Origin of the sequence: Halomonas sp. AOP25-F1-15, assembly GCF_052378675.1 — a bacterium.
GTDB classification, from domain to species: domain Bacteria; phylum Pseudomonadota; class Gammaproteobacteria; order Pseudomonadales; family Halomonadaceae; genus Vreelandella; species Vreelandella casei.
Window position 1 is genome coordinate 571,592 of record NZ_JBQSXV010000001.1, and the last position, 113,223, is coordinate 684,814.

The following is a 113,223-nucleotide window of genomic DNA, read 5'->3' on the forward strand; positions in this document are numbered from 1 at the left end:
TCACTTTTTGCTAATACTGACTACGCTAAAAAAGCGACACCTCGTTTGGCACGCCGTTGCGAAACACATGGCTTGGCGGTGACTGTCCGGGGATGGGCCACAGGAGAGTGCCATGAGCATCTTTGACCACGTTCAAGACCGTTTTTCCCGCGTCCAGCAAGAAGACATGAGCCTGGAAGAGTATTTGGCGCTGTGTCGCCGTGAGCCAGCGGTGTATGCCAGTGCTGCCGAGCGCATGCTGGAAGCGATTGGCGAGCCTGGCGTAGTGGATACTGCTAAGGACGCGCGGCTATCGCGTATTTTTTCCAATAAAGTTATCCGCCGTTATCCTGCCTTTGCCGAGTTTCACGGTATGGAAGACGCCATCGAGCAAATTGTGGCGTACTTTAGGCATGCGGCTCAGGGGCTTGAAGAGCGTAAACAGATTCTCTATTTACTCGGCCCGGTGGGCGGTGGTAAGTCCTCGCTAGCGGAGCGCCTTAAGCTGCTCATGGAGCGCATTCCGTTTTATGCCATTAAAGGCTCACCGGTTTACGAGTCGCCGCTGGGGCTGTTTTCCCCGGAAGAAGATGGCGAGCTATTAGAGAAAGAGTATGGGATTCCACAGCGTTATTTACGCAGCGTTATGTCACCTTGGGCTGCAAAGCGCCTAAAAGAATATGGCGGCGATATCTCTCAGTTTAGAGTCGTGCGTTTATATCCTTCGCGTCTTCATCAGATCGCTATTTCTAAAACCGAGCCCGGTGATGAGAACAATCAGGATATCTCGTCACTGGTAGGTAAGGTTGATATTCGTCAGTTAGAGCTTTATTCCCAGGATGACCCTGATGCCTATAGCTTTTCCGGCGGCCTGTGCCGCGCTAATCAGGGACTGATGGAGTTTGTTGAGATGTTTAAAGCGCCTATCAAGGTGCTTCATCCCTTGCTCACCGCAACGCAGGAAGGCAATTACAATCCTACCGAAGGCATGGGGGCGATCCCGTTTGATGGCGTCATCTTAGCCCACTCTAACGAATCTGAGTGGCAGGCTTTTCGTAATAACCGCAACAATGAGGCGTTCCTCGATCGGGTCTATATCGTTAAGGTGCCGTACTGCTTGCGGGTGTCGGAAGAAATCAAAATCTATCAAAAGCTGCTTGAAGATTCTTCGCTTAACGCCGCCCCTTGTGCGCCGGACACGCTTCGCATGCTGGCGCAGTTCTCTGTGCTTTCGCGGCTTAAATCACCGGAAAACTCCAATATTTATTCCAAGATGCGCGTCTATGATGGTGAAAACCTGAAAGACACCGACCCGCGTGCTAAATCGATTCAGGAGTACCGCGACGCGGCCGGTGTGGACGAGGGCATGCAGGGGCTTTCTACCCGCTTTGCGTTCAAAATTCTGTCTAAAGTGTTCAACTTTGACAGTGTCGAAGTGGCAGCTAACCCGGTGCACCTACTCTACGTACTGGAACAGGCGCTAGAGCGCGAACAGCTGCCGTCGGAGGCATTTGAGCGCTATTTAGGCTTTATCAAAGAATTTATGGCGCCTCGCTATGTGGAGTTCATTGGTAAAGAAATTCAGACTGCCTACCTCGAATCCTATAGTGAATATGGCCAGAACATCTTTGATCGCTATGTCACCTATGCCGATTTCTGGATTCAGGATCAGGAATATCGTGACCATGAAACCGGCGAGCAACTCAATCGCCAATCGTTGAATGAAGAGCTAGAGAAAATTGAGAAACCTGCAGGGATTTCGAACCCGAAGGACTTCCGTCATGAGGTGGTTAACTTTGTGCTGCGGGCACGGGCGCAAAATAACGGCATGAATCCGAGCTGGCAGTCTTACGAAAAATTGAAAGGCGTTATTGAACATAAAATGTTCGCCAATACGGAAGAGCTGCTGCCGGTGATCTCTTTTAATGCCAAGGCTTCCCGGTCAGATCAGAAAAAGCACGAAGATTTTGTGGCACGGATGGTCGAGCGTGGCTACACCGAGAAACAGGTTCGACTGTTGTCCGAGTGGTATTTGCGTGTACGCAAGTCTCAGTAAGGGGCTGCGCTTAAGAGCCGCGCTTACGTTGTACGCTTAAGGAGGTCGCATGACCTACTTTATTGATCGAAGGCCAAACGCTAAACATAAAAGCGCGGTTAACCGGCAGCGTTTTTTAGAGCGCTACCGTAAGCATATCAAGCGATCGGTTGAGGAGGCCGTTAATCGCCGCTCAATTACCGACATGGAGCGCGGTGAGAAAATTTCTATTCCGACGAAGGATATTTCTGAACCGGTCTTCCAGCATGGCCCAGGCGGTGCGCGGCATATCGTTTCGCCGGGTAATAAGGAATATGTCGCCGGCGATAAAATTAGCCGAACAAAGGGTAAGGGGGATGGTAACGGAAATGGTGAAGGGGGGGCGTCGAACCAGGGCGAGGGCGTTGATGAGTTTGCTTTCACCCTTAGCCGTGAGGAGTTTTTAGAGTTTGTTTTCGATGGTCTGGAATTGCCCCACCTGCAGCGCAAGCCGCTTAAGTCATTGGAAGAAGTCAAAATGGTGCGGGCGGGGCTTTCGCGCGATGGGGTTCCTTCACGTATCAGCATTACCCGCTCGATGCGTGAAGCGTATGCCAGGCGTATTGCGATGCGGGCGCCCAATAAACGAGCGCTTAAGGACGCGGTTGAGGCACTGAATGCCGAAGAGCGTAAAGACTCAGTACTGCGCAATCCTGCCCGTATCACTGAGCTAAAAGCCGAGATCGAGCGCTTGGAAAAGCGTATTGCCAGCGTGCCTTTTATTGACACTTATGACCTGCGCTATCACCAGCTCAGCGCACAGCCGCAGCCCTCTAACCAAGCGGTGATGTTTTGCGTCATGGACGTTTCCGGCTCGATGACCCAAAACCACAAGGATATTGCCAAGCGCTTTTTCCTACTGCTCTACCTGTTTTTGGAGAAACACTATGAGAAAGTTGAGCTGGTGTTTGTACGCCATCACACGGCCGCCAGGGAAGTAAGCGAAGAGGAGTTTTTCTACTCACGTGAAACTGGCGGCACGATTGTTTCCAGCGCGCTAAACCTCGTCAATAAAATCATCGAGAAGCGTTATCCCACAAGCCAGTGGAATCTATATGTAGCGCAGGCCTCCGATGGCGATAATTGGGATGATGATTCGAATATTTGTCGCGATTTGCTGATTAAGCAGCTAATGCCTCAGTTGCAATACTATGCCTATGTTGAAATTACCCCCCACGATCATCAATCGCTATGGCATGAGTACGAGAGCGTGGTCAATGAGTTTCCCGATCGGTTTGCGATGCGGCAAATTGTAGAAGCGGGCGATATTTATCCAGTCTTTCGCGAGCTGTTTAAGCGTCGCTTAAGCCAGTCCTAAGACCTTATATCGAGGCTAGGGACCGCGTGTAGAGGAGTGGGCTATGAGTGCGACTCGCAAACGCAGGCCGATTGCCACCGGCTCAGATTGGAACTTCGCTGTGCTGGAGCGCTTCGATGCACAGCTGGCCAGGCTCGCCGACGAGTATCGGCTGGATACTTACCCTAATCAGATAGAAGTGATCACCACTGAACAAATGATGGATGCCTACGCAAGCGTAGGGATGCCGGTTGGCTACCATCACTGGTCGTTTGGTAAGCAGTTTTTAGCGGTTGATCAAGCCTATAAACGCGGCCAAATGGGCTTGGCCTATGAGCTGGTGATCAACTCTGACCCCTGCATTGCCTATTTGATGGAAGAAAATACGCTGATGATGCAGGTGCTGGTGATGGCGCATGCCTGCTACGGGCATAACTCTTTTTTTAAAGGCAATTACCTATTTCGAACCTGGACCGACGCCTCATCGATTGTCGATTACTTGGTGTTTGCTCGACGCTACATCAGTCAGTGTGAAGAGCGTCACGGTGTGCAAGCCGTCGAGCAGTTGCTGGATGCCTGCCATGCGCTCCAAAGCTACGGTGTGGATCGCTACAAGCGGCCTTCGCCTATCTCTGCGCAAGAGGAAGCTAAGCGTCAAGATGAGCGAGAGGCCTACCTACAGACCCAGGTAAACATGCTCTGGCGCACCATTCCGGGATTGCCGGAGGGTGGCTCGCCGCTACTGGCCAGCCTGAATAGCGATGACGATCCTTTAGGCCTACATAGTGGCGGTCATTATCCTTCGGAACCCCAAGAGAACCTGCTCTATTTTATTGAAAAAAACGCGCCGCTGCTTTCGCCATGGCAGCGTGAAATCGTGCGGATTGTACGCAAATTAGCACAGTACTTTTATCCTCAGCGGCAAACGCAGGTGATGAATGAGGGCTGGGCGTGTTTTTGGCACTACACGCTAATGAATCGGCTTTACGACGATGGCGATGTCGATGAAGGGCTGATGTTTGAATTTTTGCAGTCCCACGCGGCCGTTATTTATCAACCGCCCTTTGATAGCCCGCACTACAGCGGCATTAACCCCTACGCGCTAGGCTTTGCGATTTTTATGGATATTAAGCGGATCTGTGAAGCGCCCTGCGAGGAGGATCAAGCGTGGTTTCCAGACATTGCCGGGACACCCTGGCGGGAGACGCTAGAATTTGCGATGCGTAACTTCAAAGACGAATCGTTTATTCAGCAGTTTTTATCACCGAAGGTGATGCGCGATCATAAGCTGTTTCTTGTCGTGGATGATGATCAGGCTGAGACGCTTGAAGTGGCGGCTATTCACAACGAACAGGGCTACCGACGCGTGCGTGACGCGCTGGCTACCCAGTATGCGCTGTCTGTTCGCGAACCTAATATACAAGTCGCCGAAGCGGCGATTCGGGGAGATCGCTCATTGACGCTTCATCATGTGCAGGACAACCGTCGCCCGTTGGGGCGTAGCGTTTACCCCGTCATGCGCCATTTGCAGCAGCTATGGGGGTTTCCCGTTCATCTGGTTTCGCTTGAGGAAGGCCGCGTAACGCGGCGCTATCACTGGCCGATAGAGGATGAAAACAGCACTGCCTAAAGCGAGTTTTTGAAAGGTTTTTTAGCGCTGGCTCTTTAGCAGTCTCTGCCACCATGATGAGCAGGGCAGTGTGTTATAGACGTCTCATCGGGGCCAGGTGCCTAGCCTTGAGCGGTCCAGGACTGGCACCATCCGGCAGGTTCAACGCTATTCTCTGGAAAGAGCTGGCAGCCTTCATTATTAGCGCTATAGAACATGCAGTTGTCGCAGAGTTCACCCTCTTCAAAAGCCGGGTGATCACTCGCATCACTGGCAACTTCTACATAATTAAGTGCCTGCGCGTTAGGCGCTGAAGGATCAAGACGCGGAAGGCCTTGAGCAAAAGCGGTTTTAGACAGAATGCCCACACCTAGTGGAAGGGCGGCAAGCCCCAGCAGACTGTTGCGCATGAAGTCACGACGATTCTGGTTAGCCATGATTTCTCCTTATCGTCACGGTTTGACGTTTGACCACGATTGTCGGGTGGTTATCCACCTCTTGGGTCTTTTCGTTCTGTTAATTTACTTAAAACGCATCATTCAGAGCCTTCAAGTGGCTCTCAGTCAGCTTGCGGGTCATTATCGGCTAGATGCTAGCGGATGACAAAGTCTGTGCTAATAAGTCTGTGCTAATAGGTCTGTGCAAATAAGGCCGTGCGCATAGAGATGAGATGGGCTAGCAATAAGCCACGCCGGCGGCAGGTGCTACGCCAGCCTTCATGTCACTGGTATACTCTGCTCGACGCCGACATTCCATTGTGAGTCGTGATTTTTTCTGTTGAGAGGGCGCACCATGCAAAACGCAGTCATTTTAATCAATACCGATAAAGGGCAAGTTAAAGCTGTCGCTGAGCGGCTGGCCGATGTTGAGGGTATTAGTGAGGTGTATTCTACCTGTGGCCGTTACGACTTGGTAGCGATTGCTCGTACCCGTGATTTTGAAAGTTTAGCCGAGCTTGTTACCGAGCGCTTAAACGCCGTTGAAGGTATCAGTGATACAGAAACACTCAACGCCATGCAGGTGCATTCGCGCCACGATCTAGAAACCATGTTTTCCCTAGGCTGGTAGGTTCTCGAAATTCACCCTTAAAATTTGCATAAAACGATAGGCGCTTTTAGGCGCTGGCTAGGGAGTAAGTCTGTTGGGAAAATCGTTTTCGCGCTGGCGTAGTAACGGTCGACGCCTGGGCATCGTTGTGCTGTTTATTGTTGCGGGTACAGGGCTGTGGGAGTTTCAGGAACGCCAACATAAAGATGCCTATACCTGGATGGGCGTGCCGACATGGGAGGCATTTAGCCCTACAACGATGCATCGAGTGCTGCGTAACGACGGCTATTTAGTGGGCTGGTCTGATGTGCGGGTTAATCCGCTGTGGGTGAGCTATCAGGTTGAAGCGGTTGGCGACGAGACGCGAATCGGTTCGCGACCTAATTTTCAGGCGGATTGGCGCACGCTCTGGCCGATCGGCACAGGCGACTATGCGGGCAGTGGCTATGACCGAGGGCATATGGCGCCTAACTATGCCATTGCTGCTGTGCATGGCCGCAGCGCTCAGGTCGATACCTTCTTAATGAGTAACATGACGCCTCAACGGCCACAGCTTAATCGTCAGCTATGGCAGCGTTTAGAAGAAGCGGTCATGGATCATTTTGCCCCGCGTTTTGATCATTTGCAGGTTATTACGGGGCCTGTTTTTCCCGCAAATTTTATGGATAACGTGTTTAATCGTGTGGGCTTTGTAGAAGTACCAGAGGCGTTCTACAAAATTATCGTCGCGCCGCATAGTGATGCGCCATTAGCGCTGGCATTTATCATGCCGCAAGACGTCCGAGGTAATGAACCGCTCGATGATTACTTAGTGACAATTGATGAAATTGAAGCGCTTACTGGCCTTAACTTCTTTCCAGACTTGAGCGCTGACGTAGAAGCTGTTTTGGAGGGAGAGCTGCGTACGCAAGGGTGGGCGCTTGAAGAAGTATCGCGTCGGCCTGGGCGTTTTCAGTAAGTTTTAAAAAAGGGAATCTATATAGGAGGGGATGATGCGTAGTTAGGGGGGGATGCGTACGAGACCATATTGTCATGGTGCCCAGGAGAGGACTTGAACCTCCACGTCCATACGGACACTAGCACCTGAAGCTAGCGCGTCTACCACTTCCGCCACCTGGGCGCATCATTTACAGCTTAGATTAACGAACTACTGTTTGTGTTCGTATGGTGCCCAGGAGAGGACTTGAACCTCCACGTCCATACAGACACTAGCACCTGAAGCTAGCGCGTCTACCAATTCCGCCACCTGGGCGAACACAAAACATTTACAACAGCAATACTGCCTAGTGACGAGTACCGACTTGCTTAACACCGCACTATTTATACCAATGAGTGGGTATAGAAACAGTATGGTGCCCAGAAGAGGACTTGAACCTCCACGTCCATACGGACACTAGCACCTGAAGCTAGCGCGTCTACCAATTCCGCCATCTGGGCAAGTGGCGCGTATAATACCGGGGTGATGGTTAAATGCAAGGCTTCGCGGGCGCTTTTTATAAAGCAAATTGTATAAACAACGCCTAAGACGGTTGGGTGATTGAACGCGCGGCGCTATACTGCGGCTATGACTAAACAAAACCCTATTCATTTTAGCCTCTCAAGCGCTGAAATAGCCCGCCCGCAACGCATAGCGTCTGCGCTTTTTTTACGCCTCTCGCAAATGACGTCATTAAGGATGTTGATCGCATGAAGTATTGGACGTTAAGTGATGATCCGCACGCCGAGCGCGAGGCGCACAAATACGGCAACCCAGCACCAAGCCGGGAATATCTTCTAGCCGCATTAGAAAGCTACGGCAAGCCGATTAGCCACGAAAATATGAGCCGCATGCTGGGTCTTGAAGACGAAGATCTTATCGAAGCCGTCAGGCGCCGTTTGGCCGCCATGGAGCGCGATGGCCAGGTGCTGCGCGATCGTCGAGGCGCCTACGCGCTGATTGATAAGCTCGACTTAGTTAAAGGCAAAGTGCTGGGCCATCGCGATGGCTTTGGCTTTCTGCTGCGCGATGACGGCAAAAAGCCTGATTTGGTGCTGCCGCCGCGTCAAATGCGGCGTGTTTTTCACGGCGATCACGTGCTGGCTCGCATTAGTGGTCACGACCGTCGTGGTCGCGATGAAGCGACCATCGCCGACGTTATCGCCCGCAACACGCAAACGATTGTAGGCGTTTATCGCAGTAATACGCCTGAATTTGGCATCCTGATTCCGGAAAATCCGCGCATCACGCAGGAAGTAATTATTCCTCATAGCGCCTGCGGTGGGGCACAGGATGGACAGGTGATCTCTGCCAAAATCGTTCAGCAGCCCGCTACCCGCGTACAGCCGGTAGGTGAGGTGGTTGAAGTGCTGGGTGAACGCATGGACCCGGGCATGGAAATTGATATAGCGATTCGCAGCTATGACATTCCTGCTGAGTTTTCCCCTGAGGTCATGGATCAAATTGGCGGCATTTCAGCCGAAGTGCTGGAAGACGATAAGCAGCACCGCGTTGATTTGCGTGATGTGCCGCTGGTCACCATTGATGATGAGTCTGCCAAAGACTTCGATGATGCCGTGTGCGCGTGGAAAACAAAATCGGGTGGCTGGAAACTGTTGGTGGCGATCGCCGATGTTTCCCATTATGTACGTCCTGGTACGGCGCTGGATGATGAAGGCCGCACGCGGGGTACCTCGGTCTACTTCCCTGGTCAAGTCGTTCCTATGCTGCCGGAGTTGCTTTCAAACGGCCTTTGTTCACTGAATCCGAATGTGGATCGTTTAGTGCTGGTCTGTGAGATGAATATCTCTCAGACGGGGGCGATTAGTCGTTATCGCTTTTATGAGGCGGTAATGAACTCTCATGCGCGCCTTACTTATAACAAAGTGGCGGCGATTCTTGATGAGAAAAGCGAAGAGGGCGAAGCGCTTCGCTCAGAGTACAGCGAATTAGTGAAGCCGCTGAAAAGCCTAGAAGAGCTTTACTACTTGCTGCGTGAAGCGCGTGCAGAGCGCGGCGCTATCGACTTTGATACCACCGAAACGGCGATCATTTTTAACGATGAGCGGAAGATCGAAAAAATCGTTCCGCGTAGCCGTAATAATGCCCATAAGCTGATTGAAGAATGCATGTTGGCAGCCAACGTTGCTACCGCGCGCTTCTTAGATAAGCACGATTTGCCCGCGCTTTACCGCATCCACGAGCGCCCTACACCTGAACGCCTTGATAAGCTGCGCCTGTTCCTGAACGAACTTGGCCTGTCTGTTGGCGGTGGTGATATGCCGACGCCACAAGACTATCAGGCGCTGCGTGAAGCTATTGCCGATCGTCCCGATTTCGATATCATCCAGACCGTTATGCTGCGCTCGATGAATCAAGCGGTCTATTCACCGCAAAATGAAGGCCATTTTGGCTTGGCTTATCAAGCCTATGCACACTTCACCTCGCCCATTCGCCGTTATCCTGACCTGTTGGTGCATCGCGCTATACGGTCGGTTATCCGCGGGCCGCGCCAGACCAACACGGTGTTACGCGTTGAGGGTGCACCAGTTGATCCGCCGAGCAAATGGTGCCCGTATACGTTTGAGCAAATGCTTGAGCTGGGCGAGCACTGCTCGATGACTGAGCGGCGCGCCGATGAGGCCACGCGTGATGTTGAGAGCTGGCTGAAGTGTGAGTTTATGTCCGACAAGCTTGGTGAGATGTTTGAGGGCACCATTGCATCGGTTACTCAGTTTGGTCTGTTTGTACGCTTAGATGCCTTTTATGTAGAAGGCTTGGTTCACGTAACCTCGCTGCCTTCCGACTACTATCATTACGAAGCTGAAAAACACCGCCTCAAGGGCGAACGGACGGGCACTACTTACCGGTTAGGCGATGGCCTTACTGTCCAAGTGGCCCGCGTCGATATGGACGACCGTAAAATCGACTTTGGCCTAGGTGATGAGAAGCCTCGCCCGCGCCGTCAGCCCCGCAAAAGTCGCGGCGGAGAAGAGGGCGCTGGCTCTACGGCTGGAGGAGCTAAGGCTGCTGGTGCCAAAGCATCTAACGGCGATCGGCCTGCTGTGCGTCGCGGCCCTCGGCGCACGCGCACTGGCCCGCGCAAGCCATCACCGAATAAGGGTTGAGCATGAAACCGGCATCGTCTCGACGGGGGCCTAAGACTCCCGATGGGTTAGATCAAGTGTATGGCGTGCACGCTCTGCAAAGCCTTCTGGATCGAGGTGAATCACCGCGTGAACTTTGGGTGCAGCAGGGCGCAGGTAGCCGCTTAAAAGAAGTCGTTGCTCAAGCTCAGGCGCGCGGTGCTCGCGTGAAGGAGCAGCCGCGAGATATGCTGGATCAGTTGACTCAAGGCGCGGCTCATCAGGGCGTCGTCGCTTTTTGCCCACCGCTAACGCCTGAGGGCGAAGAGTCGTTATGGTTAAAGCTGCGTGCCTGGCCGTCGTCAACGCCGCCGCTTTTGCTGATTTTAGACGGTGTGACCGACGTGCATAATTTTGGTGCCTGCCTACGCAGTGCCGATGCCGCCGGTGCTCACGGGGTGATTGTCGCGAAAGACAAAGCGGCGCCGCTGAATGCCACCGTGCGTAAAGTGGCCTGCGGCGCCGCCGAAGTTGTTCCGGTTTACCAGGTCACCAATTTGGCGCGTACCCTCGCCAAGCTCAAAGATGCGGGCGTTTGGATAACCGGTACGGCGGGTGAGGCGGAGGCCAGCGTATTTGCAATCGATATGACTGGCCCGACCGCTCTGGTGATGGGCGCTGAAGGCAAGGGCATGCGTCGGTTAACCCGTGAAGCATGTGACAATCTTGCTAAGCTGCCGATGGCGGGTGAGGTGTCTAGCCTGAATGTGTCGGTCGCGGCCGGAATTTGTCTGTTTGAAGCTGTTCGTCAGCGGCAGCTTGCAAGTTAACCCCCGCGCCACTAAGATACACGCGCCCGTTTGTATGCAAGCGGGCGTTAGCTGTGAACAGTAGTAATTGAAATAAACGATCTGTTTGATGCTTCAGTGATTGCTTATGCGGCCACTGGACACTTCAGTTAACTCCTTGCTTCCCAGTCGTCGTTATCTGCTTTAGCAGTGGCACACTAAGGAAGCTGTCAAACCGCAAGGAGATTCCATGCGTCATTACGAAATCGTGTTTATGGTCCACCCGGATCAAAGCGAGCAGGTGCCGGCTATGGTCGAGCGCTACACCAGCATCGTTACTGAAAATAGCGGCACTGTGCACCGTCTAGAAGATTGGGGCCGTCGTCACTTGGCTTACCCGATCAACAAGATCCACAAAGCCCACTACGTGCTGATGAACGTCGAATGTGCTGGCGAGACTCTCGAAGAAATCGAGAATATCTTCCGCTTCAACGACGCCATCATCCGCAGCCTGGTTGTACGCTGCAAGGAAGCTGTTACTGAAGCTTCCCCGATGATGAAACCGGCAGAAGAAAAACGTCCGCGTCGCGAAGAAAAACCGCGCGCTGAAGAAGAAGAAACTGCCTGATTTTTTTCACTGCACGTTTTAAGGAGCTAGTCCATGGCACGTTTTTTCCGTCGCCGTAAGTTTTGCCGTTTTACTGCTGAAGGCATCAAACAGATCGATTATAAAGATCTGGACACGCTGAAGGCTTACGTCACCGAAACCGGCAAGATCGTTCCAAGCCGTATTACCGGTACCAAAGCACGCTATCAGCGTCAGCTGGCGACCGCTATCAAGCGCTCGCGCTATCTGGCACTGCTGCCCTACTCCGATAGCCACCAGTAAGCGTTTAACGTGATGCTGGCACTAGCCCGATGGCTGATGCGGGGCACGCCCTACGCTGCAGGCGTGGCGGCCCTGGCAACGCTAGTGCCTTGGCTGTTCTGGTTAGGAGCAGCCATTGCCGCGCTGATGACCTTACGTAAAGGCTTTGCGCCTGCACTACCGGTGATCATCGCAGCAGCGCTACCGGCTGGCTGGTGGTGGGCCCAGGGAGATGTGATTCCGCTTGCTAGCATATTGTTGGTAACGCTGATGGCCGTCATCCTGCGCGAAAGGATGCGTTGGGGAGAAACATTGATTGTGGGGACATTGGTCGCTGTGGTCATGGTTCAACTTGGCATTTTTTCACCGCCAGGTGGTACAGAGCTAATGCTTGAGCAATTGCGAGAAGGTTCGCAAGAAGTGGATCGCATGCTCACGGAATTTGCCAACCAAGGCTACGATACTCAAACCATTGCCGCGCTGGTAGTGGGGGGAGTTACCGGGCTCGTGGTGCTGTTGGCAGCAATAGTGTGTTTAGCGCTTGCACGAAGCTGGCAAGCTGGGTTGTACAACCCAGGCGGCTTTCGCGAAGAGTTTCACGCACTGCGCTTGAGCCCTAAAGAATTGGCCATTTTGGCCGTGATTGGGGTGGCAGGCTCGCTGTTAGGTGTCCACGCGCTGGCCATGCTTGGCTGGATTCCGCTATTGGTAGCTGGCGTTGCGTTAGTGCACGGGTTTATTGGATTAAAGGGGATGAACGGGCTGTGGCTAGTCGCATTTTATGTGCTGCTAATCACGACCTGGCCCACGATTCTCATTGTGCTGCTGTTGGGGCTGATTGATACATTCGCGAACGTTCGCGCACGCCTTGCCCGCAGCAACTGACAAGAGGTTTACGAGATGGAAGTCATTCTGCTCGACAACATTGGTAAGCTGGGCGGCCTGGGTGACAAGGTCACTGTTAAGCCTGGTTATGGTCGTAACTATTTGGTGCCTTACGGTTTAGCCGTACCGGCCACCAAAGACAATATCGAAGCGTTTGAAGTGCAGCGCGCTGAGCTCGAAGCACAAGCCGCTGAGCGTAAAGCTGAAGCCGAAGCGCGTGCTGAGCAGTTGAACGACATCGAACTGTCTTTGGTTTCCAAAGCAGGCGACGAAGGCAAACTGTTTGGTTCGATTGGTCCACGTGACCTGGCCGACGCGATTTCCTCTGCTGGCATCGATGTTGCCAAGAGCGAAGTACGTATGCCGAATGGCCCGATTCGCCAAACTGGCGAATACGACATCGCGCTACACTTGCACGCTGAAGTGGATGCCGTTGTACGCGTGGTTGTCGTCGCAGAGTAATTCTTTGCGCTGACACGTACGCCTCAAAAGGCGCGGGTTTTCCCGCGCCTTTTGTTATTTCTGGACGTTGCCTAAATTATCCAGTTCATTAGCGCCGGGTACTTTAAGGCAACATCTTGATGATGTGGGTCGTCGCGCGGTATGGGCTCGGCTAAGATAAGCATCTTTACTGGGTACGTTGTCGTATTTAAAGGAGCTTGCCATGCAGGACACGCCTTCTGCTGATAAAGAAACGGCCGCGCTAAAACTGCCGCCGCATTCGCTTGAGGCAGAGCAGTCGGTATTAGGCGGGCTCATGCTGGATAATCAGGCGTGGGATAACGTCTCTGAGCGTCTGGTGGCCGATGATTTTTATCGCTATGAACACCGATTGGTGTTCAATGTGATGATTCATTTAGCCGAATCCGCACAGCCGTTGGACGTGGTGACGATCTCTGAGGCCCTGGAAGCACGCGATCACTTGGATACCGTGGGTGGCCTGGCATTTCTGGCCGAGCTTGCGCGTAACACGCCGTCTGCCAGCAACATTCGTGCCTATGCCGATATTGTGCGTGAACGTGCCACGCTGCGTAAGCTGATCCGCGCGGCTAATCAAATTGCTGACAGCGCCTTTACGCCTCAAGGGCGTCCGGCGGATGAGCTGCTCAATGAAGCTGAGCGGTTAGTGTTCCAGATTGCTGAGGAACGCCCTAAAACGGGCGGCCCTATTGGCATGAGTGAGCTGTTAACCAAAGCCGTCGACCGTATTGATGAGTTGTTTAACCTGAAAGGTGAGATGACCGGTCTTTCGACGGGTTTTCGTGACCTGGATGATATGACCACGGGTCTGCAGCCGTCGGATATGGTGGTTATTGCCGGCCGGCCATCAATGGGTAAAACCACGTTTGCCATGAACCTGGTCGAGCATGCGGTCATCGCCAGCGACAAGCCGGTGATGGTGTTCTCGATGGAGATGCCCGCGGAATCGTTGATGCTGAGGATGCTGTCTTCGCTTGGTCGGATTGACCAAACCCGTGTTCGTACCGGTCAATTAGAAGACGAAGACTGGCCACGCTTAACCTCTGCGGTGAATCTGCTCAAAGATAAGCAGCTGTTTATCGATGATACGGCCGCATTGTCGCCCAATGAAATGCGTTCCAGGATGCGTCGAGTAGTTCGTGAGCATGGCAACATTGCGCTGGTCATGATCGATTATCTTCAGCTCATGCAGATCCCCGGCTTCAGTGAAAACCGCACCGGTGAGATTTCTGAAATTTCGCGCTCTTTGAAAGGCTTAGCGAAAGAATTTAATTGCCCGGTCGTCGCGCTTTCACAGCTGAACCGCTCGTTGGAGCAGCGTCCTAACAAGCGTCCTATTATGTCGGATCTGCGTGAGTCGGGCGCTATCGAGCAGGATGCTGATGTTATCGCTTTTGTTTATCGCGATGAAGTTTATAACCCTGACAATCCCGACAACCAGGGGATTGCCGAGTTAATTATTGGTAAGCAGCGTAACGGACCTATCGGTACGGTACATATGGCGTTTATTGGTAAATATACGCGCTTTGAAGATTTAGCCCCGGATAGCTACGGCGATTCGTTTGGCGATTAACTTGATGTGCAATGCAAAAATGGGAGTAGCAAATGGCAGGTGGATTTCGGCGCGGTAATCGGCAGCGTCTTCCTAAGCTTGAAGGTCGCGGTGAGCTACAGTCACTAGAGCGGGAAGGGCCTTTCAAAGAGTGGCTGGGTATGCCGGACCTTTATCGTTACCACCTGGTAGTGGAGGGCGAGAGATACAGCTATCAAACCGAAGACGGAGAGGTTCCCGTCACCGTGGGAGATAAAGTAGTTTTCCGCTATAAAGAAACGAAAGGCGGCAATTGGATTGATCGCAATTCACTGGGTAAAGCGATCGACCCCTCTGAATATCAGTAATTAATCGCATTTGTTGACGCTTTGGTCTGGAACTCTCTTGCACTAGCGTCGTCTTAGTTGTTGAATGTCATAAAACTGAAAGCTGTCATGAAACTGAAAGCTGTCATGACAATGTAATAATAGGGCAACTGAAATGTCATAGGGCACAGCCATGCTGTGCCCTATTTAGTATGTATCAATAACAGGAGTTAACCATGGAGTTGAAAGATCTTAAACAGTTTGTCGCCAGCCACGACAACTTCGAAATACGCGTGATTATCCATTCGGGTAGTCGTTTTTATCAAATTGAGTTAGAGGATGTTGAAGGCGAGCGCCATATGTTAATGCAGCGCAATAAGCCGATGCTGTTCCGTTCGTTAGATGATGTTTATATGGAGCTTAAGCGTGCCGAGATTCATCGTGCTTATTTAGTCCAGCACGTGCCTCACGATGAAGTCATTGGTCGCGACACGCACTACAGTGAGCCACTTACTTCGCGTATGCCGCTCGTCTTTTAACGCGTTTACGCCACCTTGCTAAGCTTTAGATTGACGTTTTTCCCACCACTGCCCGATTCGTATTCGGCGACGGGCAAAAAACCGGTAACCCGCGTTCATTAGGCCGCGTATCCCCGGCAAGCACGATATCCACACTAGCCGCCGGTAGCCCAATACTGCATACAGGGCACGGCTGGCATCCATTCCGATATACCACTTTCCCTGACTATCTTGTAAATGCAGCTGCCCCATCATGGCGGTGAATTCGCATCCGTGCGTTTGCGCGTTAAAATACTCATCCTGAATATCCACTAATGCGATGTGGTCTATGTGGTGATGTTTGGCTAGCCAGGCAATTTCTTGGCGGCAGAAGGGGCAGTGCCCATCGTGAAATAGAGTGACCGGAGGGCGGGCCTTTAATGGCGTAAAACGGTTCATAATGATTCGCCTATCGGTAGCTATTTTCAAAATAGTTATACAAGCAGTAATTGTAGTATAACTTTATGCCGACAGTATGCCGATAAGTGATAGAATTTGCGTGAGCCGCTTGGCAATTAAGTCGCCATATTTTGTGTCTTTTTATTTTTTTAATGACCTTTTTTCAATTGTTTAGGTATTTTCGGGAGTAAATGTAATGACCGAAAGCGTCGTCAAGGATCAGCCTGGGGCAGGGCGTTTAGCGCACGCGTCCAGTGATCACCCGCCGGTGCCGCGTGCCAAAGTGGGTGTTGTGCTCGCAAATCTAGGTACGCCGGATGCCACTGACTATTGGTCCGTGCGTCGTTACTTAAATGAGTTTCTCTCTGATCAGCGCGTGGTCGACTATGCCCGCTGGAAATGGCAGCCGCTGCTGCAACTGCTTGTGTTGACTAAACGCCCATTCTCGTCGGGTAAAGCGTATCGCAGTATCTGGAATAACGACAAAAATGAAAGTCCGCTACTGACCATAACTCGCGCGCAGACCGAGAAAATGACAGCGCGCTTAAAGGCGCTTTATGGTGATGATGTTGAAGTTGATTTCTGTATGCGTTATGGAAATCCTTCAACCCAAAGTGTGCTGACGCGCTTAAAAGAGAAGGGCTGCGAAAAAATCGTATTTTTCCCGCTTTATCCTCAATACGGCTCACCAACGACAGCATCGGCTAACGACCAAGCGTTTCGTACGCTGATGAAGATGAAGTGGCAGCCTTATATCCGTACGGTGCCCGCGTATTTTGACCATCCTACCTATCTTCGGGCTCTGGCTAACTCTGTGCAAGAGGCGTACGCCGAGTTGCCGACGCGTCCAACCAAGCTGGTGGCTAGCTATCACGGAGTTCCTGAACGCTACCTGAAGCAAGGGGATCCTTATCACTGCCAGTGTCAGAAAACAACGCGGCTGCTGCGCGAAACACTCGGCTTTAGCAAAGAAGAAGTGGATACCGCCTTTCAATCGAAGTTTGGCCCCGAGAAGTGGCTGGGGCCGGCTACCGTTAAGCACGTGGCTGAGTTGGCTCAACAGGGGCACAAGCACATCGCGATTATCTCACCCGCTTTCTCATCAGACTGCATTGAGACCCTTGAAGAGATAGAAGAAGAGATTCGCGATAGCTTTATGAAGGCAGGTGGTGAAACGTTTAGCTACATACCGTGCTTGAATGATCGCGACGATCATATAGAGGGACTGCTTGCCGTGATTAATAACGAATTAGCCGGATGGTTGCCTGCCCACTGATTTTTTCTAAAGCGCAATAATAGCCGTAGCGGGGGTTACTTCGCTGCGGCTATTTGCATTTAAGCGTTTGACTGGTCAGGCAAAACTGTCTGTTATAAGCTGTCTCACTTTGAAATCACTATTATTCAACGCTGGCGTTCCAGTCCAAAGGCATGGTGACCATAGCCCTCGCGCCCGATCTAACGGTGGGGCGTTTCGTTATTTAGGAGATAATGCTAGATGCAACTTGCCATATTAATGGGTTTTTTGCTGGCTGCATCGTCGCCGTTGCTGCATCGATGGTTCGGCCAGCGCGCAAGCCTTGTGCTGGCAGTATTCCCAGCAGGGCTGGCGGCGTGGTTAGCCCTTCAGGCTCCCTATGTGATTGGCAATGGCAGCTTGCTACTCGAGTGGCAGTGGGTGCCGTCATTGGGTATCAGCCTTACGTTTTTGTTAGATGGCCTGTCGCTACTCTTCGGGCTGTTGATTACCGTCATTGGTGCTTTCGTTTTAATTTATGCCGGCGGCTATTTGAAAGATCATCCTGATCTCGCGCGGTTTCATATCGCGTTAATAGCCTTCATGGTTTCCATGCTAGGGCTGGTATTGGCCGACGGCTTATTAACGCTGTTCATCTTTTGGGAGTTAACCAGTATTACCTCGTATTTGCTGATTGGTTTTAATCATGCGGATATTGAGGCACGCAAGTCAGCGCGTCAGGGATTATTTGTGACCGTCGCCGGCGGCTTGGCGTTAATGGCTGGCCTGATACTGCTGGGCATTGCTAGCGACAGCTGGTCGCTGTCAGAGATTCTTGGTAGCGATACAGATTTACGTGAGCATGCGCTTTATACCCCCATGCTGATCTGCTTGCTGCTTGGCGCGTTCACTAAGTCAGCTCAGTTTCCGTTTCATTTTTGGCTGCCTAACGCGATGGCTGCGCCAACGCCGGTTTCGGCTTACTTGCACTCAGCCACCATGGTGAAAGCGGGTATTTATCTGCTCGCGCGGCTATATCCAGAGCTGGGCGGCACGGCGTTGTGGGTAGGGATTCTTTCCGTAGTCGGCGCGACCACGATGTTGACCGGTTCGTTCTTAGCTATTCAGCATACGAATATTAAAAAACTATTAGCCTACTCAACGATTATGGCGCTGGGCACACTGACAATGCTGTTAGGTATTGGCGGTGACTATGCGATGACCGCTTTCGTTACTTTCCTTTTGGCGCACTCTTTGTATAAAGGGGCGCTATTTATGGTCGCCGGTATTTTGGATCACGAAACCGGTACCAAGGATGTGACGCACATGGGGGGGCTACGTTCAGTGATGCCGGTAACGGCAACGATTGCGCTGATTGCTGCGCTCTCGTTAGCTGGGGTACCGCCGTTAATAGGCTTTATCGGCAAGGAGCTGAAGTTTGAGTCGGCACTCGGCGCCGACAGCTTCAACATGCTGCTGGTGATATTTGCCTTTATTGCCGCGATATTAACGATCGCGGTAGCCTTTATTATTGCGTTACGTCCTTTTTACGGCAAACGTCATCAAACACCGCTAGATCCTCATGAGGCGCCGCTCAGCATGCTAGCGGGGCCGGCGCTTTTAGCAACAGGGTCACTTTTGCTTGGTTTATGGCCTGCGACGTTAGGCGCCGATGCACTGCTGAGCGCTGCCGCGAGCTCCATTTCTGGGCAACCGAGCGACGTTTCTTTGTCGCTTTGGTATGGCGTGAACGTGGCATTAATAATGTCGATTGTCAGCCTTGGCTTAGGCTTTTTGCTGTTTAAACGCTGGGACAGCGTACGTGCCAAGTTATCCATACTGGCGCCGGTTATGCGCCATGGCCCTGAGGCCGGCTATGAGAGCGCGATGAATGGCATCGTACATTTCTCCGAGTGGCAAACGCGCATACTGCAAAACGGCTATATGCGTAATTACATTCTTATTATGCTGATTACGCTGATCGTTTTGATTAGTAACTCCATATTGCTGCGCCATTCGCCTGAGCTTGCCTTTGACCTAGACGTGCGCTTTCACGAGGCCGTTGTCGCAGGCTGTATGGTAATGGGAGCGTTGTTCGCGACCATTTCTCGATCCCGGCTTGGGGCGGTGGTGTCGGTAGGCGTGATGGGCTTCTCTATCGCGTTAATCTTTATTCTTTTCAGTGCGCCTGATCTCGCCATTACCCAGCTGCTGGTGGAAACCTTGACGGTGATTTTGCTGGTACTGGTATTGTTCCGGCTGCCGCGCTTTTCGAGTCTTTCTACCAGCCTTGAGCGTATCCGTGATGGCGCTGTCGCCGCCATGATGGGTATTTTGATTTGCCTGCTGATTATGACTTCGTGGAGTATTCAGCAGTTTGAACCTATCTCGACATACATGATTGAGAACAGCGCCCCTTTGGCCTTTGGCCGCAATATCGTCAATGTCATTTTGGTCGATTACCGGGCGCTAGATACGCTAGGTGAGATGTTTGTCTTGGCGCTCGCAGCCGTTGGCGTTATTGCCATGCTGAAGCTGCGTCATAGCGAAGGTAATGAGAATAAACCGAGTGAAAACAGCAAAGTAGCGGCTAAGGAGCCTAACAATGGTTAAGTCAGGCACCATTATCCTCAATACGGCAGCGCGTTTTTTAATGCCGCTGCAGCTGATGTTTTCCGTTTTCTTGTTGCTTAGAGGACACGATGAGCCGGGCGGCGGTTTTATCGCAGGCCTGGTGGCGGCGGGGGCATTTACGCTTTACCTGTTTGCCTTTGGCGTTAGCGCGACCAAGCAAGTGCTGCGTATGGTTGACCCCAAAGACCTTATTGGCATTGGTTTATTGCTGGGAATGGTTTCCGTCGTGCCTGCCTGGTTTATGGGGCAACCGTTTTTAACCGCCCAGTGGTGGACTATTCCAATCATCGACTTTAAAGCCTCCACGCCGCTGATTTTTGATATCGGTGTGTATTTCGCGGTGCTGGGCTCAGTCACCGGTATGGTGATGACGCTGATGGAGGTCGACAAGGATGAACCTTGAGTTAACAGGAGGCTCAGCATGGAACCACTAATGGCGGTAGCCATAGGGCTGCTTTACGCAACGGCTATTTTCATGATGCTGCGTCGCTCTATCGTGAAGCTGGTGATTGGTTTAATGCTGCTTTCAAACGCGGCCAATTTGCTGATCTTTACAACGGCGGGATTGACGCGGGGCGCGCCGCCACTGATTCCTGAAGGCATGATGCAGCCGGTAGGCGCCGTCGCTGATCCCTTACCCCAAGCGGTAGTGCTGACAGCTATCGTAATTGCCTTTGGCGTGCTTGCCTTTGCGGTGGTGTTGATTCGACGTGCCTATGAAGTGGTTAAGGCTGATGATCTCGATAAGATGAAGGATACCGATACGTGAGGCCTGAAGTTGCTCTTCCCGTCCTCTTGCCGCTGCTTTCAGGGGCAATCTCTTTGTTGTTTTGGCGTTCCCGCCCCATGCAGCGCTTTTTGGCAGTGGCCGGTAATGCGGCGCTGCTGATTGTTAGTCTGTGGCTGTTCGTATCAACGCTCTCAGACGGCTACGTCACGATGCAGATGGGCAGCTGGCCCGCGCCGTTTGGCATCACGCTCATCGCCGATATGCTGAGTGCCGTCATGGTGCTGATGACCGCCGTCATTGGTTTGGCAATGGGGATCTATTCGCTGGCCACGACCGGCCGGGGGCATGAAAAATTTGGCTACTACCCTTTAATGCACCTGCTCTTAGCCGGCGTTATGGGGGCATTTTTAACCGGTGATATCTTTAACCTTTATGTGTGGTTTGAGGTAATGCTGGTGGCGTCGTTTGCGCTGCTGATTCTAGGCGGTGAGCGTGCGCAGATGGAGGGGGCGATTAAATATGTCACCTTGAATCTGCTGGCATCGGTCATTTTTTTGACCGCCGTTGGGCTTCTCTACGGGATGGTGGGGACGCTTAATATGGCCGATATTGCGCTGCGTATGGGGGAGGCTGAGCACACGGGCATGGTTGAAGTGTTGGCCGTTATGTTTATGGTGGCCTTCGGCATTAAGGCAGCCGCCTTTCCATTGTTCTTTTGGCTACCTGCTTCTTATCACACGCCGCCTGTCGCCGTTTCAGCTCTGTTTGCCGGGCTGCTCACCAAGGTCGGCGTTTATGCGCTGTTCCGCGTTTTTACGCTGATGTTTGACCAGACCATGGGCTATTTGCAGGACATTATGCTCTGGGGGGCGGTCTTTACGATGGTGACTGGCGTGCTGGGCGCGGCGGCCCAATATGAGTTTAGGCGTATTCTATCGTTTCATATTGTCAGCCAGATTGGCTATATGATCTTAGGGTTAGCGCTTTATACGCCCTTGGCGATAGCCGGTGGCGTGTTTGCCATCGTGCATAATATGGTGGTGAAAACTAACCTCTTCTTGATTAGCGGGATCACCCATCGTCTGCAGGGTACGTATCAACTCAAAAAGATGGGAGGCTTGTATCGGGAGCGCCCCTGGCTAGCCGTTGCCTTCTTTATTTCGGCTTTCTCTCTAGCGGGCATCCCGCCGCTGTCTGGTTTCTTTGCTAAATTTGTCATTGTGCGCGCAGGCCTCGAAGCTGAAGCCTATGTCGTAACTGGGATCGCGCTGGCGGTAGGTTTAATGACGCTCTACTCCATGGTGAAAATTTGGAATGAGGTGTTCTGGAAGTCGCTGCCGGAAGATAATCACGTGCCTGAAACTGTTACTCCGACAGGAGATGATGGTCGATTGTTAAAGCCAAGCCTGTGGATGATGTATTTACCGGTGATGGTGCTGGCGATGTCTTCTCTGTTGATCGGGGTATTTGCTGAGCCGATTATGTGGGTGATGACGGGCATTGGTGATCAGTTGCTTGAACCATCGGGGTATATCGAAGCCGTTCTGGGCGCTTCGGCCAGTGTAGAAGACACGTTGCTGAATTCATCAGCAGCGGACGCTGAAGAAGCGGCAACAGGAGAGGATGCGCCATGACAGGAGCTATTTGGAACTTACTATTAGGTCTGGCATGGGTCTTGTTGAGCGGTGACTTCACCGGTTTGAATCTTCTTATCGGCTTGATATTTGGCTATATCACGCTTGTTTTGATTGAGCCTCAGCTTGACTCATTGAAAGGTTACCCGGCGCGGGTGCCGCGGCTTGTGGGCTTTATCGGTTTTTTCCTGAAAGAACTGATTCAAGCCAACCTGCGCGTGGCTTTTGATATTTTGACGCCGCCTTGGCATATGAAACCTGGCGTTATTGCGCTGCCACTTTCGGCTCGTACGGAAATGGAAATCACCATGGTGGCTAACTTGATTTCGCTGACACCCGGCACACTTAGCTTAGATGTGTCTGATGATCGTAAGGTGCTGTATATCCATGCGATGTTTTTAGACGATGAAGAAGAGCTGCGGCGTAATTTAAAAGAGATGGAGCACCGGGCCCTGGAGCTATTTCGCTGATGGATACCGTTATTTTAATTAGCCAAGTGATTATGAGCATAGCGCTCATACTCACCTTCGTGCGTGTTGTACGCGGCCCCAGTTTGCCCGATCGCGTTGTAGCGTTAGAGCTTTTTTCGACCACCTTGGTAGGGTTGGTGGGGGTTTATGCGATCAAAACAGAGGTTGCTAGTTTCCTCGACGCCGCAATTGTGGTCGCACTTATGGGCTTTTTGGCGGCTATTGGCTTTGCGCGTTTTTTAGAACGAGGAGGCCCGCGCGATGATTGATTTTATAAAAGGCACGCTGATTCTTGGCGGTGCGCTGTTTATGCTGCTTGCCTCTGTAGGTTTGCTGCGTTTACCCGACCTGCTAACACGTATGCATGCGACCACCAAAGCCGCCGCACTAGGCGTGATTTTAATAATGCTGGCGGCGGCAATGCACTTTGCTGAAGTGGGAATCGTCGCGCGCTCTTTTGCCATCATATTATTTATTTTAATGACAGCACCGGTGGCCGCCCATGTGATTGGTCGTGCCGGTTATTTCGTTGGGTCCAAGCTTTGGAGCGGCACAATAAAGGATGAATTACGGCCTAACTATGATCCTTTGACCCACGAATTAAAAAGTGGCTTGGAGACCCAAGAAAATGCCAAACGCCAGCCACGAGATACCGACCCAGACTAGAGCGATCGTTTGCAGTTTTTATCCTGCCGCTAAGTCACCTACGGGTGGCTTTTTTGCGTTTGATGTTCCGCAGTGCTGACGTTTATCATCTCCTATTGATAATAATTAATGTACAACAGTTATACCGTGTAGGATCATGTGTTCATGATTAGTCATGTGCTTATTAAGAAGTGCGCCTGTGAGTATGCAACGCAAACAACACCTGCCCCAGAAAACGTGTGCTTTATGCCAGCGCCCCTTTGTTTGGCGAAAGAAATGGGCACGTTGTTGGGATGAGGTGCGCTATTGCAGCGAGCGGTGTCGACGTACTGCAAAACAGCAATGCGCTGCTGGGAGGCAAGGGCATGAACCCCACCGTTGATATTGTCTGGCTGCAAGACGACCTGCGCGTGGCCGACAACCCTCTGTTGCACTTTAATGCTCCCCCCAGTCATTTACTGTGCCTTTATGTGTTGGACCGGCGGTGGTGTGCTCCTCTCATAAAAGACGATTCTGTGCCGCGGATAGGCCCGGCGCGTTTACGCTTCCTATGGCAATGCTTAATGGCGTTGCGCGGCGAGCTTTTAAAGCGCGGCAGTGATTTGCTTGTCCGCATCGGTAATCCAAGCGATGTGGTGATTGAGCTGGCCTGGTCGCTTAGTGCGCGCCATGTCCGCGTTTCTGACCACCCAGGGGTTGAAGAAATACAGCAGATTAAAGCGGTGGCCAGTGGGCTTTCCGACCGAACAACGCTGAGCTGTATTGAGAGCGGGCAGCTGATTAATCGGCAGGCGCTGCCTTTCGACGCGGATAGGCTACCGCAAAGTTTTTCGGCCTTTAGGCGCTGCGTAGAAAAAAAACTGCTCACTTTCCGCGAGCCGACCTGCACCGGTAACACTGCCGCCTTGGCCTGAGGCGCCGCGTGGCTTTCCGCCGTTAAAGGCTGTCTCTGAGCATAGCGCTGTGTGGCAGCCGGATACACGTCAAGGCTATACCTACGTGGGAGGGGAGTCGGCGGCGCATGCGCGTCTTCATGACTATCTGTGGCATCAAAAGGGCGCAGAAGTCTATAAGCAAACCCGCAACGGTCTTTTAGGCGCGAATTTTTCAACACGCATTTCGCCGTGGCTTGCGCGCGGCTGTGTCACGGCATGCCAAGTTAATGATGCAGTGAAAGCGTGGGAAGCCGAACACGGCAGCAATGAATCGAGCTACTGGATCACGTTTGAACTGCTTTGGCGTGAGTATTTTATACGTGTCGCCCAGGCTGAAGGTGTGCAAATGTTTGGTAAGGTTCTAGCGGCCAAGCCGAGTGCGGCGTTTGATGCTTGGCGTAATGCTGTGACTGGCGTGCCGTTTGTGGATGCGGCCATGCTGGAACTTCATCGCACTGGCTGGATATCCAATCGCGCCAGGCAAAATGTCGCCAGCTTCTTGGTCAACGACCTGCAGGTAGACTGGCGTTTAGGCGCTTTATGGTTCGAGCATTGCTTGATTGATTATGACGTTGCCAGCAATTGGGGAAACTGGCGTTATATCGCCGGCGTGGGAAGAGGCGCGTGTCATCGTCGCTACTTTGATGTGCAGCAGCAGGTCAATCATTATGACCCGCATGGGCGCTATGTCGCCCACTGGATGACATCGCTTGAAAGATAATTGCGCCCTCTAATCAGCCTCAGCGTCTAGTATCTACTACTTTTCTAGGCCATCATTCTAGACATGCCAAGGACTGCCTAAGGATATAAACGATGTCTATTAATTTGCCTGCAGGGCGGCGTTACCGCCCCTTACTGTGTGCCTCGCTGGCGATAGCGTTGAGCACCCCCTTCGTTGGAGGCGCAGCACTCGCAAATCAGCAGCTGATGACTGAAGTCGATGCGCGTGCTGCTACACAGGTTAACTACGCTAATTTTCAGCAATGGTTGGATGAGTTTCGTCGCTATGCCGCCGGCGAAGGCATTAGCGAAGCGACATTGAGCGAAGCATTCGATTGCATACGTCACCTTGATCGCGTCATTGAGCTCGATGGCTACCAACCCGAATTTGTCAGGCCTATTTGGGAATACCTTGATACCGCGGTTTCATCTACGCGTGTTAATACCGGGCGAGAAAAGTTAGCGGCCCACCGCGATACCGCGCTGGAAATGCAGCAGCGCTTTGGCGTACCTGCCGAAATTATTGTCGCTATTTGGGGAATCGAGAGTAACTACGGCAGCAATTTCGGTGATTTCTCAACGTTAGAGTCTCTTGCTACGCTCGCTTTCGATGGCCGCCGCCGTGATTTTGCTAGAGGTGAATTGCTCGCTGCGCTGCGTATCATTGACGAGGGTGATATAGCCGCAGATCAAATGAAGGGATCATGGGCCGGCGCGATGGGCCATACCCAATTTATTCCCAGCAGCTTTGAAGCTTATGCCGTCGATGGCGATGGTGATGGTCGGCGTGATATCTGGGGAAGTATTCCCGATGTAATGGCATCGACGGCAAATTACTTAGCGCGAGCTGGCTGGCAAACGGGTCAGCCTTGGGGCGTGGAGATACGCCTACCCGAAGGATTTGATTATACTCAGACCGACCGACGCAGTAGTGCCGAGTGGCGTGATCAAGGCGTTCGAGCGCAGCAGGGCGAGCTGCCAAATTTCGATAGCGCGTCTGTAGTGGTACCTGCCGGTGCTCAAGGCCCCGCTTTTCTAGTAGGGGCTAATTTTCGCGCCATTTTACGTTATAACAATGCCACCAGTTATGCTCTCGCCGTGGCCACACTGGGTGATGCTATTGCCGGGCGAGAGGGCACCCAGCATGAATGGCCGCGAGGGGAAACGCCGCTGACCCGCGATGATGTGAAGGAACTCCAGCGCGAGTTAAACCGTACCGGCTACTCAGCGGGAGGCGCTGACGGTGTCATGGGTCCCAATACGCGGCAAGGATTACGGAACTTCCAGCGTGATCAAGGGTTAATACCAGACGGCTTTGCAACTCAGACCCTCTTAGAGCAATTGCGAAGCCGTGCTGAGTAGGCAACGTTTTATTGAAGGTTTTAACTTACCAAGGATGATGCTATGCGAGTGCTAGGAAAAACGTTATTAGGCAGTGCTGTTATTGGTGCCTTGCTATCTACTTCCACCGCGATGGCAGACGACGATCAAGTGTTTGGCTGGGTAGAAAATGCGACGCTTCAGCCCTGGGATATTACGGTTAAGGCAAAGCTCGACAGCGGTGCATTAACATCATCGCTTGACGCTCGTGACATTGAGTTGTTCGAGCAAGAGGATGAGGAGTGGGTGCGTTTTCGTCTCAAGCTGGAAGATCAGGACAGTGGTGAAGTATTCAGTGATGAAATTGAGCGCCCGCTGTATCGTGAACAAACCGTGCGCGGCGCGGGTGGCAGCGATGACCGCCCCGTTATTCTGATGGAAGTGTGCATGGGCGATACCATCTACGAAGAGCAGTTCAGTTTACGCGACCGTGAAGAGATGATTTATCCGATGCTGCTTGGCCGCAGCACGATCAGCCACCTTGGGTTGCTTGATGTGCGTAATAGCTTCTTGCAAGAACCTGGGTGCGATGAGAATTCCCAGGTCGTGCCTCACGACCCGGAAGATGATCAGTCTTAACGTATAAACGCTTAGAATAGCCGTGACAGCAGCGCCGTCACGGCTGTTTCTACGCGTAAAATTCGCGGTCCAAGGTGCATTCCCTCACAGCCTGCCGCTAGCAGTTGCTCTACTTCCCAAGCAATAAAACCGCCTTCTGGGCCTACCAGTAAGAGTGTTGGGTATTTAACATCTCTCGGGCAAGCGTGTGGCATACCAGGGTGTGCCAGCAGTCCTCGGTATTGCTTGAGTAGGCTGGGAAGCTGTTCTTCTAAGAAAGGCCTAAACCCCTTGCTAAGCGTAACGTTAGGTAGCTGCGTGTCACGGGCTTGCTCTAAACCTAGTACTAGATGCTGGTGTATTTTTTCCGTGCGTAACTCGGGAGACTGCCAGTAGCTTTTTTCTACCCGCTTGGTATGCAGCAGGGTGATGTCTTTCACACCTAGCGCAGTCACGTGCTCCAGAGTGCGTGCTAGCATACGTGGCCTTGGCAGTGCTAATACCAAATGCACCGGTAGTGGCGCTGGCGGTGGCTCATCCATCGTTTCCAGCGTGAAATAAGCACGTTCAGCGGTGAGTTCAGTGAGCCGCGCTTTACCCATCGCTCCCCCTTGGATTCCGACGGTAAGCAGGTCTCCTGGCGTGGAGCGATGAACGTTATGCAGATGGCCCAGTCTACGCGGGTCGCTGATGCAGGCGCGGTTATCGCCGGTAAGGTCATCGGGGCTGAGTAAAATCAAATTCATAATGAGAGTCTATTGGTCACAGAATAGGCGTGTTGCGTCTACCAAATCGATCAAAGCCGCTTGCATGGGCGCGTGGTGCAGGCACAATACCAGCAACGGGAAAAAGCCCCTATCGCTTTTAAAGTCCCTATCGCTTTTAAGGAGATGCGCCGTGCGCGTGATTCGCAAGTATGCTAACCGCAGGCTGTATGATACACAGCAAAGCCGCTACGTAACGTTAGAAGACCTGCGTCGCTTAATCATCGACGAAGCGCCTTTTCGCGTTGAAGATGCTAAAAGCGGTGAAGACCTGACCCGCACTATTTTGCTATCGATCATCATTGAGCAAGAGCAGGCAGACGGAGAGTCACAAGTGTTCTCCAACGATTTGTTGGCGCAACTGATCCGCGTTTATGACATGACGTCGCCACTGCCACTGTCACGTTATCTTGAGCAGGGTACGCAGTTGATGCTGGAACAGCAAAAGCGTCTGCAAAGCCAATGGAAGCAGGCCATGCGTAACACGCCGCTGGACTTCATGCGCGAGTTAGGCGAAGAGAATATGCGTTTTTGGCAAAAGACCCTGAATCAATCTGCGCAAAGCGATGAAGCTAACGCTGGCGATCACCAAGCGTCAGAGAGCAGCGTTAAGCCTGGTGGCGATGCTGGCGGAAGCAATAAAAAGAAACAGGACAAAACCTCCTGACCCCACTTGGGGCCGCGCTGTGGCATAATGCCGCCAATAACGCTCTCCCGTTTGAGAAGGATGAACATGAAGGTTTTGATGATTGGCGGCGGTGGTCGTGAGCACGCTTTAGCTTGGAAGTTGGCTCAGTCGACCCGCGTTGAACACGTCTTCGTTGCACCGGGCAATGCCGGTACGGCGACGGAAGTGAAGGTTACTAACGTCGCGATTGCCGCAACGGATATCGATAGCCTGGTAGCATTTGCCCGTGATGAGCAGATTGGCTTGACGGTGGTCGGCCCGGAAGCGCCGCTGGTAGAAGGGATCGTTGACCGCTTTCAAACGGCTGGCTTGACGATTTTTGGCCCTAATCAAGCCGCTGCTCAGCTTGAGGGGTCGAAGTCCTTCACCAAAGACTTTTTAGCACGCCATGATATTCCGTCAGCAGACTACCAAACGTTTACTGAAGTCGAGCCTGCACTTGCCTATCTGAACAAAATGGGTGCACCCATCGTCATCAAAGCGGACGGCCTTGCAGCTGGCAAAGGCGTTATTGTCGCGATGAGCGAAGTAGAAGCAGCCGATGCCATTCGTGACATGTTGGAAGCTAATGCGTTTGGTGATGCTGGCGCACGCGTAGTCATTGAAGAGTTTTTAGAAGGTGAAGAAGCCAGCTTTATTGTCATGGTGGACGGTGAGAATGTTGTTACCATGGCGACTAGCCAAGACCATAAGCGCGCTTATGACGGCGACACCGGTCCTAATACCGGCGGCATGGGGGCTTACTCTCCGGCACCCGTGGTTACTGACGAGATTGACGCGCGGATTATGGAGCAGGTTATTTGGCCTACCGTGCGCGGCATGGCCGCAGAGGGAAATGCTTACACCGGGTTCTTGTACGCAGGCCTGATGATTGACGCCGCAGGCAATCCCAAAGTGATTGAATATAACTGTCGTTTTGGTGATCCTGAAACCCAGCCGATTATGATGCGGCTAGTGTCTGATTTCGCTGAGCTCTGCTTAGCCGGCGCACAGGGAGCATTAGCAGGACATCGCTGCGAATGGGATCCGCGTGCGGCGGTCGGTGTGGTGATTGCGGCGGGTGGTTATCCTGGTGACTATCGGAAGGGCGATGTGATTCATGGCTTGGCAGCGGCGGAGCAAAACGGCTGTAAAGTATTTCATGCCGGCACCGCGCAGAACGCTCAAGGCGAAATTACTACTCACGGTGGGCGCGTTCTGTGCGTAACGGCGCTGGGTATGACGGTTTCAAAGGCACAGCAGTTAGCGTATCAAGGCGTTAAAGCGATTCGCTGGGACGGCGCTGAATACCGTCGTGATATTGCCTTTAGAGCAATCTCTCGCGAGGCCTAAAAAAACATTTGCGCCTATACAGCGTCATTCCTATCCAACACCGTCGAGGATGCAGGCATGGAACGTGTCAAGCTGGACTTTCCCGCTGAAGCGGTTATTCACCGCCACCCCTTGACGGTGCGTGTAACTGATATGAATTACGGCCGACACTTAGGGCATGACGCGATAGTGTCGCTGCTTCACGAGGCTCGTGTGCAGGCTTTTGCGGCACTGAATTTGCCCGAATGGGACATGTGTGGGTACCCCAGCCTGGTGGCTGATTTGGCGATACAGTATCTCAGTGAAGCGCGCTGGCCTGATGCGTTGATTATTGAAACCGCCGTGCCGGCGCCTCAAGGCAAAGCGTTGACGATTTATCAGCGCATTCGCCAGAGTGAATCTCAGAAAATCGTAGCAACGGCGCGCGTCAACCAGCTGCTGATTGATCTAAACACAGGAGCCCCTGTGGATGTGCCCGCTGACGTGAAACATGCGCTTTCTCTTGCGAGGAGTGGCTAATGTCACGAGAGTACCCGGTAATTGCCGTGACCGGCTCCTCTGGGGCAGGCACAACGACCGTAAGGCGCAGCTTCGAGCGTATGTTTTTGCGGGAAGATGTGCATGCAGCGATCGTCGATGGCGATGCTTTTCATCGCTATACGCGCGATGACTTGCACCGTATTTTCCGCGAAGAGCCTGAGCGCAAGAACGAACTCTCCCATTTTGCCGTTGAGGCTAACTTGCTGGATAGGCTAGAAGGGCTTTTCGGTGAGTACGGCGAGCATGGCTCCGGTACGTTTCGACACTATATTCACGCCGAAGATAAGCAGAAAATTGAAGCGGGCTGCCGCGTAGGCACTTTCACCGAGTGGCAGTCACTGCCCTGTGGTACTGACCTGCTTTTCTATGAAGGTTTGCACGGCGGGCTGGTAACTGAAGACTTTGATATTGCGCGTCATGTTGATCTTTTAGTCGGCGTTGCGCCGACCATGAACCTTGAATGGATCCAAAAGATTGATCGTGACACAAAGCTGCGCGGTTATTCACAAGAGGCGGTGATCGATACGATTTTAGGCAGAATGGATGACTATGTGCGCTACATTCAGCCGCAATTCTCGCGCACCCACATCAATTTTCAGCGCGTGCCTACGGTTGATACCTCTAACCCCTTTGAGGTCCAGGACATTCCTACTGACGCCGAGTCGTTAGTGGTCATCCGCTTTAGGGACCCTTCCACCGTTGACTTTCCCTGGCTGCTGGCCATGATTAAAGACTCCTTTATGACGCGCCCCCATACGCTGGTAGTACCCGGGGCACTGATGTCATTGGCGATGGAGCTAATCCTCGCTCCTTTGGTTCGCCATTTGCTGGCACAGCGGCGTTTTCGCTAATCCTTGCTGATAAAAGTAATGGAGTAATCTATGGAATGCCTCTTTTGTAAAATCATCAATCGTGAAATTCCGGCCGATATTGTTTACGAAGATGAGCACGTTCTGGCTTTTAACGACATTGGCCCTCAGGCACCCACCCATCAGCTAATTATCCCTAAAAAGCATATCTCGACGCTGAATGATATTGAAGAAGCCGATCTAGCAACCGTTGGCCGCCTTCAGCTCACCGCCGCTAAGCTCGCCCGTGAGCAGGGTTTTGATGAAGATGGGTACCGTGTGGTGATGAACTGCAACGAAATGGGCGGGCAGACGGTCTATCATATTCACATGCATCTAATGGGTGGGCGTATCTTCACTTGGCCCCCCGGCTAGTAATTACGCTTGAGCAAGATAAGTACGATTTGGTAATTAAGTACGCTTTAGTCGGTAAGCTTAGTTAGGCAACGGAGTGTTTCCATGGATCGTCAACAGAGTCGAGCCGATAGACTGATTCACCAGTTTGATACCGTTTTGCGTACTCTTGCCCCTCATGCGGCATCTCCGCAGCGTGTCAGCCCCGCCAAGGATGTCACCGGAGAAAGGCTGGACGATCACGAGCGCCGTCATGCCGCTGGCTTAATGCGTATTCATCACACCGGTGGGGTGTGTTTGCAAGGACTGTATCAAGGGCAGGGCATCACCGCGCAGTTGCCCCATGCACGCAAGCAAATGGAGCAGTCGGCGCTTGAGAAAATCGATCATCTCGCTTGGTGTGACGAGCGCCTTGAGCAGTTACACAGCCGAACCAGCTATTTAAATCCACTTTTTTATATCGCCGGGTTTGGAATAGGTGCAGCGACCGGTGCGGTAAGTGACCGCGTAAGCCTGGGCTTTTTGGCCGCGGCTGAAGAGCAGGCGGGTAAGTCTCTTGACCTGCATCAGCAATCGTTGCCCGCAGGCGATGCCTGTTCGCGCACTATACTGCGTCAAATGGCGATTGATGAAACGCATCATGCGCATATCGCCTTAGAGGCCGGAGGGTTGCGCTTTCCAGCGCCAATTAAGTGGCTAATGCATTTAGGCGCTAAAATGGTGACTAGGGGTGTCTATCACTTTTAATATACGGGATTGATCGGCTGCTGATATCTGCGGTTCACATTCGCTGAAAATAAAAAGGCTCCGCAGAGCGGAGCCTTTTTATAGCCATCATCTTATTTTTCGTCAGGCATCAATGCGCTTATATTTCATGCGTTTAGGTGTGTCATTGCCCACACGCTTTCTATGGTCTGCTTCGTATTCTGCATAGTTGCCTTCGAATAAGACCACCTCAGAATCACCCTCAAATGCCATCACGTGGGTGGCGATACGATCAAGGAACCAACGATCGTGTGAAATCACCATGGCACAGCCTGGGAATGCTAACAGTGCTTCTTCCAATGCCCGCAGCGTTTCGATATCCAGGTCGTTAGAGGGCTCATCAAGCAGCAGAACGTTTGCCCCTTGCTGCAACGTTTGTGCGAGCTGCAGGCGGCCACGCTCACCGCCAGACAGTTCTGCTAAGCGCTTCTGCTGGTCGTTGCCTTTAAAGTTAAAGCGACCAACGTACGCGCGTGATGACACTTCATAGCCGTTGATGTTGAGGATGTCCTGTCCACCAGAAACAGCTTCCCACACGGTCTGTTTGTCATCAAGAGCATCACGTAGCTGCTCAACGTAAGCAATATCGACCGTCTCACCAATGACTACGTCACCGACATCAGGCTGTTCTTTACCCGTTATCAGTTTAAATAAGGTCGATTTACCCGCACCGTTACCACCAACAATACCTACAATCGCACCATGTGGAATGGTGAAGGAGAGGTCTTGATAAAGTAACTTGTCCTCAAAGCGCTTGGCGACATTGCGAAACTCAATAACGTTATCGCCCAGGCGCGGCCCCGGCGGAATATAAATTTCGTTAGTTTCATTACGCTTTTGAAAGTCGCCGGACTGCATTTCTTCGAAGCGGTTAAGGCGTGCTTTGCTTTTAGCTTGTCGGCCTTTGGCGTTGCTGCGCACCCATTCAAGCTCTTGCTTGATGGCTTTCTGGCGCGAAGCCTCTTGTTTAGCTTCTTGGCCCAGGCGCTCATCTTTCTGTTCTAACCACTGCGAGTAGTTACCCTCGAACGGGATACCTTGCCCACGGTCAAGTTCGAGTATCCAGCCTGCAACGTTATCCAGGAAGTAGCGGTCGTGAGTAATCGCGACCACGGTGCCGTTATAGTCATGCAGGAAGCGTTCAAGCCAAGCCACGGATTCAGCGTCAAGGTGGTTGGTGGGCTCGTCGAGCAGCAGCATGTCGGGACTGGAAAGCAGTAGGCGGCATAGCGCTACGCGGCGACGTTCACCGCCTGATAGATTGCCTACCTTGGCATCCCAAGGGGGCAGACGAAGGGCTTCAGCGGCAACTTCAAGCTTACGTTCTAAGTTGTGCGCATCGGCCGCTTCAATAATATTCTCAAGACGTGCCTGTTCGCTAGCGAGCGCATCAAAGTCTGCGTCTGGCTCTGCGTAGGCAGAGTAAACCGCATCGAGCTTTTCCTGCGCTTCTTTGATGGCACCGAGCGCTTCCTCAACGGTGTCACGAACGTTTTTCTCGTCGTCTAACTGTGGCTCCTGAGGGAGGTAGCCAACATTGATACCGGGCATCGGACGAGCTTCACCTTCAAACTCTTTATCGACACCGGCCATGATACGCAGCAGTGTGGATTTACCCGAACCGTTGAGGCCCAGCACACCAATTTTGGCACCTGGGAAAAACGATAACGAAATATTCTTAAGAATTTGCTTTTTGGGCGGCACTACTTTGCCAACCCTATTCATGGTGAAAACGTATTGCGCCATGGAGATCCGTTAGGTTGATGAAAGAAAAAGCAATAGCCGCATGCGGCTAGCTATGCACTGATGATAGAGGTCTGCGCCGGGAAAGGCTAGGCTACGAGAAGTGTTCTGCTAGCTAAGCCTACCCATAGAGCGAGAAGGCTAAGCTGGTTGATGGCAGTGCTGGCAAGCGGGGAGGAACGAATGGCTACTCTTCTTCATCCCAGTCATCTTCAATAACGCGCTGCAATCGGCGCTCTTCTAACCACGCTTCAACTTGGCGCCGAGAGCGCAAACTGTCGGCCTTACTTGGTTTGCTTTTGCTGTAATGGTCATCATTAACAGCATCTAAGCTTTCGAACTCATCTGAGTCGACGCTATCGATAGTAAAGGTTTCACGACTTAAGGGGTCACGGCTCATGATATGCCCTCCAACCCAGCCGGCGTACCGGCATCACAACGGCTTCATTGGTAAACTCGGTTAGTCTACGAAGTGAAGCGCCTAGCGCCGTTTAAGCGCCTTGTCGCTATATAACGCCAGTTGGGCTGAAGTTCAAGCCTTGTTGGTTTTTTTTGCGTTAAAAAGTGAATTTTTAGCAGGTTTCTTACTGTTTTTGTAATTCTGCCAGGGCAAGCTGTGCCTCGGTACGTTCCGTGACATCCTTCTGTACACCAATGTAATACATCAACTTATCCGCTTCGTCGTAGACGGGTGTAATGGAAAGTTCATTCCAAAACATGGTGCCGTCTTTTCGATAGTTGCGTAGCACTTCACGAGACGGCCGGCCTGCTTTTAGCGCTTTTCTAATGGCGACAAGCGCATCTTGGTCGCGGTCTTCGTTTTGTAAAAAACGACAGTCGCGATATAAAATTTCGTCAGCGCTGTAGCCCGTCAAACGCTCAAAGCCCTTATTGACGTAGATGAGGATGTTTTCATCCCCTTCCTGTTCGGCAACCACAATGCCATCTTCAGATGCATCAATAATGCGTTCGAGCAGCTCTGGGCTGATCAAGGGAGATCGTTTCATCAAAGGGTTCCTGTTGCAGCTCCTGTCCTTTCCGGAGAACATGCCGTTCGCTCTATGCGTGGTCCGAGCGGGATTTTTACTCACTTTTAGAGGCTCGATAGCCAAGGTGTCAGTCCGTAACGGCTATCGAGCTCCATCATGGCGAGCGTTGCGATGCATTGCAATCGTCAACGCACTCTTAGGATCGGACGCGAGGTGTTTTTTACGCCGACCTTAGCCGCTGGCCACTAAACGACATGCATCAAACGAAAGGGTAGCGATGTGTAGAAAGTAACGCCATTAAGACGAGCGGGTGGCTGTTTCCTGTTTCAAGCTAACTCGACATGACAGAATGGTGTTTAAAGAGGCCCTATTAACCTGACGGGAAAATTTACAATGTCACGTGTTCAAATTCGCTATTGCACGCAGTGCCAATGGCTGCTGCGCAGTGCTTGGTATGCTCAGGAGCTGCTTTCGACCTTCGGTGAAGGTTTAGATGAAGTGGCACTGATGCCATCTCATGGCGGCACTTTTGAGATTTGGTATGAGGATGTGCTGCTATGGGAGCGCAAACGCGACGGTGGTTTTCCGGATATCAAGCGCCTCAAACAAAGTGTGCGTGACCAGCTAGAGCCTGGGCGTGATTTAGGGCATATCGACCGATGAATCAGGATCGCCAAGCCATCCTGTATGGGCTAGGAGCCGTTGCGCTGTGGTCGACCGTAGCGACGGCCTTTAAAGTGGCGCTTGCTTGGATGAGTCCATTAGAATTGATGTGGCTCGCAGTGCTTGTGTCCTGGGCATTAATGGGGGCGCTCGTTATAAAGCAGGGCAATCTTGCTACGGCGCTGCGCACCGGTTGGAAGACTGCCGCGTGGGCGGGGTTAATGAACCCCGTTGCCTACTATTTGGTGCTCTTTGCTGCGTATGACCGACTTCCAGGGCAGGAGGCGATGGCGCTCAATTACACCTGGGCGTTGGCGATGGCATTCTTAGCCGTGCCCTTGCTGGGACAACGCTTAACGCGCATGGATATCATCGCTGGATTGATTGCGTATGCCGGGGTGTGGGTGATTGCAACGCGTGGCGCGGTGTTCAATGTCTCTTTTGCTGACCCGTTAGGGGTTGTTCTGGCTCTCGCTTCAACATTACTGTGGGCGCTTTATTGGCTGCTTAATGCGCGCGACTCACGCCCGGCATTAGTGGGCCAATGGCAAAATTTTACGGTGGGTTTGCCGGTGCTAACCATCCTGTTATTACTAGGCCCTGGCTTTCAGTGGCATGGCTGGGGGGCGTTAGGGGCAGGCGTTTACGTCGGGCTGTTTGAAATGGGCATAGCATTCATTTTATGGCAGATGGCTGTCCACAAGGTGTCGCGCACTGCAAAGGTTTCTAATCTTATTTTTCTCTCGCCCCCGGTATCACTGATGCTGCTTTTTTTGGTGGTTGGAGAGCCTATTTTGCCATCAACCCTAATGGGACTGGTGTTAATACTTTTAGGGTTAGGGATGCAAACCCAGCAGAAGCAGCCAGAGGGGGGGTAGTCTGGGTAGTAAAATGTTTCTTTTTGTCTTTTTTTATTATTTTAATTCTTGAAGTGAAATGTGAACTAGTATAAAAGTCAAACAAAATACTAGTTCTGAAGTATGAGTACATTTTCTTAAATAATGGAATGTGACCATAACGATACATTAATCTTCAGCTGAGCCGATAGCTACGGCTAGAGAGAGGTTATAACAAAGGCATGGAGAAGAGCATAGACATTGGTGTGTTGAGCGAGCAGTTCGGGGCGGATTTTGAGTATCAGCAATTTAGGTCTGACGAGGCTTATTCACACGATCAGCAGCGTTGGAAATTGCTTGATGGGATTGCCAAGCAAGCGCCGGGCGCCTCGCCAAAAAGCGTTGAGAGGTCTAGGCCTATTGCTGTGCCTCCGGTTTATGCCCAGGAGCGTGAACAGCCGCCGGTGCAGCAGGCGGTGCCGTATCGCCTAGAAAATAAACAACCGACATCAGGTGTTGATGCTTCTCACCAGCACCCGGTTGACAAGCCAGCAACGCAGCGTTCTTTTGGCCATTTATTTCAGTCTTATACAGATAGTAATGATGATGCTCAAAGTAATCACCGTCAGGGAACATCGCTAAAAGCGTTGATAAGGCAAATCAATAAATGACGCTTATTTGTGTTGCCTCTCCTAAAGGGGGAGTTGGTAAAACAACGTTGACTGCTAATCTTGCTTACACTTTGCAACGCCAAGGTTTAAATGTCACTGTCATTGACTTTGATAGCCAAGATGCATTGAAGCTTCACTTCGGTATTGCTTTTAATGATGCTCAAGGCTATGTCGTTGAAGCCGCGTCTACTCCCTATTGGGGTGAAATGGCCCGAACAACGGCAAGCGGCATTGACGTGCTTGCCTATGGCTGTACAACTAGAGAGCAGCGCCATCACTTCGAAACGTTTCTTGCCAATGATCCAAGAGCCCTATATCAAGCGCTTAGCGGCTTTTATAACTCCCCAAACGATGTGCTGTTAGTTGACTTGCCGCCAGGGCACTCCGTAGCACTAGAGGCTGTTTGCCAGTTAAAGCCACTGTGCATCACTATGCTGATGGCCGATAGCGCCTCTTTGGCCGTTCTACCCTCTATTGAAAGTGGTGGCTTTTATCCTGATACCATTGGCAGGCATTTGTACTATGTCGCCAATCAGCTAGACCTTCGTAATGATCTAAGTCGCGACGTATACGCGCTTTTAAAAGAGCGTTTGAAGGCGTCACTGCTAGGGGCGGTTCACCGTGACGCAGCAGTGTCCGAAGCACACGCGCTGCAGGTTTCTGTGCTGCAACATGCGTATACCTCTGCGGTTGTTAATGATATTGAGGCTATCGCCCATAATCTCATTCGTTTAATGCAAGATGCCGAGCTATCTCAAGTACGCAAAGAGGGTGAATAATGAAAACCCTTATGTATAAAGCGTGGATCGCTCTATTACTACTTCTTTGTACCCCTGTCATGTTAATTGTTGTTACAACGCCGATGACGTTGAATAACCAACTGGCCTTTGGGGGCGTTACCGCTGTTTTTTTATTAATCATGGGGCAGGTCGATTCTCCGCGCATACGTTTAGCAATGGCATTAGTAACCGTCATGACGGCAACTCGCTATCTCTATTGGCGGGTAACGGAAACGCTCATTACGGATGGTTTTATAGAGCCGATATTGAGCTTTGGGCTATTGGCGGCAGAAGGTTACTGCTGGGTTGTCTTGGTGCTGAGCTTCTTTCAGTCGGCGTGGTTGCTTGATCGTAAAGTTGTCCCACTGCCTAAAGACATCACTAAGTGGCCAACGGTAGACGTATATATTCCGACGTATAACGAAAGCTTAGACGTAGTTCGTGATACTGTTTTGGCAGCGCAAAATATTGACTATCCAGCTGATAAAGTAAATGTTTATCTTTTAGATGATGGTAAGCGAGCTGAGTTTGGCGCTTTCGCATCTCAGGCGGGCGTTGGATATATTACTCGCACAGATAATAAACACGCGAAAGCGGGTAATTTAAATAATGCGCTCCAGAAAACGTCCGGCGAGCTTATTTGTATTTTTGACTGTGACCATATTGCCACGCGGGCTTTTTTACAGGCGACGGTGGGCTCTTTTCTTGTTGATCAGAAGCAAGCACTTATACAGACGCCCCATCATTTTTATTCGCCTGATCCCTTTGAACGGAATTTAGTCAGTGGCCGGGAAGTGCCACACGAAGGTGAGCTTTTTTATGGTCCTATTCAAAAGGGCAATGATTATTGGAATGCAGCCTTTTTTTGTGGCTCGTGTGCAGTTATTCGGCGCAGTGCACTAGAGGAAATAGGTGGGTTTGCGGTTGAAACAGTCACAGAGGATGCGCATACCGCATTAAAACTACAAAGAAAAGGATGGTCTACCGCTTACTTAGGCATACCCCTTGCCGCTGGGTTAGCGACGGAACGACTAGCGTTGCATATTGTTCAGCGTGCGCGTTGGGCACGGGGTATGACGCAGATATTACGGCGTGATAACCCCCTATTAGGCCGAGGGTTGAGCATTCCCCAGCGGCTCTGCTATTTAAGCGCGATGTTGCACTTTCAGTTTCCGTTAGTGCGCTTTATTTTTTTAACAGCCCCGTTGGCTTACATGCTGTTTGGGCTCAATATTATTCAAGCATCGCCTCAGGCCGTTGCTGTCTATGTACTTCCTCACTTATTTGCAGCCGTTTATACCAATGCGAAGCTGGTAGGGCAGTATCGCTACACGTTCTGGAATGAAATATATGAAACGGTTTTAACCTTTCATTTGCTCAAGCCTTCCCTTGTGACACTGTTTAATCCCAATCGAGGCAAGTTTGATGTCACGGAAAAAGGAGGGCGACTCGAGCAAAGCTTTTTTGATTTTAATGTGACGCGACCTCATCTGTTTTTACTGGCATTACTGGCTGCGGGCCTAGTATGGGGTGTCGTACGCTTAGTTTGGTGGAATCCTGAAGGTGAGCAAGCAAGCGTATTGCTGTTTAACGTAGCATGGGCCTCATTTAGCGCAATTTTCCTGATGGCGGCTATCGCTGTTGGCAGCGAACAAAAGCAGGTGCGTGAATACGTACGAATCAAGCTAAGTCGGCCTGTGGTCTTACATCTCTCTGGCGGCTATACGTTGTCGTCTACGACGCAAAATTTGTCTATGGGTGGCATGCAGCTAGCTGCAGTAGCTGGCTTTTCAAAAGATGCGCGCATTGATTTTATCGAAATGGAATTCGATGGCAATCCGATCCTATTTCCTGTGCACATAGTAAGCCGTGATGCACAGCATATACGCCTGCGGTTTGGCACGTTGAATGTGGTTCAGCGCCGCCAGTTAGTGAAGCTTGTCATGGGTCGTGCTGATGCCTGGCTACAGAAACGCAAGCTCCCACACGATCAGCCGCTGCGTTCTATGTGGACTGTTATTCGTGCCGTCACAGGTCTGTTTTTCCGAAACTGGAAGGAGCGGCGTTTATTTGCCGGTGGGGGCGACAGTGCTGGCAAAGCACGCCAGGCAGACGCGCGTTCTGGTAGCTCAGCTATGGCAACAGCTGCTACAGCGGTATCCACTCCTGTATCCACCTGGGTATGGCGAATGGTTCTCGTCGCGTTGATTATGGTAGGCATCATGTCTACCCAGCGAGCATGGAGCCAGTCATTAGATGTTCAGGCTTTGCCAAGCAACGCTAGGCCGTTAATGCTAGAGGCATTGCCTAAAGGGGCCGCGACGTTGCCTGATGTTGAAGTGAATGCACGGGGCGGTTTAGCTTTCAATATGCCCTTGGAGACTCGGGAACGAATTTATCCACTTTTGCAGCGTATAGACGAGGTCGAGCCTGAGCCTCTTCGTATTCAGGGCAACGGAGCTCAGGCGGGTATCGAGTTTTCTTTGCGTAGTGATGAAGTGTCTACCGGTGCTGTGCTGCACTTAGATATACGCTATTCAGATGCTCTTCTTGAGGGGCTTAGTCGGCTGGACGTTACTCTCAATGGCATTGTTATTGAGACGCTAGAGCTTGACCGATTTACCGCAGAGCATCTTGTTGCAGAGGTGGCTATTCCGCCAGAGCTAATCATTACCTATAACACACTACTGCTAAGTGTGGCCGGACAAACGCTAGAGCAGTGTAATAACTTGCTCAGCGAAGATATTTGGGTCGAGGTTTTACCAAGCTCGACGCTCAATGTGAATGTTCAGTCGTTGCCGCCGCTTAATGGGCTCGCTAATTTACCTGCCCCCTTCGCTGATGCGGCCGACATGGAAAGGCTAGTATTGCCTTTCATTATGCCCTCTATGCCTTCAGAAACGCTGCTGAGTGCAAGCGCAATATTAGCCTCGTATTTTGCGATTAAAGCGGATTTTAGAGGCGCTGACTTCCCCGTTCATCATACTCAAATACCTGATCAGCATGCGGTCGTCGTAGGGACTCCCGAGCAGATGCCTTTAGGAGTAGAGCTGCCGAGAATTGATGGCCCCACCTTACTGCAACTGGCCAATCCTAATAATGCTATGTATCGCTTATTGATTGTCACGGGAGCAACAGAGCAAGACGTAAAAAGCGCCGCTGCATATCTAGCCCATTATCAAGAGCGTTTAAGCGGCGATAGTGAAACGGTAAGTGCGCCCCAGCTAGCCCTTAGAGAGGCCTATGATGCACCTAACTGGCAGGCGCTTAATAAGCCGATCTATCTTGACAAAATGGCTGGTGAGAATGAAATGGTCGGTGAGGGTATTCGCCCATCGCCGCAAAATTATAGTTTTCGCCTGCCCCCAAACATGCATTTATGGCCGGGTGATCATGTAACCTTAGAAGTGGGCTATGAGTTCCCTCGTGGCGAGTGGCTAAACGAAGATGAGTCACGACTGGAGATTGCTCTTAACGGCACTTATCTAGCCTCTTTACCCGTTGAGAAGCGTTCTTTAGCCTGGGAAGCTTGGCGCTTTCTGGGAAATGATATTCGTAAAGAGCGCGCTACGTTACGCATTCCCCAGGAAAAGTTATACGGTAATAACCAGCTCAGCTTTTATTTTAATATGGCAGTGAATATGCCGGAAAATGGATGTGAGCTGGGCCTTCCTGATCGCATTGAAACGCGCCTGTACCCTGATTCTTATTTGGATATGAGCGATGCACAGTATTTTGCAGCGTTACCAGAGCTTTCATACTGGCTGAGTGCAGGCTTTCCCTTTACGCAGTGGGCCGATTTATCGCACACGACGCTGCTGCTTGCCGCTGAACCCGATGCTATCGAAATTGGCACCGCGCTTGGGCTGATTGGGCGCATGGGGGCCTCTACCGGATACCCCAGTATTGCGCTGAATGTGCGCAAGGGGCTAACGCTTAACGACAACTTGTCAGACCGAGATATGCTGGTCGTTGCGCGTGCTGATCAATTGGAACGCAGTGAGCTTAATCGTTATCTTGGGCCTTTCAGTATCGAGCAGGGGGCTTTACGCGTTACGCCTTTGAACTTAATGAATAGATTAAATCTTTGGGCACAAGCCCAGTGGGGGCGAGATACCGAGCGCGCTCGCAATAGGATTGGCAGTCAGTCCCCTGAACAGATCTTACTGGGCGTTCGGTCACCGCTGAACCCCACGCGCAGCATTATCGTAGCCACTGCTTTTCATGATGAAGGCATGCGCACGCTACCGGCCGTGATTGATCAGCCCCAAGTTAGTCGTCAAGCCGTGGGGGATTTAGTCATGGTGTCGCCGAGCCAAGAGGTCAGTGCTTATCAGGTTGGGCCGCGGACGCCTCGAGGTGAAATGGTCTGGCATCGTCTTATCCGTTGGTACACCGGCCAATACATTATTCCCATGTTATTAGCTATGGGCATTGTTCTGCTTTTACTGTCCGGACTTCTTTATAGCACTCTCAAACGCCGAGCACTGCGTCGAGCAAATGCTGGTAGCAAAACGCACTCAGGCGGAGAATAACCATGCGTACGCCCGTACCAACGTTGATGAAATTAAAAAATCGGCTTTTGCTGAGTGCCTTAGTTAGCTGTGCGCCGATGACGGCAGCATGGGGACAGGAAAACTCGCAGTCGGCCTTAGATGCTTTATTGCGCCAAGCTGATTTTTGGCAGGAAAATCAGCGTCCTGACTTAGCGCGCCAAGCGCTTGAGCGCTATCTTGCCGGGCGGCCTGATGACCCCGAAGTGCTTTACAGGCTAGCGCGCCAAGCGGTGATAGATGACCAGCCCGATCAAGTAGCGCAGTGGGCGCAGCGATTGGAGCAGGCGTCACCTAATAGCCAGTATTTGATTGAGTTAGACCAATTGCAGCAGGGCAATCAATTAGACACAACGCAGTTGAATCGCGCCCGTCAGCTAGCACGCGCGAATCGCTATGAAGAGTCGGCATCGGCATATCGCTCTTTATTTGGTGGCGATACGCCTCCCCGCGGTCTCGCCGTTGAGTACTATCAAACACTGGCTGGTGGCACTGATGCCCAATGGCGAGAAGCGCGTGATGGCCTGCGCCAGTTTAGTGACGACTATCCTACTGATGCTCCTTTAAAGCGTGCATTGAGCGAAGTATTAACCTATCGCGAAGGTACTCGCCGTGAGGGTATTAGCCAACTGGCTCAGTTAGCGCGACAAGGCGGCTCTGAAGCCGTTGCTGCAAGAAGCGGCTGGCGGCAAGCGCTGCTGTGGTTAGAAGCCACGCCGGCTGATGAAACGCTTTATCAGGTTTATGCGCAGGTTAATCCAGACGATAACGACGTGCCCCAGCATTTTGAAGATTCAACTGCTCAGAATACACGCGCCGTAGGTTTCACAGCCTTACAGGCGGGGCAACTGGGAAGTGCCGAAGAGTCATTTCGGCAGGCGTTGGAAGAAAATCCACAAGATGCTGAGGCGAAAGGTGGATTAGGGCTCATATTGCTGCGTAGGCAGCAGTTTGCTGAAGCCAGAGGCCTACTGTCACAAGCTATGGATCAGGCGCCAGAGCGGCGAGAGCAGTGGGCCGCCGCGTATCAAAGTGCGGCCTTTTATGCTCGCTTAGGTGAGGCGCGTCGTTTAGCGGCAGCCAACAATCTTGACCAAGCACTTGGGCAAGTGCGGCCACTTACTCAGCAGAGCGGCGATGCTGGACGCGCCGCACGCTTGCTGGAAGCCGATATTTTGCGTCGTCAAAAGCGTTTAGATGCCGCAGAACAGGCTTATCGCGCCATGCTGGAAACGCGTCAAAGCGATGTTGACGCGCGAGTAGGACTCGTTCAAGTGCTTTCTGACAAAGGTGACTGGGCGGCTGCACAACAAATAGCTCAGGCGTTGCCGGAAAGCAGGCGCGCTCAGATGAGTGGGTTAGCCACGGCCCAAGTAGAAGCGCTGCGCCTTCAAGCGCGCCAACAAGATGATTTTGGCGCGGAAACTGCACTTCGAGAAGCTCTCGAGTTGGCGCCTAACAACCCATGGGCGCGCCTTGATCTAGCTCGTTTGCTGGCGGGGCAATCGCGCCCAGATGAAGCGCAGGCATTGATGACGCCCTTTCTTGCAAGTGATGCCTCGCTAGATCAGCGTTATGCCGCAGCGCTGTTTGCGTCGGAGCAGGGGCGTTGGTCGGAAACCCAGCGACTGCTGTCGAATATACCGTCAGATTCGCTAACAGTTGAGATGACGTCTCTGCAGCAACGGGCTCAGATCCAGCAGCCTCTGAATCAGGCATTAGCGCAGCTAGAGCAAGGAAATAAGTCTGCAGCGATTGCCTCACTGCAGCAACTTTATCTGCGTTCTGAAGGGGCCGGCCTTACGCCTAGCCAGGTTAGTCAAATTGCGGGGGCTTTGTCAGAAGCGGGTGCTAAAAGTGAGGCTTTACGCTGGGTAGAGCGCGATTTAGCACGTGGTATTGATGAACAAATACCCAATGATTATATCAATCATACGCTGGTGATGGCTCAGGCCGGTCGATCTGACGCTGCCCAGCAATTGCTCAATCGTTTAGCCGCTTCTCCTCAGTGGCGTGAGGATTCCAACGCCTTGGCCGCTGAGCGTGGTTTAGCCATTATTAAAGCCGATCAGTTGCGTCAGAGTGGCCGTTTAGCCAGCGCTTATGACGTGTTGGCAGAGCCGATGCAGCAGTCGCCAGATGACGAGGACTTGTTGTTGGCGATGGGGCGTTTATACGCTGAAGGTGATCGTCAAGCCCAAGCTGAGCAGATATATACCTATGTGCTCACGCGTCACCCTGAAAGTGAGCAGGCGTTGCAGGGAGCGGTGCAGACGGCACTTGCTAACAATCGCTCGCGCCAAGCAAGTCAGCTTCTGAGTCGTTATGGACCCGAGCAACAAACCCCCGATACCTTACTGCTCAGCGCCCAGGTCGCTAGGGCTAATGGCGAAAGCTTAAAAGCGCTCGCCTTACTCAGCCAAGCTCGCCAGCGGTTAAGTGGACAAGAAGACGGTGCGGCGGCCCTTGTACAGAGGCAAAACCCGTTTACCGACAGATCGCAAGGTGCGCGTGCGTCACAACGACCTAACTGGTTGCCGGGCGCTAGTCGTGAGGTCAGTTATGACATCGCAATGACTGAACCGGAAGCGTTGACGCCATCTGCCAGCCAGCAGATAGATGAGCTTTCTCGCCAGATCAGGCGTGAGAGAGCGCCAACGGTGGCCACTGAATTCGCCTTTAACCTGCGTGATGGCGAGAGCGGCCTTAGTCGACAGGACCGTGTCGAAGCCCCCGTGCGCTTTTCACTAATGCCGTTTGGAGAAGGGCGTTTTGAGATAGCCGTAACCCCAACTCAGGTAACCGCCGGCATGCCTGAAGGCGATGCTTTGCGTCGCTACGGGCGTAGCGGGCTCGCGGAAAGTGCTGCTTCTCTCAATGAATCGCTTAGCGGTGTGACTCCGATTCTGGACCAAATTCAGACTACCGTTACTAATTTCTTCACGGCCCAAAGTAATCTGGATGCTGCGGTTAATGAGCAAGAGCGGGTACGCTTGGCGGCTGTGTTAGAAGAGGCTAGGCGTTTTTACGATGCCGCCCTTGAGCGTAACCCTTTGTTTGAAGCTGGTTTGACGGTCGCAAGCCTTACCGATCAGCAGCGCGAGCTTTTCAATCAATATCTAGCAGGCAATAGTGTCGATTTTGAGGCATTAAGTTTTGACGGAGAGTCGCTGAGTGCCTTTGTCGAGAGCCGCCAGCAAATAGAAATGGCCCTCGCTGGCATTCAGAGCCGGCTGCAGTCGACGGCACAGTCAGCCAGACCATCCAGTTTACGTGACAGCGGTGCGGGGCTAGCGCTGAGCTATGAGAATGGCAGTGTCAATCTTGATATTGGCAGTACGCCCCTTGGGTTTGAAGAAACTAACCTAGTGGGTGGCATTCATTGGCAACCGGAGATCGCTGAGAATACAACGCTGAATTTCACCGCGGAACGAAGGGCTGTAAAAGATAGCGTGCTGTCATATGCGGGCGCTTACGATGCCTATAGTGGTGATACGTGGGGGGGCGTTGTACGAACCGGCGGTCGCGCAGGCATTAACTATGACACTGATGAGGGTGGCCTTTATGCGGATATTGGCACCTATCGCTACGCCGGTCATAACGTCGCTGATAACCAGTCTTACAATCTCTCTTTAGGTGGCTATGCTCGCCCGGTCAATAATGAGCGCCGCCAGTTGCAAGCCGGTGTACATGTTTCCGCCATGGCCTTCGATGATGACCTGAGCCATTTCACTTATGGCCACGGTGGCTATTTCAGCCCCCAAGATTATGTCAGCGTCGCTTTTCCTATTAACTATCGTGAGAATTTCACCGACCAGCTTACGCTGGGCGGCTATGTGGCGCCGGGCTTCCAAAGTTATAGCACCGATGACAGCGACTATTTCCCGACAGACCCAGAGGCGCAGGCACTTCTTGATGTGTTTTCTGCTCTCGGGGCTACGCCGGCATCACGCTATTCAGGAGAAAGTGAAAGTGGGATAGGGCTTTCTTTTGGCGGTGCTATGGAGTACCAAATGACCCCTGATCTTGCTCTTGGCGGACGAGTGGATTTCAACAGCTTCGGTGATTACAACGATACATCCGCTAGCATGTTTATGAACTATACCTTTGGAGATAGCGGTGAACGAGCCAGATAATCATTCCAAACACATGGAGCATTATGCTCAGCGGCATTGCAGCACCCAGTGGCGGCTTTTCCTAGAACTGGTTTTTGATGAGCTTTTCAATAGTGCAGGCAAAGAAGAGTCTTCGGGTTTCTGGCGTCACATTGGCAGCCGTATGGCAATAGAAATGCCTATGGGCGAGTGCGCTACCTTAGAAAGCCTTGAGAAGGCCATTAATGAGGCATTAGATCTACTAGATTGGGGATATGCCAGCATCATTGCTGAGCATCAAAAAATGCGGATTTGCCATTCTGCATGCCCTATCCCAGGCGACTCACAAGAGCGTATCGACATCGGTTTGCTAGCAATGTCTGCCTTGTTAGAAGGATTGTATAAAGGGTGGCTAAGCCAGCAGGGTGGGGACATGGAGGTGCCTATTACCTGCATTAGCCGTAATGCTGAACAACGTGAATGCACCTTTCTTTATGGACGTTAGCCGTTTTTGATAGTGGAACTGCGCATTTAAGGGATAACTCATTATGCTGCGTCGGCTTATGTTAAGCACTGGGCTTATTATTTGTATGTTGGCGGGTGCTTGTGCAGCTCAGGCAGATACGCCTTGGAGCGCATATAAAGAACGCTTCATCAACGCCAATGGGCGGGTCATTGACACCGGCAATAATAATATCAGCCACTCGGAGGGACAGGGGTGGGGCATGATGCTTGCTCAACATCATAATGATCAAGAAACGTTTGATCAGCTTTGGCAATGGACTCGTCGGCACTTGAGTCGGCCAGATGTCTCTCTCTTCTCGTGGCGTTACGATCCCCGCGATAAGCCTGCGGTGCGTGACCTTAACAATGCGACGGATGGCGATTTATTTATCGCCTGGGCGCTGTATCTGGCCGCAGAACGCTGGAACAACGCTAATTACGCGAGTGCCTCTCGAAGTATTCGCCGCGCGGTATTAGAAAACCTGACTTCTGAGATTGCGGGTTACCAAGTGCTTCTGCCCGCTATACAAGGATTTCGACGTGATCAAGAGGTCGACATCAACCTTTCTTACTGGTTTTTACCGGCACTAAGAGATTTTGCTGACATTGAACCTGAACAACCCTGGCAGCGCCTGATTGATGACGGCGTTGCCGTGCTGGATGAGGCACGCTTTGGTGCTTATCTATTACCCACTGATTGGGTGGTTATTAATCAACAAGGCGAGGTTGCCCCGGCATCCAACTGGGCGCCTAGGTTTAGCTTTGACGCTGTGCGTATTCCGCTCTATTTTGCCTGGGGTGGACGCGATGAAGCGCGCGCCATCGGCAGTATAACTGCTTTTTGGAATGACCCTGCGCATCAACCTCCGTCAGCATGGGCCGATGTAGTGAGTGACGAGCGTGCAGAATACCCAATTTCGCGCGGCGTGGATGCGATTAGAGCCTATGCGAGCGGCGAAAAACTACCCAGCGCAACGCCCCAATCAGAAGACGATTATTTTTCAGCGACGCTTTTGCTTTTGGCGCATATGGCTGAGGACATGCGTTAGAATTTAGGACAGATGGGCATCGACTGAGGATTCTTCAAGAAGTGACTCAAGCTCAGGCCATACATTGTCTAAAATAATCGGCTGTGCTTCAGCAGTAGGATGAATACCGTCACTTTGCATCAGCTGTGCATCCAAGGCGATGTCTTCAAGTAAGAAGGGCACTAGCGCCACATCGTACTCCTCCGCCAATGAGTGAAATACGCCCGTAAACGCATCGCGGTACGCTTGGCCATAGTTCGGCGGAATATCAATGCCCAGCAGCAGCACCTGCGCCCCGGCTTCTTGACTCTGCTCAATCATGCTGGCTAGATTTGCCTGCATTTGATTAGGTGCCAAGCCACGCAAGCCGTCATTACCGCCCAGTTCAAGTAGAACAATATCCGGCTGTCGTTGTCCGATTATGTCAGTGAATCTTTGTAGCCCTCCAGACGTTGTTTCACCGCTAATGCTGGCATTGATAACCTGTGCTTTGTCGTCTAGGCGCTCGGCCAGTAAGCTCACCCAGCCTTCTTCACGCTCAATGCCGTAAGCGGCGCTTAGGCTGTCGCCCATTACCAGTAGGGTGGGGCGCGTGTCTTCACTGACAGGTTCTGCGTTGACTGAGGTTGAGGTCCAGGCGGCTACCAGTACTAGCACCCATACGGTTACCATACGGTTCAGCCCACACCAAGCTTTAGGGATGCCATGCTTCATGCCTTACTCCTCTGATCAAACTGAAAACTCAGCTGCACACGCCTCGTCAACGACCGAACACTCAAATGGTGCCCGCCGCCCTCTTACAGACACCCCTGCGGCGCATAACGTTCCTCATGGCGTTGCCGGACACCCCGTTCTACATGCCGACAGGCTCTCGAAAAAAGTCACCAGCGGAGAGCGCTCGCTGACTATTTTACACGACCTGTCGCTAAGCGTAGAAGCGGGTGAAAGCGTTGCGATTTTAGGCAAAAGCGGTGCGGGTAAATCAACGTTGTTGGGGCTGTTGGCGGGTCTGGATACACCCAGTGATGGTGAGCTTATGCTGTTCGGTCAAGCGCTCAGCCGATTAGATGAGGATGGCCGTGCGGCACTACGGGCGGGGCGAGTGGGTTTCGTGTTTCAAAATTTTCAGTTATTACCTACGTTGAGTGCGCTGGAAAACGTCATGCTGCCATTGGAGCTTTCCCCCCGTGCCGGCGAAACACAAACCGCGACTAAGTGGTTAGCGCGCGTGGGGCTTGGCGAGCGCGTCGATCATCTCCCTAAGCAGCTGTCTGGCGGCGAGCAGCAGCGGGTGGCGGTGGCTCGCGCTTTCGTCACTGACCCTGAGCTGGTGTTTGCCGATGAACCAACCGGCAATCTTGACCCGGATACCGGCGCTCAAGTTATTGATCTGCTTTTTACCTTGAACCGTGAAGCGGGCACTACGCTCATTTTGGTTACCCATGATCACGCTCTGGCCCGTCGCTGTGACCGCTGTCTGCGCCTGGATCAAGGCAAATTAGAACCTTTTGTGCCAGTAGCCGCCTCGGTAGATGAGGGGACGCAATGAGCGATGTGAATTGGCGCTTAGCGATGCGCAGTCTTAAACGAGACCTTCGCGCTGCCGACGTGCGCGCTCTGTTTATCGCTCTGGTACTGGCCGTTGCGGCATCGACGATGATCGCTTTCTTTTTGGACCGTTTAGAACGTGGCTTGGAACGTCAGGCAAGCCAAATGCTGGGCGGCGACTTAGTGTTAGAGCAGCGCGATCCTTTTTCCGAAGAGCTGCGGGCCACTCTGGAAAATGCCGGCTTTACGTTAAGTGACCAGGTTGATCTCGTTTCCATGATTAGCCGCGGCGAGCGCTTTCAACCCGCGAGCCTCAAAGCTGTCGATGATGTTTATCCTCATTACGGCGTATCACACGTAGATTTTGGCGATGGCACTGAGGAGGTTGCATCAGGCCCCGCGCCCGGCGAAGCATGGGCTGACCCGCGGCTAATGCAGTTAGTCGAGATACAGCTCGGTGATCAAGTGCAGGTAGGCCAAACCGAGCTTACCGTGACGGGTATTGTAGAGCGTGAGGCAGACCAGTCCGCTGGATTTAGCAACTTTAACCCGCGCTTAATGATGAACACCGCGGATGTTGAAGCGACTGGCCTAATCCAGCCTGGCTCACGCATAGAGTTTGAAATATTAGCGGCAGGCTCGTCAGCGGCACTAGAGCGGGTTCAAGGCCTGCTGGCGGAACTCCGCCGCGGCGGCGTCGAGGTTCGCGACGTGCGAGTCGATCGACCTCAGTTGGGGAACGCTTTACAGCGCGCTGAACGCTATCTAGGGCTTGCCGGGCTAGCCGCCGTACTGTTGGCTGGCGTGGCTGTCGCAATGTCGACCCGGCGCTACGTCGAGCGTCACTTAGACACCGCCGCGCTGCTGCGCTGCTTTGGCGCCAGTCAGCGCCAGTTAGTATCAATTTTTACTCTTCAACTACTCGGGCTAGCCCTGGTCGCAGCGGTGATTGGAGCGCTGCTTGGGCTTGTTGGACAAGCCGTTTTACTCCGGTTGCTGGTGAGCTTTTTGCCCATGACGCTCCCGCCACCGGGACTGATGCCGCTAGGGCTGGGCGTTTTCACAGCGCTTGCTGTGTTAGTCGGGTTTGCTGGGCCAACCTTGCTGCGTATTAAGCAAGTTAGCGCGTTGAAGGTGCTGCGCCGCGAGCTCGATCCGTTGCCACCTTCTGCATGGCTGGTGGTGGGGGTGGCGGGCATTGTGTTTGGCGGGTTGCTATGGCTTTACTCGGGCAGCCTGGTGCTAGCGATTGCGCTATTAATCGGCGGGGCGATGCTGCTCGGTTTACTGTGGCTGATTAGCGCCTTTTTACTCAGCGCTTTGTTGCGTGGTGTCCAACGAGTAACGGGAAACAGTGAGTGGTCGCAGGCGCTACGTTTAGGCGGTCGTCAGTTGGCTCGCAGGCGCCAGGCAGGACTGGGTCAGCTGCTAGCATTTTCGGTGACTTTCTTTGCGATGGCGATGATTGTATTAGTGCGCGGTGATCTGTTGAGCACCTGGCAAGATCAGCTGCCTGAAAATACCCCTAATTATTTCGCGATCAACATTCAGCCGTCCGAGCGAGATCCTTTTGAAGCGGTCGTTTCACCGCGTGTAGAAACTCAAAGCACCCTGTACCCAATGGTACGCGGTCGCGTTATTGCTATTAATGATCAGCCCCCAGAGGATGCCGTGCCGCAGGATGCGCGTGGCGATGGCTCGCTACGCCGTGAGTTAAACCTCACCTGGCAAGCAGAGCTGCCCGATGGTAACGAGTTAGTCGCCGGAGAATGGTTTTCAACAGTGCAAGCAAGCGACGCAAGCCAGGGGTGGATGAGTGCAGTTGAGGCAACGCCGCAAGCAACCCCTGTGCCTATTTCGATGGAAGATGGGCTGGCTGAAAGGTTAGGCCTAGGCATTGGCGACGAGATCACCTTCTCAGTCGGTAGCGACGAGATAGCGACACAGATTACCAGCCTGCGTAGCCTTCACTGGGACAGCTTTCAGCCTAATTTTTTCGTTATCTTTCCGCCGGGCGTGCTGGAGCAATTTGGCCACAGCTACATTACGGCCTTTCATTTGCCTGAAGCGGAAAGTGGCCTGATTAGAGAGCTGATTACCGATTTCCCCGGTGTGTCGTTGCTCAATGTGGATGCCATCTTAGGCCAAGTGCGCGACGTGCTTAGCCAAGTGACGCGTGCTGTGGAGTTGGTGCTTGCGCTGGTACTCTTAGCCGGGGTTAGCGTGCTTTATGCGGCGTTAACCGCAAGCCTTCCTGTGCGCGCCCATGAAAGCGGTTTGTTGCGTGTCTTTGGGGCAGGCAGCCGGATGATTTCACGCGTGCAGGGAGCCGAGTATGCGCTGCTAGGCTTTGCCAGTGGTTTGATGGGGGCGGTATTGGCAGAGTTTGCCACGGCAGCACTGTATATTTACTGGCTAGATCTCACGCCAACCTTCCACCTAGGGCTATGGCTATTATTGCCACTCGGCGGGGCTGTGCTGATTGGCGTGATCGGCCACGCGCTATCACGTGGCTTGCGTCGCCAAGCCCCAGCGGCCAGCTTAGGGCTTCTCGGGGAGGCGTAGCGGTATCGCTGCGTATTAGCGTGCGAGCCAAAAGCCGACCACGGCGGCGCTGATAACAGCAATGAGAAAGACAAGATTACGGGCGCGAGTATCGCGGCGTGGTTTCATGGCAACACCAAAATAAGCGTGGAGAGAAAAGCAGCAAAAGTATTACGCCGGGCATGGTACCGTTTGTTGCCCGCGTCGTCATCTTGACTGCCTTCACGCAGCGTTATTGGCCCAGGACTTTTAGCTTATGTACCACTCTGATCTAACGGCTTCCCGCGTTTTTGCGCCGCAGCCGCTTTTGCTTGCCGAAGGCCGCCTTGCCGCGCTGAGCTGGGGGCGCTCGGATGCTCCCACGTGGCTGGCGCTGCACGGCTGGTTAGATAACGCAGCCAGTTTTTCACGCTTGGCACCGCTGCTAGTTGAGGCGCTAGGTATTCGCATTGTAGCGGTGGATTTTCGGGGGCATGGGCACTCTTCACATGTGCCTGAAGGCGTCGATTATGCATTGTGGGACTATTGTCACGACGTGCTCGATGTCATGGACACGCTCGGATTAGAGCAAGCCAGCTTGCTGGCCCACTCAATGGGCGCGGCAGTGGCATGTCTAGTGGCCGCGGCGTTGCCTGAGCGGGTAGTGCGCTTAACCTTGATTGACGGATTAGGCGCGCTCAATACACCGCTGGAGGAGACCGCCAGCCAACTGCGCAAAGGATTGGCAGCTTATCGACGGCCGCGTTCTCGGGCCCCACGCTATGCGGATATAGAAAGCGCGATCGCTGCGCGTGTGGCGGGCGGTGTGACGCCGCTAGATAGTATAACGGCCGCGCCGCTTGTGGAGCGCAATACGCAGCCTACCGCCGATGGCCATGTGCAAATGCGTACTGACGGCCGTCTACTGAAGCCATCGCTGGTGCGTTTTACGCCGGAGCAAGTGCTGTCATTGCTGGCAGATATTAATGCTCCGGTTCTCTTGATTGAAGGCGATAGCGGCATTCTGGGTCAACGTGAGTGGGCCGCTCAAGCGCGGCAGGCAGTCAAAGATTTACACCGCCACGTGCTCATTGGCGGCCATCATTTGCACCTGGAGCCTCGTGCAGTGGCGCAAGTCGCGACGATTATTGGCGGTCACTGGGACAAGACCGATAATCGCTAAGGAAGGACGTTAGCATGAATGAATTGGCTCACTTGGCCAGTGGCAACAAAGTTGCCTTGGTGCTGGGTAGCGGCGGTGCGCGTGGCTACGCGCATATTGGTGTTATTGAAGCATTAGAAGCCCGTGGTTTTGAGATTATTGCCGTGTCTGGTTGCTCAATGGGCGCGCTGATCGGCGGTATTTACGCCGCGGGTAAGCTGCCGGAGTACCGCGAGTGGGTATGTAACCTGGATTACTTTGATGTGCTCAAACTGGTTGATGTGACGTGGAGCCCTATGGGCGCGATGCGTGCCAGCAAAGTGATGAGTAAACTAGAAGCGCTGGTAGGCGACATTTTGATGGAAGATTTGTCGATTCCGGTGACAACCGTGGCGACTGACTTAGTGCGCCAACGCGAGGTGTGGTTTCAAAAGGGCTCTCTTTTGCGCGCTATTCGCGCGTCTATCGCAGTGCCCGGTGTTATTACCCCTGTTCATCTTGGTGAGCAAGTCTTGGTCGACGGCGGGCTGCTCAACCCTTTACCCATTATGCCCGTGGTCGCTGCCCATCAGGCGGATTTTGTCGTGGCGGTTAACGTCACCGCGCACAGCCCGCTACCGGTTACATTAGAGGAACTGCTTCCCAAAGAAGAAGAGGCCACCGATAGCCGCAGTGAAAATGAGCGCGAGCGTGACCAAAGTATGGGTAAGTGGATTGGCGATGTTCGTGCGGCGACGCGTAAACTTTGGGGTGGGCTGGGTGCCAACGGGGATGAAGAGCCTGATGAGACCACGGAAGCCCGCGGTAAGCGTGAGTGGAGCAAGCTAGATATGATTTTGGAGTCGTTTGATATTACCCAGGCGGCGCTGGCTAAATATAAAGTGGCGGGTTACCCACCCGATGTGCTGATTGAAATACCCAAGACCGTCTGTAGCACCTATGAATTTCATCGCGGTAGAGATTTGATCCGCTTAGGTCGTCACTTGGCGGATCAGGCGTTAGAGCGGCGAATGCCAAGCATTGCTTCGGATGCCGCTGAGTAGCGGCTAAAGGCCACGTTTACGTAGCAGGATATACACGGCGCCGGTGCCACCATCGACGGGCACCGCCGAACAGAATGCCAGCACCCCCGGCCATTCGCGCAGCCATGTATTGGTGTGGCTTTTGAGTACGGGGAAATCAGACGTGGTGCCCCATGCTTTGCCGTGCACCACGAGTACGCAGCGCAGCCCTTGGCTGGCTGAATCGCGTAGAAAACTCTCAAGCTCCGTACGCGCCTCTTCTAGCGTATAGCCATGTAAATCCAACCCCGACTGCCACGCGGTTTGGCCGCGTTTTAGCTGGCTGAAGGTACGTAGCGGCAGGTCAACAACGCTGAACTCCAGATATTCAGACGGGCGTACGGCCTCCACGCGGCCATCCGACGTGCGCCCGCTGACCTGCTTAGCATCGCTTTGCACCGCCGCGTGGCGGCGCGCCTCATGTGCCTTTCCATCTTGTTTAGGTTTGCCTGGATCGGCCTGATTGGTCGCGATACGGCGTACGCCCGCCTCTGTTAACGCTTCACGGAAGGCACTGATATCATCATCATTGGGAAGGTGGCGGCGTCGCGTCATGGCAGGCTCAGGTATGAAAAATAGGTGTCAAAACGGTAAGTCAGCGTAAAGAGGCACAGTATAGCGGGCTGAGCGTTGCTGTGAACCTGGCGGCGTGAAAGGTACAATCTTTTATTCGTCATGTGGATAAAGCGTTATCAGGCATGGCCTGGCTGCATTCAAGATTATCGTTAACCCAGGAGTCGCTGTGACCACGCATCTCAACGCTGAGCATTCTCACTCAACCCTTTCCCTGCCAGAGTCGGCGCTGGTGAGCGAACTCTTCACACTACGTGACTATTTACGCTGGGTATCCAGCGAGTTTTATCTGGCCGGTTTGCATTATGGCCATGGTACCGACTCCGCCTGGGACGAGGCCGTTGCGCTTTGTTTGGGCGCTTTGCATCTGCCGTGGAGCGTTGACCCCGGGGTATTAGAGGCGCGACTGCTGCCCATTGAGCGCCTGCGTATCATTGGCTTAGCGCGCGAACGTATTACCACGCGTCGGCCGCTGCCCTATTTGCTGGGTGAAAGTTTTTTTGCCGGCCATCCGTTTCACGTTGATGAGCGCGTGCTGATTCCACGTTCACCGATTGCCGAACTCATTGAAGATGGCTTTGCGGCTTGGTTTCCAGAAGAGCCTCCCGCTAAGGTGCTAGACCTATGCACGGGCTCTGGGTGTATTGGTATTGCCACGGCGCTGTATTTGCCCACCTGCGAAGTAGCGCTGGCGGATATTAGCCAAGATGCCTTAGCCGTGTCGCGGCAAAATATTACCCGCCACGATGTGGGCAATCGCGTGCGCGCGCTGGAGTCGGATGTCTTTAATAGCCTGGAAGGCCAGCGCTTTGATTTGATTGTCTCTAACCCGCCCTACGTGGATGCGCGTGATCTTGCGTTGATGCCCGCTGAGTTCCGCCATGAGCCGTCATTGGCACTGGGTGCCGGTAGTGACGGTTTGGATATTGTGCGGCGTATACTGCGTGAAGCGCGGCAACATTTGACCGATGAGGGCTGGCTGATCGTTGAGGTTGGTAACTCAGATTGCCATGTGAAAGCAGCATTTCCGGATGTTCCTTTTTTGTGGCTTGAATTCGAGCGTGGCGGCCAGGGCGTGTTTGTCCTGAGCGCCGCTGAACTCGACGCCCATGCGGCGTCTTTCGTGTAAGGAATTAACGGCCATGTCTGGCAATACGTTTGGCAAATTATTCAGTGTCACAACCTTTGGTGAAAGCCACGGCACCGCGCTTGGCGCAATCGTTGATGGCTGCCCGCCAGGGCTTCCGCTTTGCGAGGCGGACCTGCAGCACGACTTGGATCGCCGCAGGCCGGGAAGCTCGCGACATACGACCCAGCGCAAAGAGCCGGATCAGGTGCGGATTCTGTCAGGCGTTTTTGAAGGTAAAACGACCGGCACGTCGATTGGTTTACTGATTGAAAACACCGATCAGCGATCTAACGATTACTCGAAAATTAAAGATCAGTTCCGGCCCGCGCATGCGGACTACACCTATCATCATAAATATGGCCACCGAGACTATCGGGGCGGCGGGCGCTCCAGCGCACGAGAAACTGCTATGCGGGTAGCCGCTGGGGCCATCGCCAAGAAATATTTGGCGGCTCAAGGTGTACAGATTCGTGGCTATATGAGTCAGCTAGGGCCGATCAAAATTGACTTCAAACAGTGGGAATCGGTAGCGCAAAATGCTTTTTTCTGCCCTGACCCGGAGCGCGTAGCCGAGCTTGAAGCCTATATGGATCAACTGCGGCGTGATCAAGACTCAGTGGGCGCTGAAATTACCGTGATTGCTGAAGGTGTTCCCGTGGGGCTGGGTGAGCCGGTATTTGACCGCCTGGACGCTGAGCTTGCGCATGGCCTGATGAGTATCAATGCTGTAAAGGGCATTGAAATCGGTGCAGGCTTTGGGTGTATTGCCCAGCGCGGCAGCGAACATCGCGATGAGATGACGCCCGAAGGGTTTCTGTCTAATCATGCAGGCGGCGTGCTTGGCGGTATTTCCAGCGGCCAACCAATCGTTGCGCGGTTGGCGCTAAAACCGACGTCGAGCATTACCACCCCGGGCCGCTCTATTGATGTGCATGGTCAAGCGGTCGACGTGATCACAAAAGGGCGACACGACCCCTGCGTGGGTATTCGCGCGACGCCTATTGCTGAAGCGATGATGGCCATAACGCTGTTGGACCACTGGTTGCGCCAGCGAGGCCAAAATGGTGACGTTAGCGTTGATACACCACGTTTAAAGCAGCTTTAAAGTCCCGGTGAAGTTGGCTTATCGCTGCTACACTCAGACAAAACCCCGGTGTCGGTGAAATTAGTATCGAAAAAGTGAGTGCCGGTAAAACTTGGCAGGAGCCGCCTATGAAGATTAACGTTGAGTTTGATCTTACCCCTGATGAGTTTCGCCAATCACTGGGGCTGCCTGATGTAGAGGAATTCCAAAAGCATCTGCTAGAAAATATTCAGCGGCAAATGGAATCCGGTGTTGAAGGCTATGACCCTATGAGCCTTATGCGGCCTTTCTTACAACAGCCGATGATGCAGCAAGGGCTTTCAGAAGGACTCTCCAAGGGGCTTTCCCAAGGTTTAGCGAACTTCGGCACCTACCAGCAAATGATGCTGGATATGCTGCGTCAAGCGGGTAATGCTGCTGGGTCTGATGATTCTTCTACTGCGGATGAAGAGGCCAGCCCAGGTGCATCGCGTAAAGACACATCGTCGGCAGGAGCGCCGGACTCAGGCAGTTCAAGCGCGAAGGGCGCGAAGGCGAAAACAACCGCTTCTTCGCGATCTCGAGCGAAAGGTTAGAAGGTAAGGATACTTTCTAGAGTAGTTTGCAACCCCGTATGTCAGCGGCTACTCGTTTTTGCAGTGCGTTTTTGCAGTGCGTTTTTCAGTGCAGCAATGCTACGTCACCATGAGTCACTCCAGGCGTTTTACATGTGTAGCCTAAGGCTCATGCCAGGGATCCATCGAGAGGAGCAGACACTATGCAAGATAATATGACGGACGCCTTTAACGCCCAAACGCGTCAAATGTTTGAGCCTATGCGCAAAATCAATTCGCTGATGCTCAACAATATGGAAAAAATGACCCAGTATCAGTTGGAAGCAATGCAACGCTATAGCCAAATGGGCACCGAGCGTATGCGCAGCGCTACTGAAATCAAAGATGCCGAAGGCCTGCGCGATTTTAGTACTAAGCAAGCAGAAATGATGAACGAAGTGTCCCAGCAGATGCAGGAAGACGCGCGGGCAATGAGCGAGATGAGCCAGCAGTTCAAATCTGAAGTGGAGAAGATGTTTAGCGAAGCCGGGCAGCAAATGTCCGGGCAAGCCAAGGCTGCGACTAAAGGCGCGCAATCGGCCAAAGCCTCTAGTCAGGCGTCGCGTAAAAGCTGAGTGAGATCACCATCGCGGCGCCTTAGGGCGCCGCGATGCTTTTATCATCCTGATTTATGGCCTCGCCGGTCGACAGCGTTTGGTGCGCCTGAGAGTAGGCGTAGGGAGAGTAAGTATGCAGTCAGCGTGGCAGAATCCGTTTCAGGCTATATCTCTAAAACTCTCTGAAGGGCTTTCTCAAGCGGAAGCCGATGCTTGGACTATCCAGCTTAGCGATATTAGCGACCAGTATCAGGGACTGATGCAGGACTTACTTTCCCGTATTGCACCCAGCGAAGCTGCCGACTCTATCTATGCCGATATGCGTGAAAGCTTTGAGGCTGGGGCGCAGTCGCTGATGCAAAATCCTACTCTGTTGCTTGAAACCCAAACACGTTTACTACAAGACCAGTGGCTGTTGTGTCAGCAGGCGATGCGAGGCATGGCCGGCGAACAAGTCTCACCACTGATAACCCCTGCGAAAAATGATCGTCGCTTTAAAGACAGTGCGTGGACCCACGAGCCGTATTACATGGCGATCATGCAGCAGTATTTACTGTTTTCGCAGGTCGTTGAAGAGCTGGTTGAAAGCTTGGGCGGCTTGGATGAAACCCATAAGCGCAACTTGATGTTTTACGCGCGCCAGTTGGTGAACGCGATGGCGCCGACGAATTTTATGACCACTAATCCCGAGGTCATGCGTAAAACGCTGGAAACGCGCGGCCAGAACTTGGTTGATGGCTTAGCGAGTTTACGTGAAGATTTGGCCAACTCCGCCGAGGGAATCAATGTCCGCATGACGGACCGCGGCGCTTTTGGTGTGGGTCACAACATTGCAGTGACGCCTGGTGCGGTGGTGTATGAAAATGAATTAATCCAATTAATTCAGTACACCCCAACCACAGAGAAAACGTTTAAAACGCCGCTGCTGATGGTGCCACCGTGGATCAATAAGTATTACATTCTTGATCTGCGTGACGATAACTCCATGGTCAAGTGGCTAGTAGGGCAAGGGCATACAGTGTTCTTGATTTCCTGGCGTAATCCTGGCCCTGAGCAGCGTGATATCACGTGGGCCGACTATATGCAGATGGGGCCCATTAGTGCGATGGATGCCATTGAGCAGGCTTGTGGCGAGAAGTCGGTGAACCTACTTAGCTATTGTGTTGGCGGTACGCTAACGGCTTCAACGGTGGCTTACCTTACGAGTACTCGGCGTGGGCGGAAAGTGAAGTCGGTGACCTATATGGCAACGCTGCAGGACTTTCGCGATCCTGGCGATATCGGCGTCTTTCTCAACGAGCGTGTGGTTGAAGGTATTGAGCAAACGCTGCAGCTGAAAGGCTACTTGGACGGCCGTTCAATGGCCTATACCTTTAATTTACTGCGTGAAAATGATTTGTTTTGGTCGTTCTACATCAGTAACTATTTGAAGGGTGAAACGCCTGCCGCTTTTGATCTGCTTTACTGGAATACCGATGGCACCAATTTGGCTGCAGGTACCCATGCATGGTACTTGCGTCATATGTATTTGGAGAACCGCTTGGTTGAACCAAACGGCATTGAATTAGATGGCGTGAAGATTGATCTGCGCAAAATATCAACGCCCAGCTATTTTGTATCGACTAAAGAAGACCATATCGCTAAATGGAACAGCACCTACTACGGGGCATTGCTGCCCAAGGGGCCGGCAACCTTTGTGCTCGGCGGTTCAGGGCATATTGCGGGTATTGTTAATCCGCCCAGTAAGAACAAGTATGGATACTGGACCAACGATGCATTGCCGGAAAACCATGAAGCGTGGCTGGAAAGCGCTAGTGAGCATGAGGGCTCATGGTGGCCTCATTGGCAGGCGTGGATGACTGACAATGGCTATGCCGACAGCGAGAAAATGGTACCTGTGCGCCAACCTGGCGATGGCGCACTTTCCATCATCGAGCCGGCACCAGGGCGCTATGTCAAGATGACCATTCCTGAGGTGCTAGGAGAAATACCGACGACGCCGTAACTGCTGCTGACGATCATAAGAAAGCCCGCTGACGTTGAGCTGACCCTCAACAGTAGTTCAACCCAGCGGGCTTTTTTTGGATTTCTCAATCGTTAATTACGAATGAGATAGTCAAACGCGCCGAGCGATGCTTTAGCGCCTTCACCCATGGCAATAATGATTTGCTTGTAGGGCACGGTGGTAACATCGCCAGCGGCGAAGACGCCGGGTACCGACGTCATGCCGTGTGCATCGACGATGATCTCCCCGCGTGGCGTCATTTCAATCGGCGAGCCTTTAAGCCATTCGGTATTGGGCACCAGTCCAATTTGTACAAAAATACCTTCCAACGCGATGGATTTGCTTTCATCGTTGGTACGATCTTTGTAGATCAAACCGTTGACCCGGCTGCCGTCGCCAGTGACTTCAGTACTCTGTGCATTAAGAATAATATCGACGTTGGTCAGGCTCTTAAGCTTTTTCTGCAGCACTGCATCGGCGCGCATCTCGCCCATAAACTCGATCAGTGTCACGTGGCCGACGATTCCCGCTAAGTCGATAGCGGCTTCAACGCCAGAGTTGCCGCCGCCAATAACGGCAACGCGTTTGCCTTTGAACAGCGGGCCATCGCAGTGAGGGCAGTAGGCAACGCCTTTGTTACGGTACTGCTGCTCGCCGGGAACGTTCATTTCGCGCCAACGAGCACCGGTCGCGAGCACGAGCGTTTTACTCTTAAGTGTCGCGCCGGAATCAAACGACACTTCATGCAGGCCGCCTTGAGCCTCAGCTGCTTTAAAGCTAGTGGCGAGCTGCAGATTCATGATATCGACTTCATAATCTTTTACGTGCTCTTCAAGCGCGCTGACAAGCTTAGGGCCTTCGGTATGCGAAACGGAGATGAAGTTTTCAATCCCCATGGTATCGGCCACCTGACCGCCAAAGCGTCCCGCGGCTATGCCGGTGTTAATGCCTTTACGGGCTGAATAGATCGCTGCCGCCGCACCCGCGGGGCCACCGCCAATCACGAGCGTGTCAAAGGCCGCTTTTTCGCTGAGCTTTTTGGCATCGCGCTCAGCCGCGCCGGTGTCGACCTTGGCTAAAATCTGCTCAAGCGTCATGCGGCCCTGATCAAACGGCTTGCCGTTCAAATACACGCTCGGCACCGACATGATTTCACGAGACTCAACTTCATCCTGAAACAGCGCGCCGTCAATCGCAACGTGACGGACGTTGGGATTAAAGATGGCCATGAGATTAAGCGCCTGAACAACGTCTGGGCAGTTCTGGCAGGAAAGTGAGTAATAGGTCTCAAACAGCATTTCGCCGTCGAGTGCCCTGATTTGATCCAGCAGTTTGTCAGAGGTTTTAGGCGGATGGCCGCCTACTTGCAGCAGCGCGAGAACCAGCGAGGTAAATTCGTGGCCCATCGGGATGCCTGCGAAAACTACGCCGGTGTCTTCGCCTGGGCGGTTAATTGCAAACGACGGCGTGCGGGCATCTTGTCCGTCGCTGTGCAGAGTAATCTTATCGCTTAGGCTGCTGATATCTTGCAGCAGACCCAGCAGTTCTTGTGACTTGGCACCGTCATCGAGGGACGCAACGATCTCGAACGGCTGAGTCACTTTCTCCAGATACGTTTTCAACTGGGATTTTAAATTGGCGTCCAGCATGACAGTAGCTTCCTCGCAGTACTCTGAGTAAAAACAGAACACCCGGGCAGGACCCGGGTGCTGAGGTATCACTAGCCGCCAAAGCTATGCTTGGCGGCCGGTTAGATCGATAGGCGGTTTAGATTTTGCCTACCAGATCCAAAGAAGGCGCCAGCGTTTCTTCGCCTTCTTTCCATTTAGCCGGGCAAACTTCGTTCGGGTTAGCGCGAACGTACTGAGCCGCTTTCACTTTACGCAGTAGCTCTTCAGCATTACGGCCGATGTTGCCAGCATTGATTTCGACAATCTGGATTTTGCCGTCAGGATCGACAACAAAGGTACCGCGCTCGGCAAGACCAGCGTCTTCGATCAGGACTTCAAAGTTGCGTGAAATGCGCAGCGTCGGATCAGCGATCATGGGGTACTGCAGCTTGCCGATGGTGTCAGAGCTGTCGTGCCATGCTTTGTGCGTGAAGTGGGTATCAGTAGAAACACTGTAGATTTCAACGCCCAGTTTTTTAAACTCAGCGTAGTGATCGGCTAGGTCACCAAGCTCAGTTGGGCATACAAAGGTGAAATCAGCTGGGTAGAAGAAAAAGATAGACCACTGACCTTGTATGTCGGTTTCAGTAACATCGACAAATTCACCGTTAACATAAGCTGTTGCTTTAAATGGCTTAACTTCAGTGTTGATTAAAGACATTCGGGTAATCTCCGTGATTGATGAACAAAGGGTTAAGAAGTGATGATAATACTAAGGGCTAACGGATAATGAATAAAATTAAGAATAGCCATTCGTTTGATAGTATTTAGCTATTGGCGGGCTGGCCGGCGTCGCCGCACTGCTGTTAAGTGGGGCCGATGGTGCGGAATACAAGAATTTTTCACATTGTCTTGCGATAGGGGCTCACGCACCGCAAAATTCGCACGGCTAGTATGATGGCCTACGCTGTTTGAGTGGCAGACAGCTCGCCACCGGGAATACGTGGCACAATAATCGCTTAGAACCGTGTTGAAAAGATCGCGTAGCTAGATATAGATAATAGGAGCAGTAATATGGGGAACATTCACAAACTTTCCGCGGCCGTTGCGGCTATTTCGTTCGCCGCAGCGGCTAGCACTACCTACGCCAATGAGGTGCGGGTGTTTAACTGGTCAGATTACATTGCTCCGGAAACGCTTGAAAAATTTACTGAGCGCACCGGCATTGACGTGACCTATGATGTTTACGATAGCAACGAAACGCTTGATGCCGCCTTGCTTGCCGGCCGTTCTGGCTATGATGTGGTCGTGCCTTCTAGCCAATATTTCACGCGTCAGTTGAGTGCGGGCGTTTATCAGCCCCTTGACCATGAGTTGTTGAGCAACCTTGGCAACCTTGATCCAGATTTGATGGCTAATCTGGAACACATCGACGGAACGAATGAGTATGCAGTCCCTTATATGTGGGGAACCAACGGTATCGGCTATAACGCCGATCGTATCGAAGAAATTCTTGGCGAAGACGCCCCTGTCGACAGCTGGGCGCTTCTGTTTGATCCAGAAATTACCGGTGCGCTGAGCGCTGCGGGCTGCGGTATCTCGCTAATGGATTCTGGTATAGAAATGCTGCCAGCAGCGCTGTCCTACCTGGGGCTCGACCCACAAAGTAATGATAGCGACGATCTAGAAGCCGCAGGTGAGGTGATAACCGGCATTCGCGACGACATTACCTACTTTCATTCCTCACGTTACATTGCCGATCTAGCGAATGGCGATATTTGCGTTGCGGCCGGTTATTCGGGCGATATCTTTCAGGCCGCCGAGCGCGCACAAGAGGCGGGGCGTGATTTCACTGTCGCTTATAGCATTCCCAAGGAAGGCTCTGAGCTGTGGTTTGACATGATGGCGATCCCTGCTGACGCACCCAATGCTGAGAACGCGCACGCATTTATCAATTTTATTCTTGACCCCGAGATAGCGGCTGAAATTACTGAATACGTTCGCTACGCCAATCCAAACTTGGCGGCGAATGACTATCTCTCTGACGAGATCATTAATGATCCTGCTATCTACCCGGAAGCCGAGGTGTTACAGAATTCATTTGTACCCTTGGAAAAGCCGCAAAACGTTCAGCGCGTCCTGACACGCACCTGGAATCGCGTTAAATCAGGGCATTAATAATTGCATCGTCTGGCGGCGAGACAAGCATCGTGCTTGTCTCGCTGTTTGTCTTTAAACGCTCGGGTTTTCGGGCTTTTTGATGGGAGTGGCGAATGGTCACTACGCCCCTGTCGAACGAGGCTTCATCCACGCCACCTATCAGCACGACTGCACCACGCGCCCAGGGCAAGACCCCGCGGTTTGCTGAAGATGTTGTGCTGGAAGTCAAACGCTTAAGCAAGCGATTTGATGATGCGCTGGCGGTGGATGATGTCAACTTGCAGGTTAAGCGCGGCGAAATTTTCGCGCTACTAGGTGGTTCCGGGTCGGGTAAATCTACTCTGCTGCGAATGCTCGCGGGGTTTGAGACACCTACCGAAGGCCGCATTTTATTAGACGGTGACAATATCACCGCGATGCCGCCGCATAAGCGGCCTATTAACATGATGTTTCAGTCTTATGCACTGTTTCCGCATATGACGGTAGCGCAAAACATCGCTTTTGGTTTGAAGCAGGACAAACTTTCTAAAGCGGATATTGATGTCCGCGTAGCGCAAATGCTCAAGCTGGTGCATATGGAGCGCTTTGCCAAGCGCAAGCCACACCATTTGTCGGGCGGTCAGCGTCAGCGAGTGGCGTTGGCGCGCTCGCTGGCTAAGCGGCCCAAAATTTTATTGCTAGATGAGCCCATGGGCGCACTGGATAAAAAGCTGCGCACTGAGATGCAGCTAGAGGTCGTCGAGATCATCGAGCAGGTAGGCGTTACCTGCATTATGGTGACTCACGATCAAGAAGAGGCGATGACCATGGCGGATCGCGTAGCGATTATGGCCGATGGTTGGATTGAGCAAGTGGGCTCTCCGGTGGATATTTATGAAAGTCCGGTTAGCCGCATGGTGGCTGAGTTCGTCGGCACGGTGAATGTCTTTGAAGGCGAGATCATCGAAGATGCCGCTGATCATTGCCGAATTACTGCCCCCGCGCTCGAGCGGCCTATTTATATCGACCATGGTATTACCACCCAGGCGATGGACCGGCGAGTGTGGGTTGCACTGCGCCCTGAAAAAATTTGGTTAACGCGTGAAAAGCCTACGACGGAATATAACTGGGCAGAAGGTAGGGTTGACGATATTGCTTACCTAGGTGGGTTCTCGCTGTATTACGTGCGCACACCTTCCGGCCAGATGATTAAGGTCAGTATGGCTAATACCGAGCGTCGTGGTGATCGGCCTACCTGGGAAGACCGCGTGTATGTCTACTGGGAAGACCACAGTATCATTGTGTTGAACCGTTAGATGGGTGCACTTTTTACTGCGAGGAAATTGCCTTAAATGAAGCCATCTCGTTCTTCAGCGCTGCTCAAACGCTGGCAGCTGGGGCGTCGGGCGGTGATTGCGTTGCCGCTAGTTTGGTTGGCACTGTTTTTCTTGCTGCCTTTTGCGCTGGTGCTCAAAATCAGTCTTTCCGACGCGGCGGTAGCCATTCCACCTTATGGCCCGTTACTGGAATATGCTGATCAAACCCTGCATGTATTTCTGAATGTGGGCAATTATATTTTTCTGCTCTCCGATTCGCTGTATATCGCTGCTTATTGGGGCTCAGTAAAAACCGCTTTTATATCCACTGCCGCCTGCTTGCTGATTGGCTATCCGATGGCCTATGCAATGTCGCGGGCGCCAGCACGCTGGCAACTGCTTTTATTGCTGCTTGTGATGCTACCGTCATGGACCTCATTTTTGATTCGCGTCTATGCCTGGATGGGTATTTTAAGTAACAGCGGTCTCATTAATAATTTGCTGATGGGACTTGGGCTCATAGAATCGCCATTGCGCATGATGAATACCCAGTTTGCGGTCACTATCGGCATTGTGTATGCCTACCTGCCGTTTATGGTGTTGCCACTGTATGCCCATCTCACGCGGATGGATAACTCGCTGCTTGAAGCCGCCGCCGACCTTGGTTCGCGTAAGCTGAATACCTTCATCAAAGTGACCCTGCCGCTTTCGATGGGCGGTATTGTGGCAGGCTCAATGCTGGTGTTTATACCGGCAGTAGGGGAGTTTGTCATTCCTGAGCTGCTTGGCGGCCCCGATACGTTAATGATTGGTAAGGTGCTTTGGGAGGAGTTTTTCCTTAATCGTGATTGGCCTGTCGCTTCGGCGTTAGCCATTGTCATGTTATTGCTGCTGTTGGTGCCAATCGTCTGGTTCCATCGCTATCAGTCGCGCGAACTTGAATAGTGGATGTTTGAATAATGAGTGATGAATAATGAGTTATCAAGAATGAGGTTTGTGCGGCGAATTAATTTTTCGACGGTCATGTTAGTGCTTGGGCTGCTGTTTCTTTATCTGCCGATGGTGGTGCTGGTTGTCTATTCATTTAATGAATCCAAGCTAGTCACGGTATGGTCTGGCTTTTCAACGAAATGGTATGGCGAGCTGTTCCGGGACCAGCAGATTTTATCGGCCGTGTGGACAAGCCTGAAAATCGCCTTTTTCGCGGCGAGCATGGCGGTTTGCCTGGGCACCGTAGCGGCCTTTGTAATGACGCGCTATGGGCACTTTAGAGGTAAAACGGCGCTTTCCAGTATGGTCACCGCGCCTCTGGTCATGCCGGAAGTGATTACCGGCCTGTCGTTGCTGTTGCTGTTCGTGCAAATGGCGCAGATTACCGGGTGGCCTGCCGATCGGGGTATGGCGACTATCTGGATTGCCCATACGACCTTTTGCAGTGCCTATGTGGCAGTAGTGGTCGCTGCTCGGCTGCGAGAAGTGGATCGTTCAATTGAAGAAGCCGCCATGGATTTAGGCTCACCGCCGTTGAAAACGTTTTTTTTCATCACGCTGCCGATTATTTCGCCAGCGCTGGCTGCAGGCTGGCTATTGGCCTTTACGCTGTCGCTCGATGATTTGGTAATTGCCAGCTTTGTCTCGGGCCCTGGGGCAAACACGCTACCGATGGTGGTGTTTTCATCGGTGCGTCTAGGCGTGTCGCCGAAGATTAACGCGCTGGCGACGCTGATTATTTTGGTAGTGTCGCTTGCGACCTTATTAGCGTGGTTCTTTATGCGGCGCAGTGAAACTAAACGCAAACTGGCCGTTAAGCAGGGCGATACGGCTTAGCTATCATTACATAACGTCGTCATCGCGGCCCGCTACGACGCTTTCAAGTTCGCCATTCATAGGGGAGACGATAATCTGCAGCTGGATAGGCGAGCAGCACTGATGACAATCTTCCCAGGTGTCGTGGCTACCCTGAGAGACATCAATGACGAAGGTCAGCGGTGAATCGCAGTAAGGGCAGTGGAAATCATAATTAATCAGGGCGTCGTCATGCATCGTTAACTACCTTTTAAGCGGGTGTATCAAAATGCTTAAGTGTAGCAGTCTGATGGCTAGGTGAGGCATCGACGAATGGAATCAGGTAGGATATTCGCAGGTTCCTAAAGCAACGCAGTGAGAGTAGCGATGATGTTACGTAACATGGCAGTAGCGGCCCTGGTGGCCTTTCCGATGGTCGCGTTGGCTGAGACCCCCAACGTGAAGCCTGGTGAGTGGGAATTTGTGAGCACCACCAGTATTAGTGGCGAAATGGACATTCCGGATCAAACGGAAACCGAGCGTCAGTGCATTACTCAAGAAGAGCTTGAAGGCTCAGAGTTTGGCTTTATCGAAGAAGAAGAAGGCTGTGAGTTACTTGACGAGAATATGACCGCGGATGGCCTAACGTATAGCATGGTATGCCGTGCAGAAGGCGGTGAAGCGACGATCGACGGCGAAATGCGTTTTATGGGCGAACTCATTGAAGGCAGCGTCGATATCCTTACTCAGTCTCCAATGGGTGAGCTGAGCATGAATACGGTCATTGAAGGCGAGCACGTCGGTGAGTGTGAATAACCGCCAGGCTTGAAGTGACATCAGATTTGAAGCACCACTAGGCTTGAAGTGCCAGCAGTTTTGAAGTGCCTCAGTCTTGAAGTGCTTAGCATTAAGGGCGTTCCGTTAAGGGACGCCCTTTTTTCGACGCCTGTTAACGCTCCGGCGGCTCGCTTTGTAACTGGCTGGTTGAGTTCAGGGTGTTCGATGCGCCGGCGATCTCATCCTCGAGCTGGCGTTTGACTGCCCCAGGTGAGCCTGTATAGCGTGCCAGCAGGTCATAAGCTACGGGAACGACAAAGAGTGTAAACAGCGTAGCAGAGCCCACGCCGGCCATGATCACGGTGCCAATAACAAGGCGCGATTCTGCGCCCGGCCCGGTTGAAATTATCAGCGGAATAGCGCCGGCCATTGTAGTCACCGCGGTCATCAAAATAGGCCTCAGGCGCGTCACGGAAGCTTCAATTAACGCCGCTCTAAACGCATGGCCTTCATCGCGCAGCTGGTTGGCAAACTCGACAATTAAAATACCGTTCTTAGCTGCCAAACCAATCAGTAGTACTAGCCCCACCTGGCTGTAAATATTCAACGACTGCCCGCTTAGCAGTAGGGCAAGCAAAGCGCCACTCATGGCTAATGGCACCGTGAGCATGATTACAAAGGGGTGAATAAGGCTTTCAAACTGCGCCGCTAGCACTAAAAAGACCACCAGCGCACCGAGTATCAACAGGAAGGCAGTGGCGCCACTGGCCTGTTGGAAGTCGCGTGAGGCGCCTGCCACATTAGTTTGCGCCTCGACTGGCAGCAGCTCAGCAGCGCTTTCTTCCAGGTACGCTAACGCTTCACCCAGGGGATACCCGTCGGCTAGGTTGGCTTCAATGGTGATTGATCTAATGCGGTCAAAGCGATTCAACGTGCTGGCGCCCGCAAAGTCAGAGAGCGTGACAAGGCTGGCCAGCGGGATGAGTGCGCCTGTGCGTGCCGAGCGCACCTGAATGTTGTCCAGCGCGCGTGGGCTGTTTTGGCTGCTGCGATCACCCTCTAAGATCACATCGTACTCTTCACCATTGTCAACGTAGCGTGTGACATTGCGCCCACCCAACAATACTTCTAGCGTTCGGCCTATTTCAGTGACCGTTACGCCTAGCGCAGCGGCTCGCTGGTAATTAATATCCACGCGCAGCTGAGGCTGTGTTTCGTTGTAATTGCTCTCTAGCGCCATTAAGTTCGGATTGTTTTCACGCACGTGGTTGATCAGCGTATCGCGCCAGCGGGCAAGCTGTTCGTAAGTACCGCCTCCCAGCACAAACTGCACCGGTTTTTGAGTGCGCTGCCCAAAGCCTTGGCGCATGACTGGGAAGGCCTGTACGCCCGGCAGCGTGCTGAGGGTTTGGCGCACCTCGGCCATAATTTCCCACGCACTGCGGCGACTTCCCCAGTCGGCCATGTTGACAATAATAAAGCCGCTATTGAAGTTCTCAATATTGCCGTAGCCGCGTGGGGCACGAACTACCACGCGCTCCAGTTCACCACTGGCTACCAGCGGGGCCAAACGCGCCTCGATTTCGTCCATGTAATCCATCATGTAGCTGAAGGTAGCGCCTTCTGGCCCGTTGACTAAGACGATGAAGTTGCCGCGATCTTCCTGTGGCGTGTATTCATTCGGCAGCGCCGTGGCGAGCCAAGCGGTGGCGGCAATCAGCAGGATAAACATAGCCACGACCAGCCAGCGCATCCTAAGCATCCACTCTAAGGATGTTTGATAGCGGCGCTGCGTGCCGTTAAGCAGCCACTGTACCGACTTACCAATACGGCTATCGTGCATGCCGGGCTTAAGAATCTTTGAAGCCATCATTGGCGTTAGCGTCAGCGCTAATAACGTTGAGATAACGACGGCCGCGGCCATGGTCAGCGCAAATTCGGAAAACAGTCGCCCGATATCACCTTGCAACATGCTGAGTGGAACGAAAACGGCGACGAGCACGAGAGTGGTGGCAATCACCGCAAAGGCAATTTGCCGAGTGCCGCGAAAGGCCGCGACGAGGGGCGTTTCACCGTAGTCGTGCATACGACGATTGATGTTCTCAAGCACCACGATGGCATCATCCACAATCAGGCCAATCGCCAGCACCAGGGCAAGCAGGGTGAGTAGATTGATCGAGAAGTTCATCGCGGCAAGGGCGGTAAACGCACCAATAACCGCAATAGGTACGGTGACGGCGGGCACCAATGTCGTGCGTAGATTACCTAAAAAAAGAAAAATCACGACCACAACTAGGGCCATGGCTATAAAGAGCGTCATGACAACCTGGTCGATGGCACCGGAGACGAACAGCGAAGCGTCGTAATCTAAACTCAGCGACATTCCTTCTGGCAGAGTGCCTTGCAGGCGTTCAAGCTCTATTTTTACCGCATCAGATAGCTCAATGACGTTGGCTGTCGATTGCATGATCATGCCAAGACCTACCATGGGGACTCCGTTGGAGCGGAATACTGTACGGTCTTCAACGGCGCCAACTTCAACGCGGGCAACGTCAGCAAGGCGCACAAGATAGCCATTGTCACCTTGATTGAGCGCGAGGCGCTGAAAGTCTTCGGCACTTGCAAAGCTGCGTGGAAGGCGAACAATAAACTGACGATCCTGTGATTCAATCGAGCCCGCCGGCAGTTCGACATTTTCTGCCCGTAGTGAATCTTCAATATCACTGACCGTTAATCCACGCGCGGCCAGCGCATTGCGATTAACCCACACGCGCATGGCGTAGTCGCTGCCGCCACCGACACGAACGCGTGCCACGCCTGGCTGCACAGAAAGGCTATCGACCAAGAAGCGGTTCGCATAGTCGGTCAGCTCGGTAATGGAGTAGTCTTCGCCAGAAAGGCTCATCCACACAACGATTTCTTCGCTGCTGTCGGCTTTGGTGACTTCAGGGTTGTCAGCGTCATCGGGCAGGTTGCGCAGCGCCCCGGAAATGCGGTCGCGGATATCATTGGCGGCGGCATCGATATCCATGTCTAACGAGAATTCTATTTCAATCCGAGAGCGGCCATCCTCGCTTTGTGAGGTAATTAGATCAATGCCTTCCACGCCGGCAATGCGGTCTTCAAGCACCTGGGTAATGCGCGTTTCAACGACGCTTGCGGACGCGCCAGGGTAGCGGGTGTCAATCGTGACCACGGGTGGATCAATGGTCGGATATTCTTGTAGCGGTAGGCGGTTAAGCGCCATTAAGCCAAAGGCAATAATGAGTGCCGCGATCACCATCGCCAGTACCGGACGCTGAACAGAAATATCCGATAATCGCATTAACGGTCGGCCTCTAGCAGCGCTCGAATGCTGGTTTCGTCGTCAGCGATACCAAGCAGACGTGCCTCCTGGCCATCGCGGGCCAACTGCAGTCCGTGAACCACAACGAGTTCGCCGGCGGCTAACCCTTCCAAAATTTCAACTTCGCCATAGCGTCTCTCGCCAATCGAAACAATCCGCTTGGCGAGGCGCGTGCTATCTTCGCTTTGCTCGATAAGCATGATTGAGTGTCGGTCACCGCTGGGCTCAATGGCGGCTTCAGGAATCACTACCGCGTCGCGAACCCGCTGCTGAACAATGACTTGCATTAACATCCCCGGCCGTAGCCGGCCATCGGTATTGTCGAGTACTGCGCGCACATTAACGCTACGCGTAACCGGGTCCACGCGCGTACCAATAGTGGCGATTTGACCGTTAAAGATGTCGTCAGGGTACGTGGCGGTAGCGGTATGTAGCATTAGGCCTGATGAGATTCGGCCAAGAAACACTTCTGGGACACTGAAGTCGAGCTTCATTACATCCAGTTTATCGAGCGTCACCAAATCCATTCCTGGTGTTACCAGCGCGCCGATGCTGATATTGCGAAATCCAACGCGGCCGCTGAAGGGCGCGCGCAGCCGGTAATTTGCCAGCCGGGCTTCTATGGCTTGAATATCGGCTTCTGCTTGGCGCAGCCGCGATTGGCTATCTTCAACGTCGGCTCTGGCTGCTAGGTTACGTTCTTGTAATTGAGAGGCGCGGTTCGAGGCATTACGTCTTTCATCGCGCAACGCCTGAGAGGATCTTAGTTGAGCCTGTTCTTCTGTATCATCTAAGCGGATGAGTAGCTGCCCCTCTTCAACCTGCTCACCGTCTTCAAAATTGATCTGGGCCACTATCTCAGTCACCGTGGTGGATAGCACGACGCTTTCCTCCGCACTGAGCGTTCCTAGCGCCTCTAAAGGATCAGACCATGTGGTCATAACCGCACGCGTGCCGATGACTGAGGGCGGTAATTGAGCAAACGTTAGACTGGATAGCAACAGAGTGAGAGTAACTAGGATGAGTCGCGAAAATAGCCGTCGGCGAAAGGGAAAATGCATAGTTATCTCAGTGTTAGTCGATAATTTTAAGGCCTGACCCTGTTAGAATGTTTGTTTGTACAGAGTAAGTGGCCCTTTTATGAGCAGTTTCTTATGATTTATGACGTTGTCGTTATCGGTGCTGGAGCGGCTGGATTGATGTGTGCTGCTCAAGCGGGCTATGCCGGCAAACGTACCTTAGTACTAGATCATGCGAATAAAGCGGGCAAAAAGATTTTGATGTCCGGCGGCGGCCGTTGCAACTTTACCAATCTTGGCACTACGCCACAGCACTTTTACTCGTTAAATCCATACTTTTGCATTTCGGCGCTTCAACGTTACCGTCCTGAGCACTTTGTTGAGTTGATAGAACGACACGGAGTGGAGTACGTCGAGAAAACACCAGGCCAGTTATTTTGCGCAGTCTCGGCTAAAGAAATAGTGCGCACGCTGATAACCGAGTGCGAATGGGCAGGGGTTGATATCCAGCTGAGTACTCAAATCAGCGCCGTAGAGCGAAAAGGCGACGCTATGCGGCTTAGCACGTCGGCGGGAGCGATTGATGCTGGCGTGGTAGTGGTGGCAACCGGAGGGCTTTCGATTCCAACCATGGGCGCGACAGGCTTTGGCTATGACTTAGCTCGCCAGTTTGGTTTAGAGGTTTTAGCGACGCGGCCTGGGCTAGTGCCTTTTACGCTCAGCGATACATGGAAAGACCGCGCGGCTCAGCTCTCAGGCGTCAGTGCATCGGTGGCAGTAAGTGCCGGTGATCGCTGTTTTGTAGAACCCATGTTATTTACCCACCGCGGCTTATCCGGCCCCGGCATACTACAGATATCCAGTGTTTGGCAGCCGGGGCAAGGCATCAGTATTAATTTACTCCCGAGTGAAAATGCGGCTAGTGCCCTGCGTGATGCTCGTCAGCATATGCCCAAACGTCAGCTTTCCACATGGCTGGGCGAACGCTTTCCTAAGCGCTTGGCCCAAGCACTATTAGAGTGGTATCCCGAGGATGATGCTGCACGGCCCTTGGCTCACTATTCTAATCAGGCCTTGGATACGTGGGCGCAAAGGTTAAATGCCTGGCAACTAAAGCCATCTGGCACCGAAGGGTGGCGCACTGCAGAGGTGACAATGGGGGGGATTAATACCGATCAGCTGTCGTCAAAGACCTTTGAAGTTAAGGACTTGCCTCAACTGCGTTTTATCGGTGAAGTTTTGGATGTAACGGGCGAACTGGGGGGGTACAACTTTCAGTGGGCGTGGGCCAGTGGGGTAGCCTGTGGGCAATCTTGCTAGGACCTGACTAGACTAACTGCGCCAAAGCCATGGCATGATAAAAATCGGTGCCAAGGCCTCGTTTTTCATTCAATTCACGAGGCATTGGCAGCGGTTCACGCCGATCAACTGCTCGCTATCGTTTTAAGTCGCCACTTTGGCTAATAGTTTAAGTTTTTTGAAGAGCATATAGCCCGCAAGCGCTTTCCTGCCTGCTGCCATAGCGCCCCCTGGGTGGCGTACCAGCTTCAGCGCAGCAACGCCACCAATGAAATAAAGCGGAAGTTTGAAGCTTTTCCAGCTTTTATCTAGCGGTGACGTTGCCTGCTGTAAAAATGCACTTTCTATCAAGATGTCCACACGCTGTTGTTCCAGCTCAGCAAGTAGCTGTGCCTTGCGCTGAGAGCGGCTTAAAGGCTGAACTAACGGCTTAGCTGTTTTTGCGGATGGTTTCATCCTCATGCTCCTCAAGCAATGCTCTATCAGCCGTAAGCTGTTTAAGCGTTTCTTTCAAGAGCGAGTGGCGCTTCGATTGGCGAATCGCAATAACAGCAAATAGCACGCTGGCGCCTATCAAAACGGCGGCACTAACGGCAATAGCCGTTAAGCGGTAGGTATCCCAAAATAGCACGACTACCAGTGCGGTCAGGGTGGCAATGCCTAATAACAGCAGAACCAAGCTTGCCCCTGCCAAAAGAAGCAGAACTGCTAGGCGAGCACGCTCTTCTTCTAATTCAAGTACCGCCAAACGCAGGCGGGTTTCGCTATTAGCAATCAGCGAGTTCAGCAAGCGTTTGGCGGCAGAGAAGACGCGTTGGGTAGGACCCAAGGCCATTAGCGACGACCGAGCAGCATACCCACAACTAGGCCTGCCGCTGCGCCAATACCAATGCTTGTCCAAGGATTGTCATGGACGTAACGGTCGCAAGCATCAGCTTGGTGGTTCAGTGAATCACGCGCTTCATCATAGATACGCTCACCGCGTTCTTCCAAACGAGCGCGAGTATCTTTAAGGCGGCGCTCGGCACGCGAGCGAAGGTCGTTCATCTCACCGCTAGCGTCCTTTGCCGTCGCGTTCATAAGTTCTTCAACCGTTTCACTCAAATGACGCAGGTCATCTTTAAGTTGATCTGACTGAGAAGAGAAGGGGAGTTGACGTTTAGCCATGGTGTCTTTCCTTTGACGAGTGAATGATTAAGGCTGCTGTAAGCATAGCAGCCACATCGTAAGAGACAAGTAAATGCTGCTATCGGTTCAGCCCTGTCGCACTAAATAATGGATTTAAGCTAAAACCAATACTCAGGCGATGAACGCGATTGTCATAATCTATCAGGCTTTCACCATAGCCGTAGTAATACTGCACATGCGCCCTCAGCGTATTAAACGCTGGCCAGCTATAATCAATTTGGGTGCCATAGTTGCCTGCGCTTGGATTGCCGCGCAGCAGGCCGCTCATTTCATGGTTATTATTAAGACGTTTCGCTAGGCGGATGTCGCCGTAACCCATAAAACGTTCGATGTCCGGGTTGTCGTCATCTTCTTGCGACTCCGGTACCCGCCAGTGCGGCGCCACGGTGAAGGCCCAGTCACCGCGCTGAAAGGTGCTTTCCAGATAGACCCGGTTCCAGCTACGGGACAGCGGGTCTGAGCGGCCATTAGACTGATGGTTAAACGATACGCGGTTGAGGGTGTTCACCCAACCAAGTGCACTCCAGGCATTATTAAAGTCGATGAATATTTCAGGCTCATAGTTAGTTTCCCGAAAGGGCGATGAGGCATCTGTGTTGTAGGCCTGCCACCAGCTGCGCTGAGTGTAGCCAAAAAAGACATCACCATAATTACCAAATACCTGCTCGGCGAGATTAACCTTGGCGCTGAATTGGAATTTCAATTCCACGCTATCCACTGAAGCATCTTCAGTAATATTGCGAAAATTTTCGCGGTTCTGGTTGGCGTTATAGCTGACCGGGAACAGATAATTCGTACGGTGCGTTGTGATCGAAAATGGGTTTTGGCTCGATTCCTGTTCAAGCAGACGGCGCTCGCTTAAGTCTTCCAGCGCCACTTCCTGCGGCAGCGGCTCCACCGGTAAGCCAAGCGCTGCGTCTTCGGGGCTTGTTACTTGCTGAAGCTGCTGACGAAGCTCATAAAGCTCGGTATTGAGGGCATTAATACGCGCCTCAATTTCTGCCTGTGAGTCAGCAAAGGCATTTGCACTCGCGGCGCTCACAGCAGTGGCGAGGCTGAGCAGCGTAATAAGTTTTCGCAACGACCGTTTTCGGATGACCATCAAGGTGGCTCGCAAAATGATTAAAAGAGGCAAATGCCAAGGTTGTTTCTATCACGCTACATCGTGAAGTCAATACCTCTGATTGCGCTAGCTATCAGAACGTCTGACAATGGGGCAATTATCCGTGTTTGCGGAGCTTTCGATGTCAACGAGGCATAAGTAACGTGGTTAGATACGCCGGTAAATGGTTAGTAACGTGTTTGTTTCTGCTGGCCATCAGCAGCACTGCTATTTCTCAAGCTTATGCCTCGCTTCAGGCCGATGCGCTGGATGGCGTGCCCGAACAAGCTGAATTGGCATCAAGGCTCGCTCAATTAGAATCAAATGAAGGAGCGTTAACGAAGCAGCAGGCCAGCGATAAAAAAGCCTTAGAGGCGGCACTAGATGCGTACGAAAGGCTGGTGTCCGTCGATGAGCGATTGAATGCCTTAGACTCCCGTGTTGAGCAGGCCCCAGAGCTGCTGGCAAGTTTACAGCGTGATTTAAGCGATGCTCAAGAAGCTTCGCAGCAGCTTTCAGTGGCTAATTTAAGCGATCGGCCGCTAGATGAGCTAGAAACAATGCAAACGCAGGCAGTGGTCAAGCTTCAGCAACTGCAAAGCCAGTTAGCCGAAGTGAACTCACAGCTACTTGCTGCCCAGACGCTCCCAGAGCGCGCTCAGCAAAATATTGCTGAAACGCTTCAGCGCGCCGAGAGTTTACGCCGACAGCACGATGAGCGCGAGGCTTTGTTAGCAGATCGACAGCTTTCCGCACTGAATGATGCGGCCCTGATTCAGCTGCGCCTTGAGCGAATACTGGCCGATCGTGAAGTGAGTTTTAATCAGCGAGAGCTAAGCGCTAATAGCCGGCTACGTGAGCTAGCTCAACAGCGCCGCGATGTACTGATGCTGCAGATCGATTACCAAGAACAGCAGTTGGGCATGCTGCAAGGTGTGATAGATCAGCAGCGACGCCTGGCCTCTGAGCAGGCCATCGCTGACGCCGCGCGAGATGACCCGTTAATTGCCGCCGGGCATCCAGTGGTGCTGCAAGTACAGCAAACCAATCAAACTTTAAGCCAAGAGTTATTGCGCGCAACGGATCGTGCTAACAGCATTGTGCGCGAAAACATAGAAGCCCAGCGCCAGCTAGAGCATGTGCGACAGCTGCAGCGCAGCCTCAATGAGCAGATTGATGCGATACGCGGTAGTCAGCTGCTGTCGCGTATTCTGCGCGAACAGCGCCAGTCGCTACCGCCGCTATCAGTGCGGAGAGACTTGCAGGATGAAATAGCGGACCTACGTTTAAAGCAGTTTGATTTGGTACGTCAGCGAGACCAGCTTCGTCAGAGCGCACAGTTTGCCGAGATGCGCTTAGAAGAGGCGGGCATAGAGGCAACCCCGGGGCTGGTAGACTCACTTTCTCGACTGTATCAGTCGCGCCGTGAGCTGGTTGAACAGTTAGAGCAATCCTATGGAAGCCTGTTAAGCGCGGCGATTGAGCTTCAACTGAATCAGCAGCAGTTGCTTATTACCACCAGCGAGCTGCGCGAAACGATTGATGAGCAGCTTTTCTGGGTCGCCAATAGCCGCCCGCTGGACTTTGGCTGGCTGCGGCAATTGCCTCACAATTTGTTGTTAGAGTGGAGTGAAGGAGAGTGGCGCGCTATTTTGCCTACCCGCTGGCAGGGACTTTCTTGGGAAGTATTAAAGGGAGCGCCGATTTTCTTACTTGGCATCGTACTAATGGGCTTGCGGCGCAAAATCAAAACGCGCCTGGCCGACATACATTCGCAAATTGGTCGGCTGAAAAGCGACACTCAGCTACATACTCCCAAAGCAGTGCTGTTTAATGCACTGCTGGCTCTTCCGGGCCCGCTCGCGCTAGCCGGCATTGGCATTGGGCTGCTTGAAGTGGCTGGGCCTTTAGCCACTAGCGTTGCGCCAGGGTTGCTTCAGTTGGCCTTAAGTTGGGGCGTGGTGGCATGGGTGCGCAGGCTGCTGGTCGCGGATGGAGTCGCAGAGCGCCACTTTACCTGGTCGCCGCAATATACCGCACGGTTGCGTCAACTTCTGGGAGGATTCGGCGTTGCCCTGGTGCCGGTCATTGCGATTGCGACGATGTCGGATGAAATGGAAACGCCGCTAGCACTGCGCCCCGTCGCTTTTGCGCTATTGTCGTTTGGTTTATTAGCCATGAGCTGGTGGCTAGCGCAGTTAATTCTGGCGCATATCCCTGTATTTGGTGTGCGGCTGTTTCGCTTATTGCTGGGGCTTGCTATGGCAGCGGTTCCGCTGATGCTGCTTGGCCTTGTGGTGTGGGGGTACGAATATACCGCGCTGCGCTTAGTGGGCAGGTTTGCCATTACGCTTTATCTGCTGGGGTTGTGGGTGGTGGTGGAAGCGACGCTGGTGAGAAGCTTGGCCGTAGCTGCTCGACGCCTCGCGTATCGCCGTGCGTTGGCTCGCCGTCGTGCTCAGGTGCAGGAGGGTGCGGAAGGCGGGCTGGAGGTAGTCGAAGAGCCGCCGCTCGATATGGAGCAAATTAACAGCCAATCCTTACGGCTTTCTAAGTTGATTGTACTGATTGGCTTCAGCGCGCTGCTCTATTTAGTGTGGGCAGATTTATTGTCAGTGCTTGGCTATTTAGACCATGTATCGCTTTGGGAGTCTCAAGAGGGTGATTTAGTCGACAGCGTACTGTCAATCTCCGACGTCTTTACTGCGCTGCTGGTCGTCGCTATTACCTTTATTATGGCGCGTAACCTGCCCGGTCTGCTGGAAGTGATGGTGCTATCCAGGCTGTCGTTGAAACAGGGCAGCGCCTATGCAATTAGCTCGCTGCTCTCTTATACCATTGTGGGCACTGGGGTGGTGATGGGGCTGGCCACGCTCGGCGTGTCTTGGGATAAACTGCAGTGGCTCGTGGCAGCATTGAGTGTGGGGTTAGGCTTTGGCCTGCAGGAGATTTTCGCCAACTTTATTTCTGGGCTTATCATTTTGTTTGAGCGCCCAATACGGATAGGCGACACCATCACGATAGGTAATCTACATGGGACTGTCAGCCGTATTCGTATCCGTGCGACCACGGTTACCGATTTTGATCGCAAAGAGATCATTATTCCCAATAAGACATTTGTAACCGACCAGCTGATTAACTGGTCGTTGTCGGATAACGTGACGCGCGTGGTGCTCACCTATGGCGTGGCTCACGGCTCGGATATGCCCAAGGTGCACCAACTACTGCGCCAGGCTGCCGATGAAAACCACCGAGTGTTAACCGACCCGGAGCCTCAGGTGTTTTGCTTAAACTACGGGCAGCACAGCCTTAATTTTGAGCTGCGTATTTTTGTTAATGACTTGGTCGACCGCCTGTTTGCCGCCGATGAAGTCAACTGCCGGGTAGATGAGCTATTCCGTGAAGAGAATGTTCGCGTAGCGTTTGAGCAGATGGATGTATGGTTACACCGAGATCAGGGCGATGCGGTTAAGGTACAGTCTGCAGCGCGGCCGTCCTCAAACGTGCTACGCCCTGATCCAAGCTAAGCTTCTGTCGCTGCATGTAAAAGAAACTCGCGATTGCCGTCGCTGCCGGTGATAGGGCTCTCCTGCCAGTGGCGTATGGTGAGCCCGCAGTCGTGACAAGCGCTTCGAATGCTAGCCTCTACATCGGCAAAAAGTGTCGCATCGCGCACTACGCCGCGTTTGTCCAACGCGCCGGGGCTTAACTCAAACTGCGGCTTAACCAGTGAGATTAACTGCCCGTCAGGCGGTAATAGCGCGGCAACCTCGGGCAAAATTAGCGTTTGGGATATGAACGAAACATCCATTATGGCAACGTGTATTGGCTGGTCCGCAAGAACGTGAATGAGCGGCGTTGCGCTGCTCATGTGCCGTGCGTTGAGGCCTTCCAGACAGGTAACGCGTGGATCAGTACGCAGCTGTTCTGCAAGCTGGCCATGGCCGACCTCCACGCCAATGACATGGCGAGCACCGAACCGTAGCGCACAGTCAGTAAAGCCACCGGTTGACTGGCCAATATCCAAAACAACGCAGCCGTCAAAGCGAAGGCCAAGCGCTGTAAGCACTCCTTCCAGTTTCAAGCCTGCGCGGGATACGTAGCGCTCCTCGGGGTCATCTTCAACGATAAAGCGAGTAGTGTCGGGCCATTTTTCAGACACTTTAGTGAGTACTCTGCCACTGTTAGCTAGGCTGACCCGGCCATGGCGAATAAGTCGTTGGGCGCGCGTACGTGAGTTGGCCAGCCCTAGGCTGACCAACAGTTGATCAAGTCGTATCATGAGTATATGGGGTGTCGTTAAGCGGCTCGGTTATCCCATGCCTAGGGTGCATTGGGGGCTAAAGATGCATTTGGTCCAGCGTCTGCCTGGAGTTCGGTAGGCGGCAAGCGCGCAGCGCCCCAGCTACGGTGTAGGTAGTGTTTGACGCTTTCAAGCTCCTCGCTCGTCACAGAGACTATTTCACCACGCTCTAGAGGATCATAGTGATAAATATACAGCCGCGAGACGAAGCGCTCAAAAGGTAGCGATGCTTCGCCAAAGCGCTCACCGTTGCCAGACGTACTGACGAGAACGCCGTCACCCCAGTCCTGCCCACTGTCATTGTTGGGGTTATAGAAATAAATCCGCATGACGTCTGAAGGATCGAGAGACGCACGCAATATAGTAATCGCATGCCAGCCGATGAAGCGCGCTGCGCTATCGGTAATGGCAATACCCGCAGGCTGCGGATGAATCAGCGGCTGATTGCCATTGTAATAAGGATGATAGCAGGCGTAGAAATGGCGCACGAAATCATCCACATCGATTAGCTGGCCCGTCGCTACATCGACATTAATACGAAAACCACGCCCCGACCACCAGCCGTGGAACTCAGGGTTTACCCAGCGGTGAGGGTCGCCTTCTCGGCCAATGCAACGACGACCCATTTCTGCATAGATGCGATCCAGGTGGGGCACCACAATCAGCGACACCGGATCGAGATCCATCGGTAGCTCAGTGGCAACGCCAGACAGGCTTTCCATTGATGAGATGGCCTGCCCCTCAAAATGCATAATGATTTCGTCATCGCGTGCTGCCCACGCCACCATCTGTAGCAAATAGTCGGGGTCGTTATAGGCCCACATCGAAAGTGCGCGGGCAGATTGGCAGGTGGGGTTATTACCCTGGCCAACCCCCAGCGGCAATCCCAGCATGCACAGCACGCCTTCAATGAGACGCGCTCGAGGAGAAACGCTGTCGCCGTAAGCGATGTTAAGCCGAGACTGCGCCCACTCAGATAGCGGCAAGTTCAGCTGGCGCCACATTGCTGGCGCGACCGGCGGCTGGTAAAGAATGCCTCGCTCCAACATTAACGCAAGCCCATAGACCGCCTGCGCCGTAGCAGGATAAACGCCGCCACGAATCAGCGCCTGGACCAGTTCGCGGTAACACAACAGGCAGTCGCGGCCGGTAGATGAAAGGCCCAGTGCTTCAGAAAGCAAGTGGTCGCCTTCTTCCAGCAAATGTCTGAGCAGCACGGTATGGTAAGGCGATACTAGCCCGGTATCATGCATCGCTCGGGCAAAGCCGGTGGATTCAGCCTGTAAAGCGGCTTGATCCATGTGTTCAAGTCGTTCGCGATAAACGTCGACACCGGGATCTTCGCGACAGGTTTGGGTGGTGCCATAGAGAGAACTGACCAGCCGATCGGCGCCTTGGCCGCTAATGCCAAGATCAATCGCAGGATTAGCCTGGCACAGTGCAATCTGGGTAATCATCTGTTTGATCGAATCAACTTGGATCGGACGCTGCTTCAAAATGCGCCAAATCTCTTCAATCAGTTGATCAATGATGTGTTCGTAGCCAATTCTGTCGGCTAAATGCTGGAAAAGCTGGCGGGGAATAGTGGCCAGCCGGCCTTGGGTTTCGCGCTCCGCTTCGCTCGGTGCCAAAAAAAGCAGCCACAGATTGATGGCCATGACTTGCGTCAGATAATGGTGGGCATTCTCTTTGGAAATGAGCGAATGTTCGACATCGCCCTTGGCCACAGCGAGGAGCCTGAGTTCGCTTAATGCCTCAATCACGAGGACATTGGCATCCGCGCTTTTTAGCGCGAAGGTTGTCAGCGTAGGCACTAAATATTGAGGTGTTTCCCAATCCGAGCCTAAGAATATGCCAGCATCCTCATACGCTTTCGCGCGAGATTCTAGCGCATCACAACCGCCATCCTGTAGTAGCACGCGCCGCGCAGTGTCGAGTACGCGCGGCAGCTTAGCGGGCTTTGAGAACGCGGGCGCCTGCGTAAGCAGGCGCACAGCATCATCAAATTTGCTCAATAGTGCACTGAGCTTACTATCTTCCTGAGAAGACGCGAGTTGATCTGTCTTCACGGTGACTCCTTATCCCAGCATTAGCAGGGATTATACATAGAAGTCGAGATCTTCTTGGCGTTTTAGCAGATCGCGAATCGTATGCGCGTCCTCGCCTTTAAAGTAGATCAGACCCCAATGGGTACCAAACGCGGTGCGCTTGGTCACGGTTTCTTCTACCGGTGAGGTTAACTCATGAGACTCAAAGTACGGGTGATCTTCCGTTTCTTCCGGGATTTCCAGGCGGCTGACCACTCGGCGACGTGGGTAAACGCCAAAGCAACCGGCAAAGCCATTGGCATCGACCACTTCTTTTGGGAAGAAGTTTGCCACTTCTTCTTTGCTGCTTTTCGGGTCAAATACCAGCATAGAGGCTTGATAGGCATTGAAGCCGTAAACCCGCTCAAGCAGTTCAAATACCTTGAAGCCCGGCGGACGGTAGGCAACCTCGCCAAAGTACATTTCACCGTCGCTAGTGACAAAGTATTCCGGATGGATCAAGCCAAACTCAATATCAAAGGCTTTGATAAGCTTTTCGATTTGTTGAGTAATTTGTTCTCGGTATTTTTCAAGCTCTGGAGACGCGGGCACAAACACTGAATAGCCCAATGTCACGTATTCAGAGATGTTCAGGAAGGCGATTTTACCATCATGAATCCACGCTTCGACAGCAAATTCCCAGCCGTCCAGGTGTGATTCCATCAGCACCGGGAACTCTTCGTCGGGGATGGTATCTACTTCATCCGGCGTACGAATAACACGGTGGCCTAGGCACCCCGCTTTATCAAAGGCCTTGAGGTGAATCGGGTCGTTGGGGTCACCATCTAGCTTAAGCAGCGTTTGGTTAACCCGCTTGAGAAAGCGCACAACGTCTTCTTTGTCGTGGGCTTCTTCAAAGATACCTACGCGGATGCCGCCTAGCTGTGCACGGCGCTTCATGAGTGCCTTATCGCGGAGCAGTAGCGACTGACCGTAAATGCGCGGATTATCAAGCAGCAAAGAGTTGATAGCGCCCGCCCACTCAACGGTTTCTTCGTAGAGCGGAATGGCAACATCAACGCCTTTTTCTTTGAGTGTCTCGGCAATCTCAATGGAGCGATCATTGAGGCGTTCAAAGTTCCAGGGCACGTAGGGAATATTGTGTTGTTGGCAATACTCTTCAGCCCAATCAGGTGCAACGACAATGTAGCGACGGTCAAAATTTTCGGCCGCTTCAATCGCATTGAGGCTCCAGCCTAACAGGGCGATATAGCCCTTATTTGGATCCTTTTGCATGTTGATGGCTCCTACTTGGTTAACGAACAGAATTACCAAACTACGTGCATCACCATACACGAAGGCAGCTAGGCTCGGCTAATGGGGCGCGCTAAACCATTAACGCTGGGATAGCTAAAGGCGTAGAGGGGTGTCTATGGTAAGCTAGGCGGTTCAACTTCATGTACAAGTGGCAAGAGGAATAGGCCAAGATGGCGGCCAAGCCGATCTACCGTGTAGTGGTTCACCAGCAGGGTGAAATATGGGATTTATACGTCAGAGAAATCTTTCAAAGCGAACTCTGGGGCTTTATTGAAGTCGAGGAGTTTGTCTTTGACGATGCTAGCCGTGTAGTGGTTGATCCTACGACTGAGAAGCTACAGCGAACTTTCGAGGGCGTTAAGCGAAGTTATCTTCCGTTGAATGCTATTGTTCGCATCGATGAAGTAGAGCGCGAAGGCCCTTTGAAAGCAGTCAAAACCGATGCGCGGGTAGCAGAGTTCCCCCGTCCCTTTCCGTTGCCACCGCGCGGAGAAGGTTAAGCGTATAAGATAAGCGCACCGCTAAGTTAAGCGATAAGCGCTGTTGGCTTCGTCCGCCTCGCAGCGTTTTTAACTAGGACATGATGTCATGCACGTAAATAAAATTCGTATTCATTATTACGCCGCTGCGGCCGGTGTTTTGCTCAGTGTGGCGAGTATTAATGCTACTGCCCAGTCTGATAATCAGGCGTGGGTAACCGATGAGCTTAGCACCTACGTGCGTAGCGGTCCGACCGATGGCTACCGCATTATTGGTACGCTTAATGCCGGTGAACAGGTCGATGTGCTGGAGACCAGCGGCAATTACACGCGGGTTCGCAACGGTGATGGCAATGCGGTTTGGGTGTTGAGCGATGAGCTTCAGCAAACCCCCAGTGCGGTCGAACAGTTGCCCGCGTTAGAGTCGCAGGTAGAAGAATTAACCGCTGAACTCGATGGCATTAATGACACCTGGGAGCAGCGAGTTTCTTCAATGACTGAAACGCTAGACGTGCGTGAGCGTAGGATTGCGGAGCTTGAAGCCAGCAATCAAGAGCTCGATAGCCAATCAGAAACGTCTCGCCAGCAGGTAAGGGGGCTTCAGGCCCGCTTAGAAACGCAGGAAGAAGACCTTCTGATGCGCTACTTTATGTATGGCGGCGGTGTGGCGGGCGCGGGCTTGCTGGTGGGCCTGATTGTTCCACACTTGCCGCGTCGGCGTAAAAAGCGTGACCGCTGGTTCTAATTCGCTACGGATAAGCGTTTGAGTGATCACAAGCAGCAAGGCGGCTAGATAATGAGCGAGCAATGGCGCAAGCGCTGGCAGGAAGGGCGTATTGGTTTTCATCTGCAGCAAGCGCATCCGGCGTTGCTGCGTCATTGGGCCTCGCTGGATGTTGATGTCGACACTAAAGTGCTGGTGCCGCTGTGTGGTAAGAGTGTCGATATGCGCTGGTTGGCCGATATAGGTCATTCAGTGCTGGGTGTTGAGTTTGCGCCCGAGGCTATCGAACAGTTTTTGCTACAGCGCAGCACTGCGGTATCACGCTATAGCCAGGCGGGTTTTACCGTTTCCCGGCAAGGCAGTGTCGAACTATGGTGTGGCGACTTCTTTCATCTGCACATTCAACAGGCTGCTGAGATTGGGGCGTTTTATGATCGCGCTTCGCTGATTGCACTGCCGCCAGCGACGCGTCAGCGCTATGCGTTTCATCTTGCTCAATTGGTGCCGCCAGGTGCCAAAGGCCTGTTGATTAGTTTGTCACACAGCGAAGAGGGGGCTGGGCCACCCTACAGTGTGCCGGCCAGCGAGATTGAAAACCTGTTCAAAGCTAACTTCACGCTAACGTTTTTGGAGGAAGGTAGCCCGGATGAGCGTGGTCGAACAGAAAGTATATGGGCGCTAGAACGACGCGGGCCACGCCTATAGCAGCGTGGCCCGTATCAATAACGCTAGGCAAGATAAGCAGATTAGCGAGCCAGCAGTCGACCTAGCTCAGGGTCGCTAAAGGCACGATTCATTCCATCACTGAGTAGGTCGCTCAGCATGCGCGCATTGCTGTCGGCGTCAGGCTTAAGCGCGTACCCCTGGGTGCGGCGTGATGTATAGGTGCCGGTGTAGGTGGTGCCCTTGTTTTTCGCGATAGCGCGAAATACGCCTTCCAGACGCGCTTCATCGACTAACGGCTGGCCGCTCTCGCCTCGGGCGTAGTTCAGGTTGGCCAGTTCTAGCGTTAGGCTTGGGCGCCCGTTGGCCGGCTCGGTGGTCGGGTTAAAGCCCATGTCACGCACGGCGCGCTCGGCCTCTTCCTGCAAACGCGGAATCAGCTCGTGGCTACTAACCGTAATCTGCGCCGTCGACATATTGCCGCCGGCACGATTGCCGATAATGTCGCTGTCGCGTCCATCCTGAGCAATCACCGTGACCTGTTGGCCTGAGCCAGTTTGCGGCACATCGGCGTTGCGCTCAGGGCTGAGCTGCAAATATTGCGGGCTAGCACAGCCAGCTAGCCATGCACTGGCAAGCAGTACACCTGACATGCGTATAAATTGACGCCGAAGCATGGTCTTCCTCCACGGTGGCTAAAATACCAGTATAACGCGCCCTGAGCGTTGGGGGTATGCTCAAGCTAGGTGTGTTTGTGCCGCTGTATTCAACGCCACCTTAGGGAAGCGTCGCCAGTGGCGCGGATGGGCGAATAAGCGCTGCCCGCGGCGCAATGCCAAGTGCTCAAAGTCAGTATGACGCACGGTGGCCAGCCATGGTTGGGCTAGCCAATCTGCCTCTAGCTCTACGCGCACTTCAGCCCCGACGGGCGAAATCGCAGTGATGGTGACCGGCAGGTGGCTTTCTGATGTGGGCTGCTCGGTTAGGCGCACTTCGTGGGGTCGTAGCAGTAGTTCCTCATGTCCATCCGGCAGGTCAACGTGCCAATAGGCGTCGCCGCAGGTTAATACGCCATTGCTGACGTTACCTTCTAGGTGATTGACGTCGCCCAGGAACTCAAACACAAAGCGATTCTTGGGGGCGCGGTAAAGCTCATCAGGCGTATCAATCTGCTCGATACGGCCGTTGCTCATGACCACGACGCGGTCAGACAACTCCAACGCTTCTTCCCGATCGTGGGTCACAAATACGCTGGTGAAGTTGAGTTCATCGTGCAAATGGCGCAGCCAGCGACGAAGTTCTTGGCGCACCTTGGCATCTAGGGCGCCAAACGGCTCATCCAATAGCAGCACCTCAGGCTCGACCGCCAGGGCGCGAGCCAGCGAAACGCGCTGCTGCTGACCACCTGAAAGCTGCGCAGGGTAGCGATTTGCTAGATGCTCCAATTTGACCATTTCCAGCAATCTAAACGCCCGGGCGCGAATCTCGACGCTGCTAGGGCGGCGTTTGCGCGGCAGAACGGTAAGCCCAAACGCGACGTTGTCATACACGCTCATATGGCGAAACAGCGCATAGTGCTGAAACACGAAGCCGATGCGCCGATCGCGCACATGTACATTCGTCACGTCGCGGTCGCCAAACAAAATTTTACCCGGCTGTGCAGAATGATCGGCATTTTCCAAGCCCGCAATAATGCGCAGCAAGGTGGTTTTGCCTGACCCTGATGGTCCCAGTAGGCCGACCAGTTCGCCTTCATGAATATCTAAATTGATAGGTTCTAGGGCCTGGGTGCTGCCGAAATGCTTGGCAATATTATGTAAACGGATGCTCATGCAAATGCCTCCCGGCGCGATGCGCGCCATTCCAGCCCAGCCTTGGCCGCGAGCGTGAGTAGGGCAATGAATGCGAGTAACGCTGCGCAGGCAAATGCGCCCACGGCGTTGTAATCTTGATAGAGCTGCTCAAGATGCAGTGGCAGGGTATTCGTTTTGCCACGAATAGCGCCTGAGACCACGGAGACGGCCCCAAATTCGCCGACTGCACGGGCGTTGGTAAGAATGACGCCGTAAAGCAGCGCCCAGCGAATATTGGGTAGTGTGACGCGGCGAAAGGTGGTCCAACCTGAAGCACCAAGCGTGACGGCCGCCTCTTCTTCACGAGAGCCCTGCGCCTGCATGAGTGGAATAAGCTCTCGGGCAACGAACGGGCAGGTGACAAAAATGGTCACCATCAAAATGCCGGGCCACGCGAACATCAATTGAATGTCGTGAGTATCGAGCCAGCTACCGATCCAACCGTTGCGGCCATAAAGCAGCAGATAAATAAGCCCGGCGACCACTGGCGATACTGCAAAGGGAATGTCGATTAACGTTTGCAGAATGCGCCGCCCAGGAAAGCTGAACCGAGTGACCAGCCAGGCCAGCGCAACCCCAAACACTAGGCAGACTGGAATGGTTAACAGCGCAATCATCAGAGTGAGGCCAATCGCATGCAAGGTGAAGGTGTTACCGACATTCGCCCAGAACACCATCACGCCTTGCGAAAACGCCTGGGCAAAAATGGCAATCAGTGGCAATAGCAAAAAAAGCGCTGATAGCAGTAGGGCTGCACCCACTAGCAGGCGCCGGATAAATGGCGAATCCCCAATTCGACGCATTACCCTTTACCTCCGTGCAGGCGGCGCACAAAACGGCCCTGCCAAATATTAATAGCCAGCAGCAGGGCCAGCGATACAAATAGCACCACTGACGCAATCGCTGATGCGCCTGCGTAATCATATTCTTGCAGTTTGACGAAGATCATCAGCGCGGTGATTTCTGTTTCGTAAGGCATATTGCCAGCGATAAAGATAATGGCACCGAACTCGCCTAGCGAGCGCACAAAGGCGAGCCCTGTGCCGGTGACTAACGCAGGCCAAAGGTGGGGCATGATGACGCGACGAAAGGCGACCGCATCGGTTGCACCCAGCGACATAGCAGCTTCATCGACTTCAATGGGCAGATCTTCCAGCACTGGCTGTACGGTACGAACAACAAACGGAATACTGGTAAATGCCATGGCGAGCGCAATGCCTACCCAGGTGTAGGCGACTTGCAAGCCCAGTGGCTCGAGTAATCGGCCCATCCAACCGCTGCTGGCGTAAAGCGTGGCCAGCGTAATGCCGGCAACGGCCGTCGGTAGCGCAAAGGGCAGATCCATCAGCGCGTCTAGTAAGCGCTTGCCGGGAAACTCATAGCGCACCAGCACCCATGCTAGTAACAGCCCAAACACGGCGTTAATCAGCGCCGCCACTGCAGCTGCGCCAATGGTGACCATGTAGCTTGCCACCACGCGACCTTCCGTAATGATGGCCCAGTACTCGGCAAGGCTAAGCTTCGCTAACTGGCCGAACAGACCGGTAATCGGTAGCATTAGCACCAGCGATATAAACAGCACGCTGATACCCATAGACAGGCCAAAGCCCGGCAGCACGCGTGTGCTACCGGTTCGCCAAGATGCGAGTTGACTCATAGTTGAGGCTTACTCATAGAGAGTTATTAGCGACGCTGTAACTGGTCAAGAATGCCACCACTACCAAAGTGAGTGCCCATAACGTCATCCCAGCTACCAAACACGTCTTCTACTTTTAATAACTCAATTTCTGGGAATTGATCAGCGAATTCTTCTACCACGGTCTCGTTATGCACGCGGTAGTTGAAGCCCGCTAGCAGGCGCTGAGCCTCTTCAGTGTAAAGATAGTCCAAGTAGCTTTGCGCTAAGTCGCTGTTGCCATTACGCTCGGCGTTTTCTTCTACCACGGCGACAGGAAATTCAGCTAAAACGCTGATCGGCGGTACGATCACTTCGTAATCGTCGCTGCCATATTCACGCCGAATATTGTTGACCTCAGACTCGAAGCTAATTAGCACATCGCCAATGTCGCGTTCGATAAAGCTAGTGGTTGCGCCACGACCGCCGGTATCAAATACGGCGACATTGGCTAAGAACGTGCGCATGAAATCTTCAATCTGTTGTTCATCGCCATCAAACTCTTTATCGGCAAACCCCCATGCCGCTAAATAAGTGTAGCGACCATTGCCGGACGTTTTGGGGTTCGGAAAGACCATTGATACATCTTCTTTTACCAAATCGTCCCAGCTTTCAATCCCTTTTGGATTGCCTTTGCGGACCAGGAAAGCCGTCGTTGAGTAATAGGGTGACGCATTGTTTTCGAAGGCCTGCTGCCAATCTTCTGCAACGAGCCCGGCATCCGCGAGCACCTGAACATCGGTTACTTGGTTAAATGTGACCACATCGGCGCGTAAACCTTGCAGAATGGCACGAGCCTGGGCAGAAGAGCCGCCGTGCGACTGGCTAATCTCAATTTCTTCGCCGTGCTCTTCTTGCCACTTCGCTTGAAACTCTGGATTGATGGCGGCAAACAGTTCTCGAGCCACATCGAACGATGAGTTAAGCAGTTCACGCTCTTGCGCTGCCGCAGCACCACTCACGGTAACGCCTAGCGCGATGGCAATCAGGCTGCGGCTGAAAATGGTTGGCATTGACATGGACATGGACAAACTCCTTCGAGCGGTAGGCGCTTAGCAGCGCAATATTGGCAAGATTAAATCTATCAATGTGGAATTACAATCATGCTTTATATTCTATTTAAGAATATATGCTTGGCGGCCTATGCTGCTGCTTAGTAAGTGGCTTGGGTTTGGCTCTGGTAAGATAGGTCGCTGGCTATGCTTTCTTGCCTGTGCCCACAGGCATTCGGGAGCTAATCTCGTCTACTGATTAATAAGCAGGATTGGAATATGACCGCTGCGCAGGATTTTTTAATTGCCCCTTCTATTTTATCGGCTAATTTTGCCCGGCTGGGTGAGGAAGTGGATAACGTACTGGCTGCCGGTGCGGATGTGGTTCACTTTGACGTGATGGACAATCACTACGTGCCCAATCTGACCATTGGGCCCATGGTGTGTAAAGCGCTGCGTAAGCACGGCGTGACGGCGCCTATTGATGTGCATTTAATGGTCAAGCCGGTCGATCGTATGATTAATGATTTTATCGAAGCGGGTGCCAGCTACATTACCTTTCATCCGGAAGCTTCTGAGCACGTGGACCGCTCGCTGCAGCTAATCCGTGACGGTGGATGTAAGGCGGGTCTGGTATTTAATCCGGCCACGCCGCTTTCCTACCTCGATTACGTGATGGATAAAGTCGATATGGTGCTGCTAATGAGCGTCAATCCAGGCTTTGGTGGCCAGTCCTTTATCCCTGGAACGCTGGATAAGCTGCGCGAAGCGCGGGCGCGCATCGATGCCTCTCCCTATGCCATGCGTTTGGAGATCGATGGTGGTGTGAAGGTAGACAACATTGCCGATATTGCCGCCGCCGGCGCCGATACCTTTGTTGCCGGATCAGCTATCTTCAGTGCTCACCAGGCCAGCGATCCGCACGGCTACAATACGGTTATCAAACAGCTGCGCGCAGCGCTGGCAAAGGCGTAATCGACAAAATAGCGGGGTGTTTAGTGCAGCTTCATGCGCGGTTTTAAATAGCGATTGAGTTTGTCTACTAGCCAAGACAGTCCTGTTTTCGGCGCCCCGTGAATAGACAGCTGGTGCATGCGGTACAGCGAGGCGTATGCCTGACGAGCCAGCCAGCCTTCTAAAAACAATCCTTTGGAGGCTGAGCTGCGCATTAAATTGCCCACCGCGTCGTAGCGCGCAAGTGATACCAGCGAGCCATGGTCACGGTAGCGGAAGTCAGCAAGCGGCTTGCCTGCTAAGTGATTGGCCAGATTTTTGGCAAGTAGCGTTGCCTGCTGGTGGGCCGCCTGTGCACGGGGTGGCACGGTACCGCTTTCACCCATCGGGCAGCTTGCGCAGTCGCCCAGAGCAAAGATTCTCTCGTCATCGACGCTTTGTAACGTGGTGGCTACGTTGATTTGATTTTTAGTGTTGGTCGTTAATCCTAGCTCCGCCAGGAAGGGCGGTGCTTTGATGCCGGCTGCCCACACATTGATATCCGTTTCGATCACTTCGCCGTCATTGGTTACCAGCTGGTGCGCCTGGGCTTCTTTAATGGCGGTGTTGGTGTGAACGGTCACCCCCATGCTTTCAAGCTCAGTTTTAACCGTCTGGCTGATTCGCTCAGCAAGGCCTGGCAGCAAGCGCGGCGCCGCTTCCAATAAGTGAACGCTGATTGTCTGATGATCTAATGACGTGACGCCGTAGGCATTCAACATGCGCGAGGCATCAAACAGCTCCGCTGCGAGTTCAACCCCGGTTGCGCCACCGCCGACGATGCCGATGGTTAGCTGAGTATGCTGGCGCAGCGTCGGGTCGGTGTAGCGCAAAAAGGTGTTGATCATGTCGCGCTGGAAGGCTTTAGCCTGCTGCGGCGAATCGATAAAGTGGCAGTGCTCAGCAACGCCGGGGGTGCCGAAGTCGTTTGAAATGCTGCCCAGCGCCATCACTAAATAGTCATACGAGAGCTCCCTGGCGGGCAATACTTCAAGGCCGTGCTCATCCTGAATCGGCGCTAGCTGCAGCCGTCGTTCCTCTCGGTTTATGCCCGTTAATGAGCCCCGTTGATAGCGATAAAAGTGGGCAGACGAATGCCCGCGATAGTCCACCTCGTCCATGCTGGAATTAAGCACGCCGGTAGCCAGCTCATGGAGCAGCGGCTTCCAAACATGTGTGGTATCGCGATCTAGCAACACAATTTCTGCGCGTTTTCGCTTACCTAAGGTACGTCCTAAGCGTGTGGCGAGGGCTAAGCCGCCCGCGCCGCCGCCGACAATCACAATGGTGGGAGTGGTCATTATTACCTCCATGGCTAAATTAGCCATAGCATAGAAGTTTCTTCAGCTTCTGACTAATGCGAAAGTTGGCCTAGAGCGGGTAAGATGGGTGGCTAACGAAAGATTTTTCAGCAGCGAATGAAGTGAGAGGGCAATCAAGGTGCATTCAATACGACACTCGGCATTACATTCAGTGCTACAGGGCAAGCGACTGATTGCGTTCGACCTGGATGGCACGTTGATTGATTCCGTGCCGGATCTTGCTGTCGCTGTCATGCTTACCTTGCGTGAGTTAGGGCTGCGTGAACCGAGTGAAGACCAGGTGCGCAACTGGGTGGGTAACGGGGCGCCTGTATTAGTGCAGCGAGCTTTGGCCTGGGCGCGGGAAGAGGCGGCAGAGCCAGCGCTTGAAACGTGCGCGTATGAGGCTTTTATGAAGCATTATGGCGCCGCGCCCAATGCCCTCACGACGCTTTATCCGGGAGTTGTCCAAACGCTCCAGGCGCTGCATCAGCACGGCATGACACTGGTATTAATCACTAATAAGCCTGAGCGCTTTATTGAACCGCTACTCAACCATTTCAAGCTAATCGATTATTTCACGCTTTGGATTGGCGGTGATTCGCTGGCAGAAAAGAAACCCCACCCGTTGCCGCTGCTGCACGCTGCTGATAGGTGTCAAATATCCCCTTCTGAGTGTGTGATGGTTGGCGACTCGCGCCATGATGTGGCTGCTGGTAAAGCAGCGGGCTTTACGACGCTTGCGCTGCCCTATGGTTATAATCATGGCGAGCCGATTGAACACAGTCACCCCGATCTGATAGTCAGTTCGCTAACCGAATTGCTGATGACTGCACCCCATGCGACAAGGACCGCTTAATGATGACCCCGGAACGTTTTCAAGAGCTTAGCCAGGCAGGCTACAACCGAATCCCTGTTTCGCGTGATGTGCTGGCAGATTTAGATACGCCGCTATCGACCTATTTAAAGCTCGCCAATACGCCCTGGACGTTCTTATTTGAGTCCGTGCAGGGTGGTGAAAAGTGGGGCCGCTACTCCATGATTGGGCTGCCTAGCCATGAGCGTATCGAAGTACGTGGTTTTACGGTGCACCATATTAAAGAGGGTGAAGCCGCTGGGGTCACTGAAGTGGACGATCCCCTCGCGTGGATTGAAACATTCCAGAGTCGTTTCAAAGTCCCCAAATTAGATGATCAGCCGCGTTTCGACGGCGGGCTAGTCGGTTACTTTGGCTACGACACTATTCGCTATATCGAACCGCGCCTGCGCGGCGGCGCAGATAAGCCTGACCCGCTGAACGTGCCAGATATTCTGCTCATGGTGTGCAATGACTTTGTGGTATTCGACAATCTTTCCGGTCGACTAACGATCTGGACCCACGTTGATCCTGCCAAGCCAGATGCCTTAGAGCGCGCTCAAGCGCATTTGAAACATGTTGAGATCCGCCTGCGCGAAGCGCACATCAGCCCCAACAATGCCGGCAGCGACCGACAGCCCGTGCAGGAGAGTGACTTTAACTCAGGCTTTACCGAAGACGGCTTTAAAGCCGCCGTTGATAAAATCAAAGAGTACGTGCTGGCAGGGGACATCATGCAGTGCGTGCCTTCCCAGCGTATGTCGATTCCTTATCAGGCATCACCGCTCGATCTGTATCGCGCGCTGCGCAGCCTGAATCCATCGCCCTACATGTTTTTCTTTAACTTGGGCGATCATCACGTAGTGGGCTCGTCACCGGAAATCCTAACCCGGATGGAAGACGGTGAGGTGACCGTACGACCGATTGCCGGTACTCGCAAGCGTGGCAAAAATGAGGAAGAGGACGATGCCTTAGAAGCAGAGCTACTGGCGGACCCTAAAGAACTCGCGGAACACCTCATGCTGATTGATCTAGGGCGCAATGACGTCGGTAGAATTTGCCAAACCGGTAGCGTTGAAGTCACCGACCAGATGGTTGTAGAACGTTATTCTCACGTGATGCATATCGTTTCCAACGTGACCGGACAGCTGAAGCCGGGCCTGACGGCGATGGACGCGCTTCGTGCCACTTTCCCCGCTGGCACGGTTTCCGGGGCGCCTAAAATTCGCGCATTAGAAATTATCGATGAGGTTGAGCCGGTTAAACGGGGTATTTATTCCGGAGCGGTAGGATATTTGTCTTGGCATGGCAATATGGATACTGCGATCGCCATCCGTACCGCGGTGATTAAAGACGGCCAGCTGCATGTTCAGGCCGGGGCGGGCATTGTAGCTGACTCAGTTCCTGAAATGGAGTGGCAGGAGACGCTTAATAAGGGACGCGCGATTTTCAGTGCAGTGGCCATGGCTGAGCGTGGTTTAGACAACCTTTAACTCTGGGTCGATTACTCGGCCGTTGCGCCTCCTAACGCGGTATGCAGCACTTCCGCATTGTGGCGCAGCATGGCTGAGTAGTTAGCTGCCGGGCCATCGGTATTGCTTAGTGCATCGACGTACAAGGGGCCTGCTAGAGGGAGTGATGTTTCGCGTGACAAGGCATCCATGTGTATCTGCGAGGTGGTGCTCTCGTAGAACAGCGCTAAGGGACGTTTTTCGGCAAGATACTCGCTCATCTTAGCCATCGCCAGCGCGCTGCCTTGAGTCTCATGATTCACTCCCCATACCCCAAACGCCTGAAATGCGTAAGCGCGTGCAAAGTAGCCAAAGCCCGCCTCACTAGTAACCAGCGTGCGATTAATCTGCGGAATCCCATCAAGGCGCTCTTTCACCGCCTGATCAATGATCGAGAGCGCTTTCTTTGCTTCTTCGGCGCGCGCATAAAACGCATCGGCCTGGTCGGGCAGATGTTCGGCCAGCACGTCAGCAATGACATCAATGTAGGCGGCAGCGCCTTGAGGGTCCATCCACATATGGGGGTCTGGCTCGCCTTTATGCAGCCCGGTAGAGATCGTTATCGGCGCGTAATCCGCTTGAGCGGCTACCTCTATTAACGTGAGACGGTCACCTGACATCGCCTCAACATGGTGCATCCAGGGCTCTAACCCCAGTCCGTTATAAAACACGATATCGATATCTTCCATATCGAGCACGTTGGGCGGCGTTAGCTCCCAGCGGTGAACATCTTCTTCTGCAGGTACAATCACGTTGACGCTAACCGTATCACCGGCGACTCGTTTAACCAGGTCTTGCATGACAGAAAACGAGGCAATAACGCTTATTGTGGGGTTGGCATAGGCTGGCGCAGCGCTTAACACCGCAGCGCACAAGAGCGCACTCATCCAGGTAACCCGCTTTAACATCCCACGCTCCTAACGAACTTGAAGAACGAACTTGAAAAACCAACTTAAAAACTAGCGAAAAAAGATGGCAGATAATAAAGACTGCGGTGGCCCGTTGCCAGTTCCAATGCAGCGGCCTATGTAGAGAGAAAGGAGCCATTAGTCTGAAAAATGGTCCATTCCTAAGCATAGCGTGCATTATACTGAACGGAACGGTTTATTCTTTTCAAGCACTGTTGATGAAGGGCCACACTTAACCCCTGCAAGGAAGTGCTTGGTTGCGGTATCATCGAGTCCAACGTTTTTATTAGCAGTTTCATAAGGCGAGGGAGTAAGCGGGGCAATGGCGAAAGGACAGTCAGTGCAAAAAGTCTTAATGATCGATAATTACGATAGCTTCACGTTTAACATCGTGCAGTATTTGGGAGAGCTGGGTGCTGAAGTGATCACCCATCGTAATGACGAAATCAGCATTGAGCAGATTGAAGCGCTGGCGCCTACGCACCTAGTGGTGTCGCCCGGCCCCTGTACGCCCAATGAAGCAGGTATTTCCATGGCGGCGATTGAACACTTTGCCGGCAAGCTGCCTATTTTAGGCGTTTGCCTTGGTCATCAGGCCATTGGCCAAGTCTATGGCGGTAAAGTGGTTCGTGCCCCGCAGGTTATGCACGGCAAAACGTCAGACGTATGGCACGATAATCACGGCGTTTTTGAAGGGCTGGAGAACCCCGTGCAAGTGACCCGCTATCATTCTTTGGTGGTCGATAAAACGAGCCTACCCGATTGTTTAGAAGTGACTGCCTGGACAGGCGATGATGATGTCACGCCGGATTTAGTCATGGGGCTGCGCCATCGTGAGCTGGATATCGAGGGGGTGCAGTTTCACCCCGAATCGATTCTTACCCGCCAAGGTCATGAGCTGTTGGCCAATTTTTTAAAACGCGGCTGATTGCCGGTTTCACACGCTTTAGAGGCCCCTCTGCTCATGCAAATGCGCGATGCGATTAATGCGGTAATGCGCCGCGAAAACCTCTCTTTCGACACCATGCATGCTTTGATGCGCCAAATCATGACCGGCGATGCCAGCGATGCGCAAATTGGCGCCTTGCTGATGGGGTTAGCCATGAAAGGCGAAAGCGCGCTAGAGATTAGCGCCGCTGCCCAGGTAATGCGCGAGCTAATGAAACGTGTCGAGCTGAACGTTGATAACGTGGTAGATATAGTGGGGACTGGCGGCGATGGTGCCAATTTGTTTAACGTTTCGACCGCTGCTAGCTTTGTCGCCGCCGCAGCGGGTGCTCATGTGGCCAAACACGGTAACCGCAGCGTCTCATCATCGTCTGGCAGTGCTGATCTGTTCGACGTGGCGGGCATTTATCTTGATCTTAAGTCCCAGCAGGTAGCGCGCTGCATCGAGCAGGTGGGGGTAGGCTTTATGTTTGCACCTAACCATCATCCGGCTATGCGTTACGCTATTGGGCCTCGCCGCGAGATGGGCGTTCGCACGTTGTTTAATATTTTAGGTCCGTTAACGAACCCCGCCGGTGCGCCTAATCAGGTACTAGGCGTTTACGCTCCCGAACTTGTGCCGCTAATGGCCGAAGTGCTTAAAACGCTGGGCAGCCGACACGTTATGGTGGTGCATTCAGAAGATGGCTTGGATGAGATTTCGCTGGCGAGCCCCACTCTGGTTGCGGAGCTCAAAGATGGCGAAATTAGCCAATATACGGTGACACCCGAAGAACTGGGCATTGAGCGTCAGAGCCTTGCCACGCTTAAAGCCAACAATGCAGAAGATAGCCTGCGCTTAGTTAAAGCAGCCTTGGCCGGTGAGGGCGCCGCTGCGGATATCGTCGCGCTGAACGCCGGTGCAGCGCTTTATTGTTCTGGGGTGGCGGACACGTTAAAAGAAGGCGTAATGGTGGCCCAGGATGCACAAGCGTCCAAACTGCCGCTTGAGAAGCTTAAAGAGCTTTCGCACTTTACCAGCGTTTTTAAGCCGTAGGCTCTTAAACAAGATAAGCTTTAAACACGAAGAGATCACCATGACTCAACAGGCAACGCCGACTATTTTAACGCGCATTCTGGCCCGTAAAGACCAAGAGGTGGCTGAGCGCCGTCAAGCAGTTTCAGAACAGGATCTGCTAGCGCTAGGTGAGCAGCAAAGCGCACCGCGCGGTTTTATTAACGCTCTCAATGCGCGCATTGCGACAGGCGACCCGGCCATTATCGCTGAGGTGAAAAAAGCCTCGCCCTCAAAAGGCGTGATTCGTGAAGAATTTCATCCTTCGGATATTGCTAAAAGCTATGCGCAGGCGGGTGCAGCATGCCTTTCCGTGCTCACCGATGCTGATTTTTTCCAGGGCCATGAAGACTATCTGATTGCCGCTCGTGATGTCTGCTCACTGCCGGTGATTCGCAAAGACTTTATTACTCACGGCTATCAGGTGTCAGAGGCTCGCTCAATTGGTGCAGACTGCATTTTGCTGATTGTTGCTGCGTTAGATGATAGTCAGCTACGCGATCTGCATCAGCAGGCCAACCAGCTAGGGATGGATGTGCTGGTGGAAGTGCATGATGCCGATGAGCTGACGCGCGCCCTGGCGCTCGACCTGAAACTGATAGGCATTAATAATCGCAATTTGCATACGTTTGAAACTAGCCTGAACACCACGCTTGATCTGCTATCGCGGATTCCTGAGCATGTCACGGTGATCACCGAGTCGGGTATTCATACCCGCGATGACGTTAAGCTAATGCGTGATCATAGCGTTAACGGCTTCTTGGTCGGTGAGGCTTTTATGCGTGCAAGTGACCCAGGCCTGGCGCTGAAGACTCTTTTCTTCTGAGTTTCAGCGCCGAGCCTGTTGGCTATCGATCAGTTAAGCGCTGCGTAACAGCGTAAGCAGCGCTTGAAGCGGGTGGCGCAGGGTTTGGCTGGAATAACGTTTCACCTGGCTGCGACAGGAGTAGCCGGTCGCTAACAGCCTGCCTGTATTGTGCGGTTCTTCCACCTGCGGCTGCCAAGACTGAGCATAAATAACCTTTGAGGTCGCCACGTTACGGGTTTCATGGCCATAGGTGCCGGACATGCCACAGCAGCCGGTGGCCATCAATTCAAGCTCTAAACCAAACGCCGCGAACACCTGCTGCCAGGCCTTGGGGCTGGCCGGCGCATTGGTTTTCTCGGTGCAGTGGGATAGCAGCTTAAAGCCCGGGTCGGTGAGCGTTAGCTGGTTAGGCGCCAAGGTGTTAAGGCGAGTCACTAGCCACTCTTGGAGCATCATTACATCGGGCACTGCCTGATCCCCAAACGTTTTCACATACTCTTGACGGTACGTCAGGGTCATCGCTGGATCAATGCCCACCATCGGAATGTCAAAGCGTGCCAATGTGCGCAGCCGTTTGGCCTGTCTGGCTGCGGTACGCTCAAAGGCACCCAGAAATCCCTGCACATGAAGGGGTTTTCCGTTCGCAGAGAAGGGCATTACGAATACCCGTAGATCAAGCCGCGAGAGTAGCTCAACGATATCCATGACCAATGTGGCTTCAAAATGGGTGGTAAAGGCATCTTGAACAATGATCACGCTGTTGGCGCGCTGCTGCTCGGTGAGGATGGCAAGCGCTGCGGGCGTTGCTTCGGGCACTCCCCAGGCCCGTAGCTGCTTTTTAACGCTTGACGGTGAAAGCGCTGGCGAATCGCTAATGCCCAGCTGTTGGCCCATCAGCTTTTCGATCCAGCGCTGTCCGATCACGGCGTTATACAGCGGAGCGGCTTTGGCCAGAGAGGGCAGCATGAATTCGGTGCCGCCGATGACATAGTCGCGCAACGGGCGCAGATAGCGGCCGTGATAAACTTCTAAAAACTGCGAGCGGAACTGGGGAACATTGACCTTAATCGGGCACTGTCCTGCGCACGATTTACAGGCCAAGCAGCCTGCCATGGCATCGTAAACTTCATGAGAGTAGTCGTGATGTTGTTTGCGGCTTAGGCTATTGGCCATCCGGCGCGGAAAGCTTTTGATAAATCCCCAGCCGCCTTCGGCCTTTTTCTTGCGTGACTCTTCCACGACGTCAATGCCCGCCTGGGATTGTAAGCGCAGCCATTCGCGAATCAAGCTGGCGCGGCCTTTAGGCGAGTGACGGCGATCCCGAGTGGCCTTCCAGGAAGGGCACATAGGATCGTCAACGTCGTAGTTATAGCAGGCGCCATTGCCGTTGCAGTATACCGCGGCGTCATAGGCCTGCCATGCTCGCTCATCGATGGTGCGGTCAAGCTGGCCACGCGTCGTCACGCCATCAATGGTCAGCAGCTCTGGGTCACGCTCGCGGGCAATTAGCTGGCTAGGCTCACGCGTGGCCGTTGCCCCCACGTCTTCAGACGCCGAGGACAACGGCGTCGCGATTTTGCCCGGATTGAGCTGGTTGTAAGGATCAAACGCAGCTTTTACACGCTGAAGGCTAGGGTAGAGCTCGCCAAAGAACTTAGGCGAGTACTCTGAGCGCACGCCCTTGCCGTGTTCACCCCATAGCAGGCCGCCATATTTTTGGGTAAGAGCGGCTACTTCGTCGGAGACGGCGCGAATCAGCGTTTCCTGCTCCGGGTCCTTCATGTCGATGGCGGGGCGCACGTGAAGTACGCCTGCATCCACATGGCCGAACATGCCATAGGTGAGATTGCGGGCATCCAGCGCGGCACGAAATTCGGCGATAAAGTCAGCCAAATGTTCTGGCGGCACGGCGGTGTCTTCCACGAACGGAATCGGCCGTTTTTCACCTTGGACGTTGCCCAGCAGTCCCACCGAGCGTTTGCGCATGCCGTAAACTTTCTGAATCTGGGCGCGTCCTTCTGCCAGGGTAAAGCCTAGCCTTTCTACCGTTGGATCTTGGCTTAGATAGTCGGTAAATAACCGTACGCGGTCGGCGAGAGTTTTCTCATCATCGTCGTTGAATTCAATCAGGTTAATGCCGCGAATCGGCATGCTGCCGGTGGCAGGGAAAAACTCGGCCACGCTATCCCAAACAAAGTCCTCCATGGCGAGCTGGAGCACTTTATCATCGACCGTTTCAATCGAAGTGGGCCGTGCGGCACTCGCCATCAGTGCTTTAGCATCCCGCAGGGCATCCATAAAGCTTGTATAGCGCACGTTGACCAGGGTGGAGTGCTTGGGGATCGGCAGCACGTTCAGCATCGCTTCGTTTAGAAAGCCCAGCGAACCTTCCGAGCCGCATAGCAGGCTGTTGAGATTGAGTTGGCCTTCGTCATCGCGCAGGTGGGCCAGGTCGTAGCCGGTTAAGCAGCGATTGAGAGGCGGAAATTTTGCCTCTATCAAATCACGCTGCTGGTCGATAATAGCGGCGGCGGTGGTATGCACGCGGCCTAAAACACCTTCTTTTTGGCGTTCGCTGTGCTCTTCGTCCGAGTTCAGCGGGCGGCTATGCAGGTGCTGGCCGCCGAGTAAGACAGTATCCAGTTGCAATACGTGATGGCGGGTTTTACCGTATTCGCAGCTGCCCTGGCCGCTGGCATCCGTTGAAATCATACCGCCGATGGTGGCGCGGTTGGAGGTCGAAAGCTCCGGGGCGAAAAACAGCCCGTAAGGTTTTAAAGCGGCATTGAGCTGGTCTTTTACCACCCCGGCCTGTACGCGCACCCGGCGGTTCTCAGCATCTATTTCAAGGATCTTATTCATGTGGCGAGAGACATCGACCACAATGCCGTCGGTCAGTGACTGGCCGTTAGTGCCGGTGCCGCCCCCACGTGGTGTCAATACAACGCCCCGATGAGTTGTTTGTGCGGCGAGTTTGGCTAGGCGCTCTAGATCTTCGGCATGCTTGGGGTAAACCGCTGCCTGGGGCAGGCGCTGGTAAATAGAGTTGTCGGTTGCCAATACCGTGCGGTGAGCGTAATCAGGGGCAATGTCGCCTTCAAAGCCGCGTGTTTTGAGAGCTTCGAGAAAACGTACATAGGCGTTACCTAAACGCTCAAACGGAGCGGAACGCGTGTCCAGGGGTGCAATCATAGGTGATTAAGCCGTCAGTGCCGGGGGTGCAATAAAGGAAGTCGGCTACTTTACCGCAGCGGCTGCCTAGCTGCATCTTAACTGATGATTTACCCAATTTCTTGCAGGCATCTTATTCGGCACCCAATGCTTCTTTGACCAGTGCTAACGAGGCGTCTGACATAGGCAGCGTTAAGGCCAGTGCGTGGGCACGGGGCGACATTTTTCGCCAAGTCTTTTGCACAATACGCACCATATGCTCGTGCTCAATCTTGCGTGAGAAATCTGCAAAGTAATTCTCTAGAAAAACGAGGCAGGCACAGTCTTCTAATGCCTGCACATCGGCATCGCGTCCCAGGCCTTTTTTGCCAATAATGGTGGCGACTCGCTCGGCGTCTTCGGCTGAAAAGCCTGTATCGTGCATTAGCTGGGCGGTAGTGTCTCCAGCACGAATACCTTGGTCGCGGCGCCAGGTGAGGTAGCCTACACGTCCTTCGGGGTACTGCTCGCGCGGTACTAACCAGCGTTGCAGGTGCTGAGCACGTATTGCTAGGCGCAGTACTTTATCAGGAGCGTCGTGTACGCGATCTAACCAGCCACTCATACGCTGAGCATAGGCCAGTTCCTGCGGTGTTGACGTGCCATCCGCTAGAATGCTGGTGCGTGGGTCTTGCGCATGCAGTGCATCAATGGCGGCGAGCGTTTGATCAAAAGCAGTCGGCATAGCAGCGGTGCTCGGCTAAGAGAATGGTTAAATTGAATAGCGTCTAAATTGGATAGGGATTAGGTTGCCGCGAAACAGCGCCAATCGCAACGGCAGAGTGGGAAAAGCTTGAATCCGCCGCCTGCTGCAAAGCGCAGCAGGCGGACGTTTTGATGAATAACGGCCCGTGTTAGGTCTGGCGGGCGTTATAGACGGTTTCGTTGAGCTCACCTTCGCTCTTACCTACTAGGGTTGTTACCATTAAATCACCGGCGACATTGACACTGGTGCGCGCCATATCAAGAATGCGGTCAATCCCTGCGACGACCGCGATCGCTTCTAGCGGCAGGCCAACCTGCGCCATGACAATTGAGAGCATAATTAAGCCAGCACCCGGTACGCCCGCGGTGCCAATCGAGGCCAGCGTGCCGGTGGCAACAATCATACCGTAGTCCATCATGCTCAAATCAGTACCGGTCATCTGGGCGATAAACAGCACCACCACGCCTTGGTAAAGCGCTGTGCCATCCATATTGATGGTGGCGCCTACCGGTAGCACAAACCCCGAAACACCTTCGGAAACGCCAAGGTTTTTCTGCGCACAGCGGATAGATATGGGCAGGCTGCCGGCAGAAGAAGCGGACGAAAATGCCACCACAATAGCGTCCAGGCTACCCTGCAAGTAACGCATGGGGTTTAAGCGCCCAATCAGATAGATAAAGCCGGAGTAGATCAGCAGGACGTGGAGGATGCTGGCGAGATACGCGACGCCAATCAGCTTGGCCAGCGGCAGCAGTATCTCTAAGCCGTATTGGCCCGAGACGTGCGCGATCAAGCCAAATACGCCAAAGGGTGCAAAGGCCATCACAATACCCGTGAGCTTGTACATGGCTTCGGCGAAGCTGTCGAACACCTTCATCACCGGCTCGCCTTTATCGCCAATGAGCGTCAGTGAAATACCCAGGCCAATGGCAAACACAATGATCTGCATAATGTTGCCGTTGGCCAGGGCGTCCAGCGGATTGCGTGGCACTAAATCAACCAGAATAGAGATCAGCGACGGAGCTTCGTTTGCAGCAACTTCGCTATCGAAGCTTAAGTTGACGCCTACCCCCGGCTGCAGCAAAGTAGACAACAGCATACCGATGCTGATGGCAAAGGCCGTGGTGATCAAATAGAGCGTAATCGTCCGGGCACCAATGCGACCCATTTTCTGCGGGTCGCGCATCGAGGTAATGCCCACCACCAGCGTAGAAAACACCAGCGGCACAATCAGCATCATAATCGCGTTGATGAAAATATCGCCGAGTGGCTTAAATACGCTGGCGGTCTCGCCCAGCATAGCCCCCGCTAGAATGCCTAGCGCTAAGCCGGCCAAGATCTTTTTCCATAAGGCTATTCTTCGCCACCAGGCAAATTTTCCTTGCTGTGTTGTTTCTGGCACTGCCCACCTCCTATCAAAGTGTAAAGGCCTATCCTTAGGTGATTCGCCAGTCGAATCGCCGGGCACTTTATCACTTTTGGGAAATGATGGGGCGCGGACGTGGAGCTAAACACGAGCCTGATGCTACCAGTCATGGCTCCTTGCCGCGCTTTTGCCTACAATAGGCGCCTTTATGCACGCGCGTTAGCGCGATGCTCTTATTATTTTCAGGCCAAGGGACAGGATTCATGCTCGATCCGAAACTGCTGCGCGGTGATCTTGACACGGTTGCTCAACAACTGGCCCGCCGGGGCTTTGTGCTTGATAAAGCGGGGCTGCAGGCGTTGGAGTCGCGCCGCCGCGAGCTGCAAACGCAAACCGAGCTGTTGCAAAGCGAGCGTAATACGCGCTCTAAAGCGATTGGTAAAGCGAAGGCAAGCGGTGAAGATATTCAGCCGCTGCTGGATGAGGTCAGCGATTTAGGCGATCGTTTGGACGCTGCCAAGCTAGAGCTGGCCGCTGTGCAGGCCGAATGGGATGATGCGATTAGCGGTATTCCCAACCTGCCACATGACAGCGTGCCGGAAGGTAAGAACGAAGACGATAACGTTGAACTGCACCGCTGGGGTACGCCCCGCGAATTTGATTTTACCGTTTTAGATCACGTTGATTTGGGTAAGCAGTCGGGTTATCTCGATTTTGAACTGGCGGCTAAGATTACCGGTGCTCGCTTTGCAGTGATGCGTGGGCCTATCGCGCGGCTGCACCGTGCATTAGCGCAGTTTATGCTGGACACCCAAACGGAGCAGCACGGTTACGAAGAGTGCTATGTGCCGTATATGGTGAACCGCGATTCGCTGATGGGGACCGGTCAGTTGCCTAAGTTTGGCGAAGACCTATTTAAGCTGGATGATGAGCGCGGGTATCATTTAATTCCTACCTCAGAAGTACCGCTGACGAACTTCGTTCGCGATGAAATTGTTGAGCAGGCGGCACTGCCGATGAAGCTTACGGCGCATACGCCGTGTTTTCGCGCTGAAGCAGGCTCGCACGGTCGCGATACTCGCGGCATGATTCGTCAGCATCAATTCGATAAAGTTGAAATGGTTCAGATTGTAGAACCTGAGAACAGCTATACGGCACTTGAAGAGATGCGTGGCCACGCCGAGGCTATCTTACAGGCGCTAGCATTGCCGTATCGTGTGGTAACGCTGTGTACCGGGGATATGGGGTTTGGTGCGACGAAAACCTACGATTTAGAGGTGTGGCTGCCGAGTCAGGAAACGTATCGGGAGATTTCTTCGATCTCAAACTGCGAGGATTTTCAGGCGCGGCGCATGCAGGCGCGTTATCGCCATCCAGATTCGAAGAAGCCGCAGTTGCTACATACGTTGAACGGTTCAGGGTTGGCAGTAGGGCGCTGCCTGCTGGCGGTGCTTGAAAACCACCAGCAGGCGGATGGCTCGGTAATTATTCCTGAGCCGCTACGTCGCTACCTTGGCGGTTTGGAGCGTCTGGCCCTTTAAGCGCCCACTCAACGCTAACGCCGGCATCAATACGGATGGTGCCGGGGCTGTAGTCACTGGCGCCGCCGGATTGGCTAGCATCGGCAGAAGCACTTTCAGCACGCATCATCATCATGCGCGGTTGGAAAATCGGTGACTGGGTTTCTTCAATGCGCTGCACGTGGTCAAGTTCGGCATCTAAGCTACCTGCCATTAGGTTCGCTTTATGCTGAGCTTTTTCAAGGGCTTTAACCAACGCTTCGTCAGTGGCTGAGTCGCGGTCCTGTAAATCGAACTGAACGCCATCTAGCGCGTTGACGCCAGCAGCGATCAGTGCGTCTAACACTTCGCTTAACTGATCTAGGTCCGTTAGCTCAACGGTGACCGGGCGTTCAAGGCGAGTGCGCTGCAAGGTTTCATGCTCGCCGTCTTCGTTACGCTGCCCTTGAACGTGCTCGGGATAGACATTTAATGAGCCTGCATTGATGGCGCTGCGTTCGAGGCCGGTCGCTTCCATCTGCTCAATTAATTCGCGGGCGCGGGTCTCCAGGCGCTCACGTGCATCGGTTAGTGCGCTACTATCACTTTCTTCTAGAGTGGAAAGCGCGGGAGTATTTTCCCATAGTCGAGCATTAAGCGTCGCTTTGTCAGGTTCTACCTCAACCCATGACTGTGCCTGCACATGCAGGCTGGGTGGCGCTTGGTGAGGGGGCGATGCTTGAGCAAGAGGTGCGCTAAGCAGTGCCACTAGAGCACCGCCTAGCAGGCTGTAACGCAGCCGATTAGAAGCAAATCGTTGAGTTCGTAGGGATGTCGCTATCATATGAAATGTCCTTGCTGTCGGTAGGCTAATGTTAATTATCTTCAATGCTTGGAAACGCATTGGAAAGGAAAGTTCAGTGCTGAAGAATGGATGCAAAACAGTTGCTTATTGCTTGCACGGTTAGTGCATTATCGTGCTGGTAATCACTATGAATATGACAACAGTCTAGGGATGGGTTTATGTCGAAATTATCGGACGAGGATTATCGTACGGTTCCGCTTCATGCCACCTTGGCACTCGCCTCGCTGGTAGTGATCGTTGCGGGAATGAAGGTTGGGTCTGATTTGCTGGTGCCACTGCTGCTGGCAATATTTATTGCCGTCGTATGTACCTCTCCGGTGCAATGGCTACACCGCTGTGGCTTGAGTTTGCGCTTATCGGCTTTTCTCACCTTAATGGTGATGTTGGGGTTTCTTTCGCTTATCGGCTTGCTGGTGGTGAATAGTTTTAGCACTTTTTTGGCCGCGTTGCCGGATATTGAGTCTCGGCTCTACGAGCAGTATTGGAATTTGCTTAATGCACTGTCTGCGCACGGTATGGCCGTTAATCCAGATCAGGTGAACTCAATGTTTGCCATGGATGATGAAGACTCTTGGGTGCCAACCTTGCTAGGAGAGATAGGCAATCTCTTCATGCAAAGCTGTATCGTCGGATTACTAGTCATCTTTATGCTGTTTGAGACGCTCAATTTTCGCGATAAAATCTCGCGAGCGCTTGAAAATCCTGCCCCGAGCTTAAAGCGATTCAGCGAATTTAGCTTAACGTTAAAGCGTTACTTAGCGGTCAAAACCGCGATTAGCCTGACCACTGGGGTGCTGGTTTGGCTTTCATGCGTCATCATTGGCGTCGAGTTTGCATTGCTGTGGGGGGTATTGGCCTTTGCCCTAAACTTCATTCCGAATATCGGTTCTGCGCTAGCGGCTATCCCGCCGGTACTCTTGCTGCTGGTTGCTCAAGATGGCGGTGCTTTTCAGGCAATGCTTTTAGCCTCGGCTTACTTGGTCATCAACTTTGTACTTGGCAACTTGATTGAGCCGCGGGTGATGGGGCAGGCGTTGGGGCTTTCTACCTTTGTCGCATTTTTATCACTGGTAGTATGGGGCTGGATCTTTGGTGCTGCGGGGATGCTGCTCTCAGTGGTGCTTACGATGACATTGAAGATCGCGCTGGATAGTCATCCGCAAACCCGATGGATGGCGCGCTTATTAGGGCCTGGAAAGCGTCGTTTAAAAGATACTAGGGTTAGCGATGCACGGCTGCCGCCATGGAAACGTGAAAAATAGCGTAAAGCGCGAGGGGAAGAGAATGACTACCGCCGACTAGGTCGGCGGCGGTTTCACGTGCTAGGCGCATTCATTAAGCGTTTTGTTCAATGAACTGCGTCAGTTGTGATTTGGATTGTGCGCCAACTAATGAAGCAACTTTGGTGCCAGATTTGAAAAGCATGACGGTAGGAACGCCGCGCACACCTTGCTCAGCGGCAATTTCAGGTGCGTCGTCGACATTGACACTGACCACTTTCAGGCTGTCTTGACGTTCAGCAGCCACTTCATCAACGACCGGGGCCATCACTTTGCACGGCCCACACCACGGCGCCCAGAATTTCATCAGCACAGGCTGTTCAGCGTTGAGGACTTCTTGCTCAAAATTGGCGTTGGTGACATCAACATTATTAGCCATTTGATTCTCCCGTTTGCGTTGCTCTTACTGTTTCGTTGCCTCAAATGGAGCAACGGTCATTACGCGATCAATTGGCGCTCTTTCACAGCGCTTCCTGTTTATCACGATAATCGTGGGCAGATGTTAGCGTTCGCGAAGGTTGCTGGCAAATTTCCTGTGCGGTAAATGATCACAAAAGTAGAAATTAATGAGTGCCTGTCAGGCGATTTTTTTATACTATAAAAGTATTATCAATGTGTTTTTTATTCTATCTGGTATTATGTAGGGCGCTGTCGCCAAGGCGATGACTGAACGCATCGCCGCTGCAGGGTCAGAATGAACGCCCAGGCATGGTCTGTATAGACAACAAATAAGGTGAGGATATGAAGCTACAACAGCTCCGCTATATCTGGGAAGTCAGTCGGCATAACCTGAACGTCTCAGCCACAGCACAAAGCCTATTTACCTCACAGCCAGGTATCTCTAAACAAATTCGTTTATTAGAAGACGAGTTAGGTGTGGAGATTTTTGCCCGTAGCGGTAAGCACCTGACACGAGTGACATCGGGCGGGCAGTCGATTATTGATCTGGCTGGCCAAGTTCTGCGCCTCACGGATAATATCAAGCAGGTGGCCCAAGAGCATAGCGATGAGCGTCGGGGAAGCTTGGCAATCGCGACGACGCATACCCAGGCGCGCTATGCATTGCCGCCGATTATCAGCGAATTCACTTTAAAGTATCCTGATGTGGCACTGCATATGCAGCAGGGTAATCCGAAACAGATCGCGCAAATGGTCAGTGAAGGGCAGGCAGATTTTGCTATTGCCACTGAGTCATTAGAGCTGTTTACCGACTTAGTGCTGCTGCCGTGTTATCGCTGGAATCGCTGTGTACTGGTACCTAAAGGCCATCCGTTAGCAACCCACCAGGGGGCTTTAACGCTTGAAGCGTTGGCTGAGCACCCGTTGGTCACTTACGTTTTTGGCTTTACCGGACGCTCGCAGCTAGACGATGCCTTTAAAGCTAAAGGGCTCTCGCCCAATGTTGTGCTGACGGCGGCAGATGCCGACGTGATTAAAACCTATGTGCGGTTGGGAATGGGGGTCGGAATAGTGGCCCATATGGCGGTCGATGAGGCGATTGATACTGATCTTGTCGCCCTGGATGCCAGCCACTTATTCGCCAGCTCTACAACCAAAATCGGCATTCGTCGCGGTACGTTTATGCGTGGCTACATGTATGACTTTTTACAGCGCTTTGCGCCGCATTTAACCCGTGATCTCGTCGATGAAGCGTTAACGGCAGGTCCACGTCATGAACAATCTTTGTTTGATGACATAGACCTGCCTGAGTATTAATGCTGTAAGTATTTATTCTGTGAATACTAATGCTGTAAGTGCAGTCCGCATTCGCGCTTCTCTTCAACCTTGGTCGGGTCGAAGTAATCGAAGTTGTTGGGTAGGCCATGCGCTTCTAGATACTGGTACATGTCCTTTGCACTCCACTGCAGCAGCGGGGCCACTTTCAATAGGCCATCGCTGTTACGGCTGACCGGCTGCATTTTAGCGCGCTCAGGGGTATCTTCAGCGCGTAGCGCGGTGAACCATACGTCGGGCTGCATTTCACTCAGTGCGCGCTCGAAGGGCTCAAGTTTTACTTCTTGCGTAAAGACCGCGTGGCGCGAGTCATCTATGCCCGGCATGGGGCCATCCAACGCTTCGCGATGGGCGCGGGTACGGCGAGGTAAAAAGCTAATAACCTTTAAATCGAGCTGTTGGATAACCGTATCGGCAAATTGGTACGTGGCCTCGGTGTTATAGCCGCTGTCCATCCATACGATAGGAATGTCGGGGCGCACCTGGCTTACCATATGCAGAATCACCGCCTCAAAGGGGCGAAAGTTAGTGGTGCAGATAGGTCGCGCGCCCTGGGACAGCGCCCATTCAATTAGCCCTTGGGGGTTATTGGCGAAGTCGCGGTTAATCGCTTCAAGCTCTGAGGACATATGGCCTCCTATTCAGGTGTAGAGTCATCGCTGCTAAGCTCATCAGCCGCTAGGCTATCAAATTCAAGTCAGGTTCCCCCAATACCGTTTGGTTAGGCTTTTATATTCCTTTTTGATATTTTATTTGCGTTGCTTATTCCAAAGCCTCGATGAGGTGACGGATTTTATCCAAGGTCTCGGTATACTCCTCGTCGGCTTGAGAGTCGGCCACTAATCCTCCACCACCCCATACGTGTAGTTTCCCAGCCTCTGCCACCATTGTGCGGATAGCGATAGACGTATCCATGCTGCCGCGCACATCCACGTAGCCCAAGCTGCCACAGTAGACGCTTCTCTTGCAGGGCTCTAACTCGTCGATGATTTGCATGGCGCGAATTTTCGGTGCGCCGGTAATTGAGCCACCGGGAAAGGCGGCTTTGAGCAGCGTCAGAGGGTTACAGTCATCGGCTAACGTTCCCTGCACCACGCTGACCAAATGGTGAACGTTAGGATAGCTCTCTAAATGACATAGTTGCGGCACGCGAATAGAGCCTGGTAGACACACGCGGCCTAGGTCGTTGCGGAGTAGATCGACAATCATGACATTTTCAGCGCGATCTTTGCGGCTGCTCAGAAGCTGCTCAGCTAGCGCCTTATCCTCGTCAGGCGTTTGACCACGAGGACGAGTGCCCTTAATCGGGCGTGTTTCCACTTGACCATCGCGGCTTTGAATAAAGCGTTCAGGCGAAAGTGACAGCACGGCTTTGTCATTCCAGGTCATAAAGCCTGAAAAAGGCGTTGGTGTTGCTTTTCGCAACAAAAGGTACGCCTGCCATTCATCCCCTTGATAGTCAGCATAAAAGCGCTGAGCCAGATTGATTTGATAGCAGTCGCCTGCGCGAATATAGCGCTGAACGGCATCAAAGCGCGTGACGTACTCGGCATGGCTCTGCTCAGCCTTAAATGTGCTGCTCAATGTAAAAACGCTGTCTTGCATTGGCTCTTGAGCAAGCCAGCTTTCTACTTCCTTACGGCGCTCTGGTGTGGCTATTAACCATGCCTGTTGGGCTACGTGGTCAAACGTGATGCACCAGTCGTAAAGCCCTAGGCGCGCCTGGGGTAGTGATACAGCGCTGGCTTTCAGGCCCGAGATAGACAGCGTATTACGGCCTAAGTCATAGCTCCAGTAGCCAATCAGGCCACCCAGGAAAGGTAGCTCACTAGGCTGATTAGGGATTGCAAGCTGATCTAATAGCCACTGCTGATGTGCGAACGCATCGTTGGCCAACTGAGCCGGAGGGCTAAGCTGGTTGGATTCCACGCTCACTATGCCATCGCCGCTCACTTCAAGGGTGGCGAGGGGGTCGCTGCTAAGAATGTCGAAGCGGCCGCTGGCGATAGGTCGGCCGCTATCGAGCAGAACGGCGCTAGGGCGTTTGCGCAGGCAGGCGAATGCACCTAAAGGGTCGGTCGAATAGGGCAGGGCAGTAATCGTTAATGCCTTGATCATGAAGCAAACGCCTAACCAGTTAAGAGGGGCGTGACATTTTAGAGGGGCTTGCCAAATGACGCCAGCGCTAGGCTTCGACGCCTTTTTCACGCACTGGCGAGTTCAAGCAAAAAAGGCGGTGTCACGGTAGTGTGTTTAAAATGGCGCGATTGTTGACAAGTCTGTTTCGGATAAGTCTATTTGTACGACGAAAGACGCATAAAATCGGCTGGCTCGCCTGGTTGACGGTGCAGTTTGCACGCGCTAGAGTTTGTTTACTTTTCAATTGTCGACAATTATCTATGGCAACACTTACTTCTCATTCCTCTGCCGCCGCTGCTGCGCTATCTGAAACGGCGGGCGAACAGGGCGCTCCTTTCGCAATCGCCGCTTCAACTGCAACGTTGCCGGAAGTTCGTACCCTTGCAGAGCGGGTATTTCACCAGCTTCAGGATGCCATTGTGCGTGGTGAACTGGCACCAGGCAGTAAAATTACCGAGCCCGGGCTTTCGAAAACTTACGGTATCTCACGCGGACCGCTACGCGAGGCGATGCGGCGCTTAGAGGCACACCGTTTAATTGAACGCGTTCCTCACGTGGGCGCGCGCGTGGTTCAGCTTTCCATGAAAGAGCTTTTAGAGCTTTTTGATCTGCGCGAAGCGTTGGAAAGTATGGCCGCTAGGCTAGCCGCTGAGCATATGTCAGCAGCAGAGGTTCAAGGCTTGCGTGATGTGTTGGCGCTACATGAAGGTCAAGCCGATCTGCAACGAGGCGAGGCCTATTATCAACGTGAAGGTGACCTTGATTTTCACTACTGCATCGTTCAGGGCAGCCACAATAAAATGCTGATGAACCTTCTGTGCGATGACCTCTACTATTTAGTGCGCCTGTATCGCACCCAGTTTAGTGCCAGCGGCACCCGCCCGCAGCGCGCTTTTGTGGAACACCACCGTATTGTAGATGCTATCGAAGCAGGCGATGCGGAGCTAGCAGAGCTGCTGATGCGCCGCCATGTAAGCGCTTCTCGAGCCAATGTGGCTGACCGCTATGCAGCAGCCCTAGAACAGTCCACATCTACATTGCAGCGTTAAAAATAGCTAACAATAACGACACATTAAATAGGAGAAATGTTCCATGTTACAGATGACTCCCGGCGCTCGTTTCCGCGCCGCGCTTGAAGCCAATCGCCCGCTGCCCATTTTAGGCACCATCAATGCATACACTGCGCTGATGGCGGATAAAGTGGGCCACCAGGCGATTTATCTTTCCGGTGGTGGCGTTGCTAATGCTTCTTTCGGCCTTCCAGACCTGGGTATGACCACCATGAACGACGTGGTCGAAGATGCTCACCGGATCTGCGGCGCTACTGAACTGCCGCTGCTGGTAGACATCGATACAGGCTGGGGAGGCGCTTTTAATATTGCGCGCACGGTTAAAGAGATGCAGCGTGCAGGCGTTGCTGCCATTCACATGGAAGATCAGGTCGCTCAGAAGCGCTGTGGTCACCGCCCGAATAAGGCAATTGTGTCTCAGCAGGAAATGGTGGACCGCATCAAGGCTGCCGCCGATGCCAAAATCGATTCCAATTTTTATTTGATTGCGCGCACCGATGCGTTTCAAAAAGAGGGCCTGGATGCGGCCATTGAGCGCGCAAATGCCTGTATTGAAGCCGGCGCTGACGCGATCTTCGCTGAGGCGGTACACACGCTGGATGATTACAAAGCTTTCTGTGAACGCGTCAACGCGCCCATTTTAGCCAATATCACCGAGTTCGGCGCCACGCCGCTATTCACGCAAACGGAGCTGGGCGATGTCGGCTGCCGCATGGTGCTCTATCCACTTTCTGCGTTTCGCGCCATGAATGCGGCGGCGCTGCAGGTGTATCAAAGTATTCTGGATAACGGCCACCAAAAAGAGGTGGTGCCACTGATGCAGACTCGCGACGAGCTTTACGATTTTCTGAATTACCACGATTTTGAGCAGAAGCTGGATGCGTTATTCGTTGAGCAAGGCGATGGCCAATAAGCGTTACACCAGGGTCGTGAGCCCAAGGTAATCGCTTACTGCGCGCTCACAAGATACCTCCATAAAATTCTCAAAATAAAAGTAGCGATAGGAGACACACCATGGCTGATAAACCCGTGACAGGTGCAGGACTACGTGGTCAGAGCGCTGGCAGTACTGCGCTATGCACGGTAGGTAAAACAGGCTCGGGCCTGACCTACCGTGGATTTGATATCAAAGAGCTGGCTGAAAAAGCCAAATT

The 113,223-nt window shown here is 52.9% G+C and carries 106 protein-coding genes and 3 tRNA genes (1 of these 109 running past the window's edge); 72 read left to right on the plus strand and 37 right to left on the minus strand.

From position 1 onward, the window contains the following. Window positions 1–112: 112 nt before the first annotated feature. Genes ACT3TF_RS02535 through ACT3TF_RS02545 form a run of 3 tightly spaced genes read left to right on the plus strand, consistent with a single transcriptional unit; the run spans window position 113 to window position 4,980 of the window. Window positions 113–2,035 (plus strand): PrkA family serine protein kinase, encoded by a 1,923-nt coding sequence (locus ACT3TF_RS02535; RefSeq protein WP_444671514.1) that lies wholly within the window; start codon window positions 113–115, stop codon window positions 2,033–2,035. Window positions 2,036–2,084: 49 nt separating this feature from the next. Beyond that, a complete protein-coding gene (locus tag ACT3TF_RS02540) occupies window positions 2,085–3,371 on the plus strand; it encodes a YeaH/YhbH family protein (RefSeq protein WP_444671515.1) in 1,287 nt (428 codons plus the stop codon). Window positions 3,372–3,414: 43 nt separating this feature from the next. Further along, window positions 3,415–4,980 (plus strand): SpoVR family protein, encoded by a 1,566-nt coding sequence (locus ACT3TF_RS02545; protein WP_444671516.1) that lies wholly within the window; start codon window positions 3,415–3,417, stop codon window positions 4,978–4,980. A 101-nt stretch (window positions 4,981–5,081) separates the two neighbouring features. On the opposite strand, the gene ACT3TF_RS02550 is transcribed toward ACT3TF_RS02545, so the two are convergent. Continuing rightward, a complete protein-coding gene (locus ACT3TF_RS02550) occupies window positions 5,082–5,396 on the minus strand; it encodes a high-potential iron-sulfur protein (RefSeq protein ID WP_441684752.1) in 315 nt (104 codons plus the stop codon). Between the two features lie 355 nt (window positions 5,397–5,751). Here ACT3TF_RS02550 and ACT3TF_RS02555 point away from each other — a divergent pair, with 355 nt between their 5' ends. Together ACT3TF_RS02555 and ACT3TF_RS02560 are read left to right on the plus strand one after the other, a co-directional pair. Next, window positions 5,752–6,027: an Lrp/AsnC family transcriptional regulator gene (locus tag ACT3TF_RS02555; protein ID WP_008958975.1), complete on the plus strand. Its 276-nt coding sequence runs from the start codon at window positions 5,752–5,754 to the stop codon at window positions 6,025–6,027. Between the two features lie 73 nt (window positions 6,028–6,100). Beyond that, window positions 6,101–6,964, plus strand: a complete 864-nt coding sequence (locus ACT3TF_RS02560) for a DNA/RNA non-specific endonuclease (protein WP_096278953.1) — start codon at window positions 6,101–6,103, stop codon at window positions 6,962–6,964. A 75-nt stretch (window positions 6,965–7,039) separates the two neighbouring features. Here ACT3TF_RS02560 and ACT3TF_RS02565 read toward each other — a convergent pair. The 3 genes from ACT3TF_RS02565 to ACT3TF_RS02575 all read right to left on the minus strand — a co-directional run bounded on the left by ACT3TF_RS02565 (window position 7,040) and on the right by ACT3TF_RS02575 (window position 7,443). Further along, window positions 7,040–7,126 (minus strand) — tRNA-Leu (locus ACT3TF_RS02565). Between the two features lie 45 nt (window positions 7,127–7,171). After that, window positions 7,172–7,258: transfer RNA gene (locus ACT3TF_RS02570), tRNA-Leu, on the minus strand. Window positions 7,259–7,356: 98 nt separating this feature from the next. Beyond that, a tRNA-Leu gene (locus ACT3TF_RS02575) sits at window positions 7,357–7,443 on the minus strand. 249 nt (window positions 7,444–7,692) lie between these two features. On the opposite strand from ACT3TF_RS02575, the gene rnr reads away from it, so the two are divergent. From rnr to ACT3TF_RS02620, 9 genes are all read left to right on the plus strand, one after another. Next, complete coding sequence (gene rnr, locus ACT3TF_RS02580; RefSeq protein ID WP_444671517.1) at window positions 7,693–10,110, plus strand: ribonuclease R; 2,418 nt, start codon at window positions 7,693–7,695, stop codon at window positions 10,108–10,110. 2 nt (window positions 10,111–10,112) lie between these two features. Further along, entirely contained in the window at window positions 10,113–10,898 is a 786-nt protein-coding gene (gene rlmB, locus ACT3TF_RS02585; RefSeq protein ID WP_096278958.1) for a 23S rRNA (guanosine(2251)-2'-O)-methyltransferase RlmB, read from the plus strand. 208 nt (window positions 10,899–11,106) lie between these two features. Continuing rightward, window positions 11,107–11,484, plus strand: coding sequence for a 30S ribosomal protein S6 (rpsF, locus tag ACT3TF_RS02590; protein WP_096278960.1), 378 nt, complete (start codon window positions 11,107–11,109; stop codon window positions 11,482–11,484). Window positions 11,485–11,517: 33 nt separating this feature from the next. Then, window positions 11,518–11,745, plus strand: coding sequence for a 30S ribosomal protein S18 (gene rpsR / locus ACT3TF_RS02595; protein ID WP_007113337.1), 228 nt, complete (start codon window positions 11,518–11,520; stop codon window positions 11,743–11,745). A gap of 12 nt (window positions 11,746–11,757) precedes the next feature. Continuing rightward, window positions 11,758–12,609 carry a hypothetical protein gene (locus ACT3TF_RS02600; RefSeq protein ID WP_096278962.1) on the plus strand — a complete coding sequence of 284 codons (852 nt, stop codon included), beginning with the start codon at window positions 11,758–11,760 and terminating at the stop codon, window positions 12,607–12,609. Between the two features lie 15 nt (window positions 12,610–12,624). Beyond that, window positions 12,625–13,071 carry a 50S ribosomal protein L9 gene (gene rplI / locus ACT3TF_RS02605; RefSeq protein WP_096278964.1) on the plus strand — a complete coding sequence of 149 codons (447 nt, stop codon included), beginning with the start codon at window positions 12,625–12,627 and terminating at the stop codon, window positions 13,069–13,071. A gap of 202 nt (window positions 13,072–13,273) precedes the next feature. After that, window positions 13,274–14,662, plus strand: coding sequence for a replicative DNA helicase (gene dnaB, locus ACT3TF_RS02610; RefSeq protein WP_096278966.1), 1,389 nt, complete (start codon window positions 13,274–13,276; stop codon window positions 14,660–14,662). 32 nt (window positions 14,663–14,694) lie between these two features. Then, window positions 14,695–14,988 carry a hypothetical protein gene (locus ACT3TF_RS02615; RefSeq protein ID WP_444625335.1) on the plus strand — a complete coding sequence of 98 codons (294 nt, stop codon included), beginning with the start codon at window positions 14,695–14,697 and terminating at the stop codon, window positions 14,986–14,988. 194 nt (window positions 14,989–15,182) lie between these two features. After that, complete coding sequence (locus tag ACT3TF_RS02620) at window positions 15,183–15,485, plus strand: DUF6482 family protein (protein ID WP_096278970.1); 303 nt, start codon at window positions 15,183–15,185, stop codon at window positions 15,483–15,485. Window positions 15,486–15,503: 18 nt separating this feature from the next. On the opposite strand, the gene ACT3TF_RS02625 is transcribed toward ACT3TF_RS02620, so the two are convergent. Then, the gene (locus ACT3TF_RS02625) at window positions 15,504–15,902 is read right to left on the minus strand and encodes a thiol-disulfide oxidoreductase DCC family protein (RefSeq protein ID WP_444671518.1); all 399 of its coding nucleotides are present in this window, start codon (window positions 15,900–15,902) and stop codon (window positions 15,504–15,506) included. A 196-nt stretch (window positions 15,903–16,098) separates the two neighbouring features. Here ACT3TF_RS02625 and hemH point away from each other — a divergent pair, with 196 nt between their 5' ends. From hemH to rloA3, 13 genes are all read left to right on the plus strand, one after another. Then, the gene (gene hemH / locus ACT3TF_RS02630) at window positions 16,099–17,178 is read left to right on the plus strand and encodes a ferrochelatase (RefSeq protein WP_444671519.1); all 1,080 of its coding nucleotides are present in this window, start codon (window positions 16,099–16,101) and stop codon (window positions 17,176–17,178) included. A gap of 219 nt (window positions 17,179–17,397) precedes the next feature. Then, window positions 17,398–19,749, plus strand: coding sequence for a putative monovalent cation/H+ antiporter subunit A (locus ACT3TF_RS02635; protein ID WP_444625337.1), 2,352 nt, complete (start codon window positions 17,398–17,400; stop codon window positions 19,747–19,749). After that, window positions 19,742–20,173, plus strand: coding sequence for a Na+/H+ antiporter subunit B (locus ACT3TF_RS02640; protein ID WP_444671520.1), 432 nt, complete (start codon window positions 19,742–19,744; stop codon window positions 20,171–20,173). The genes ACT3TF_RS02635 and ACT3TF_RS02640 overlap by 8 nt, the downstream gene beginning before the upstream one ends. A gap of 18 nt (window positions 20,174–20,191) precedes the next feature. Beyond that, window positions 20,192–20,539 (plus strand): Na+/H+ antiporter subunit C, encoded by a 348-nt coding sequence (locus ACT3TF_RS02645; RefSeq protein ID WP_096278980.1) that lies wholly within the window; start codon window positions 20,192–20,194, stop codon window positions 20,537–20,539. Next, a complete protein-coding gene (locus tag ACT3TF_RS02650; protein WP_444625339.1) occupies window positions 20,536–22,134 on the plus strand; it encodes a Na+/H+ antiporter subunit D in 1,599 nt (532 codons plus the stop codon). Before ACT3TF_RS02645 ends, ACT3TF_RS02650 begins: the two co-directional genes overlap by 4 nt. Beyond that, on the plus strand, window positions 22,131–22,604 hold the full coding sequence (locus ACT3TF_RS02655) for a Na+/H+ antiporter subunit E (protein WP_096278984.1): 474 nt from the start codon (window positions 22,131–22,133) through the stop codon (window positions 22,602–22,604). The genes ACT3TF_RS02650 and ACT3TF_RS02655 overlap by 4 nt, the downstream gene beginning before the upstream one ends. Beyond that, a complete protein-coding gene (locus ACT3TF_RS02660; protein WP_096278986.1) occupies window positions 22,604–22,873 on the plus strand; it encodes a monovalent cation/H+ antiporter complex subunit F in 270 nt (89 codons plus the stop codon). The genes ACT3TF_RS02655 and ACT3TF_RS02660 overlap by 1 nt, the downstream gene beginning before the upstream one ends. Beyond that, on the plus strand, window positions 22,866–23,270 hold the full coding sequence (gene mnhG / locus ACT3TF_RS02665) for a monovalent cation/H(+) antiporter subunit G (RefSeq protein ID WP_096278988.1): 405 nt from the start codon (window positions 22,866–22,868) through the stop codon (window positions 23,268–23,270). Before ACT3TF_RS02660 ends, mnhG begins: the two co-directional genes overlap by 8 nt. Before the next feature lie 154 nt (window positions 23,271–23,424). After that, complete coding sequence (locus ACT3TF_RS02670; protein ID WP_444671521.1) at window positions 23,425–23,631, plus strand: DUF2256 domain-containing protein; 207 nt, start codon at window positions 23,425–23,427, stop codon at window positions 23,629–23,631. Next, window positions 23,543–24,163, plus strand: coding sequence for a deoxyribodipyrimidine photo-lyase (locus tag ACT3TF_RS02675; protein WP_444671522.1), 621 nt, complete (start codon window positions 23,543–23,545; stop codon window positions 24,161–24,163). Before ACT3TF_RS02670 ends, ACT3TF_RS02675 begins: the two co-directional genes overlap by 89 nt. A gap of 49 nt (window positions 24,164–24,212) precedes the next feature. Then, window positions 24,213–24,905, plus strand: coding sequence for an FAD-binding domain-containing protein (locus tag ACT3TF_RS02680; protein ID WP_444671523.1), 693 nt, complete (start codon window positions 24,213–24,215; stop codon window positions 24,903–24,905). A gap of 92 nt (window positions 24,906–24,997) precedes the next feature. Further along, complete coding sequence (locus ACT3TF_RS02685) at window positions 24,998–26,266, plus strand: lytic murein transglycosylase (RefSeq protein ID WP_444671524.1); 1,269 nt, start codon at window positions 24,998–25,000, stop codon at window positions 26,264–26,266. Window positions 26,267–26,308: 42 nt separating this feature from the next. Continuing rightward, window positions 26,309–26,863, plus strand: coding sequence for a retropepsin-like aspartic peptidase RloA3 (rloA3, locus tag ACT3TF_RS02690; protein ID WP_192536250.1), 555 nt, complete (start codon window positions 26,309–26,311; stop codon window positions 26,861–26,863). 11 nt (window positions 26,864–26,874) lie between these two features. Here rloA3 and ACT3TF_RS02695 read toward each other — a convergent pair whose 3' ends face one another. Next, window positions 26,875–27,588: a 16S rRNA (uracil(1498)-N(3))-methyltransferase gene (locus ACT3TF_RS02695; RefSeq protein WP_192536251.1), complete on the minus strand. Its 714-nt coding sequence runs from the start codon at window positions 27,586–27,588 to the stop codon at window positions 26,875–26,877. A gap of 151 nt (window positions 27,589–27,739) precedes the next feature. Here ACT3TF_RS02695 and phaR point away from each other — a divergent pair, with 151 nt between their 5' ends. The 6 genes from phaR to coq7 all read left to right on the plus strand — a co-directional run bounded on the left by phaR (window position 27,740) and on the right by coq7 (window position 32,094). Further along, window positions 27,740–28,273, plus strand: coding sequence for a polyhydroxyalkanoate synthesis repressor PhaR (gene phaR / locus ACT3TF_RS02700; RefSeq protein WP_444671525.1), 534 nt, complete (start codon window positions 27,740–27,742; stop codon window positions 28,271–28,273). A gap of 66 nt (window positions 28,274–28,339) precedes the next feature. Further along, window positions 28,340–29,626 carry a phosphoribosylamine--glycine ligase gene (purD, locus tag ACT3TF_RS02705; RefSeq protein WP_444671526.1) on the plus strand — a complete coding sequence of 429 codons (1,287 nt, stop codon included), beginning with the start codon at window positions 28,340–28,342 and terminating at the stop codon, window positions 29,624–29,626. A 57-nt stretch (window positions 29,627–29,683) separates the two neighbouring features. Then, window positions 29,684–30,124 carry an acyl-CoA thioesterase gene (locus ACT3TF_RS02710; protein ID WP_192536253.1) on the plus strand — a complete coding sequence of 147 codons (441 nt, stop codon included), beginning with the start codon at window positions 29,684–29,686 and terminating at the stop codon, window positions 30,122–30,124. After that, the gene (locus ACT3TF_RS02715; RefSeq protein WP_441668519.1) at window positions 30,124–30,996 is read left to right on the plus strand and encodes a phosphoribulokinase; all 873 of its coding nucleotides are present in this window, start codon (window positions 30,124–30,126) and stop codon (window positions 30,994–30,996) included. The genes ACT3TF_RS02710 and ACT3TF_RS02715 overlap by 1 nt, the downstream gene beginning before the upstream one ends. A 30-nt stretch (window positions 30,997–31,026) precedes the next feature. Next, window positions 31,027–31,368, plus strand: a complete 342-nt coding sequence (locus tag ACT3TF_RS02720) for a histidine triad nucleotide-binding protein (RefSeq protein ID WP_096279006.1) — start codon at window positions 31,027–31,029, stop codon at window positions 31,366–31,368. Window positions 31,369–31,452: 84 nt separating this feature from the next. Further along, entirely contained in the window at window positions 31,453–32,094 is a 642-nt protein-coding gene (coq7, locus tag ACT3TF_RS02725) for a 2-polyprenyl-3-methyl-6-methoxy-1,4-benzoquinone monooxygenase (RefSeq protein WP_444671527.1), read from the plus strand. A 102-nt stretch (window positions 32,095–32,196) separates the two neighbouring features. Here coq7 and ettA read toward each other — a convergent pair whose 3' ends face one another. The 3 genes from ettA to ACT3TF_RS02740 all read right to left on the minus strand — a co-directional run bounded on the left by ettA (window position 32,197) and on the right by ACT3TF_RS02740 (window position 34,862). Next, on the minus strand, window positions 32,197–33,858 hold the full coding sequence (gene ettA, locus ACT3TF_RS02730; RefSeq protein ID WP_441668515.1) for an energy-dependent translational throttle protein EttA: 1,662 nt from the start codon (window positions 33,856–33,858) through the stop codon (window positions 32,197–32,199). 184 nt (window positions 33,859–34,042) lie between these two features. Next, entirely contained in the window at window positions 34,043–34,255 is a 213-nt protein-coding gene (locus ACT3TF_RS02735; RefSeq protein ID WP_192536321.1) for a PA3496 family putative envelope integrity protein, read from the minus strand. A gap of 184 nt (window positions 34,256–34,439) precedes the next feature. After that, window positions 34,440–34,862, minus strand: a complete 423-nt coding sequence (locus ACT3TF_RS02740; protein ID WP_192536322.1) for a PAS domain S-box protein — start codon at window positions 34,860–34,862, stop codon at window positions 34,440–34,442. 375 nt (window positions 34,863–35,237) lie between these two features. On the opposite strand from ACT3TF_RS02740, the gene ACT3TF_RS02745 reads away from it, so the two are divergent. From ACT3TF_RS02745 to ACT3TF_RS02780, 8 genes are all read left to right on the plus strand, one after another. Further along, window positions 35,238–35,507, plus strand: a complete 270-nt coding sequence (locus ACT3TF_RS02745) for a SelT/SelW/SelH family protein (protein WP_096279016.1) — start codon at window positions 35,238–35,240, stop codon at window positions 35,505–35,507. Beyond that, the gene (locus tag ACT3TF_RS02750) at window positions 35,504–36,385 is read left to right on the plus strand and encodes a DMT family transporter (RefSeq protein ID WP_192536323.1); all 882 of its coding nucleotides are present in this window, start codon (window positions 35,504–35,506) and stop codon (window positions 36,383–36,385) included. The genes ACT3TF_RS02745 and ACT3TF_RS02750 overlap by 4 nt, the downstream gene beginning before the upstream one ends. 200 nt (window positions 36,386–36,585) lie before the next feature. After that, entirely contained in the window at window positions 36,586–37,014 is a 429-nt protein-coding gene (locus tag ACT3TF_RS02755; RefSeq protein ID WP_096279021.1) for a hypothetical protein, read from the plus strand. Next, window positions 37,011–37,793 carry a cellulose biosynthesis protein BcsQ gene (gene bcsQ, locus ACT3TF_RS02760; protein WP_441685811.1) on the plus strand — a complete coding sequence of 261 codons (783 nt, stop codon included), beginning with the start codon at window positions 37,011–37,013 and terminating at the stop codon, window positions 37,791–37,793. Before ACT3TF_RS02755 ends, bcsQ begins: the two co-directional genes overlap by 4 nt. Next, window positions 37,793–42,328: a UDP-forming cellulose synthase catalytic subunit gene (gene bcsA, locus ACT3TF_RS02765; protein WP_444671528.1), complete on the plus strand. Its 4,536-nt coding sequence runs from the start codon at window positions 37,793–37,795 to the stop codon at window positions 42,326–42,328. Before bcsQ ends, bcsA begins: the two co-directional genes overlap by 1 nt. A 2-nt stretch (window positions 42,329–42,330) precedes the next feature. Next, entirely contained in the window at window positions 42,331–46,482 is a 4,152-nt protein-coding gene (locus ACT3TF_RS02770) for a cellulose synthase subunit BcsC-related outer membrane protein (RefSeq protein WP_444671529.1), read from the plus strand. Then, complete coding sequence (gene bcsD, locus ACT3TF_RS02775) at window positions 46,466–46,945, plus strand: cellulose biosynthesis protein BcsD (RefSeq protein ID WP_441685806.1); 480 nt, start codon at window positions 46,466–46,468, stop codon at window positions 46,943–46,945. The genes ACT3TF_RS02770 and bcsD overlap by 17 nt, the downstream gene beginning before the upstream one ends. A 43-nt stretch (window positions 46,946–46,988) precedes the next feature. Continuing rightward, entirely contained in the window at window positions 46,989–47,993 is a 1,005-nt protein-coding gene (locus tag ACT3TF_RS02780) for a glycosyl hydrolase family 8 (protein WP_444671530.1), read from the plus strand. A 3-nt stretch (window positions 47,994–47,996) separates the two neighbouring features. Here the strand turns inward: ACT3TF_RS02780 and ACT3TF_RS02785 are convergent, their stop codons facing one another. Beyond that, on the minus strand, window positions 47,997–48,686 hold the full coding sequence (locus ACT3TF_RS02785) for an arylesterase (RefSeq protein WP_444625350.1): 690 nt from the start codon (window positions 48,684–48,686) through the stop codon (window positions 47,997–47,999). On the opposite strand from ACT3TF_RS02785, the gene ACT3TF_RS02790 reads away from it, so the two are divergent. The 4 genes from ACT3TF_RS02790 to ACT3TF_RS02805 all read left to right on the plus strand — a co-directional run bounded on the left by ACT3TF_RS02790 (window position 48,685) and on the right by ACT3TF_RS02805 (window position 54,248). Further along, window positions 48,685–49,521: an ABC transporter ATP-binding protein gene (locus ACT3TF_RS02790; protein ID WP_444625351.1), complete on the plus strand. Its 837-nt coding sequence runs from the start codon at window positions 48,685–48,687 to the stop codon at window positions 49,519–49,521. The two genes, ACT3TF_RS02785 and ACT3TF_RS02790, sit on opposite strands and share 2 nt — an antisense overlap. Continuing rightward, window positions 49,518–52,085 (plus strand): ABC transporter permease, encoded by a 2,568-nt coding sequence (locus ACT3TF_RS02795; RefSeq protein WP_444671531.1) that lies wholly within the window; start codon window positions 49,518–49,520, stop codon window positions 52,083–52,085. Before ACT3TF_RS02790 ends, ACT3TF_RS02795 begins: the two co-directional genes overlap by 4 nt. Window positions 52,086–52,320: 235 nt before the next feature. Beyond that, window positions 52,321–53,226 (plus strand): alpha/beta fold hydrolase, encoded by a 906-nt coding sequence (locus ACT3TF_RS02800; RefSeq protein WP_096279038.1) that lies wholly within the window; start codon window positions 52,321–52,323, stop codon window positions 53,224–53,226. Between the two features lie 14 nt (window positions 53,227–53,240). Further along, window positions 53,241–54,248 (plus strand): patatin-like phospholipase family protein, encoded by a 1,008-nt coding sequence (locus ACT3TF_RS02805; protein WP_096279040.1) that lies wholly within the window; start codon window positions 53,241–53,243, stop codon window positions 54,246–54,248. Window positions 54,249–54,251: 3 nt separating this feature from the next. Here the strand turns inward: ACT3TF_RS02805 and ACT3TF_RS02810 are convergent, their stop codons facing one another. Further along, complete coding sequence (locus ACT3TF_RS02810; RefSeq protein WP_444671532.1) at window positions 54,252–54,821, minus strand: Smr/MutS family protein; 570 nt, start codon at window positions 54,819–54,821, stop codon at window positions 54,252–54,254. A gap of 187 nt (window positions 54,822–55,008) precedes the next feature. Between ACT3TF_RS02810 and prmB the strand changes: the two genes are divergently transcribed. From prmB to phaC, 5 genes are all read left to right on the plus strand, one after another. After that, window positions 55,009–55,968, plus strand: coding sequence for a 50S ribosomal protein L3 N(5)-glutamine methyltransferase (prmB, locus tag ACT3TF_RS02815; protein ID WP_096279044.1), 960 nt, complete (start codon window positions 55,009–55,011; stop codon window positions 55,966–55,968). 13 nt (window positions 55,969–55,981) lie between these two features. Beyond that, a complete protein-coding gene (aroC, locus tag ACT3TF_RS02820) occupies window positions 55,982–57,073 on the plus strand; it encodes a chorismate synthase (RefSeq protein WP_441685792.1) in 1,092 nt (363 codons plus the stop codon). A 107-nt stretch (window positions 57,074–57,180) separates the two neighbouring features. After that, window positions 57,181–57,627 carry a hypothetical protein gene (locus tag ACT3TF_RS02825; protein WP_444671533.1) on the plus strand — a complete coding sequence of 149 codons (447 nt, stop codon included), beginning with the start codon at window positions 57,181–57,183 and terminating at the stop codon, window positions 57,625–57,627. A gap of 182 nt (window positions 57,628–57,809) precedes the next feature. After that, a complete protein-coding gene (locus ACT3TF_RS02830; RefSeq protein ID WP_096279051.1) occupies window positions 57,810–58,220 on the plus strand; it encodes a phasin family protein in 411 nt (136 codons plus the stop codon). Window positions 58,221–58,335: 115 nt separating this feature from the next. Further along, entirely contained in the window at window positions 58,336–60,207 is a 1,872-nt protein-coding gene (phaC, locus tag ACT3TF_RS02835; RefSeq protein WP_444671534.1) for a class I poly(R)-hydroxyalkanoic acid synthase, read from the plus strand. Between the two features lie 92 nt (window positions 60,208–60,299). Here phaC and ahpF read toward each other — a convergent pair whose 3' ends face one another. Then, complete coding sequence (gene ahpF / locus ACT3TF_RS02840; protein WP_192536056.1) at window positions 60,300–61,856, minus strand: alkyl hydroperoxide reductase subunit F; 1,557 nt, start codon at window positions 61,854–61,856, stop codon at window positions 60,300–60,302. Between the two features lie 118 nt (window positions 61,857–61,974). Continuing rightward, window positions 61,975–62,538 carry an alkyl hydroperoxide reductase subunit C gene (ahpC, locus tag ACT3TF_RS02845; protein WP_096279057.1) on the minus strand — a complete coding sequence of 188 codons (564 nt, stop codon included), beginning with the start codon at window positions 62,536–62,538 and terminating at the stop codon, window positions 61,975–61,977. 353 nt (window positions 62,539–62,891) lie between these two features. Here ahpC and ACT3TF_RS02850 point away from each other — a divergent pair, with 353 nt between their 5' ends. The 4 genes from ACT3TF_RS02850 (at window position 62,892) to ACT3TF_RS02865 (ending at window position 67,099) form a co-directional block, all read left to right on the plus strand. After that, window positions 62,892–63,995, plus strand: a complete 1,104-nt coding sequence (locus ACT3TF_RS02850) for a polyamine ABC transporter substrate-binding protein (protein WP_444671535.1) — start codon at window positions 62,892–62,894, stop codon at window positions 63,993–63,995. Window positions 63,996–64,090: 95 nt separating this feature from the next. Then, window positions 64,091–65,272, plus strand: coding sequence for an ABC transporter ATP-binding protein (locus ACT3TF_RS02855; protein WP_444671536.1), 1,182 nt, complete (start codon window positions 64,091–64,093; stop codon window positions 65,270–65,272). A gap of 36 nt (window positions 65,273–65,308) precedes the next feature. Further along, on the plus strand, window positions 65,309–66,217 hold the full coding sequence (locus ACT3TF_RS02860; protein WP_096279063.1) for an ABC transporter permease subunit: 909 nt from the start codon (window positions 65,309–65,311) through the stop codon (window positions 66,215–66,217). 42 nt (window positions 66,218–66,259) lie between these two features. Beyond that, window positions 66,260–67,099 carry an ABC transporter permease subunit gene (locus ACT3TF_RS02865; RefSeq protein ID WP_096279065.1) on the plus strand — a complete coding sequence of 280 codons (840 nt, stop codon included), beginning with the start codon at window positions 66,260–66,262 and terminating at the stop codon, window positions 67,097–67,099. A 6-nt stretch (window positions 67,100–67,105) separates the two neighbouring features. Here ACT3TF_RS02865 and ACT3TF_RS02870 read toward each other — a convergent pair whose 3' ends face one another. After that, window positions 67,106–67,315 (minus strand): CPXCG motif-containing cysteine-rich protein, encoded by a 210-nt coding sequence (locus ACT3TF_RS02870; protein ID WP_096279067.1) that lies wholly within the window; start codon window positions 67,313–67,315, stop codon window positions 67,106–67,108. A gap of 129 nt (window positions 67,316–67,444) precedes the next feature. On the opposite strand from ACT3TF_RS02870, the gene ACT3TF_RS02875 reads away from it, so the two are divergent. Next, the gene (locus ACT3TF_RS02875) at window positions 67,445–67,873 is read left to right on the plus strand and encodes a DUF3617 domain-containing protein (protein WP_096279069.1); all 429 of its coding nucleotides are present in this window, start codon (window positions 67,445–67,447) and stop codon (window positions 67,871–67,873) included. A 133-nt stretch (window positions 67,874–68,006) separates the two neighbouring features. Here ACT3TF_RS02875 and ACT3TF_RS02880 read toward each other — a convergent pair whose 3' ends face one another. Together ACT3TF_RS02880 and ACT3TF_RS02885 are read right to left on the minus strand one after the other, a co-directional pair. Beyond that, complete coding sequence (locus ACT3TF_RS02880) at window positions 68,007–71,159, minus strand: efflux RND transporter permease subunit (protein WP_444671537.1); 3,153 nt, start codon at window positions 71,157–71,159, stop codon at window positions 68,007–68,009. Next, window positions 71,159–72,241, minus strand: coding sequence for an efflux RND transporter periplasmic adaptor subunit (locus tag ACT3TF_RS02885; RefSeq protein ID WP_444625357.1), 1,083 nt, complete (start codon window positions 72,239–72,241; stop codon window positions 71,159–71,161). Before ACT3TF_RS02885 ends, ACT3TF_RS02880 begins: the two co-directional genes overlap by 1 nt. A 93-nt stretch (window positions 72,242–72,334) precedes the next feature. On the opposite strand from ACT3TF_RS02885, the gene ACT3TF_RS02890 reads away from it, so the two are divergent. After that, complete coding sequence (locus ACT3TF_RS02890; RefSeq protein WP_441684238.1) at window positions 72,335–73,519, plus strand: NAD(P)/FAD-dependent oxidoreductase; 1,185 nt, start codon at window positions 72,335–72,337, stop codon at window positions 73,517–73,519. A 123-nt stretch (window positions 73,520–73,642) separates the two neighbouring features. Here the strand turns inward: ACT3TF_RS02890 and ACT3TF_RS02895 are convergent, their stop codons facing one another. The 4 genes from ACT3TF_RS02895 to ACT3TF_RS02910 form a co-directional block, all read right to left on the minus strand. Next, window positions 73,643–73,954, minus strand: coding sequence for a YqjK family protein (locus tag ACT3TF_RS02895; RefSeq protein ID WP_096279077.1), 312 nt, complete (start codon window positions 73,952–73,954; stop codon window positions 73,643–73,645). Continuing rightward, complete coding sequence (locus tag ACT3TF_RS02900; protein ID WP_096279079.1) at window positions 73,929–74,333, minus strand: phage holin family protein; 405 nt, start codon at window positions 74,331–74,333, stop codon at window positions 73,929–73,931. Before ACT3TF_RS02900 ends, ACT3TF_RS02895 begins: the two co-directional genes overlap by 26 nt. After that, window positions 74,333–74,665 carry a DUF883 family protein gene (locus tag ACT3TF_RS02905; protein ID WP_096279081.1) on the minus strand — a complete coding sequence of 111 codons (333 nt, stop codon included), beginning with the start codon at window positions 74,663–74,665 and terminating at the stop codon, window positions 74,333–74,335. The genes ACT3TF_RS02900 and ACT3TF_RS02905 overlap by 1 nt, the downstream gene beginning before the upstream one ends. Before the next feature lie 79 nt (window positions 74,666–74,744). Next, complete coding sequence (locus ACT3TF_RS02910) at window positions 74,745–75,788, minus strand: phospholipase A (RefSeq protein WP_441684237.1); 1,044 nt, start codon at window positions 75,786–75,788, stop codon at window positions 74,745–74,747. A gap of 164 nt (window positions 75,789–75,952) precedes the next feature. Here ACT3TF_RS02910 and mscK point away from each other — a divergent pair, with 164 nt between their 5' ends. Then, entirely contained in the window at window positions 75,953–79,315 is a 3,363-nt protein-coding gene (gene mscK, locus ACT3TF_RS02915; RefSeq protein ID WP_444671538.1) for a mechanosensitive channel MscK, read from the plus strand. Here the strand turns inward: mscK and ACT3TF_RS02920 are convergent. From ACT3TF_RS02920 to ACT3TF_RS02930, 3 genes are read right to left on the minus strand one after another with little or no spacing between them, the layout of a single operon-like run. Beyond that, window positions 79,312–80,070 (minus strand): TlyA family RNA methyltransferase, encoded by a 759-nt coding sequence (locus ACT3TF_RS02920; RefSeq protein ID WP_096279088.1) that lies wholly within the window; start codon window positions 80,068–80,070, stop codon window positions 79,312–79,314. The genes mscK and ACT3TF_RS02920 overlap by 4 nt on opposite strands. 41 nt (window positions 80,071–80,111) lie before the next feature. Then, window positions 80,112–82,160: a hypothetical protein gene (locus tag ACT3TF_RS02925; protein WP_441684233.1), complete on the minus strand. Its 2,049-nt coding sequence runs from the start codon at window positions 82,158–82,160 to the stop codon at window positions 80,112–80,114. A 30-nt stretch (window positions 82,161–82,190) separates the two neighbouring features. Beyond that, on the minus strand, window positions 82,191–83,414 hold the full coding sequence (locus tag ACT3TF_RS02930) for an ATP-grasp domain-containing protein (protein WP_096279092.1): 1,224 nt from the start codon (window positions 83,412–83,414) through the stop codon (window positions 82,191–82,193). A gap of 191 nt (window positions 83,415–83,605) precedes the next feature. On the opposite strand from ACT3TF_RS02930, the gene ACT3TF_RS02935 reads away from it, so the two are divergent. From ACT3TF_RS02935 to ACT3TF_RS02945, 3 genes are all read left to right on the plus strand, one after another. Continuing rightward, the gene (locus ACT3TF_RS02935; protein ID WP_096279094.1) at window positions 83,606–83,935 is read left to right on the plus strand and encodes a DUF1820 family protein; all 330 of its coding nucleotides are present in this window, start codon (window positions 83,606–83,608) and stop codon (window positions 83,933–83,935) included. Between the two features lie 88 nt (window positions 83,936–84,023). Beyond that, the gene (locus ACT3TF_RS02940) at window positions 84,024–84,659 is read left to right on the plus strand and encodes a TIGR04211 family SH3 domain-containing protein (protein WP_096279096.1); all 636 of its coding nucleotides are present in this window, start codon (window positions 84,024–84,026) and stop codon (window positions 84,657–84,659) included. A gap of 51 nt (window positions 84,660–84,710) precedes the next feature. After that, complete coding sequence (locus tag ACT3TF_RS02945; protein WP_441684232.1) at window positions 84,711–85,343, plus strand: thiopurine S-methyltransferase; 633 nt, start codon at window positions 84,711–84,713, stop codon at window positions 85,341–85,343. Window positions 85,344–85,384: 41 nt separating this feature from the next. Here ACT3TF_RS02945 and ACT3TF_RS02950 read toward each other — a convergent pair whose 3' ends face one another. Genes ACT3TF_RS02950 through cysP form a run of 5 tightly spaced genes read right to left on the minus strand, consistent with a single transcriptional unit; the run spans window position 85,385 to window position 89,848 of the window. Further along, on the minus strand, window positions 85,385–85,978 hold the full coding sequence (locus tag ACT3TF_RS02950) for a YajG family lipoprotein (RefSeq protein WP_444671539.1): 594 nt from the start codon (window positions 85,976–85,978) through the stop codon (window positions 85,385–85,387). 60 nt (window positions 85,979–86,038) lie between these two features. Then, window positions 86,039–87,133: a sulfate/molybdate ABC transporter ATP-binding protein gene (locus tag ACT3TF_RS02955; RefSeq protein WP_444671540.1), complete on the minus strand. Its 1,095-nt coding sequence runs from the start codon at window positions 87,131–87,133 to the stop codon at window positions 86,039–86,041. After that, window positions 87,130–87,957, minus strand: a complete 828-nt coding sequence (gene cysW, locus ACT3TF_RS02960; protein WP_441684231.1) for a sulfate ABC transporter permease subunit CysW — start codon at window positions 87,955–87,957, stop codon at window positions 87,130–87,132. The genes ACT3TF_RS02955 and cysW overlap by 4 nt, the downstream gene beginning before the upstream one ends. Then, on the minus strand, window positions 87,957–88,811 hold the full coding sequence (cysT, locus tag ACT3TF_RS02965; RefSeq protein WP_444671541.1) for a sulfate ABC transporter permease subunit CysT: 855 nt from the start codon (window positions 88,809–88,811) through the stop codon (window positions 87,957–87,959). Before cysT ends, cysW begins: the two co-directional genes overlap by 1 nt. A gap of 26 nt (window positions 88,812–88,837) precedes the next feature. Continuing rightward, the gene (gene cysP, locus ACT3TF_RS02970; RefSeq protein WP_444671572.1) at window positions 88,838–89,848 is read right to left on the minus strand and encodes a thiosulfate ABC transporter substrate-binding protein CysP; all 1,011 of its coding nucleotides are present in this window, start codon (window positions 89,846–89,848) and stop codon (window positions 88,838–88,840) included. Window positions 89,849–90,100: 252 nt separating this feature from the next. Here cysP and rpe point away from each other — a divergent pair, with 252 nt between their 5' ends. Next, window positions 90,101–90,796 carry a ribulose-phosphate 3-epimerase gene (rpe, locus tag ACT3TF_RS02975; RefSeq protein ID WP_441684230.1) on the plus strand — a complete coding sequence of 232 codons (696 nt, stop codon included), beginning with the start codon at window positions 90,101–90,103 and terminating at the stop codon, window positions 90,794–90,796. A 20-nt stretch (window positions 90,797–90,816) separates the two neighbouring features. Here rpe and ACT3TF_RS02980 read toward each other — a convergent pair whose 3' ends face one another. Then, a complete protein-coding gene (locus ACT3TF_RS02980) occupies window positions 90,817–92,115 on the minus strand; it encodes an NAD(P)/FAD-dependent oxidoreductase (protein WP_096279112.1) in 1,299 nt (432 codons plus the stop codon). Window positions 92,116–92,248: 133 nt separating this feature from the next. Here ACT3TF_RS02980 and ACT3TF_RS02985 point away from each other — a divergent pair, with 133 nt between their 5' ends. Both ACT3TF_RS02985 and trpE read left to right on the plus strand, forming a co-directional pair. Continuing rightward, complete coding sequence (locus ACT3TF_RS02985; RefSeq protein ID WP_444671573.1) at window positions 92,249–92,974, plus strand: phosphoglycolate phosphatase; 726 nt, start codon at window positions 92,249–92,251, stop codon at window positions 92,972–92,974. Between the two features lie 2 nt (window positions 92,975–92,976). After that, the gene (gene trpE, locus ACT3TF_RS02990; protein ID WP_096282324.1) at window positions 92,977–94,464 is read left to right on the plus strand and encodes an anthranilate synthase component I; all 1,488 of its coding nucleotides are present in this window, start codon (window positions 92,977–92,979) and stop codon (window positions 94,462–94,464) included. An 11-nt stretch (window positions 94,465–94,475) separates the two neighbouring features. Here the strand turns inward: trpE and ACT3TF_RS02995 are convergent, their stop codons facing one another. Further along, window positions 94,476–95,390 carry a metal ABC transporter substrate-binding protein gene (locus ACT3TF_RS02995; RefSeq protein ID WP_096279116.1) on the minus strand — a complete coding sequence of 305 codons (915 nt, stop codon included), beginning with the start codon at window positions 95,388–95,390 and terminating at the stop codon, window positions 94,476–94,478. A gap of 322 nt (window positions 95,391–95,712) precedes the next feature. Here ACT3TF_RS02995 and ACT3TF_RS03000 point away from each other — a divergent pair, with 322 nt between their 5' ends. The 3 genes from ACT3TF_RS03000 to trpC are packed head-to-tail and all read left to right on the plus strand — an operon-like array spanning window position 95,713 to window position 98,218. Beyond that, entirely contained in the window at window positions 95,713–96,318 is a 606-nt protein-coding gene (locus tag ACT3TF_RS03000) for an anthranilate synthase component II (RefSeq protein WP_096279118.1), read from the plus strand. A 36-nt stretch (window positions 96,319–96,354) separates the two neighbouring features. Beyond that, the gene (gene trpD, locus ACT3TF_RS03005) at window positions 96,355–97,374 is read left to right on the plus strand and encodes an anthranilate phosphoribosyltransferase (RefSeq protein WP_441684228.1); all 1,020 of its coding nucleotides are present in this window, start codon (window positions 96,355–96,357) and stop codon (window positions 97,372–97,374) included. 40 nt (window positions 97,375–97,414) lie between these two features. Beyond that, window positions 97,415–98,218, plus strand: a complete 804-nt coding sequence (gene trpC / locus ACT3TF_RS03010) for an indole-3-glycerol phosphate synthase TrpC (RefSeq protein ID WP_441684227.1) — start codon at window positions 97,415–97,417, stop codon at window positions 98,216–98,218. Between the two features lie 33 nt (window positions 98,219–98,251). Here trpC and ydiJ read toward each other — a convergent pair whose 3' ends face one another. The 3 genes from ydiJ to ACT3TF_RS03025 all read right to left on the minus strand — a co-directional run bounded on the left by ydiJ (window position 98,252) and on the right by ACT3TF_RS03025 (window position 103,518). Further along, window positions 98,252–101,392: a D-2-hydroxyglutarate dehydrogenase YdiJ gene (gene ydiJ / locus ACT3TF_RS03015; protein WP_444671542.1), complete on the minus strand. Its 3,141-nt coding sequence runs from the start codon at window positions 101,390–101,392 to the stop codon at window positions 98,252–98,254. Window positions 101,393–101,504: 112 nt separating this feature from the next. Further along, the gene (locus ACT3TF_RS03020; protein WP_441684225.1) at window positions 101,505–102,095 is read right to left on the minus strand and encodes a DUF4202 domain-containing protein; all 591 of its coding nucleotides are present in this window, start codon (window positions 102,093–102,095) and stop codon (window positions 101,505–101,507) included. 169 nt (window positions 102,096–102,264) lie between these two features. Next, entirely contained in the window at window positions 102,265–103,518 is a 1,254-nt protein-coding gene (locus ACT3TF_RS03025; RefSeq protein WP_444671543.1) for a dicarboxylate/amino acid:cation symporter, read from the minus strand. Between the two features lie 227 nt (window positions 103,519–103,745). On the opposite strand from ACT3TF_RS03025, the gene serS reads away from it, so the two are divergent. Further along, on the plus strand, window positions 103,746–105,023 hold the full coding sequence (serS, locus tag ACT3TF_RS03030) for a serine--tRNA ligase (RefSeq protein WP_444625367.1): 1,278 nt from the start codon (window positions 103,746–103,748) through the stop codon (window positions 105,021–105,023). Here the strand turns inward: serS and ACT3TF_RS03035 are convergent. Continuing rightward, complete coding sequence (locus ACT3TF_RS03035; RefSeq protein ID WP_441684222.1) at window positions 104,968–105,825, minus strand: SIMPL domain-containing protein; 858 nt, start codon at window positions 105,823–105,825, stop codon at window positions 104,968–104,970. The genes serS and ACT3TF_RS03035 overlap by 56 nt on opposite strands. Window positions 105,826–106,004: 179 nt before the next feature. Between ACT3TF_RS03035 and ACT3TF_RS03040 the strand changes: the two genes are divergently transcribed. Then, on the plus strand, window positions 106,005–107,108 hold the full coding sequence (locus ACT3TF_RS03040; RefSeq protein WP_441684221.1) for an AI-2E family transporter: 1,104 nt from the start codon (window positions 106,005–106,007) through the stop codon (window positions 107,106–107,108). A gap of 73 nt (window positions 107,109–107,181) precedes the next feature. Here ACT3TF_RS03040 and trxA read toward each other — a convergent pair whose 3' ends face one another. Next, window positions 107,182–107,505 carry a thioredoxin gene (gene trxA / locus ACT3TF_RS03045; protein ID WP_096279135.1) on the minus strand — a complete coding sequence of 108 codons (324 nt, stop codon included), beginning with the start codon at window positions 107,503–107,505 and terminating at the stop codon, window positions 107,182–107,184. 362 nt (window positions 107,506–107,867) lie between these two features. Between trxA and cysB the strand changes: the two genes are divergently transcribed. After that, complete coding sequence (gene cysB / locus ACT3TF_RS03050) at window positions 107,868–108,842, plus strand: HTH-type transcriptional regulator CysB (protein WP_444625370.1); 975 nt, start codon at window positions 107,868–107,870, stop codon at window positions 108,840–108,842. A 26-nt stretch (window positions 108,843–108,868) separates the two neighbouring features. Here the strand turns inward: cysB and ACT3TF_RS03055 are convergent, their stop codons facing one another. Both ACT3TF_RS03055 and pabB read right to left on the minus strand, forming a co-directional pair. Then, the gene (locus ACT3TF_RS03055) at window positions 108,869–109,489 is read right to left on the minus strand and encodes a phosphoadenosine phosphosulfate reductase domain-containing protein (protein ID WP_096279139.1); all 621 of its coding nucleotides are present in this window, start codon (window positions 109,487–109,489) and stop codon (window positions 108,869–108,871) included. A 133-nt stretch (window positions 109,490–109,622) separates the two neighbouring features. Beyond that, window positions 109,623–110,978, minus strand: coding sequence for an aminodeoxychorismate synthase component I (gene pabB, locus ACT3TF_RS03060; RefSeq protein WP_444671544.1), 1,356 nt, complete (start codon window positions 110,976–110,978; stop codon window positions 109,623–109,625). A 281-nt stretch (window positions 110,979–111,259) separates the two neighbouring features. Here pabB and ACT3TF_RS03065 point away from each other — a divergent pair, with 281 nt between their 5' ends. From ACT3TF_RS03065 to prpC, 3 genes are all read left to right on the plus strand, one after another. Then, window positions 111,260–112,048, plus strand: coding sequence for a GntR family transcriptional regulator (locus tag ACT3TF_RS03065; RefSeq protein WP_441684218.1), 789 nt, complete (start codon window positions 111,260–111,262; stop codon window positions 112,046–112,048). A 43-nt stretch (window positions 112,049–112,091) separates the two neighbouring features. Further along, window positions 112,092–112,982, plus strand: a complete 891-nt coding sequence (gene prpB, locus ACT3TF_RS03070; RefSeq protein ID WP_444671545.1) for a methylisocitrate lyase — start codon at window positions 112,092–112,094, stop codon at window positions 112,980–112,982. A gap of 101 nt (window positions 112,983–113,083) precedes the next feature. Beyond that, window positions 113,084–113,223, plus strand: the start of a protein-coding gene (prpC, locus tag ACT3TF_RS03075) for a bifunctional 2-methylcitrate synthase/citrate synthase (RefSeq protein ID WP_444671546.1). 988 nt of this gene lie beyond the right edge of the window; the window shows 140 of its 1,128 coding nt (coding positions 1–140); the start codon lies at window positions 113,084–113,086; its stop codon lies off the right edge, out of view.

Bases quoted from the DNA above. Each gene is read 5' to 3' on its own strand.
- ACT3TF_RS02535 (WP_444671514.1), top strand. From the start codon at position 113: ATGAGCATCTTTGACCACGTTCAAGACCGTTTTTCCCGCGTCCAGCAA.
- ACT3TF_RS02540 (WP_444671515.1), top strand. From the start codon at position 2,085: ATGACCTACTTTATTGATCGAAGGCCAAACGCTAAACATAAAAGCGCG.
- ACT3TF_RS02545 (WP_444671516.1), top strand. From the start codon at position 3,415: ATGAGTGCGACTCGCAAACGCAGGCCGATTGCCACCGGCTCAGATTGG.
- ACT3TF_RS02550 (WP_441684752.1), bottom strand. From the start codon at position 5,396: ATGGCTAACCAGAATCGTCGTGACTTCATGCGCAACAGTCTGCTGGGG.
- ACT3TF_RS02555 (WP_008958975.1), top strand. From the start codon at position 5,752: ATGCAAAACGCAGTCATTTTAATCAATACCGATAAAGGGCAAGTTAAA.
- rnr (WP_444671517.1), top strand. From the start codon at position 7,693: ATGAAGTATTGGACGTTAAGTGATGATCCGCACGCCGAGCGCGAGGCG.
- rlmB (WP_096278958.1), top strand. From the start codon at position 10,113: ATGAAACCGGCATCGTCTCGACGGGGGCCTAAGACTCCCGATGGGTTA.
- rpsF (WP_096278960.1), top strand. From the start codon at position 11,107: ATGCGTCATTACGAAATCGTGTTTATGGTCCACCCGGATCAAAGCGAG.
- rpsR (WP_007113337.1), top strand. From the start codon at position 11,518: ATGGCACGTTTTTTCCGTCGCCGTAAGTTTTGCCGTTTTACTGCTGAA.
- ACT3TF_RS02600 (WP_096278962.1), top strand. From the start codon at position 11,758: ATGCTGGCACTAGCCCGATGGCTGATGCGGGGCACGCCCTACGCTGCA.
- rplI (WP_096278964.1), top strand. From the start codon at position 12,625: ATGGAAGTCATTCTGCTCGACAACATTGGTAAGCTGGGCGGCCTGGGT.
- dnaB (WP_096278966.1), top strand. From the start codon at position 13,274: ATGCAGGACACGCCTTCTGCTGATAAAGAAACGGCCGCGCTAAAACTG.
- ACT3TF_RS02615 (WP_444625335.1), top strand. From the start codon at position 14,695: ATGGCAGGTGGATTTCGGCGCGGTAATCGGCAGCGTCTTCCTAAGCTT.
- ACT3TF_RS02620 (WP_096278970.1), top strand. From the start codon at position 15,183: ATGGAGTTGAAAGATCTTAAACAGTTTGTCGCCAGCCACGACAACTTC.
- ACT3TF_RS02625 (WP_444671518.1), bottom strand. From the start codon at position 15,902: ATGAACCGTTTTACGCCATTAAAGGCCCGCCCTCCGGTCACTCTATTT.
- hemH (WP_444671519.1), top strand. From the start codon at position 16,099: ATGACCGAAAGCGTCGTCAAGGATCAGCCTGGGGCAGGGCGTTTAGCG.
- ACT3TF_RS02635 (WP_444625337.1), top strand. From the start codon at position 17,398: ATGCAACTTGCCATATTAATGGGTTTTTTGCTGGCTGCATCGTCGCCG.
- ACT3TF_RS02640 (WP_444671520.1), top strand. From the start codon at position 19,742: ATGGTTAAGTCAGGCACCATTATCCTCAATACGGCAGCGCGTTTTTTA.
- ACT3TF_RS02645 (WP_096278980.1), top strand. From the start codon at position 20,192: ATGGAACCACTAATGGCGGTAGCCATAGGGCTGCTTTACGCAACGGCT.
- ACT3TF_RS02655 (WP_096278984.1), top strand. From the start codon at position 22,131: ATGACAGGAGCTATTTGGAACTTACTATTAGGTCTGGCATGGGTCTTG.
- ACT3TF_RS02660 (WP_096278986.1), top strand. From the start codon at position 22,604: ATGGATACCGTTATTTTAATTAGCCAAGTGATTATGAGCATAGCGCTC.
- mnhG (WP_096278988.1), top strand. From the start codon at position 22,866: ATGATTGATTTTATAAAAGGCACGCTGATTCTTGGCGGTGCGCTGTTT.
- ACT3TF_RS02670 (WP_444671521.1), top strand. From the start codon at position 23,425: ATGTGCTTATTAAGAAGTGCGCCTGTGAGTATGCAACGCAAACAACAC.
- ACT3TF_RS02675 (WP_444671522.1), top strand. From the start codon at position 23,543: ATGAGGTGCGCTATTGCAGCGAGCGGTGTCGACGTACTGCAAAACAGC.
- ACT3TF_RS02685 (WP_444671524.1), top strand. From the start codon at position 24,998: ATGTCTATTAATTTGCCTGCAGGGCGGCGTTACCGCCCCTTACTGTGT.
- rloA3 (WP_192536250.1), top strand. From the start codon at position 26,309: ATGCGAGTGCTAGGAAAAACGTTATTAGGCAGTGCTGTTATTGGTGCC.
- ACT3TF_RS02695 (WP_192536251.1), bottom strand. From the start codon at position 27,588: ATGAATTTGATTTTACTCAGCCCCGATGACCTTACCGGCGATAACCGC.
- purD (WP_444671526.1), top strand. From the start codon at position 28,340: ATGAAGGTTTTGATGATTGGCGGCGGTGGTCGTGAGCACGCTTTAGCT.
- ACT3TF_RS02710 (WP_192536253.1), top strand. From the start codon at position 29,684: ATGGAACGTGTCAAGCTGGACTTTCCCGCTGAAGCGGTTATTCACCGC.
- ACT3TF_RS02715 (WP_441668519.1), top strand. From the start codon at position 30,124: ATGTCACGAGAGTACCCGGTAATTGCCGTGACCGGCTCCTCTGGGGCA.
- ACT3TF_RS02720 (WP_096279006.1), top strand. From the start codon at position 31,027: ATGGAATGCCTCTTTTGTAAAATCATCAATCGTGAAATTCCGGCCGAT.
- coq7 (WP_444671527.1), top strand. From the start codon at position 31,453: ATGGATCGTCAACAGAGTCGAGCCGATAGACTGATTCACCAGTTTGAT.
- ettA (WP_441668515.1), bottom strand. From the start codon at position 33,858: ATGGCGCAATACGTTTTCACCATGAATAGGGTTGGCAAAGTAGTGCCG.
- ACT3TF_RS02735 (WP_192536321.1), bottom strand. From the start codon at position 34,255: ATGAGCCGTGACCCCTTAAGTCGTGAAACCTTTACTATCGATAGCGTC.
- ACT3TF_RS02740 (WP_192536322.1), bottom strand. From the start codon at position 34,862: ATGAAACGATCTCCCTTGATCAGCCCAGAGCTGCTCGAACGCATTATT.
- ACT3TF_RS02745 (WP_096279016.1), top strand. From the start codon at position 35,238: ATGTCACGTGTTCAAATTCGCTATTGCACGCAGTGCCAATGGCTGCTG.
- ACT3TF_RS02750 (WP_192536323.1), top strand. From the start codon at position 35,504: ATGAATCAGGATCGCCAAGCCATCCTGTATGGGCTAGGAGCCGTTGCG.
- ACT3TF_RS02755 (WP_096279021.1), top strand. From the start codon at position 36,586: ATGGAGAAGAGCATAGACATTGGTGTGTTGAGCGAGCAGTTCGGGGCG.
- bcsQ (WP_441685811.1), top strand. From the start codon at position 37,011: ATGACGCTTATTTGTGTTGCCTCTCCTAAAGGGGGAGTTGGTAAAACA.
- bcsA (WP_444671528.1), top strand. From the start codon at position 37,793: ATGAAAACCCTTATGTATAAAGCGTGGATCGCTCTATTACTACTTCTT.
- ACT3TF_RS02770 (WP_444671529.1), top strand. From the start codon at position 42,331: ATGCGTACGCCCGTACCAACGTTGATGAAATTAAAAAATCGGCTTTTG.
- ACT3TF_RS02780 (WP_444671530.1), top strand. From the start codon at position 46,989: ATGCTGCGTCGGCTTATGTTAAGCACTGGGCTTATTATTTGTATGTTG.
- ACT3TF_RS02790 (WP_444625351.1), top strand. From the start codon at position 48,685: ATGCCTTACTCCTCTGATCAAACTGAAAACTCAGCTGCACACGCCTCG.
- ACT3TF_RS02785 (WP_444625350.1), bottom strand. From the start codon at position 48,686: ATGAAGCATGGCATCCCTAAAGCTTGGTGTGGGCTGAACCGTATGGTA.
- ACT3TF_RS02795 (WP_444671531.1), top strand. From the start codon at position 49,518: ATGAGCGATGTGAATTGGCGCTTAGCGATGCGCAGTCTTAAACGAGAC.
- ACT3TF_RS02800 (WP_096279038.1), top strand. From the start codon at position 52,321: ATGTACCACTCTGATCTAACGGCTTCCCGCGTTTTTGCGCCGCAGCCG.
- ACT3TF_RS02805 (WP_096279040.1), top strand. From the start codon at position 53,241: ATGAATGAATTGGCTCACTTGGCCAGTGGCAACAAAGTTGCCTTGGTG.
- ACT3TF_RS02810 (WP_444671532.1), bottom strand. From the start codon at position 54,821: ATGACGCGACGCCGCCACCTTCCCAATGATGATGATATCAGTGCCTTC.
- aroC (WP_441685792.1), top strand. From the start codon at position 55,982: ATGTCTGGCAATACGTTTGGCAAATTATTCAGTGTCACAACCTTTGGT.
- ACT3TF_RS02825 (WP_444671533.1), top strand. From the start codon at position 57,181: ATGAAGATTAACGTTGAGTTTGATCTTACCCCTGATGAGTTTCGCCAA.
- ACT3TF_RS02830 (WP_096279051.1), top strand. From the start codon at position 57,810: ATGCAAGATAATATGACGGACGCCTTTAACGCCCAAACGCGTCAAATG.
- phaC (WP_444671534.1), top strand. From the start codon at position 58,336: ATGCAGTCAGCGTGGCAGAATCCGTTTCAGGCTATATCTCTAAAACTC.
- ahpF (WP_192536056.1), bottom strand. From the start codon at position 61,856: ATGCTGGACGCCAATTTAAAATCCCAGTTGAAAACGTATCTGGAGAAA.
- ahpC (WP_096279057.1), bottom strand. From the start codon at position 62,538: ATGTCTTTAATCAACACTGAAGTTAAGCCATTTAAAGCAACAGCTTAT.
- ACT3TF_RS02850 (WP_444671535.1), top strand. From the start codon at position 62,892: ATGGGGAACATTCACAAACTTTCCGCGGCCGTTGCGGCTATTTCGTTC.
- ACT3TF_RS02855 (WP_444671536.1), top strand. From the start codon at position 64,091: ATGGTCACTACGCCCCTGTCGAACGAGGCTTCATCCACGCCACCTATC.
- ACT3TF_RS02860 (WP_096279063.1), top strand. From the start codon at position 65,309: ATGAAGCCATCTCGTTCTTCAGCGCTGCTCAAACGCTGGCAGCTGGGG.
- ACT3TF_RS02865 (WP_096279065.1), top strand. From the start codon at position 66,260: ATGAGGTTTGTGCGGCGAATTAATTTTTCGACGGTCATGTTAGTGCTT.
- ACT3TF_RS02870 (WP_096279067.1), bottom strand. From the start codon at position 67,315: ATGCATGACGACGCCCTGATTAATTATGATTTCCACTGCCCTTACTGC.
- ACT3TF_RS02875 (WP_096279069.1), top strand. From the start codon at position 67,445: ATGATGTTACGTAACATGGCAGTAGCGGCCCTGGTGGCCTTTCCGATG.
- ACT3TF_RS02880 (WP_444671537.1), bottom strand. From the start codon at position 71,159: ATGCGATTATCGGATATTTCTGTTCAGCGTCCGGTACTGGCGATGGTG.
- ACT3TF_RS02885 (WP_444625357.1), bottom strand. From the start codon at position 72,241: ATGCATTTTCCCTTTCGCCGACGGCTATTTTCGCGACTCATCCTAGTT.
- ACT3TF_RS02890 (WP_441684238.1), top strand. From the start codon at position 72,335: ATGATTTATGACGTTGTCGTTATCGGTGCTGGAGCGGCTGGATTGATG.
- ACT3TF_RS02895 (WP_096279077.1), bottom strand. From the start codon at position 73,954: ATGAAACCATCCGCAAAAACAGCTAAGCCGTTAGTTCAGCCTTTAAGC.
- ACT3TF_RS02900 (WP_096279079.1), bottom strand. From the start codon at position 74,333: ATGGCCTTGGGTCCTACCCAACGCGTCTTCTCTGCCGCCAAACGCTTG.
- ACT3TF_RS02905 (WP_096279081.1), bottom strand. From the start codon at position 74,665: ATGGCTAAACGTCAACTCCCCTTCTCTTCTCAGTCAGATCAACTTAAA.
- ACT3TF_RS02910 (WP_441684237.1), bottom strand. From the start codon at position 75,788: ATGGTCATCCGAAAACGGTCGTTGCGAAAACTTATTACGCTGCTCAGC.
- ACT3TF_RS02920 (WP_096279088.1), bottom strand. From the start codon at position 80,070: ATGATACGACTTGATCAACTGTTGGTCAGCCTAGGGCTGGCCAACTCA.
- ACT3TF_RS02930 (WP_096279092.1), bottom strand. From the start codon at position 83,414: ATGCAAAAGGATCCAAATAAGGGCTATATCGCCCTGTTAGGCTGGAGC.
- ACT3TF_RS02935 (WP_096279094.1), top strand. From the start codon at position 83,606: ATGGCGGCCAAGCCGATCTACCGTGTAGTGGTTCACCAGCAGGGTGAA.
- ACT3TF_RS02940 (WP_096279096.1), top strand. From the start codon at position 84,024: ATGCACGTAAATAAAATTCGTATTCATTATTACGCCGCTGCGGCCGGT.
- ACT3TF_RS02945 (WP_441684232.1), top strand. From the start codon at position 84,711: ATGAGCGAGCAATGGCGCAAGCGCTGGCAGGAAGGGCGTATTGGTTTT.
- ACT3TF_RS02950 (WP_444671539.1), bottom strand. From the start codon at position 85,978: ATGCTTCGGCGTCAATTTATACGCATGTCAGGTGTACTGCTTGCCAGT.
- ACT3TF_RS02955 (WP_444671540.1), bottom strand. From the start codon at position 87,133: ATGAGCATCCGTTTACATAATATTGCCAAGCATTTCGGCAGCACCCAG.
- cysW (WP_441684231.1), bottom strand. From the start codon at position 87,957: ATGCGTCGAATTGGGGATTCGCCATTTATCCGGCGCCTGCTAGTGGGT.
- cysT (WP_444671541.1), bottom strand. From the start codon at position 88,811: ATGAGTCAACTCGCATCTTGGCGAACCGGTAGCACACGCGTGCTGCCG.
- cysP (WP_444671572.1), bottom strand. From the start codon at position 89,848: ATGTCAATGCCAACCATTTTCAGCCGCAGCCTGATTGCCATCGCGCTA.
- rpe (WP_441684230.1), top strand. From the start codon at position 90,101: ATGACCGCTGCGCAGGATTTTTTAATTGCCCCTTCTATTTTATCGGCT.
- ACT3TF_RS02980 (WP_096279112.1), bottom strand. From the start codon at position 92,115: ATGACCACTCCCACCATTGTGATTGTCGGCGGCGGCGCGGGCGGCTTA.
- trpE (WP_096282324.1), top strand. From the start codon at position 92,977: ATGACCCCGGAACGTTTTCAAGAGCTTAGCCAGGCAGGCTACAACCGA.
- ACT3TF_RS02995 (WP_096279116.1), bottom strand. From the start codon at position 95,390: ATGTTAAAGCGGGTTACCTGGATGAGTGCGCTCTTGTGCGCTGCGGTG.
- ACT3TF_RS03000 (WP_096279118.1), top strand. From the start codon at position 95,713: ATGGCGAAAGGACAGTCAGTGCAAAAAGTCTTAATGATCGATAATTAC.
- trpD (WP_441684228.1), top strand. From the start codon at position 96,355: ATGCAAATGCGCGATGCGATTAATGCGGTAATGCGCCGCGAAAACCTC.
- trpC (WP_441684227.1), top strand. From the start codon at position 97,415: ATGACTCAACAGGCAACGCCGACTATTTTAACGCGCATTCTGGCCCGT.
- ydiJ (WP_444671542.1), bottom strand. From the start codon at position 101,392: ATGATTGCACCCCTGGACACGCGTTCCGCTCCGTTTGAGCGTTTAGGT.
- ACT3TF_RS03020 (WP_441684225.1), bottom strand. From the start codon at position 102,095: ATGCCGACTGCTTTTGATCAAACGCTCGCCGCCATTGATGCACTGCAT.
- serS (WP_444625367.1), top strand. From the start codon at position 103,746: ATGCTCGATCCGAAACTGCTGCGCGGTGATCTTGACACGGTTGCTCAA.
- ACT3TF_RS03035 (WP_441684222.1), bottom strand. From the start codon at position 105,825: ATGATAGCGACATCCCTACGAACTCAACGATTTGCTTCTAATCGGCTG.
- ACT3TF_RS03040 (WP_441684221.1), top strand. From the start codon at position 106,005: ATGTCGAAATTATCGGACGAGGATTATCGTACGGTTCCGCTTCATGCC.
- trxA (WP_096279135.1), bottom strand. From the start codon at position 107,505: ATGGCTAATAATGTTGATGTCACCAACGCCAATTTTGAGCAAGAAGTC.
- cysB (WP_444625370.1), top strand. From the start codon at position 107,868: ATGAAGCTACAACAGCTCCGCTATATCTGGGAAGTCAGTCGGCATAAC.
- ACT3TF_RS03055 (WP_096279139.1), bottom strand. From the start codon at position 109,489: ATGTCCTCAGAGCTTGAAGCGATTAACCGCGACTTCGCCAATAACCCC.
- pabB (WP_444671544.1), bottom strand. From the start codon at position 110,978: ATGATCAAGGCATTAACGATTACTGCCCTGCCCTATTCGACCGACCCT.
- ACT3TF_RS03065 (WP_441684218.1), top strand. From the start codon at position 111,260: ATGGCAACACTTACTTCTCATTCCTCTGCCGCCGCTGCTGCGCTATCT.
- prpB (WP_444671545.1), top strand. From the start codon at position 112,092: ATGTTACAGATGACTCCCGGCGCTCGTTTCCGCGCCGCGCTTGAAGCC.